Raw genomic sequence first — 83,462 nt, 5'->3', positions numbered from 1 at the left:
CCCACAGGCACACCACAGCTTTCGAGAGTTGTGGGGAACCTGTGGGAGCTGGCTTGCCGGCGATAGGGCCGAACAAGCACTAGAGATCCCCGATAAAACCCCTCTGCTTCAACTCCCGCATCGCCCCTTCCATCGTCCGCATCCCCTGCGCCGCCCCGCCCTGCATCACCGAACACAACTGCGCCATTCGCCCCTCCCGAACCAGGTTGCGCACCGCCGGCGTCATCACCAGCACTTCCCGCGCCGCCACCCGCCCACCGCCCACACGCCTGAGCAGCGTCTGCACCACCACAAGGCGCAACGACTCGGCCAACATCGCCCGCACCAAGGGCTTTTCCTCGGCAGCAAACACCTCCACCAGCCGGTCAATGCTGCTGGCCGCCGAACGCGTATGCACGGTCGCCAGCACCAGGTGCCCGGTCTCGGCTGCGCGCAAGGCCAGGCGAACGGATTCCAGGTCACGCAGCTCACCGATCATGATCACATCCGGGTCCTGACGTAGTGCACTGCGCAGCCCCTGGGCGAAGCCACCGCTATGGCGACCAATCTCACGCTGGTTGATCAGGCTACGCTGGCTCCTGTGGATAACTTCGACCGGGTCTTCGAGAGTGATGATATGCAGCGCCCGTTCGCGGTTCAGCTGGTCGATCAACGTCGCCAGGGTGCTGGACTTGCCACTGCCGGTAGGCCCACCTACCAGGATCAGGCCATCAGTGCATTGCGCAACAGCTTGATACACATCCCCCAGGTCGAGCTCATCCAGCGTGGCGATCCGCCCCGGGATCAGCCTGAAGGTAACCCCAGGGCCGTTCAGTTGGCGAAACAGGTTCAGCCGAAAGCGGCCAAGCGCCGGCAACTCAAGCGCCAAGTCCAGCTCATCGCCCTCGGCCCACTGCCGCCTTTGGTGTTCAGCCAGCCAGGGCGCCATGCCCTCGGCCAGGTCTGCCGGGACCAGCGCCGGGAAATTCATGCGCTGCAAGTCACCCTCCAGGCGCAGCATCGGGATCTGGCCCGCCGCCAGGTGCAGGTCCGAAGCCCCCGCATTCACGGCCCGGGCCAACAGGTCGGTCACATCCATGAGACTCCCCAAAGGCCTTCAAGTAGGTAGAATGCCGCAGACCCTACAGCCGCCGGCATCCGTCCATGTCCACCCTAGCAGACAACCTTTCCGCTATTTCCGCCCGTATCGCCAGCGCTGCGCAGGCTGCCGGGCGCGATCCGGCCAGCGTCCAGTTGCTGGCTGTGAGCAAGACCAAGCCCGCCAGCGCCATTCGCGAGATCCACGCCGCTGGCGTGCGCGATGTCGGGGAAAACTACCTACAGGAAGCGCTGACAAAGCAGCAGGCGCTAAGCGACCTGCCCTTGATCTGGCACTTCATCGGCCCCATTCAGTCGAACAAGACCAAAGCCATCGCCGAGCATTTCGACTGGGTGCATTCCGTGGACCGCCTGAAAATTGCCCAACGCCTGTCCGAGCAGCGCCCTGCCGGCCTGGCGCCACTGAACCTCTGCCTGCAAGTGAACGTGAGCGGCGAAGACAGCAAGTCTGGCTGCGCCCCCGCTGACCTTCCGGCCTTGGCCAAGGCAGTGGCCGGGCTGCCCAACCTGCGCTTGCGCGGGTTGATGGCAATTCCCGAGCCCACCGACGACCGCGCAGCCCAGGAGGCTGCCTTCGCCCGCTTGCGCCAGTTGCAGGAAAGCCTGGGCCTTGGCCTGGACACCCTGTCCATGGGCATGAGCCACGACCTGGAAGCGGCTATTGCACAAGGTGCGACCTGGGTACGCATCGGCACCGCCCTTTTCGGTGCTCGCGACTACGGCCAAAACTGACTCCATGCTTTACTCACTCTTCCCCACAAGGACCTGACATGAGCAAGACACGTATTGCCTTTATCGGCGCCGGCAACATGGCCGCCAGCCTGATCGGTGGTTTGCGTGCCCAGGGCCTGGACGCCTCGCAGATCCGCGCCAGCGACCCGGGCGCCGAGACCCGCACCCGCATCCAGGCCGAGCACGGCATCGAAACGTTCGAGAACAACGCCCAGGCCATCGACGGCGCCGACGTCATCGTGCTGGCGGTCAAGCCGCAGGTCATGAAAGCCGTGTGCCAGATGCTGCAACCCAACCTGCAGGATGGCCAGCTGATCGTTTCCATCGCCGCCGGCATCACCTGTGCCAGCCTGCAAAGCTGGGTGGGCACTCGCCCGGTGGTGCGCTGCATGCCCAATACCCCTGCGCTGCTGCGCCAGGGCGTAAGCGGCCTGTACGCCACTGCTGAAGTGTCAGACGAGCAGCGCCAGCAGGCCGAACAACTACTATCGGCCGTCGGCACCGCCCTGTGGCTGGAGCAGGAACAACAACTGGACGCAGTGACCGCTGTATCCGGCAGCGGCCCTGCGTACTTCTTCCTGCTGATCGAGGCCATGACCGCCGCAGGCGAAAAACTCGGCCTGCCACGTGAAACCGCTTCCCAGCTGACCTTGCAGACCGCCCTGGGTGCTGCCCGTATGGCGGTTGCCAGCGATGTCGATGCCGCCGAGCTGCGCCGCCGCGTCACTTCGCCCGCCGGCACCACCGAAGCTGCGATCAAGTCGTTCCAGGCCAGCGGCTTCGAAGCCATCGTCGAGCAGGCGCTGCAGGCTGCGGCCACGCGCTCCGCCGAGCTGGCCGAACAACTGGGCAAATAAGGAGCTTTAGATGAATGCACTGTCCGGCGCTGCGATCTTCGTGGTGCAAACCCTGGTCAGCCTCTACCTGGTGATCGTCCTGCTGCGTTTTGTCCTGCAACTGGTCAAAGCCAACTTCTATAACCCGCTGTGCCAGTTCGCGGTGCGCGCCACGCAGCCGCTGCTCAAGCCGATCCGCCGGATCATCCCCAGCATCGGCGGGCTGGATACCTCGTCGCTGTTGCTGGCGGTCATCATCCAGGCCCTGCTGATGGGCTTCGTGCTGATGGTCACCTACGGCACCTTCGGTGATGTCCTGCACCTGCTGATGTGGGCGATCATTGGTATCACTTCGCTGTTCCTGAAGATCTTCTGGGTGGCGATGATCGTCATGGTGATCGTCTCGTGGGTCGCCCCCAACAGCCACAACCCGGCAGCCGAACTGGCCTACCAGATCAGCGAGCCGGTGCTCGCACCGTTCCGCCGCATCGTGCCCAACCTGGGCGGCATGGACATCTCGCCGATCTTCGCCTTCCTGGCGATCCAGGTGCTCCAGTCGTTCGTCATGCCCCCGCTGGCCGCCTACGCGGGCATGCCACAAGAACTGTGGCGCATGATCTGACTCTGGTTGCTTCCAGCGGCAAGCCTTTGCTTGCCGCTGGGGGTAGCGCTCTTTAGACTTACGCCTCCGTCAAGCGTGAGCAGGGTCGATGTCCACTGTCTTTCCCGAAGATTCCGTCGGTCTGGTAGTACCGCAAACCGCCCGGTTCGATGAACCGCTGGCACTGGCTTGTGGCCGCTCCCTGGCCAGTTACGAGCTGGTCTACGAGACCTATGGCACCCTGAACGCCAGCGCGAGCAACGCCGTGCTGATCTGCCATGCCCTGTCCGGCCACCACCATGCCGCCGGCTACCATGCCGCCACCGACCGCAAACCGGGCTGGTGGGACAGCTGCATCGGCCCTGGCAAACCGATCGACACCAACCGCTTCTTCGTGGTCAGCCTGAACAACCTCGGCGGCTGCAACGGCAGCACCGGCCCCAGCAGCGTCAACCCGGCCACGGGCAAGCCTTACGGCGCCGACTTCCCGGTACTCACCGTAGAGGACTGGGTGCACAGCCAGGTGCGCCTGGGCGAACGCCTGGGCATCCAGCAATGGGCCGCTGTCGTCGGCGGCAGCCTGGGCGGCATGCAGGCACTGCAATGGACCATCAGCTACCCGGAGCGTGTGCGCCACTGCGTCGACATCGCCTCGGCGCCCAAGCTGTCGGCGCAGAACATCGCCTTCAACGAAGTGGCTCGCCAGGCAATCCTCACCGACCCTGAATTCCACGGCGGTTCGTTCCAGGATCAGGGTGTGATTCCCAAGCGCGGCCTGATGCTGGCACGCATGGTCGGTCACATCACCTACCTGTCCGACGACTCGATGGGTGAAAAATTCGGCCGTGAGCTTAAAAGCGACAAGCTCAACTACGACTTCCACAGCGTCGAGTTCCAGGTCGAAAGCTACCTGCGCTACCAAGGCGAGGAGTTTTCCGGCCGTTTCGACGCCAACACCTACCTGCTGATGACCAAGGCGCTGGACTACTTCGATCCGGCTGCTGCCCAAGGCGGTGACCTGGCTGCCACCCTGGCTCACGTGAAGGCGGATTACTGCATCATGTCGTTCACCACCGACTGGCGCTTCTCGCCGGCCCGCTCGCGCGAGATCGTCGACGCCCTGATGGCTGCGCGCAAGAACGTCTGCTACCTGGAGATCGAATCGCCTTACGGGCACGATGCCTTCCTGATCCCCACGCCTCGCTACATGCAGGGTTTCTCGAACTACATGAACCGCATTGCCATCTGAGGACAGCATGAGAGCCGATCTGGAAATCATCCACGACTGGATCCCCGCCGGCAGCCGGGTACTTGACCTGGGCTGCGGCAGCGGCGAACTGCTGGCCTCGCTGCGTGACCGTAAACAGGTCACCGGCTATGGCCTGGAAATCGACGCCGACAATATTGCCGCCTGCGTGGCCAAAGGCGTCAACGTCATCGAGCAGGACCTGGACAAGGGCCTGGGCAACTTCGCCAGCAACAGTTTCGACGTAGTGATCATGACCCAGGCCCTGCAGGCCGTGGAGTACCCCGACCGCATCCTCGACGAGATGCTGCGCGTGGGCCGCCAGTGCATCATCACCTTCCCCAACTTCGGCCACTGGCGCTGCCGCTGGTACCTGGCGACCAAAGGCCGCATGCCGGTATCGGACTTCATGCCGTATACCTGGTACAACACGCCGAACATCCACTTCTGCACCTTCGCCGACTTCGAAGAGCTGGTGCACGAACGCAGGGCCAAGGTCCTGGACCGCCTGGCCGTCGACCACTTGCACCGCAACGGGTGGGGTGGCCGGCTATGGCCTAATCTTCTAGGTGAGATCGGCATCTATCGCGTCAGCAGCCCGGGCCTGCAAGAGCACCAGCTCGCCGTCTGACGCCCACCGGAGGAATCGCCCCATGCGTCGCCTAGCCCTGTTCCTGATCAGCCTGTGCCTGGCATTGCCAGTACTGGCTGCCGATGCCGCCCGGCCCGAGCGCAAGGAAGTGTTTGGCAACGTGACGGTGCATTACAGCGCATTCACGTCGAGCATGCTTACACCCGAGGTGGCCGCCGCCACCGGCCTGGTACGCAGCAAGAACCAGGGCGTGCTCAACATTGCCGTGCTCAAGGCCGACAAACCTGCCATGGCGGTGGTCAGCGGCACGGTCAAGGACCTGACCGGGCGCAGCAGCCCGCTGTCGTTCAAGCAGGTTACCGAACAGGGCGCGGTGTACTACATCGCCCAGTTCAAGATCGACCAGGCAGAAACCGTCACCTTCGACCTGAACATCGAAACGGGCGGCATCAGTAACTCCCTCAGCTTCAACCAGGACGTGTTCCCAGGCGAATGATGAATTTCCAGCAACTCGTATTGGCCAGCCATAACGCCGGCAAACTCAAGGAACTCCAGGCCATGCTCGGCCAGTCCGTGCAGCTGCGCTCGATTGGCGAGTTCAGCCAGGTCGAGCCGGAAGAAACCGGCCTGTCGTTCGTCGAGAACGCCATCCTCAAGGCACGCAACGCCGCGCGTATTTCCGGCCTGCCCGCCTTGGCCGACGATTCCGGCCTGGCCGTGGACTTCCTCGGGGGTGCGCCGGGCATCTACTCGGCACGCTATGCCGACGGCAAGGGTGACGCAGCGAACAACGCCAAGCTGCTCGAGGCCCTGAAAGACGTGCCCGAGGCCGAGCGCGGCGCGCAGTTCGTCTGCGTCCTGGCGCTGGTGCGCCATGCCGATGACCCGCTGCCGATCCTGTGCGAAGGCCTGTGGCACGGCAGCATCCTGTTCGAGGCTAGCGGCGAGCACGGTTTCGGCTACGACCCGCTGTTCTGGGTACCGGAGCGCAACTGCTCCAGCGCCGACCTGGCCCCGGTAGATAAAAACCAGCTCAGCCACCGCGCCCGTGCCATGGCCCTGCTGCGCCAACGTCTGGGCCTGGCATGATCGAAATGCTGTCTTCTCCCGGCGCGGCGGCCTTTACCAGCCTGCCGCCGCTGGCGCTGTACATCCACATCCCGTGGTGCGTACGCAAATGCCCTTACTGCGACTTCAACTCCCACGCTGCCGGGCCTGAACTGCCGGAAGACGCCTACGTCACGGCCCTGCTGGACGACCTCGACCAGGAGCTGGCCGCGGTACAGGGCCGCCCGATCAGCTCGATCTTCTTTGGTGGCGGTACGCCCAGCCTGTTCAGTGCCGATGCCCTGGGCCGGCTGCTGCGCGGCGTGGAACAACGCATCCCGTTCGCGCCAGACATCGAAATCACCCTGGAGGCCAACCCGGGCACGTTCGAGCAGGACAAGTTCAAGGCCTACCGGCAAACCGGCATCAACCGCCTGTCCATCGGCGTTCAGAGCTTCCAGGCCGCCAAGCTGGAGGCGCTGGGACGCATCCACAATGGCGACGAAGCGGTCCGTGCTGCCGGCATGGCGCGTGCTGCCGGCTTCGACAACTTCAACATGGACCTGATGCACGGCCTGCCCGACCAGTCTCTGGATGACGCGCTGGGCGACCTGCGCCAGGCCATCGACCTGGGCCCGACACACCTGTCGTGGTACCAGCTGACCGTGGAACCGAACACGGTGTTCTGGAACCAGCCGCCAGAGCTGCCCGAGGACGACATCCTCTGGGACATCCAGGAGGCCGGCCAGGCACTGATGGCCGAGCACGGCTATCGCCAATACGAGGTCTCGGCCTATGCCCAGGCGGGCCGTGCAGCCCAGCACAACCTCAACTACTGGCGCTTTGGCGACTTTATCGGCATCGGTGCCGGTGCCCACGGCAAGCTGACCTTCGCCGATGGCCGCATCCTGCGCACCTGGAAAACCCGCCTGCCCAAGGACTACCTGAACCTGGCCAAGCCGTTCAAGGCCGGCGAGAAGCTGCTGCCGGTCGACGAGCTGCCGTTCGAGTTCCTGATGAACGCCTTGCGGCTTACCGATGGCGTGGAAGCGGAACTGTTCACCCAGCGCACCGGTTTGCCGCTGGCACAGCTGCGCGAGGCACGCCGCGCCGCCGAACAAAAAGGCCTTTTACAGGTCGAACCGGATCGACTGGTAGCCACGCCAAGGGGCCAGTTGTTCCTCAATGACCTGCTGCAGTATTTCTTGACCTAAGGATGACCCATGGATCTGGTACTTGATCTGCTCGCGACGGTTTCCCGCTGGAGCCGCGGCAACCTGTCGGAGATTTCACTGGCCTTGGTAGGCTGCCTGCTGGTGCTGTTCGGCAGCGATGTGAAAGCCTGGGCCGAACAACGCCTGGGTGGCCTGGCGGGTGCACTGCGGGTGCCGTTCATGGCGTTGATGGTGATGATCGGCAGCGGTGCGGCGCTGATCTATGCCACGCCGTGGGTGGTGAAGGGGTTGGCACAGTTCAACAACTACGCGCTGGCGCCGGTGTTGCTGGTGGTGCTGGTGTTGATTGGTGTGGTGGCTGATCGCCGAGGCTAAGGGTTGCAAAAAGCTGCCCCGGGAAACCAGGGCAGCCCTACCACCTGACTAGCCCTTAACGGGCATCATCGAAGTGGTCACGCATGAAGTCCCGAACGGTCTTGAGCACAATCAAGATCCGAATGAGCTTCCAAACGCGGCTCAGCGCATCAAGCAAACGCTTCATATGCCTTGGCCTCCGTGTTGGCGGGCCAATCTTCCAGCATCTAACCGGCACTTCGATGCCTTCGAAAACCGTGTAAGTCTTCAGTGAAGTGGCAAGGTCAATGGCCCTTCGAAAAGCATCACCGGCACGGTTCTCAAGCCGCGTCGAAGGGGCCGAAAGCAGAATTCTTCTCCTACCCGGCCCATCACTGAATACCCTTAAACGGGAGCAGCGCGATGGTACTCGCATTCTCCGATCAAGACTGTTAACCACTCCGACACACGTGATGCTAAAGATTTCCGGGCATTGACGCGGCATCCAAGCCTTCCTATGATCCGTGGACCGTGTGAGTTTTCAGTGAAGACCTGAGCGACGGATACTCAGTCCTACCGCTCACAAAAAAACCGCTCTTCTCAGAGCGGTTTTTTTGTCTGCAGTTTCAGCAGACCTCAGCACATCGAAAGGCTTACCCAGCCGATCAATCCACCTTCTCGAACTTCAAATCCCACACCCCATGCCCCAGCCGCTCGCCGCGGCGTTCGAACTTGGTGATCGGGCGCTCTTCGGGGCGTGGCACGTAGGTGCCGTCGGCTGCACGGTTGCGATAGCCCGGGGCGGCGCTCATTACTTCCAGCATGTACTCGGCATACGGCTCCCAGTCGGTGGCCATGTGGAACACGCCACCGGGCTTGAGCTTGCGACGTACCAGCTCGGCAAACTCCAGCTGGACGATGCGGCGCTTGTGGTGACGCGCCTTGTGCCAAGGGTCTGGGAAGAACAGCATCAGGCGGTCGAGGCTGTTGTCCGCCACACAGCGATTCAGCACTTCGATGGCATCGCAGTCGTACACCCGCAGGTTCTTCAGGCCCTGGGTCAGTACACCGTTGAGCAGCGCGCCAACACCCGGGCGGTGCACTTCTACACCAATAAAATCCTGTTCAGGCGCAGCAGCCGCCATTTCCAGCAGGGAATGGCCCATGCCGAAGCCGATCTCCAGGGTACGCGGCGCCGAACGGCCGAACACCTGGTCGTAGTCCACCGGGCTGTCAGCCAGCGGCAGGATGTACAGCGGGCCGCCCTGGTCCAGGCCGCGTTGCTGGCCTTCGGTCATGCGCCCGGCGCGCATCACGAAGCTCTTGATGCGGCGGTGTGGGCGGGCTTCGCCGTCGGGGGTGATCGGCGTATCGTGCGATTCAGTCATCAGGAGCTCTTACTTGATCAGACCATCCAGCGGCGAAGAGGCGCTGGCATAGAGTTTCTTCGGCATACGGCCGGCCAGGTAGGCCATGCGACCGGCGACAATGGCGTGCTTCATGGCTTCGGCCATCAGCACCGGCTGCTGGGCGTGGGCGATGGCCGAGTTCATCAGCACTGCCTCGCAGCCCATTTCCATGGCGATGGTGGCGTCGGAAGCGGTACCCACACCGGCATCGACCAGCACCGGCACCTTGGACTCTTCCAGGATGATCTGCAGGTTGTAGGGGTTGCAGATACCCAGGCCGGTGCCAATCAGGCCAGCCAGCGGCATGACCGCGATGCAGCCGGCTTCAGCCAGCTGACGGGCGATGATCGGGTCGTCGCTGGTGTACACCATCACGTCGAAACCTTCCTTGACCAGCACTTCGGCGGCCTTGAGGGTTTCGATCACGTTGGGGAACAGGGTTTTCTGGTCGGCCAGCACTTCCAGCTTTACCAGCGTGCGGGATTCGTGCGACTTGCGCCCGTCCAGCAGTTCACGAGCCAGACGGCAGGTGCGCACCGCTTCCACCGCGTCAAAGCAGCCTGCGGTGTTCGGCAGGATGGTGTACTTGTCGGGCGACAGTACGTCGAGCAGGTTCGGCTCGCCCGCATTCTGGCCCAGGTTGGTGCGGCGTACGGCGACGGTGACGATTTCGGCACCCGAGGCCTCGGTGGCCAAACGGGTTTCTTCCATGTCACGGTACTTGCCGGTGCCGACCAGCAGGCGCGACTGGAAAGTGCGCCTGGCCAGGGTGAAGGGCTTGTCGCTACGAACGTTGCTCATCGTTGTTCCTCGGGAATAGGTTGCTGGGCTTGCTTGTAAACCGCCGGGCTGCTGTCAGCCACCACCGATGGCGTGGACCACTTCGACCTGGTCGCCGTCGTTCAGCAGCGTGCTGTCGTGCTGGCTGCGCGGCACGATGTCCAGGTTCAGCTCTACTGCCACACGGCGCCCGGTCAGTTCCAGGCGCGTCAGCAGGGCTGCAACGCTTTCGCCAGCAGGCAGTTCGTAAGGTTCACCGTTCAGTTGAATGCGCATGCGCACGGCCACCATTGTTCTTTGGGGCCCGCATTCTAGCGCCGAACCCACCTGCAACCCAAGGCCGGTGCACGCCATTAGTCGCGATTGTGGACCACTCGGTCAGCCCAGCCGCCAGGCTGCCAGGCCCAGGCACAGCCAGCCGGCCAGGAAGCACAGGCCGCCGATCGGCGTGATGATGCCCAGCTTGCCCAGGCCGCTGAGGGTCAGCAGGTACAGGCTGCCGGAGAACAGCACGATGCCTAAGGCAAACAGGCCGCCAGCCCAGCCGATCAGGCGCCCGGGCAGGTGCACCGAGAGCACGGCGACACCGAAGATCGCCAAGGCATGCACCAGCTGGTAGGTCACGCCCGTGTGGAAGATCGCCAGGTAGTCTGCCGTCAACCGGCTTTTCAGGCCGTGGGCAGCGAAGGCACCCAGGGCGACCCCGGTAAAGCCGAAAAAGGCGGCAAGCATCAGGAAGCTGCGAAGCATGGGACGACTCCTTGTATCGGGTCTGTATAATGGCCCCTTCCACCCGTACGGCCAAGCCATCGACATGCTGCCAACCCTTATCCGTCGCCTCTCCCGCGCCCTGCTCTGGTTCGCTGCCGGCAGCATCGTGCTGGTGCTGGTGTTCCGCTGGGTGCCACCGCCCGGCACGGCGCTGATGGTCGAGCGCAAGGTCCAGTCCTGGGTCAATGGCGAGCCGATCGACCTGCAGCGCGACTGGGAGCCGTGGGAGAACATCTCCGATGAGCTGAAGGTTGCCGTTATCGCCGGCGAGGACCAGAAGTTCGCCAGCCACTGGGGGTTCGACATCCCGGCTATCCAGGCCGCACTGGCCTACAACGAGCGTGGCGGCAGTGTGCGCGGTGCCAGCACCCTGACCCAGCAAGTGGCCAAAAACCTGTTCCTGTGGTCCGGGCGCAGCTGGTTCCGTAAAGGGCTGGAGGCCTGGTTCACCGCGCTGATCGAGCTGTTCTGGTCGAAAGAGCGCATTCTCGAGGTTTACCTGAACAGTGCCGAATGGGGCAAGGGCGTGTTTGGTGCCCAGGCGGCGGCGCGTTATCACTTTGGTGTCGATGCCAGCCGGCTCAGCCGCCAGCAGGCCGCACAACTGGCTGCGGTGCTGCCAAGCCCAATCAAGTGGAGTGCCAGCCGGCCGAGCGCCTATGTGGCTAGCCGGGCGGGGTGGATTCGCCGGCAGATGAGCCAGTTGGGCGGGCCCAGCTACCTGATGCAGCTCGATACTTCGCGCAAGCTTTGAGCTTTTTGGGGCTGCTGCGCAGCCCATCGCGACACAAGGCCGCTCCCGCAGGCGACCGCCGCCCCGTGTAGGAGCGGCCTTGTGTCGCGATGGGCCGCAAAGCGGCCGCAAAATCTCACCGGCAAAAACAAAATCTCACCGGCAAAAAAAAGCCGCTCACCTTATCCAGGCAAGCGGCTTTGTTTGCAGCCAGGCTCGATCAGGCAGCGATCAATGCCTTGACCTTGTTCATCGCATTCTTCTCCAGCTGGCGAATCCGCTCAGCCGATACGCTGTACTTGTCTGCCAGCTCATGCAACGTGGCCTTCTCTTCCGCCAACCAGCGCTGGTAGAGAATATCGCGGCTACGTTCGTCCAGCCCCTGCAGCGCTTCGTGCAGGTTGCTGGTGGAGTTGTCGCTCCAGTCGGCATCCTCCAGCTGCACCGCCGGGTCGTAACGGTGGTCTTCCAGGTAATGCGCAGGCGACTGGAAGGCGCTGTCGTCGTCAGCCTCTGCTGCCGGATCGAAGGCCATGTCCTGGCCGCTGAGGCGGCTTTCCATCTCGCGCACTTCACGTGGCTCGACGCCGAGGCTTTCCGCCACGCGATGCACTTCGTCGTTGTTCAGCCAGGCCAGACGCTTCTTCTGGCTGCGCAGGTTGAAGAACAGCTTGCGCTGGGCCTTGGTGGTGGCCACCTTGACGATGCGCCAGTTGCGCAGGATGAACTCGTGGATCTCTGCCTTGATCCAGTGCACGGCGAACGACACCAGGCGCACGCCCATTTCCGGGTTGAAGCGCTTGACGGCCTTCATCAGGCCGACGTTGCCTTCCTGGATCAGGTCAGCCTGGGCCAGCCCGTAGCCTGCATAGCTGCGGGCGATATGTACGACGAAACGCAGGTGGGCCATCACCATTTGACGAGCGGCCTCGACATCCTGCTCATAATAGAGACGCTCGCCCAGATCACGCTCCTGCTCGACCGTCAGCAGCGGGATGCTGTTGACCGTGTGCACGTAGGCTTCCAGGTTTGCACCGGGTACCAGGGCATAGGCAGGTTGCAACGATGTGGTCATTCAAGAACCTCCGACTTACTAAACTCGCGCCTTGTGGGCGCTGCCAACATTGACCTGGAACGACGGTACAAGTTCCGCGGTGAAGAAAATGTCAATGCTGGCACGTAAAAACTATCGCGGCGCCAGCTCGTTCAGATGACGAGCGACGGCAATCCATGCACCGATATACCCCAACAGCACCGCTCCGATCAAGAGCGACAGACCATCGGACGCCGGCACCCCGCCCAGAGCGAAGTCACTGCCGTACAGCCCGGAAAGCCCTACAACCGCGTCGTTGAGCCAGTTCAGGCCAAATGCCAGGATACCCCACGCCAGCAGCCCCGCACCCAGGCCATACAAGGCGCCCATGTACAGGAAAGGCCGGCGCACGTAGGCGTCAGTGCCGCCTACCAGCTTGATCACTTCGATCTCGACACGGCGGTTTTCAATGTGTAGACGAATTGTGTTACCGATTACTAACAGCAGGGCAGAAATCAGCATCACGGCCAGGCCGAAGACGAAGCGGTCACCCAGTTTGAGGATGGCCGCCAGGCGCTCGACCCACACCAGGTCAAGTTGCGCCACTTCCACCCGCGGCAGTTCCGACAGGCGCTGACGCAAGGCGTCCAGGGCCGGCTTGTCGACCTCGGTCGGGGTCACTACCACCACGCCAGGCAGCGGGTTGTCGGGCAGTTCGCGCAGGGCCTCGCCCAGCCCGGACTGCTGCTGGAATTCCTCCAGCGCCTGCTCGCGGCTGACAAATTGCGCGTCCGCCACCCCAGGCATGCCCTTGATCTCGTCGCGCAGCGCTTCACCATCGCGGCTGCCGGCATCGAGCTTGAGGTACAGCGAAATCTGCGCAGCGCGCTGCCACGAACCGCCCAGCTGCTCGACGTTCTTCAGCAGCAACGACAGGCCCATGGGCATGCTCAGCGCCACCGCCATCACCAGGCAGGTGAAAAAGCTGCCGATCGGCTGCTTGCCCAGGCGGCGCAGGCTGTCGGCCATGCTGGCACGGTGGCTTTCCAGCCAGGCATGCAGCAGTGTGCGGAAATCCGGGCCGTCATCGTCCTCGCCGCGCTTTTTCTTCTCCGGTTGCGGGTCGGCCGGCTTTGGCGCAACCCGCTCGGAAACCTTTGGCGTACGTATAGTGCTCATTGCCCGGCCTCCCCATCGCCGATCAAGCGGCCGCGCTGCAAGGTCAGCATACGGTGGCGCATGCGCGCAATCAGTGCCAGGTCATGGCTGGCGATCAATACCGTGGTGCCCAGCCGGTTGATGTCCTCGAACACGCCCATGATCTCTGCTGCCAGGCGCGGGTCGAGGTTACCGGTGGGTTCGTCGGCCAGCAGCAGGGCCGGCTGGTGAACGATGGCGCGGGCGATACCCACCCGCTGCTGCTGCCCGGTGGACAGGTCGGCGGGGAACAGTTCGCCCTTGTCGGACAGCGAAACGCGCTCCAGCGCCGAATCCACGCGCTTGGCGATCTCGGCCTTGGACAAGCCGAGAATCTGCAGTGGCAAGGCGATGTTGTTGAACACCGTGCGGTCGAACAACAGCTGGTGATTCTGGAACACCACGCCGATCTGCCGACGCAGGAACGGGATCTGCGCGTTGCTTATCTGGCCCAGGTCCTGCCCGGCCAACATGAGCTTGCCGCTGGTCGGGCGCTCCATGGCCAGCAACAGACGCAGCAAGGTGCTCTTGCCGGCACCCGAGTGGCCGGTGACGAACAGGAATTCGCCCCGGCGCGCCCGGAAACTCAGCTCATGCAAACCCACATGACCGTTGGGATAGCGCTTGGCAACCTGTTCGAATCGGATCATGGTCAGTCTCGCTCGGCGAACAGAGCCTTGACGAACGGCTCGGCTTCGAAGGTACGCAGGTCGTCGATGCCTTCACCAACACCGATGAAGCGGATCGGGATGTTGAACTGCTTGGCCAGGGCGAAGATCACCCCGCCTTTGGCGGTGCCGTCCAGCTTGGTCAGGGCCAGGCCGGTCAGTTCAACGCTCTGGTTGAAGTACTTGGCCTGGCTGATGGCGTTCTGGCCGGTGCCGGCGTCGAGTACCAGCAGCACCTCGTGGGGCGCATCGGCGTCGAGCTTGCCGATGACCCGGCGGACCTTCTTCAGCTCTTCCATCAGGTTGTCTTTGGTGTGCAGCCGGCCGGCAGTGTCGGCGATCAACACGTCGGCGCCACGGGCCTTGGCGGCCTGCACGGCGTCGAAGATCACCGACGCGGAGTCGGCGCCGGTGTGCTGGGCGATCACCGGAATCTGGTTACGCTCACCCCACACCTGCAGCTGCTCGACCGCTGCGGCACGGAAGGTGTCACCCGCAGCCAGCATGACTTTCTTGCCTTCCAGCTGCAGCTTTTTCGCCAGCTTGCCGATGGTGGTGGTCTTGCCGGCGCCGTTCACCCCAACCACGAGGATGACATAGGGTTTGTTCTGCGCCTGCACTTTCAGCGGCTGCTCGACCGGGCGCAGCAACGCGGCCAGTTCTTCCTGCAGCGACTTGTAAAGCGCGTCGGCGTCGGCCAGCTGCTTGCGGGCAACCTTTTGGGTCAGGTTCTGGACGATGGCCGAGGTGGCTTCCACACCGACGTCGGCGGTCAGCAGGCGGGTCTCGATTTCGTCGAGCAGGTCGTCGTCGATGACCTTCTTGCCGAGGAACAGGCTGGCCATGCCTTCGCCGATGCTGGCGCTGGTCTTGGACAGGCCCTGCTTCAGGCGGGCAAAGAAGCCGGGTTTGGCTTGTTCGGTAACGGTTGCGGCAGCAGCCACAGGCTCGGGCTCTGGTTGCACCGGCTCTGCTGCCGGACGCTCGGGGATCGCTGGCGGGGCTTTCGGCTCCAGGTCAGGGACGAGAGCGACGGGCTCCTCGGCAACGGGCAGTACCAGGTTGCTGACCGGGGGTTCGACGGTTTGAATGGCCGGGGCTGCTACTGGCGCAGAGGTTTCGAGCTGCGGGGCGGCAGGCTCCGCATTCGCGGGCACGCCCGCTCCCACAAGGGCCGGGGCAGGCTCAGAAGCCGGGGTAACCACTGGGGCAGGTGCAGGCTCAGGGACCGGGGCAACCACCAGGGCAGGTGCCGGCTCAAGGACTGGGGCGGCCACCGGGGCAGGTACTGGCTCAAGGACTGGCGCAACCACCGGGGCAGGTGCTGGCTCAGCAGCCCGAGGAACCTCAGTTGCAGTTGCGGGTGCTTCAGAAACCACCGGTTCGACCGGAGCAGCTTCAGGCTGCTCGACGGCGGACGGCGGCGCTACAGGCTCTGCAGCCTGGGGCTCAGGGGCTTGTGGCTGTTCGGCGACAGGTTGCTGCGGCTTCTTGCGAAACCAGCTGAACAGGCCTTTCTTCTCGCCAGCCTCGGCCGGCGCTTTCTTGTCGTCGTTGGAACCAAACATGGAGGACGGCTATCTCAGGGTAGCGATGAGCCAGCAATGGCACATCGGGAATTCTCTCTACGCAGAACAGACTATCTTGAAGCCGGCTGGTTCATGCGCAACGTTTTGTCTTAGTGTCCTGTGGGCCAGAACGGCGACAGGCATGGTCGCCAGGCAACCGGATCAGTATCCTAGCACCTCCTGGCCCGCCGACGCTAAACCCAGCGGGCCGCCGAACAGGTTAAACACCTTATGAATGCTCTAGCCCGCCGCGCCGCTGGCCTGTTGCTCGGCACGCTCTGCCTGCCGCTTGCGGCCTTCGCCGCCGATGTGCAACCCACCCACGAATTCATCCTCGACAATGGCCTGAAGGTGGTCGTGCGCGAAGACCATCGCGCCCCGGTGGTGGTCTCGCAGATCTGGTACAAGGTCGGCTCCAGCTACGAAACCCCGGGCCAGACCGGTTTGTCCCATGCGCTGGAACACATGATGTTCAAGGGCAGCGCCAAGGTCGGCCCCGGCGAAGCTTCGCGCATCCTGCGTGACCTGGGTGCCGAAGAAAACGCCTTCACCAGCGACGATTACACCGCCTATTACCAGGTGCTGGCCCGCGACCGCCTGCCGGTCGCCCTGGAGCTGGAGGCCGACCGCCTGGCCAGCCTGCGCCTGCCGGCCGACGAGTTCAGCCGTGAAATCGAGGTAATCAAGGAAGAACGCCGCCTGCGCACCGACGATCAGCCCAACTCCAAGGCGTTCGAGCTGTTCCGCGCCATGGCCTACCCCGCCAGCGGCTACCACACGCCGACCATTGGCTGGATGGCGGATCTGGAGCGCATGAAGGTCGAGGAACTGCGCCACTGGTATGAATCCTGGTACGCCCCCAACAATGCCACCCTGGTGGTGGTCGGCGATGTCACCGCTGACGAGGTCAAGGGCCTGGCGCAGAAGTACTTCGGCAGCATTCCAAAGCGTGCCGTACCGCCGGCCAAGCTGCCACTGGAGCTGGCCGAGCCTGGCCAGCGCCAGCTGACCCTGCACGTACGCACCCAGCTGCCCAGCCTGATCTATGGCTTCAATGTGCCCGGCCTGCCCACCGCCAAGGACCCGCGCACCGTGCATGCCCTGCGCCTGATCTCGGCACTGCTCGACGGCGGCTACAGCGCCCGCATGCCGGCACGCCTGGAGCGTGGCCAGGAGTTGGTGGCCGGCGCCTCGTCCAGCTACAACGCCTTCACCCGCGGCGACAGCCTGTTCCTGATCTCGGCCACGCCGAATGTGCAAAAGCAGAAAACCCTCGACGATGTCGAGAAAGGCATCTGGCAGTTGCTTGAAGAACTCAAGACCACCCCGCCCAGCGCTGAAGAGCTCGAACGCGTGCGCGCCCAGGTCATTGCCGGCCTGGTTTACGACCGCGACTCCATCAGCAGCCAGGCCACCACCATCGGCCAGCTGGAAACCGTCGGCCTGTCCTGGAAACTGATCGACAGCGAGCTGGACGAGCTCAAGCGTGTCACCCCGCAGGACATCCAGAACGCCGCGCGCACCTATTTCACCCGTGAACGCCTGAGCGTTGCCCATGTACTGCCCGAGGAGTCCGCTCATGAGTGATCGTCGCGCACCGCGCCCAACCCTGCTGGCCACGGGCATCCGCGCCCTGGCACTGGCGGCAGTGCTGGCCGCCCCGGCCATGGCCGACAACGCCGCCAAGGCGGACACCAGCGCCGCCCGCCCGGCCAACACCTTGCAGTCGCTGGCCGAGCTGGATGGCAAGGCACCCAGCCGGCGCCAGCTGAACATCCAGCACTGGAGCACCGCTGAAGGCGCCCGTGTGCTGTTCGTGGAAGCACGCGAACTGCCGATGTTCGACCTGCGCGTCACCTTCGCCGCCGGCAGCAGCCAGGACGCCGGAACACCCGGCGTGGCGGCGCTGACCAACGCCATGCTCAACGAGGGTGTGGCCGGCAAGGACGTGACCGCCATCGCCGAAGGTTTCGAGGGCCTGGGCGCAGACTTTGGCAACGGCTCCTACCGCGACATGGCCGTGGCATCGCTGCGCAGCCTCAGCATCAAGGACAAGCGCGAACCTGCGCTCAAGCTGTTTACCGAAGTGGCCGGCAAGCCGACCTTCCCTGAGGACGCCCTCAAGCGCATCAAGAACCAGATGCTGGCCGGCTTCGAATACGAGAAGCAGAACCCCGGCAAAATCGCTGGCAAGGCGCTGTTCGGCAACCTCTATGGTGACCACCCTTACGCCCACCCAAGCGATGGCACCGCAGACACCATCAACGGCATTACCCTGGCACAACTGCGCGCCTTCCACGCCAAGGCTTATACCGGCGGCAACGCAGTAATCGCCCTGGTCGGCGACCTCAGCCGTGCCGAGGCCGAAGCCATCGCCGCCCAGGTTTCCGCGGGCCTGCCCAAGGGCCCGGCGCTTGCCGCACCGGCCCAGCCCAGCGAAGCCAAGGCCGGCCTGACCCACATCGACTTCCCGTCCAAACAGACTCACCTCATGCTGGCCGAGCTTGGTATCGACCGCCAGGACCCGGATTGGCCAGCCTTGTCGCTGGGTAACCAGATCCTCGGTGGTGGCGCCTTCGGTACCCGGCTGATGAGCGAAGTGCGTGAAAAGCGTGGCCTGACCTACGGCGTGTACTCGGTGTTCAGCCCCATGCAGGTGCGCGGCCCGTTCATGATCAACCTGCAGACCCGTGCCGAGCTCAGTGAAGGCACGCTCAAGCTGGTGCAGGACATTCTTGCCGACTACCTCAAGACAGGCCCCACCCAGCAAGAGCTGGACGACGCCAAGCGCGAACTGGCCGGCAGCTTCCCGCTGTCCAATGCCAGCAACGCCAGCATCGTCGGCCAGTTGGGCGCAATCGGCTTCTACAATCTGCCAATGACCTGGCTGGAGGACTTCATGCAGCAGTCCCAGGCCCTCACCGTCGAGCAGGTCAGGGCGGCCATGAACAAACACCTGTCAGCCGATAAACTGGTGATCGTCACCGTAGGCCCGAAAGTGCCACAAAAACCGCTGCCAGCACCCACTGACAAGCCCTCCGAGCAAGCGCTCGGGGTACCGGAGCACTAATGCCAAGATCCACCCCTCCCGCCCGCCCGCAATCGGGCCAAAGCAAGGGCCAGGGCCACCTGCGCATCATCGCCGGCGAATGGCGTAGCCGCCGCCTGGCGGTACCGGAAGGCGAAGGCCTGCGGCCAACGCCTGACCGCGTGCGCGAAACCCTGTTCAACTGGCTGGCGCCGCACATCGAGGGTGCCCGGGTACTGGATGCCTTCACCGGCAGCGGCGCCCTGGTGCTCGAGGCCCTGTCTCGCGGCGCCAAGGATGCCGTGGCACTGGACAGCAACCCGGCGGCGATTGGCAACCTGAAGAACAACCTCGAGATCCTGCGTTGCCCGCGCGGGCAAATCCTGCAAACCGATGCCCTGCGCTATTTGCAAGGCCCGGCCAAGCAACAGTTCGACGTGGTGTTCCTCGACCCGCCGTTCCACCAGGACCTGCTGGCCAACACCTGCAACCTGCTGGAGCAGAACCAGTGGCTGGGCGAACAGGCGCTGATCTACACCGAAAGCGAAGCGGCGCCGTCGACGCTGCCGATGCCCGGCAACTGGCGCCTGCACCGCGAGAAGAAAACCGGCCAGGTGCATTACGCGCTCTGGCAGCGAGGATGACCCCGTAAATCGGGTTTGGCTTACTTTAGTTACCGCACTCCCACCGCCTGCGTGGCTGAAACTGCTCCTTTGCTTCTTGAAGGAGCACTTCAACCATGACCGAACGCCCCTCCCCGCCCACACCGGCTAGCCGGGTAAGTGCCTTTACCCTCGCCAATGGCCTGCGCGCCTGCCTGCGTGAAGACAACCGCGCACCTCTGGTCAGCGTGCAGCTTTGGTATCACGGACGCGCTAGCCAAGATAAAAACCCAACTGCTGCGGCACAATGCATCTCGCGAGCACCACTGCCAGCCACCGACCAATAGCGCAGGTACTGTGGCGCTTTTTCATGGCACTCTAAGCAGGCACATCACGAGTTGCCCAGCATGCCCAGCCTAAGCGCCACCTTCCGTCCGGCCATCGGCCTGTCCAACCCCCACCTGCAGACGCTGTGGGGCCCGTTGTGGCGCAAGCTGCCTGAGCTGCAGCGCAACCGCGAGCGCCTGTGGCTGGCCGACGGCGACTTCATCGACCTCGACTGGCACGGCCCGCACCAGCCACAGGCGCCACTGGTGCTGGTGCTGCATGGGCTGACCGGTTCGTCTCAATCACCCTACGTGAAAGGCTTGCAGCAAGCGTTGCAAGGTCGCGGCTGGGCCAGCGTGGCGGTGAACTGGCGTGGTTGTTCAGGCGAGCCCAACCTGTTGCCGCGCAGCTACCATTCCGGCGCCAGCGAAGACCTGGCAGAAATTGTCAGCCACCTGCGCGCCCAGCGCCCGTTGGCGCCGCTGTATGCGGTGGGTTACTCACTGGGTGGCAATGTGCTGTTGAAATACCTGGGCGAAAGCGGCGTTGCCAGCCAGCTGGAGGCGGCAGTTGCCGTGTCGGTGCCCTTTCGCCTGGACCACTGTGCCGACCGTATCGGCCAGGGGTTCTCCAAGGTCTATCAGGCGCATTTCATGCGCGAGATGCTGGCGTATGTTCAGCTCAAGCAGCGCCACTTCCACGACCAGGGCCAGCATGAACGGCTGGCGGCGCTGGAGCGCCTGGGGCAGCTGGGCAACTTGCGCACGTTCTGGGATTTCGACGGCAAGGTCACTGCACCGCTCAACGGCTTTCGCGATGCGCACGACTACTATCGCCGCTCATCGAGCCACTTCTTCCTCGGCCAGAACCGCACGCCGACGCTGATCATCCACTCCAGCGATGACCCGTTCGTGTCCGGCCATAGCCTGCCTACGGCCCGTGAACTGGCACCCCAGACCCACTTCGAACTGCACCGCCGCGGTGGCCATGTGGGGTTTGTCGATGGCACCCTGCGCAACCCGGGGTACTACCTGGAGCGGCGGATTCCGCAGTGGCTGGTCGACGGCCAGTAAGAACCGCAGTTTCCATTGGCAGTACCGGCCTCATCGCCGGCAAGCCAGCTCCCACAGGGATCGCGCAAGCTTTGGACTGTGAGCAAGGCAATAGCTCCCTCAGGTAGGGCACAGCCCTGATGGGCAGTGATGTACCTGTGGGAGCTGGCTTGCCGGCGATGAGGCCGGGCCTGCTTACTCGCCGGTGGCCACGGCATGCTGCGGGTTGTTGATCCACTCGCTCCACGACCCGGCGTACAGCTTGCCCAGCGGATACCCCGCCAGTGCCATCGCAAACAGGTTATGGCAAGCCGTCACCCCTGATCCGCAGTAAGACACCAGCTGCTCCGGCGCCCGCCCACCGAGCTTTTCGGCAAAACGCTGCTTGAGCTGATCCGCCGGCAAAAAACGCCCATCTGCCCCAATGTTGTCGGTAAACGCCGCGCACTGGGCCCCGGGAATATGCCCCGCCACCGGGTCGATCGGCTCAACTTCACCGCGAAACCGCGGCAAGGCTCGCGCATCGATCAAGGTCAGGTCTGGGCTACCCAGGCGCTTGCCCAAGTGGTCGGCATCAATCAGCAACTTGGCATCCGGCTCACCACTGAAGGTGCCTTCGCGTTTGGGCGGTGAGTCCAGGCTCAACGGCAGGTGCGCCGCATGCCAGGCCTTCAGGCCACCATCGAGGATCGCCACGCCGTTGCGCTTGCCCAACCAGGCCAGCAGCCACCAGGCCCTGGCCGCAAAGGCGCCGGGGCCGTCGTCGTAAAGCACCACCTCGCTGTCGTTGTCCAGGCCCCACTCGCGCAGACGCTCCACCAGCCGGTGCGCATCGGGCAATGGATGGCGCCCGGTGCGCCCTTTGCTCACCGGCCCGCTGAGGTCGCGGTCCAGGTCGGCGAAATGCGCCCCGGCGATATGGCCCTGGGCATAGCTGCGTTGGCCATAGTCCACATCCTCGAGGGCAAAGCGACAGTCGAGGATCACCAACTTGGGCGAGCCCAGACGCTCGGCCAACTGCTGCGGGGTGATCAATTGCGCAAGGGGCATGACAATCTCCTGATCGATGGCACTAGGGCCCTGGGTCAATGTTCCAGAGCCTGGTTGAACGGTACATGGAATTCCTGGCACAGGGCGTCCACAGCACTGCGCGCACGGTCGGTGACGTAGCCGAGTTCCAGCACCAGTACCTGGTAGACGCCCCGCTTGAAGGCTTCTTCACCCAGGTGCGCGGAATGTTCACGCGTGGTGCTTAGAAACCGCACCCAGGATGTCAGCACGATCCAGGCATTGATGGTCAGCGATTCGATCTGCGCCGGCGCCATGGTCAGGATGCCCGCCTCGACAAAGCCGCGGTAGATCGCCTGGCCCTGGCGCAGGCAGCGCTCGGAAAAACGCCGGTAACGGGCGGCCAGCTCTGCGTCGCTGTCCAGCAGGTGCTCCAGGTCGCGGTGCAGGAAGCGGTAGTTCCACATCGCCGCCAGCAAGGCCTTGAGGTAGAAGCGCTTGTCCTCCACGGTTGCCTGGCGGCCTTGCGGCGGGCGCAGGAAGCTGTCTACCAGTTCTTCATACTGGCTGAACAACAGGGCAATGATCGCCTGCTTGTTGGGGAAGTGGTAATACAGGTTGCCGGGCGAGATTTCCATGTGCGCGGCAATGTGGTTGGTACTGACGCTGCGTTCGCCCTGCTGGTTGAACAGCTCCAGGCTGTTCTGCACGATGCGCTCTCGGGTCTTCATGCGCGGGGCCATGCTCAGCTCCCAGTCTGCGGGCTTCATCAAAGGGTCATCTTACGGCGTATTACAGGTGGAATGCACCGTTCGGCGGTGCGGAAAAATTCGCACCATCGTCCCGATTAGAGTATAGGCTCTAGACATTTCCTGCCCGGATCAAACGCCGCCATGAACGCGCCCAGTGCCTTGACCCCTGTGCAATCCGACCTCGACCTTGCGGCGATGTTCGCTGCCCAGCGCCAGGCCTTCGCCGGCAACCCCCTGCCGCCGGCGGCCCAGCGACTGCAATGGCTGAGAGGCCTGCGCGAAGCCTTGCTGGCCAACCAGGCTGGGTTGATCGAGGCCATCAGCGAGGATTTTTCCGGGCGCAGCGCCGACGAGACCCTGCTGGCCGAGCTGCTGCCCTCAGTACAGGGCCTGCGCCACGCCGAAAGGCACCTGCATCGCTGGATGCGCGCCAGCCGGCGACGGGTCGGTCTGGCCTTCCAGCCGGCCACCGCGCAGGTGCGTTATCAGCCGCTGGGGGTGGTGGGCATCATCGTGCCGTGGAACTACCCGCTGTTCCTCGCCATCGGCCCGCTGACCTGCGCCTTGGCCGCCGGCAACCGGGTCATGCTCAAGCTCAGCGAAGCCACGCCCGCCAGCGCCCAGGCCGTGAAACACCTGCTGGAGCAGGTGTTTCCCACCGACCTGGTCAGCGTGGTGCTGGGCGAGGTAGAAGTTGGCCAGGCCTTCGCCCGCTTGCCCTTCGACCATCTGCTGTTCACCGGTGCCACCAGTGTGGGCCGACAGGTCATGCTGGCGGCGGCGCAGAACCTGACCCCGGTCACCCTGGAGCTGGGCGGCAAGTCACCGGCCATCGTGTCGGCCGACGTGCCGCTGGGCAGCGCCGCCGAGCGCATCGCCTTCGGCAAGACCCTGAACGCCGGCCAGACCTGCGTCGCCCCCGACTATGTGCTGGTGCCACGCGACCGGCTGGCCGCCTTCAGCGACGCCTACCAGCGCGCCGTGCGCCGCCTGTACCCACGCATTGCCGACAACCCCGACTACACCGCCATCATCAACCCCCGCCAACTGCAGCGCTTGCACCACCTGCTGGACGATGCCCGCGACAAAGGTGCGCAGGTGCTTGACCTGTACCCTGGTGAAACACGCCAGGGCCGGCGCCTGCCACCCCACCTGCTGCTGGACGTGAACGACAGCATGCAGGTGATGCAGGACGAAATCTTCGGGCCGCTGCTGCCGCTGGTGCCCTACGACAGCCTCGACCAGGCGCTGGCCTACATCAACCAGCGCCCGCGCCCGCTGGCGCTGTACTACTTCGGTTATGACCGGGCCGGCCAGGAGTACGTGCTGCGCCACACCCACTCCGGCGGGGTATGCCTGAACGACACCCTGCTGCATGTCGCCCAGGACGACCTGCCCTTCGGCGGCATCGGCCCTTCGGGCATGGGCCACTACCATGGCCACGACGGTTTTCTGACCTTCAGCAAGGCCAAGGCCGTACTCGCCAAGCAACGTTTCAACGCCGCACGGCTGATCTATCCGCCTTATGGCAAAGCCTTGCAGCGCTTGGTCTACAAGCTGTTCATCCGCTGAGCGCCGGCCTGTGCACCGCCGCGACCTGCTGCGTTTCAGTCTTGGCGCCAGCGCCTTTCTGGCGGGCGCCAGCCTGGTTGGCTGCAGCGCACAAACAGCGGCGACGGGCTATCAGGTACTGCGCGATGACGACCTGCCGCTGCTGCGGGCGCTGATCCCGGTGGTACTGGCTGGCACGCAGGCCGCCGAGATACCGGTGCTGCGCAGCCTCGACCACAAGCTGGCGGCGTTGTCGCCGGAAATGCTCACGCTCACCAGGCAACTGTTCGACGTGCTCAGCCTGCCACTCACCCGTGGCCCCCTGACCGGTGTCTGGGGCGCCTGGGCAAAGGCCAGCCCTGCGCAAGTCACGGCCTTCCTGCAGCGTTGGCAGGACAGTTCGCTGAACCTGCTGCGCATGGGCCACGCCTCGTTGCTGCAGTTGCTGCAGATGGCCTGGTACGAACGCCCCGAGTCCTGGGCCGCCTGCGGCTACCCCGGGCCACCAAAAATCTGAAAACAACAAGAGCATCGCCAATGCCTGTCCCCGACCCGTTTCGCCAAGGCCTCGAACGCGGCTGGATCACCCATGACGCTTCGCGTCTGGCGCAGGACCTTGCCCTGGAAGCCGACGTTGCCGTGATCGGTAGCGGTGCCGGCGGTGCCACCAGCGCGCAGATGCTCAGCGCCGCAGGCTTCAAGGTGCTGCTGATCGAAGAAGGCCCGCTCAAGACCAGCAACGATTTCCACCTGCTGGAGAGCGAAGCCTACGCCAGCCTGTATCAGGAGGGCTTGGGGCGCATGAGCAAGGATGGCGCCATCACCATCCTGCAGGGCCGCGCCGTGGGCGGCACTACGCTGGTGAACTGGACCTCGAGCTTTCGCACCCCTCCCCAGACCCTGGTGCACTGGGCTTCAGCCCACGGCGTGACTGGGCTGGGTGAAGATGAGCTACGGCCCTGGTTCGAACGCATGGAGCAGGAACTGGGCATTACCCCCTGGGCCCTGCCGCCGAATGCCAACAACGACGTGCTACGCCGGGGCTGTGAGCAGCTGGGCTACCGCTGGGCGGTGATCCCGCGCAACGTGCGTGGCTGCTGGAACCTGGGCTACTGCGGCATGGGCTGCCCGGTGAATGCCAAACAATCGATGCTGGTGACGCGCATTCCCGCCACCCTCGAACAAGGCGGCGAACTGCTGTACCTGGCCCGGGCCGAGCGCTTCACGCACAACGGCGAGCGCATCCAGGGCCTGACCTGCCAGGCCCTGGATGCCCAAGGCGTACATCCCACCGGCAGGCAGGTCAGCGTACGCGCACGCCATTACCTCCTGGCTGGCGGCGGCATCAACAGCCCGGCCCTACTGTTGCGCTCCGCCGCGCCCGACCCGCATGGCCGCCTGGGCAAACGCACGTTCCTGCACCTGGTGAACTTCAGCGCAGCGCGTTTCACAGACCGTATCGACCCCTACTACGGCGCCCCGCAGTCCATCTACAGCGACCACTTCCAGTGGCAAGGCGGCACAGATGGCCCGGTCGGCTACAAACTGGAAGTGCCACCGCTGCACCCTGCGCTGGCCAGCACCCTGCTGGGTGGGCACGGCCACGAAAATGCCAGGCGCATGGCCAAGCTGCCGCACACCCACGTAATGCTGGCGCTGCTGCGCGACGGTTTTCACCCCGAGAGCCAGGGTGGCGCCGTAGAGCTGCGTGGCGACGGTTCACCGGTGCTCGATTACCCGGTCACCGACTACCTGCGCGACGGCTTGCGTCGCGCCTACCACAGCATGGCGCAGATCCAGTTCGCGGCCGGGGCCATGCAGGTGACCCCCGTGCACAGCGACGCCAGCGCTGCTTCCAGCCTGGAACAGGCGCTGGGCATGATCGACGCCTTGCGCCTGGAGCCCTTCAGGGCGCGCCTGGGCAGCGCCCATGTGATGGGTGGCTGTGCGTTGGGCGAAGACTCGCGCCAGGCCGTGTGCGACAGCCTGGGCCGCCATCACCAGCTGGAAAACCTGTCGGTGCACGACGGCTCGCTGTTCCCCACCAGCATCGGCGCCAACCCGCAACTGTCGGTGTATGCCATCAGCGCCAGGCTCACCGAAGCCCTGATTGGCCGCCTGGCACACAGCGCATGACAACGAATATGCCGCCTGTCTATAGTGCCATCAGCTGGCCGCATGACTTGGCCGGGCGCAATCGCTGCGCTACCATCCGACTCCCCAACGCACTCCAGCCAGGATGACGCGATGAACCGAGTGTTGTACCCGGGTACTTTCGACCCCATTACCAAAGGCCATGGAGACCTGGTCGAGCGCGCCTCGCGCTTGTTCGACCACGTGATCATCGCGGTGGCGGCCAGCCCGAAGAAAAACCCCCTGTTCCCCCTGGAGCAGCGGGTGGCGCTAGCGCGTGAGGTCACCAAGCACCTGCCCAATGTCGAAGTCATCGGCTTCTCCTCCCTGTTGGCGCATTTCGCCAAGGAACAGGGCGCCAACGTCTTCCTGCGTGGCCTGCGTGCGGTGTCCGACTTCGAGTACGAGTTCCAGCTGGCGAACATGAACCGGCAACTGGCCCCCGATGTCGAGAGCCTGTTCCTGACGCCTTCGGAACGTTATTCGTTCATTTCCTCGACCCTGGTCCGGGAAATCGCCGCTCTGGGCGGTGATATCAGCAAATTCGTCCACCCGGTGGTGGCCGAAGCGCTGACTGAACGCTTCAAGAAGTAAGCCCGAACGCCTGATTATCGCGCCCGCGTGCACTGCGGGCGCGAATGCGGCACAATTGTGCCCATTGCGTTGAACATGCCCAGGCGATGAGCCCCGGCCGGAGTCCCCATGTCCCTGATAATCACCGACGATTGCATCAATTGCGACGTCTGCGAACCCGAGTGCCCGAACGAGGCCATCTCCCAAGGCGAAGAGATCTACGTGATCGACCCAAACCTGTGCACCCAGTGCGTGGGCCATTACGACGAGCCTCAGTGCCAGCAGGTGTGCCCGGTCGACTGCATCCCGCTGGATGAAGCGCACCCGGAAAGCGAAGAACAGCTGATGGCCAAGTACCGCCGGATTACCGGCAAGGACTGATCGCCGTCTGGCAAGGGCTTCGCCCTTGTTCGCGGGTAAACCCGCTCCCACAGGTAACTAACTGGCCTACAGGCCTGCACCGTACCTGTGGGAGCGGGTTTACCCGCGAATTGGGCCGCAAAGCGGCCCCCAGCCTTACCGCTGGCAGCGCGGGCAATACACGCTCGCCCGCTGCCCCAGCTTCACCTCGCGCAACTCCGTGCCGCACACCTTGCACGGCTGCCCGCCTCGTCCGTAGACGAACAATTCCTGCTGGAAGTACCCCGGCTGCCCATCGCCACCGATGAAGTCGCGCAGGGTGGTACCACCGCGCTCGATCGCCGCCGCCAGCACCCGCTTGATCTCGATCGCCAGCTTCAGGTAGCGCGCCCGTGAAATCCCGCCCGCCTCCCGACGTGGGTCGATACCTGCGGCAAACAGCGCTTCGGTGGCGTAGATGTTGCCCACCCCCACCACCACCGCGTTGTCCATGATGAACGGTTTGACTGCCATCGACCGCCCGCGGGACAGCTGGAACAGGCGCTCACCGTCAAACAGATCCGTCAGCGGCTCAGGGCCGAGGCGCAGCAGTAGCTCGTGGTTCAGCGGGTCCAGGCTCCACAGCATGGCACCAAAGCGGCGCGGGTCGGTGTAGCGCAGCATCAGCCCCGACTCCAGCTCGATGTCGACATGTTCATGCCTGGCCGCCGGCAAACCCAGCTCGACCAGCCGCAAGTTGCCCGACATGCCCAGATGGCTGATCAGCGTACCAACCTCGGCATTGATCAACAGGTACTTGGCGCGCCGCTCGACACTGACAATACGCTGCCCCGACAGGCGCACATCCAGGTCTTCCGGGATTGGCCAGCGCAAGCGCCGGTCGCGCACCACCACGCGGCTGACGCGCTGGCCTTCCAGATGGGGCGCAATACCGCGCCGGGTGGTTTCTACTTCTGGCAATTCCGGCATGTGTCAGTGCCCGCTCAGCTCGCGAATGTTCTGTTTGAGGTTTTCGAAATCGTATTCCGACAGACCAATGTAATCGAGCACCAGCGGGCCCACCACGTTCCATTCGTGGTCCACCGCCTGGTTGCCCAGCACCCGGTAGGACGCGCAGATGTGCTCGGCCATCTTCAGTACCGCCAGCAGGTTCTTCAGCTGGCTCTGGGTATTGCGCGCGCTCTCGTCGCGGAACACGGCCAGGGCGTTGTGATGGTTGGCGATGGCTGCCGTGAGGTGCTCAGGCAGGCGCCAGGACTTGGCGGTGAAATAACCGACCACCGAATGGTTGGTGTTGAACACGCGGTTTTCGGTGTCGACCACCCGCGTTTCTTCGTCGGCCTGGGCATAGGCCTGCACCAGCACGTCCATGTAGTCAGGGAAGCGCTTGAGCATCAGCGGCACGCCACAATCATGGAACAGGCCCAGGGTGTAAGCCTCGTCTGCGGCCTGGACACCGGTGCGTTTGGCCAGGGTCAGGCAGGTCATCGCCACATCCTGGGCGGTATCCCAGAAACGGTTGAGGGTAACGATGGTCTCATCGCTCATCTCGCCCTTGATCGACTGGGCGTTGATCAGGTTTATGATCGAACGGCTGCCCAGGAGGTTCACCGCGCGTTGGATCGAGCCGATCTTGTTGGACAGGCCGAAGTGCGGGGAATTGACCAGCTTGAGCAAGGCGCCCGAGAGCCCCGGGTCCTGGGAAATCAGCTTGGCGATGGTTTCCAGATCCGGGTCAGGCATGTATTGCTCGAACTGCAGGTCTACCATGATCTGCGGTTGCGGCGGGATGGTGATGCCTTGCAAGGCTTGCTGGATCTGTTCGGCGCTGAGTTCTTGGGACATACGTGCACACTCGTTTAGGACCGGGGATTTTAACCCTCTCTGCGCTCGCCGTGACAGGTGCAGCGCCTGGGAAATCGAGCGCCGCCCGCGCGGCGCTCGATCTCCCAGGCGATGCACCTCTAAAGGCGAAAGCACCGCAGACACGCTATACTCCCGCTCTTTTTTCCCGGAGCGACGTCATGTCCCTGCCCAGCCTTCGCCTCAAAGCCAATGCCGACCGCCGCCTGCGCGCCGGCCACCTGTGGGTCTACAGCAACGAAGTCGACGTCACCGCGACCCCGCTGCAAGGCTTCCAGGCCGGTCAGCAGGCCGTTCTCGAGGCGGCCAACGGCAAGCCGCTGGGCATCGTCGCACTCAGCCCCAACAACCTGATCTGCGCCCGCCTGCTGTCGCGCGACATCAAGCTGCCGCTGGACAAGTCGCTGCTGGTACACCGCCTGAACGTCGCCCTGTCGCTGCGCGAGCGCCTGTTCGACAAGCCGTGCTACCGCCTGGTCTACGGCGATTCCGACCTGCTGCCGGGCCTGGTGGTCGACCGCTTCTTCGACATCCTCGTGGTGCAATTGGCCTCGGCCACCATGGAAGCGCACAAGGACGACGTGATCGCGGCCCTGGTGCAGGTGCTCAAGCCCAGCGGCATCCTGTTCAAGAACGACTCCGCCGCGCGTGACGCCGAAGGCCTGCAGCGCTATGTCGAGACCGTCTACGGCGAAGTACCGGACTGGGTGCCGCTGGAAGAGAACGGCGTCAAGTTCGAAGCCCCGGTGCGTGAAGGCCAGAAGACCGGCTGGTTCTACGACCACCGCATGAACCGCGCGCGCCTGGCGCCGTACGTGAAAGGCAAGCGTGTACTCGACCTGTTCAGCTACATCGGTGGCTGGGGCGTGCAGGCCGGTGCGTTCGGCGCCAGCGAAGTATTCTGTGTCGATGCCTCGGGCTTTGCCCTCGATGGCGTGGAGCGTAACGCGGCACTGAATGGCATCAGCGAGAAGCTGACCTGCATCGAAGGCGACGTGTTCGAAGCCCTGCGTGAGCTCAAGGCTGCCGAAGAGCGCTTCGACGTGATCATTGCCGACCCACCCGCCTTCATCAAACGCAAGAAGGACCTGAAAAACGGCGAAGCGGCCTACCGCCGCCTGAACGAACAGGCCATGCGCATGCTCAACAAGGACGGCATCCTGGTCAGCGCTTCGTGCTCGATGCACTTGCCCGAGGACGACCTGAACAACATCCTGCTGACCAGCGCCCGTCACCTGGACCGCAACATGCAGCTGCTCGAGCGCGGCGGCCAGGGCCCGGACCACCCGGTGCACCCGGCCATCGCCGAAACCCGCTACATCAAGAGCATCACGTGCCGCTTGCTGCCAAATAGCTGATATCTGCTACAAAGGGCCGCCCAGCGGCCCTTTCCTGCTGCAAACTCCCCGCCAACCATCCATATCTGCATTCCCTCACCGCGCCAGCGGTGTAGAATCGGCCTATTCATCGCCAGTCATCCCCGGCGGGTTTATGAGCTCTGGCCAAGCACGCGGCGATCCCGTGCTGTCTTCGGCCCCATCCGTGCCAGTGGCAACCGGCCTGCGGCACAAAGGACAAGAGAAGCTCACTCCCCTTTATGTGACCTGATTAAGCCGCCAGGAGTGTTTCATGCCTGATTATCGTTCCAAGACTTCCACCCAAGGCCGCAACATGGCCGGCGCCCGTGCCCTGTGGCGCGCTACCGGGATGAAGGACGAAGATTTCAAGAAACCGATCATCGCCATCGCCAACTCGTTCACCCAGTTCGTCCCGGGCCACGTGCACCTAAAGGACCTGGGCCAGCTGGTTGCCCGCGAAATCGAACGCGCCGGTGGCGTGGCCAAGGAATTCAACACCATCGCGGTCGATGACGGCATCGCCATGGGCCACGACGGCATGCTGTACTCGCTGCCAAGCCGCGAGATCATTGCCGACGCCGTGGAATACATGGTCAACGCCCACTGCGCCGACGCCATCGTGTGCATCTCCAACTGCGACAAGATCACCCCCGGCATGCTGATGGCGGCCCTGCGCCTGAACATCCCGGTGATCTTCGTTTCCGGTGGCCCGATGGAAGCCGGCAAGACCAAGCTGGCCAGCCACGGCCTGGACCTGGTCGACGCCATGGTCATCGCGGCCGACTCCACGGCGTCCGACGAAAAAGTCGCCGAATACGAGCGCAGCGCCTGCCCGACCTGCGGTTCGTGTTCCGGCATGTTCACCGCCAACTCGATGAACTGCCTGACCGAGGCCCTGGGCCTGGCCCTGCCGGGCAACGGCTCGACCCTGGCCACCCACGCCGACCGCGAGCAGCTGTTCCTCACTGCCGGCCGCACCATTGTCGAGCTGTGCAAGCGCTACTACGGCGAGAACGACGAGTCGGTCCTCCCGCGCAGCATCGCCAACTTCAAGGCGTTTGAAAACGCCATGATGCTGGACATCGCCATGGGCGGCTCGACCAACACCATCCTGCACCTGCTGGCCGCAGCCCAGGAAGGCGAAGTCGAATTCGACCTGCGGGACATCGACCGCCTGTCGCGTAAAGTGCCGCAGCTGTGCAAAGTGGCGCCGAACATCCAGAAGTACCATATGGAAGACGTGCACCGCGCCGGCGGCATCTTCAGCATCCTCGGTTCGCTGGCCCGTGGCGGCCTGTTGCACACCGACCTGCCGACCGTGCACAGCCGCAGCATGGAAGAAGCCATCGCCAAATGGGACATCACCCAGACCGACGACGAAGCCGTGCACACCTTCTTCAAGGCCGGCCCTGCCGGTATCCCGACCCAGACTGCGTTCAGCCAGTCGACCCGTTGGGAAACCCTTGATGACGACCGTGAAAACGGCTGCATCCGCAGCTTCGAGCACGCCTACTCGCAAGAAGGCGGCCTGGCTGTGCTGTACGGCAACATCGCCGTTGACGGTTGCGTGGTGAAAACCGCCGGTGTCGACGAATCGATCCACGTGTTCGAAGGCAATGCCAAGATCTTCGAGAGCCAGGACAGCGCCGTGCGCGGCATCCTCGCCGACGAAGTACAGGCTGGCGACATCGTGATCATCCGCTACGAAGGCCCGAAAGGCGGCCCGGGCATGCAGGAAATGCTGTACCCGACCTCGTACCTGAAGTCCAAAGGCCTGGGCAAGGCCTGCGCCCTGCTCACCGACGGGCGCTTCTCGGGCGGCACCTCGGGCCTGTCGATCGGCCACGCCTCGCCGGAAGCCGCTGCTGGCGGTGCCATCGGCCTGGTCCGTGATGGCGACAAGGTGTTGATCGACATCCCTAACCGCTCGATCAACCTGCTGGTCAGCGACGAAGAGCTGGCCGAGCGCCGCATCGAGCAGGACAAGAAGGGCTGGAAGCCCGCTGAAGTGCGCCCACGCAAGGTGACCACCGCGCTGAAGGCCTACGCCCTGCTGGCGACCAGTGCCGACAAAGGCGCAGTGCGCAACAAGGCGATGCTGGAAGGGCTCTGAGGCTTTTTTAGCGTGAAAGAAGAACCGGCGCCCTGGGTGCCGGTTTTTTTATGCCTGTTCCGGCCTCTTCGCGGGTACTACACTGATTTCAGATTCTGTGGAGTACCTGTGGGAGCGGGTTCACCCGCGAAGAGGCCGGAACAGACAACACAACAACTACTGAATCTGCTCCGGCGTCACGATCACCCAGTTCTTGTCCGCCGTCACCGGCAACCCTTCCTTGGCCTGTGCCGCCGCATTCCTGGTAATCATCCCGTTGAGCTGGTCCATGTACTTGGCCTTGCGGTTTATCCACAGGTGGATGCCACCTTTGCCCACATCCACCCCGTGGAACTGCATGTAGCCATCACTGGTCGGCGTGTCGCCGCCCACCAGCACCGGCTTCTTCCATTCATCAATGTAGGTCAGGATGGCCGCCTGCTTGCCCGCCATCCAGGTAGCCGGGGTCCACAGATACGGGGTCAGCTCCAGCCCTTCATTGGCCTTGGCATCGTAATGGCCGGCACTGATCTGCTTGCGCGCCGTGGTCAGTTGGCCATTGCTGCGGTCCTTTAACAGCAGGCTCACGCCGATCACATTCTGCGGCTTCACGTTGTAGCCGTACCTGGGGTCCGAGGCGACCATGCGCACCAGCTCTTCGGAGGCCGCTGAAATCACGTACACCTCGATGCCATTCTCCATCAGCTTGTTGTAGAGCTCGGCCTGGCCCTTGAACACCTTGGGCGGCTGGACCTCGATGGTCTTGACCTGGTCACCTTCGTAATAAGTACTGGGGATCGGCTTGGTAGACGCCATCAGTTCATCCACCTGCACCTTCAATTCCTTCAGGGTAAAACCCGAGAACACCTGGGCCACCCACGGGTAGCAGACCATGTCGTCGACTTCGCACAACCGGTAGTAGTAGCTGAACAGGCTTTCCTTGTGCTCGGCAGTGTCCTTGAACGGCATCAGCTTCAGCGAGGGGTCAAGCTTGTCGCGGCTCAGCAGGCCCTTGTTTTCCATGAACGGCAGCAGGGCTTCTTCCAGGTCATAGCGGTAGCTGGTGTTGTCCATGTCGAACACCGCGTAGTTACCCTTGTTGGCATTGGCAGCGATCATGCTGTCGAGCTGCTTGGCGGCCTCGGCGGGCCAATGCTTGAGCTCGGTGGCGAAGGTTTCGATACTGAACAGCAGGGACAGGCCGATGGCGGCGGCTTTCACAGCGACTTTCATGTACGAATCTCCTGAAATGACCCAGAAACGCTAGTGCAACAATCCCCACTGCCAACCCTCCATAACGACCTCCATACAGCCGCAAACGCCGCGTTGATTGCAATCCGCGACACTTCGTTATTCCATAAACGACTATGAAAATTCCATTTGGGTATAAATTCGTTTGTTTTCAGGCTGTTAGCATTTCCGTTCGCAATCGCTCACAGAGGCGATGCCACTTCTGCTTTTTTCTGCTGGAGCTTCAATGAACCTGCCGCTGTCTCTTAACCTGCTGGCGTTCCTGGCCCTGTTGCTGGGCCTGGCACAAACCCGCCGCACTGACTGGAGCCTGGCCAAGAAGGTACTGCTGGGCCTGGTGCTTGGCGTCGTCTTCGGCCTGGCCCTGCACACGATCTACGGCGCTGGCCACCCCGTGCTCAAGGCCACCATCGCCTGGCTCGACCTGGTCGGCAACGGCTATGTCGGCCTGTTGCAGATGATTGTCATGCCGCTGATCTTCGCCTCGATCCTCAGTGCCGTGGCGCGCCTGCACAATGCCTCATCGCTGGGCCGCATCAGCGTGCTGAGCATCGGCACCCTGCTGCTGACCACCGCCATCGCCGCGCTGATCGGCATCGTGCTCACCAACCTGTTCGGCCTGAGTGCCGAAGGCCTGGTGGCCGGTGTGCAGGAAAGCGCGCGCATGCAGGTTATCCACAGCGACTACGCCGGCAAGGTCGCCGACCTCAATATCCCGCAGCTGCTGCTGTCGTTCATCCCCAGCAACCCGGTGGGTGACCTGGCGCGGGCCAAGCCGACCTCGATCATCAGCGTGGTGATCTTCGCCGTGTTCGTCGGCCTGGCCGCGCTGCAGCTGATCAAGGACGATGCCGAGAAAGGCGAGCGCGCCCTGTCGGCCATCGACACCCTGCAAGCCTGGGTGATGCGCCTGGTGCGGGTGGTAATGAAACTGACCCCGTATGGCGTGCTGGCGTTGATGACCAAGGTGGTGGCCAGCTCGAACATGGAAGACATCCTCAAGCTGGGCAGCTTTGTGGTGGTGTCGTACCTGGGGCTGGGGCTGATGTTCGTGGTGCATGCCGTGATCCTGGCTGCGACCGGAGTGAGCCCGCTGCGCTTCTTCCGCAAGGTGTGGCCGGTGCTGACCTTCGCCTTCACCAGCCGCTCCAGCGCCGCCAGCATTCCGCTGAACATCGAAGCGCAAACCCGCCGCCTGGGTGTGCCGCAGTCGATTGCCAGCTTCAGCGCATCGTTCGGCACCACCATTGGCCAGAACGGCTGCGCCGGCCTCTATCCCGCCATGCTGGCGGTGATGGTGGCACCGGCGGTGGGCATCGATACCTTCGACCCGCTGTGGATCGCTACCCTGGTGGCCATCGTCACGCTGAGTTCCGCTGGGGTTGCCGGCGTGGGTGGCGGTGCCACCTTTGCCGCATTGATCGTGCTGCCCGCCATGGGCTTGCCGGTGGAACTGGTGGCGTTGCTGATTTCCGTAGAGCCGCTGATCGACATGGGGCGTACGGCGCTGAACGTGAACGGTTCGATGACCGCGGGCGTGGTCACCAGCCAGCTGCTGAAAGAGACCGACAAGGACGTGCTGGCCGGCGATGAACATGCCGAATTGAGCCACTCCTGACAGATCGCCGGGGGCGCTTCGCGCCCCCGACATCTCAAACCTTGTCCCAAACCTCGAAGTGATAAGCAGGCTTACCTTCCTCAACCTGTGCCTCACTCGACTCCAGCTTCCAATGCTCCTCATCAAACGCAGGAAACCAGGCATCCCCTTCCGGCGCCATTTCCACCCGCGTCAGGTACATGCGGCTGACCAGCCCCTTCTCCAGCGCCTGGCCATACAGCTGCGCCCCGCCAATCAGCATCAGCTCTTCAACGCCCTGCTCGCGCGCCCACTGCTCGGCCCGCACCAGCGCCTCTTCAAGCGACGCAAACACCTCGGCACCCGCCAGTTCAAGCCCCCGCTGGCGGCTGACGACGATATTCAACCGCCCAGGCAGCGGCCGCCCCAGCGAATCCCAGGTCTTGCGCCCCATGATGATCGGCTTGCCCAGGGTGGTGGCCTTGAAGTACTTGAAATCCCCAGGCAAATGCCAGGGCATGGAATTGTCGATGCCGATCACGCGGTTCTCGGCATAAGCCGCGATCAGGCTAAGAGGGAGTGATGTATTCATGCCAGCGAGGATAGCACCGGGCGTGTGGGTTATGCTTCTGCCCTGACCTGTGCAATGGAAGACCATGTGACTGAACCGACTCCACTGGACAAGCGCTGGCTCACCGAAGCGGTACGCCTGCGCGAGGAACACGCCGGCCCCCTGGAGGACCAGGAAGCCAACCGCCGCGCCCGCCAGTTGGGCGGCGACCTGGCGGCCCGCATCGAAACCCGTGCACTGTTCCTGGCCGAACGCGACGGCATGAGCGCCGCCCTGCGCCACTGGAAGCAAGGTGCGCGCCTGGCGCTGCTGGCCTTGTTGCTGATGGCCGTGCTCAGCGGCGCGGGCCTGGCCCTGGCCGCCCTGGGTGATGGGCAGCGACCGGTGAACGTATTCTGGGCCCTGGGCAGCCTGCTCGGGCTGAACCTGCTGATGCTGCTGGGCTGGGCCATCGGTTTTGCCCTGAGCGGCGAGCATGGCGCGGGCCTAGGGCGCCTGTGGCTATGGCTGAGTGAACGCTTTGCCCGCGATGCCCAGGCCGCACACCTGGCACCTGCGCTGCTGGTACTGCTGCAACGCCAACGCCTGAACCGCTGGCTGCTCGGCCTGCTGGCGCATGGCCTGTGGCTGCTGGCCATGCTCACCGCCCTGGGCATGCTGTTGGCCTTGCTGGCGACCCGGCGCTATGGCTTTGTCTGGGAAACCACGCTGCTTGCCGCCGACCCGTTCATCCACCTGACCCAAGCCCTGGGTGCCTTGCCTTCGCTGCTGGGCTTTGCCGTGCCCGACGAAGCCATGATCCGCGCCAGCGGTGACACCTTGCCGGCCCTGGAGCAAGCCCGCCAGGCCTGGGCCAGCTGGTTGCTAGGGGTGGTGCTGGTGTTCGGCCTGTTACCACGCCTGGTACTGGCCGCATTGTGCCTGTGGCGCTGGCGCCAGGGCCGCGAGCGGCTGGCGCTGGACCTGAGCCTGCCCGGCTACGCGCAACTGCGTGATGCACTGATGCCACGCAGCGAACGCATCGGCGTGCAGGACGCTGCGCCCCAGGCCCTGCCGCAGTTTGCCGCCGGCCAGCTGGAAAGCGGCAGCAGCGGCGCCCTGCTGGTAGGCCTGGAGCTCGACGACCAGCGCCCCTGGCCGCCCGCACTGCCGAAAAGCGTGATCGATGCGGGCGTGCTCGACAGCCGCGAGTCGCGCAACCGGCTGCTCGAACAACTCAGCCGCTTTCCCCCGGCACGCCTGGCCATCGCCTGCGACCCCCGGCGCTCGCCCGACCGCGGCAGCCTGGCGTTGCTCGCCGAACTGGCGCGCAATGCCGGCGCAACTCGTATCTGGCTGCTGCAGGCTGCACCGGGCCAGGCCGTCGATGCCCAGCGCCTCGGCGATTGGCACGAAGCCCTTGACCGCCTTGGCCTGCAGCATGCCGACACCTCACCACTGACCTGGCTGGAGCATGGCCATGACTGAGCCACTGAAACTGGCCGTGGTCGGCCATACCAACGTCGGCAAGACCTCGCTGCTGCGCACGCTGACCCGCGACGTAGGCTTTGGCGAAGTGTCCCACCGCCCCAGCACCACCCGCCATGTAGAAGGTGCGCGCTTGTCGGTGGACGGCGAACCCTTGCTGGAGCTGTACGACACCCCGGGCCTGGAGGATGCCATCGCCTTGCTCGACTACCTCGAGCGGCTGGAACGCCCAGGCGAGCGCCTGGACGGCCCGGCCCGCCTGGAGCGCTTTCTGCAAGGCAGCGAGGCGCGCCAGCGTTTCGAGCAGGAGGCCAAGGTGCTGCGCCAGTTGCTGGCCAGCGATGCCGGCCTGTATGTAATCGATGCGCGCGAGCCGGTGCTGGCCAAGTACCGCGATGAACTGGAAGTGCTGGCCAGCTGCGGCAAGCCATTGCTGCCGGTGCTCAACTTCGTCGCCAGCCACCAGCACCGCGAGCCGCAATGGCGTGAAGCCCTTGCCCGGCTTGGCCTTCACGCGTTGGTGCGGTTCGACAGCGTGGCCCCGCCCGAGGATGGCGAGCGCCGTTTGTACGAAAGCCTGGCCCTGCTGCTGGAGGACGCCCGCCCAGCCCTGCAGCGGCTGATCGACGACCAGCAGGCACAGCGCCTGGCCCGCCAGCACAGTGGCAAGCGGCTGATTGCCGAGCTACTGCTGGACTGCGCCGCCTGCCGGCGTAGCGTCGAGGCCGAGCCCGCGGCCGAAGCCAAGGCCATAGAGGCGCTGCGCCAGGACATACGCCAACGTGAACAGCGTTGCGTCGAAGCCTTGCTCAAGCTGTATGCCTTCCGCCGCGAGGATGCCCATGCCAGCGACCTGCCGTTGCTGGATGGCCGCTGGGGCGATGACCTGTTCAATCCTGAAACCCTGAAGCTGCTGGGCGTGCGCCTGGGCAGCGGCGTGGCGGCCGGAGCTGCAGCCGGGGCCGGGGTCGATCTGCTGGTCGGCGGGCTTACCCTCGGCGCGGCAGCGCTGGCCGGGGCGATTGCCGGCGGCGCGCTGCAGACGGCGCGCAACTATGGCTCGCGGTTGCTGGGCAAGCTCAAGGGCAAGCGCGAGCTGACGGTCGACGACACGGTGTTGCGCCTGCTGGCTTTGCGTCAGCAGCAGTTGATGGTGGCGCTGGATAACCGCGGGCATGCGGCGCAAGACAGCATCAGGCTGGGTGAGCTGGAGGAGAAGGCCTGGCGCGAGGGCAAGTTGCCAGAGGCACTGGTGAAGGCCCGGGCGCATCCGCAATGGTCGACGCTCAACCCAGGGGCAAAGCTGAATCAGGCTGAGCGGCAGGAACAGCTGGAGGCACTGGTTTCCCAATTTTGAGTGGCCAGGTCTGGCCCCTTCGCGGGCACGCCCGCTTCCACAGCGATAGCGCACAGCCATGGACCTGCGCAGTACCTGTGGGAGCGGGCATGCCCGCGAAGAGGCCGGTACAGGTTACTGCTGGGCCACCTTCTCCGACTTGCCGTCGTAGCGCTTGCGCCACTCGGCCAGAATCTGGTCACGGTTCTTCGATGCCCAGGCAAAGTCGTTCTTGATCAGGCGCTGCTCATAGTCCGCCGGTAGCTCGGTCTGCGGCTTGGCAATACCCGGCGCGGCCAGCACGGCGAAGTTCTCCTTGTACAGCTCCATGGCCGCCGGGCTGGCCGAGAAATCAGCCAGGCGCTTGGCCGCATCCGCCTTGGGCGAGCCCTTGATCACCGCAGTCGCCTCGATCTCCCAGCCCAGGCCTTCCTTCGGCAACACGATGTCCAGCGGCGCGCCCTGGCGCTTTAGCTGCACGGCCGGGTACTCGAACGAGATACCGATCGGAAACTCCCCCGCTGCCGCCAGCTTGCACGGCTTGGAGCCGGAGTGAACGTACTGGCCGATGTTCTGGTGCAGCGCGTCCATGTAGGCCCAGCCTTGCGGCTCGCCAAAGGTCTGCAGCCAGGCGCTCACGTCAAGGAAGCCGGTACCCGACGAGGCCGGGTTCGGCATGACGATCTTGCCCTTGTACTCAGGCTTGGTCAGGTCCTGCCAGCTCACCGGCTTGCTCAGGCCCTGCTTCTCGGCCTCGATGGTGTTGAAGCAGATGGTCGCGGCCCACACGTCCATACCCACCCAGGCCGGTGGGTTGGCAGCGTCGCGGTAGTTGCCGGAAATCTTGCCCAGGTCCTTGGGTGCATAGGCTTCCAGCATGCCGTTCTGGTCAAGAATGGCCAGGCTGGACGCCGCCAGGCCCCACACCGCGTCGGCTTGCGGGCGGTCTTTTTCGGCCAGCAGCTTGGCGGTGATGATACCGGTGGAATCGCGGACCCACTTGATCTCGATGTCCGGGTTGGCTTTTTCGAAGGCCTGTTTGTAGCTCTTCAGCTGTTCGGCTTCCAGGGCGGTGTAGACCGTCAGCTGGGTACCGGCGGCCGAAGCCTGCAGGCTGAACACGGCGCAAACGGCAGCGGCAAGTGCAAGGTGCTTGTACATGGGTAGGTTCCTTACAGGTCAGACGGTCGCGGCGCGTTGGCGCCAGGCTTGGGAGCGGCGCAACAGGCCGCGTGAGGCTGCGGCCAGCAGCAGTGAAGCGCCGGCACTGGTCAGCAGAATCAGGGTGGACATGGCGGCGGCACCGCCAACGTTGCCGGCGTCATCCATGTTCAGCACGGCAACGGCCGCCAGGATGGTGTCGGGGCTGTACAGGAAGATCGCCGCCGACACGGTGGTCATCGCCGAAACGAACAGGTAGCGGATGATGTCCAGCAGCGCCGGCAGGCAGATCGGTACGGTCACGCGCAGGAAGTGCTTGTACAGCGGCGCCTTCAGCGACAGCGCGGCGGCCTCGAACTCGCCATCAAGCTGGCGCAGCGCGGTGGTTGCGGTCATCTGCGCAGTGGTCAGGTAATGGGCGATGGTGCACACCACCAACAGCCCCATGCTGCCGTACAGCACATGCAGCGGGTTGCCGTTCAGGTTGAAGAAGAAGACGTAACCCAGGCCCAGCACCAGGCCCGGCACGGCCATGGGGATGAAGCTGAGCAGGCGCAGCACCTGGTTGAGCAGCCGCTGGCCCTGGGTCTTCTCCATCAGGTAGGCACCGGTGAAGATCACGATGCTGCCGATCAGCGCGGTGCCGATGGCCATGCTCACGCTGTTGCGGTAGGCCAGCCAGCCGCCACCTGCGGTGTCTTCGAACATGTAGTGCCGCAGCGACAATGACAGGTTGTACGGCCAGAACGTGACCAGCGACGAATACACCGCCATGCCGATCACCAGCAGCAAAACCGCGCACACCAGCAGCACAATGGCCAGGAAGCAGGCATCGCGGCCACGCGATGGCTTGGGCTCGAACACCTGGGCACGGCCGCTCATGGCCTCGCCCTGGCGCCGGCGCAGCCAAGCGTCGACGCTGAAGCTGAACAGGGCCGGCAACAACAGCACCATGCCGATGAGCGCACCACGGCCGAACTGTTGCTGGCCGACAACCGCCTTGTAGGCCTCCAGCGCCAGCACCTGATAGTCGCCACCGACCACCACCGGCACACCGAAGTCGGTGATGGTCAGGGTGAACACCAGGCAGAACGCCGCGAACACCGCCTGGCGAGTGGCCGGCCAGGTGATGCTGGCAAACGCCCGCGATGGGCCGGCGCCCATGCTGGAGGCGGCATCGAACAGGCGGGCATCGGCCAGTGACAGCGCCGACAGCAGAATCATCAGCGCATGCGGAAAGGTGTAGATGGCCTCGCCCAGCACGATGCCCCAGAAGCCGTAAATGTTGTCGCTGAGCAGCCCGCGCAGCAGCCCTTGGTTACCGAACAGGTAGACCAAAGCGATGGCCGGCAGCATCGACGGCGCCAGCAGCGGCAGCAGCGAAATCCCCCGCCACAGGCCCTTGGCCGGGATCAGCGTGCGCTGCAGGGCATAGGCAAACAAGTAGGCCAGCGGTACCACGATGGCCGCGACGGTGAACGCCACCGACAGGCTGTTGCCCAGCAACCAGTGGAAGTTGTCGCTGGCGAACAGTTCACGGGCTGCCAGCAAGCCGCCGCCCTGGCCCGCGTCAGCGCTGAAGCCACGCCAGAAGATCGCCAGCAGCGGCATCAGCACGGCCAGCACCAACAGGATCAGCAGCAGGCTCTTGCCGCCGACCACGAACAACCGGTCACCCAGGGCGACGCCAGCACGCGCGGCTTTGGCCTGGCTCAACGGCAGGGACATTGGCGCGGCCATCTCAGGCAAACACCTGCAGGCTCTGTGGCGGCAGCGCCACCCAGATGTCCTGCGAACCCAGGCGCGGCATGGCTTCGGGGGCCAGCTCGGCCAGCAGGGCATGACCTGGCAAGGCCTTGAGCTCAAAACTCATGCGGCAGCGATTACCGAGAAAGGTGATTTCGCGGACCATGGCCGGGAACAGGTTTTCTTCGTGTACCACCGGGTTGACCGTGATCGCCTCCGGGCGGCAGAACAGCCGGCCACTGCTGGCCTGGGCCGACCCCGGGGCCAGGCGCATGTTCATGTCGCCGACCTGGGCATGGCTGTCGCCGCTGCGCTGGAACGGCAGCCAGTTGCCTTGGCCGACGAACTCGGCAACGAACGGCGTGGCCGGCTGGTCGTAGATTTCCTGCGGGGTGGCGTACTGCTCGACCTGGCCGTTGTTCATCACCGCAATGCGGTCGGCCATCAGCATGGCCTCGTCCTGATTGTGGGTCACCATCAGGGTGGTGATGCCCAGCTGGCGTTGCAGCTGGCGCAGCTCGGTGCACAGGTGCTCGCGTACCCGGGCGTCCAGCGCCGACATCGGCTCGTCGAGCAGTAGCAGGGATGGCGACGGCGCCAGCGCGCGGGCCAGGGCCACACGTTGCTGCTGGCCACCGGAGAGCTGGCCTGGGTATTTCTTCTCGCTGCCAGAAAGGCCTACCAGTTCGAGCATTTCGGCCACCCGCTGGCGGGCCTGCTCGCGGCCACTGCCGGTCAGGCCGTAGGCGATGTTGGCTTCGACGGTCAGGTTGGGGAACAGCGCGTAGGACTGGAACAGGATGCCGTAGTCACGGGCCTGGGGCGGCAGCTCGGAGATATCACGCTCGCCGATGTACAGCGTGCCGCGGTCCTGGCGCTCCAGGCCGGCGATGCAGCGCAGCAGGGTGGTCTTGCCACAGCCGGACGGGCCGAGCAGGCACACCAGTTCGCCCGCGGCGATGTCCAGCGATACATCGTTGAGCGCCGTAAAGGCACCGAAGCGCTTGTGGATGTTGCGCACTTGCATCTGTGCGCCGGGGGTGGTGTGGTTCATGGCAGGGCCTCATCGAAGAGATGGGGCCATGCTAGGAAGGCTGTGCGAAGGTTCTGTGGCTTTAAGGCAAAAGCCGGTGATAGTGGTATAGGCAGATTTTGTACTGGCTGTGAGGGCCCTATCGCCGGCAAGCCAGCTCCCACAGGTACACCTGCGCCCTTGAGAGCTATGCAGTCTCTGTGGGAGCTGGCTGCCGGCGATAGGGCCAGTACAGCCATTAAAGAATTATCAGAAGTGCGAGCCGGCCACTTCCTGCGCCACCCCAAGAAAGGCAGCCGGCAACCGGGCCTGGCGCCGTTCTTTCAGGCAATACAGGTATTCATGCATCACCGGCGCATCCTCCAGCACCAGCACCCGCAGCTCCGGGTTGTGGGGCACCTCGTGGCGGGCAATCACGCTGATGCCGATGTTGCGCAGCACCGCCTCGCGGATCGACTCGCGGCTGCCGATTTCCAGCAAAGCGCCAGCCTGAACCCCGGCCTCCTGCATCATCTGCTCGGTCAGCTTGCGGGTGGTCGAGCCCTTTTCGCGCATCAACAGGCAATGCCCGGCCACCACGTCGATGGACACCGTCTGGCGATGGGCCAACGGGTGGTTGCGGTGCACCGCCACCACCAGTGGATCGGTGCCCAGCACCCGCCGCACCAGCCGGGCGTCCTCCACCAGTTGCGACGACGCGGCGATATCCACCCGGTAGTCTTCGAGCATTTCCAGCACCTGCTGCGAGTTGCCGATCTCCACCGCTACATCCACCTGCGGCAAGCGTTCGCGGTAGATCTTCACCAGGTCGAGAATGTAGTAAGGCGCCGTGGCGGCGATGCGCAAGCTGCCTTGAGCCTGGCCGCTGTTGCGCAGCTCGAACTCGATATCGGCCTCCTGTTGCAGCAGCGCCTTGACCATCGGCAGCAGTCGCACGCCCTCTTCGCTCAGCACCAGGCGCCGCCCGCCCCGGTAGAACAGCTCTACCGCGTAGTGGCTTTCCAGGTTGCGAATCTGCGTGGTCACCGTGGGCTGGCTGAGCCCGAGCTTCTTCGCCGCCAGGGTGATGCTGCCCAGGCGGGCCACCATGTAAAAGGCTTTTAGCTCCGAACTCAGCATGCACATCCTCTATTTGCGCAAAAGGCGCAAGCCGTTGAACACCACCAGCAGGCTCACGCCCATGTCGGCGAACACTGCCATCCACAGGGTGGCCATGCCGGCAAAGGTAATCGCCAGGAATATCGCCTTGACGCCCAACGCCAGAACGATGTTCTGCATGAGGATCGCCGCACTTTGGCGCGACAGCCTGACGAAGGCCGGGATTTTCCGCAAGTCGTCGTCCATCAGTGCCACATCGGCCGTTTCGATGGCGGTGTCGGTACCAGCGGCGGCCATGGCAAAACCGATCTCGGCACGGGCCAGCGCCGGGGCGTCGTTTATGCCGTCACCGACCATGCCCACGCGATGGCCCTGTGCGTACAGGGCTTCGATGGTTTTCAGCTTGTCGCCTGGCAGCAGGTTGCCCTCGGCGCGGTCGATACCGACCACGGCGGCGATGGCCTGCGCGGTATGCGGATTGTCACCGGTCAGCATGACAGTCTTGATGCCCAGCTCATGCAGTTCGGCGATGGCCTGCCGGCTGCTGTCCTTGACCGTATCGGCCACGGCAAACAGGGCCAGTGGGCCGCTGCGGTCTAGTAGCAGGACCACGGTCTTGCCCTGGCGCTCCAGCGTATCCAGCAGGGCTTCCAGCTCGGGCGAGCACAGCCCCAGTTCCTCCACCAGGCGGTGGTTGCCCAGGTGGTAGACCTCGCCAGCGATGGTGCCACGCACGCCGCGCCCGGCCAGGGCAGCGAAGTCATCGACCTCGCTCAAGGCCAGGCCTTGCTCCTTGCCGAACTGGGCAATGGCGCGGGAAACCGGGTGGTCCGAACGTTCGCCCAGGCTGGCGGCCAGCGCTTGGGCGCGGCCTTCGAACAGCGCCACCAGTACCTTGGCGTCGGTCTGCACCGGCTTGCCGTGGGTGATGGTGCCGGTCTTGTCCAGGGCCAGGTAATCCAGGTGGCGGCCGCCTTCCAGGTACACCCCGCCCTTGATCAGGATGCCTTTGCGCGCAGCAGCGGCCAGGCCGCTGACGATGGTCACCGGGGTCGAGATAACCAGGGCGCACGGGCACGCGACCACCAGCAGCACCAGAGCGCGGTACACCCAGTCGAACCAGCTTGCGGCCATGAACAGCGGCGGGATCACCGCCACGGCCAGGGCGATGGCAAACACCACCGGGGTATAGATACGCGAAAACTGGTCGACGAAGCGCTGGGTAGGCGCCCGCGCGCCTTGCGCCTCCTCCACGGCCTTGATGATCCGCGCCAGAGTCGATTGCCCGGCGCCGGCGGTGACGCGGTATTCCAGTGCCCCCGCCTGGTTGATGGTACCGGCGAACAGCTTGTCGCCTACGACCTTCTCCACAGGCAGGCTTTCGCCGGTGATCGGCGCCTGATCGACGCTGGATTGCCCATTGACCACTTCACCGTCCAGGCCGATGCGTTCGCCGGGGCGCACCCGCACTAACGCGCCGATGGCCACTTCGCGCACTTCCACTTCGCGCCATTGGCCATCTGCCTGCTGCACCGTGGCCATGTCCGGGGTCAGCTGCATCAGCCCGCTGATGGCATTGCGTGCGCGGTCCAGCGAGCGGGCTTCGATCAGCTCGGCAACGGTAAACAGCACCATCACCATGGCCGCTTCGGGCCACTGGCCGATCAGCACGGCGCCGGTCACGGCAATGCTCATCAGCGCATTGATGTTGAGGTTGCGGTTTTTCAGGGCAATCCAGCCCTTCTTGTAGGTGCCCAGGCCGCAGCCAAGAATGGCTGCCAGCGCCAATGCGGCCACCAGCCACTCCGGGGCGAGCGCGGCAAAGTGCACGATTTCGGCGGCAATGGCGGCGACACCCGACAATGCCAGCGGCCACCAGCGGGCCTTGGCGGGTTGTGGCGCGGCGGCGCTACTGTCGCCTTCGGCGTCCAGCGGCTCGGCCTTCATGCCCAAGCTGTCGATGGCTCGCTCAATATCGCCGGTATCGTCCAACGTGTGGCGCACGCCAAGCACCCGGTTGATGAGGTTGAATTCCAGCTGCTCGATACCCGCCAGCTTACCCAGCTTGTCCTGGACCAGGGTCTGTTCGGTGGGGCAGTCCATGGCCTGGATGCGGAAACGGCTGAGCTGCGCCTGTGCACTGGCCGTTTCGGTCAGTTGCACCAGAGACGGCGCGGCTTTGGAGCCGCAGCAGCTGTGGCTGTGGGCGGCGTGCCCATGGTCGTCATCGCCATGGCCGTGATCGTGCGGGTGCTTGTGTTCGTGGCTGACAGGCTGGTTCATGGGGTCGTCCTTAAAGTGAGCCTGTTGCCAAGTGAACACCCTGTAGCCACTATAGGGTCAAGCCACTTGCTGGAGATTTCGTGATGAAGATCGGAGAACTGGCCAAAGCCACCGACTGCGCGGTGGAAACCATCCGCTACTACGAGCGTGAAAACCTGCTGCCCGAGCCTGCCCGTACAGAAGGCAACTACCGGCTGTATACCCAGGCCCACGTGGAACGGCTGACCTTCATCCGCAACTGCCGCACCCTGGACATGACCCTGGACGAAATCCGCAGCCTGCTGCGCCTGCGCGACAGCCCCGACGACTCGTGCGGCAGCGTCAATGCGCTGATCGACGAACACATCGAGCATGTGCAGGCGCGGATCGATGGCTTGGTGGCGTTGCAGGCGCAGCTGGTGGAGCTGCGGCAGCGCTGCAATGCGCAGGGGAATGAATGCGCGATCTTGCAGCAACTGGAGACGAACGGGGCGGTATCGGTGCCGGATACCGAGCATTCGCATGTGGGGCGCAGTCACGGGCATTGAGCCAAAAGCTTCGCGGGTGAACCCGCTCCCACAGGGACCGCGCACGACTTAGGCCTGTGCAATACCCTGTGGGAGCGGGTTCACCCGCGAAGAGGCCAGTTCAAACAATGGAGATCTATCAGACCGCCATCGGCGCTGTCATCGGCGCATGGTGCTCATAGCCTTCCAGCCAGAAATCACTCGGCTCGATCTTCTCCAACCACTCTGGCTCATACTTGCCCGTCTCGGCAAACGCCGGCACACGGTCGCTGATCACCAGCTTCGGCGCTTCCAGCGGCTCGCGCTTGAGCTGCTCGTTCAGCATGTCCAGGTGGTTTTCGTACACATGGGCATCGCCGATGAAGTAGGTGAACCAGCGCGGGGTGTAACCGGTCAGGCGGCCGAACAGCGACAGCAGCGCCGCGCCTTCGGTGAGGTTGAACGGTGTGCCCAGGCCCAGGTCGTTGGAGCGGATGTAAAGGGTCAGGGAAATTTCCTTGGTCTCTACATTCGGGTGGAACTGGTACAGCAGGTGACACGGCGGCAGGGCCATCTCGTCCAGCTGCGCGCAGTTCCAGCCGTGGAACAGGATGCGGCGGCTGCCCGGGTCGTTGGCGATGGTGTCCAGGCACTGGCGCACCTGGTCGATGGCCTTGTACAGAATGACGAAGGCGACGCCGTCCTCTTCGTCCTGGGCGATACGGCGAAAGCCTGCCTTCTCGGCCATTTCGATAGCGGCCGGGTTGCTAAGCGGGATGCGCTTGTAGCCTGGCCACTGACGCCATTGCACGCCGTAGATCTCGCCCAGGTCGTCATGGCCCTGGCGGAACGGGTTGGCCAGCCACTGGGCGTTCTCGTTGGCGTTCTGGTCCCAGACCTTGCAGCCCAGCTCACGGAATTCACCGGCGTTTTTCACGCCCCGCAGGAAGCCGACCATCTCGCCGATCGCCGACTTGAACGCCAGCTTGCGCGTGGTGATGGCCGGGAAACCCTTCTGCAGGTCGAAGCGCAGCATGGCGCCCGGCATGCTGATGGTACGGATGCCGGTGCGATTGCCTTGCAACGTACCGTTCTCGATGACTTCACGGACCAGATCTAGATACTGTTTCATGACTTTCCTGTAACAAGAACGGCAGGAGGATCGCCCCTGCCGTGAAAATCATACGGCTGGTTTTGCCGTAGGTTTGCGGTTGTAGGCCAACCAGATCAAGAAGATGCCGCCGACGATCATCGGCACGCAGAGCAACTGACCCATGGTCAACCAGCCGAAGGCAATGTAGCCAAGCTGGGCATCAGGCACCCGCACAAACTCCACGATAAAGCGGAAAATGCCGTAGAACAGCGCGAACATGCCGGAAACGGCCATGGTCGGACGCGGTTTGCGCGAGTACAACCAGAGAATCACGAATAATGCCACACCTTCTAGGGCAAACTGGTACAGCTGCGACGGATGACGGGGCAACTGGGCGGGGTCGCTGAACGGCGGGAACACCATCGCCCACGGTACGTCGGTCGCCTTGCCCCACAGCTCGGCGTTGATGAAGTTGCCGATACGCCCGGCACCCAGGCCGATCGGCACCAGCGGGGCAACGAAGTCCATCAGCTCGAAGAACGACTTGTTGTTGCGCTTGCCGAACCACAATGCCGCCAGCATCACGCCGATGAAGCCGCCGTGGAACGACATGCCGCCCTTCCACACTTCGAAGATCAGCGTCGGGTTGGCCAGGTAGGCATGCAGGTCGTAGAACAGCACATAACCCAGGCGGCCACCGACGATCACCCCCATCGATAACCAGAACACCAGGTCGGACAGCTTCTCGCGGCTCCAGGTGGGGTCGAAGCGGTGCAGCCGGCGCGAAGCCAGCAGCCAGGCGCCGCCGATGCCGATCAGGTACATCAGCCCGTACCAATGGATTTTCAGCGGCCCGATGGCCAGGGCCACGGGGTCTATCTGCGGGTAAGGCAGCATGGAACTTCCTCTCGATTCAAATCAAAAAGCTGAGGCCGACACAGAACAGCAGCGCTGCGAACAGGCGTTTCAACAAACGGGGCGACAGCTTGTGCGCCAGGCGCGCGCCAAAGCGGGCGAAAAACATGCTGGTCACGGCAATGCCGACCATCGCCGGCAGGTACACATAACCCAGGCTATGGGCGGGCAGGTGCTCCTCGCGCCAGCCCAGCAGCATGAAGCTCAGGGCACTGGCCACGGCAATCGGCAAGCCACAGGCCGAGGACGTGGCCACCGCCTGCTGCATGGGCAGGCTGCGCCAGGTCAGGAACGGCACAGTCAGCGAACCACCGCCGATGCCGAAAATGGCCGAGGCCCAGCCAATCACCCCACCGGCCCCGATCAAGGCGGGTTTGCCGGGGATGCCGCGGCTTGCCTTGGGTTTGAGGTCCAGGGCCATCTGCGCAGCGATGACCAGGGCGAACACGCCGATGATCTTCTGCAGCAGCGGGCCCTGGATCAGCGAGGCGGTCTTGGCACCGACACCGGCCCCCAGCAGGATGCCGAGGGTCATCCAGGCGAAGATCGGCCATTGCACCGCACCCTTGCGGTGGTGCTCAAGCACAGCGTTGATCGAAGTGAACACGATGGTTGCCAGTGACGTGCCGACTGCCAGGTGGGTCAGCACCGAAGCATCGAAGCCCTGCAAGGTGAAGCTGAACACCAGCACCGGCACGATGATGATGCCACCGCCCACGCCGAACAGCCCGGCCAGCACACCGGCACAGGCGCCCAACAGCAGATAGAGCACGAATTCCATTCGGCTTCCCCGAAAAATCAATCCGGCATGGTAACGGAAGCCGGGCTCGGGGCTCTAGTGAACTCTGTGTCAGGATGGATCCGCCCCGCTGCTGTGGGTACAGTGACAAAAAACACAGAGGCCCAACCGATGTGCCTGATCGTATTTGCCTGGCGGCCGGGGCACACCCTGCCGCTGATCGTGGCGGCCAACCGCGACGAGTTCTATGCCCGCCCTACCCAGCCCCTGGCTGCCTGGGAGGATACGCCTGGAGTGTATGCCGGGCGCGACCTGGAAGCCGGTGGTACCTGGCTGGGGATAGGCCCGCAGGGGCGCTTTGCCGCGCTGACCAACATCCGCGATCCGGGCCAGGCACTGGGCCCGCGCTCGCGAGGCGAACTGGTGGCGGCATACCTGCAGGGTGAACTTGGTGTCGAGGCTTACTTGGACCAGGTGGCCAGCCGCAGTGGGCAGTATTCGGGGTTCAACCTGCTGGTGGGTGATGGGCGACAGCTGGGTTACCTGCACGCCCGTGACGCCACGCCGTGCCTGCTGGACGCTGGGGTGTTCGGGTTATCCAACGCAGGGCTGGATACGCCGTGGCCAAAGCTGGTGAAGGCACGTAGCGGGCTGGAGGGCCTGCTGGAAACACCGGAGCCGGATAGGCTGCTGGCTTTGCTGGCGGATAACGAGCCAGCGGCGGATGGCGACCTGCCCGAGACAGGCGTGGGAGTGGCGACCGAGAAATTGCTGTCGAGCGTATTCATCGCCAGTCAGAATTACGGGACCCGGGCGAGTACGGTGTTGATCGTGGATGATCAGGGACGAAGGCGGCTGATCGAGCGCAGTTTCGGGCCCTTTGGTGGGCATTTGGGTGAGGTTGAAGTGCTGGTCTGATCATTTGATGCTGCTTGTGCCGGCCTCTTCGCGGGCTTGCCCGCTCCCACAGAAGCCCCACAGGTCCCAGGCCTTGTGCGATCCCTGTGGGAGCGGGCAAGCCCGCGAAGAGGCCGGAACCGGCAACCCTAATTTCAGAGGGTTTTGTTGGCCCCTGGCCCGATCATCCGCGCCAACCCGAGGTTCTTCAGGGCCAGCTGCAGCGAGCTGTGGATAACCTGCGGGTTGTCGTGGCTCAAGGCCTCGGCCAGCAGTTCCTTGGCCTTGCTCATGTTCACCTGACGCAGCATCCACTTCACCTTCGGCAGGTTGGTGGCGTTCATCGACAAGCTGTCGAAGCCCATGGCCATCAGCAGGATCGCCGCTGCCGGGTCACCGGCCATCTCACCGCAGATGCTCACCGGCTTGCCTTCGCCATGGGCGTCGCGCACTACAGTGCTCAGCGCTTGCAGCACCGCCGGGTGCAGGTAGTCGTACAGGTCGGCAACCCGCGGGTTGTTGCGGTCCACCGCCAGCAGGTACTGGGTCAGGTCGTTGGAGCCGACCGACAGGAAGTCCACCTGCCGCGCCAGTTCCTTGGTCTGGTACACCGCCGCTGGGATTTCCACCATCACGCCCACCGGCGGCATCGGCACGTCGGTGCCTTCGTCACGCACCTCGCCCCAGGCGCGGTGGATCAGGTGCAGCGCTTCTTCCAGCTCGTGGATGCCGGAAATCATCGGCAGCAGGATGCGCAGGTTGTTCAGGCCCTCGCTGGCCTTGAGCATGGCGCGTGTCTGCACCAGGAAAATTTCCGGGTGGTCCAGGGTGACACGGATGCCGCGCCAACCCAGAAACGGGTTTTCTTCCTTGATCGGGAAGTACGACAGCGCCTTGTCACCGCCGATATCGAGGGTGCGCATGGTCACCGGCAGCGGGTGGAAGGCCGCCAACTGCTCACGGTAGATGGCCAGCTGCTCTTTCTCGCTGGGGAAGCGCTGGTTGATCATGAACGGCACTTCGGTGCGGTACAGGCCTACCCCTTCGGCACCGCGCTGCTGGGCACGGGCCACGTCGGCCAGCAGGCCGGTGTTGACCCAGAGCGGCATGCGGTGGCCGTCGGGGGTGACGCATGGCAGTTCGCGCAGGGCATCCAGGCCCTGGGCCAGCTGGCGCTCTTCCTCGACCACTTCGCTGTACTGCTTGCGCAGCACTTCGCTGGGGTTGGTGAACACCTCGCCCTTGTACCCGTCGACAATCAGTTCGATACCGTCGACCTTGGAGTACGGCAGGTCGACCAGGCCCATCACCGTGGGGATGCCCATGGCGCGAGCGAGGATGGCGACGTGGGAGTTGCCCGAACCCAGTACCGAGACCAGGCCCACCAGCTTGCCTTCCGGCACTTCGCCGAGCATGGCCGGTGTCAGCTCTTCACTGACCAGGATGGTGTTGTCGGCATACACCAGCGACTGCGAGCGGGCTTCCTGCAGGTAGGCCAGCAGGCGCCGGCCCAGGTCCTTGACGTCGGAGGCGCGCTCGCGCAGGTAGTCATCGTCCATCAGCTCGAAGCGGCTGACGTGCTCGCCCACCACCTGGCGCAGGGCGCCCTGCGCCCACTGGCCGGTCTTGATGACTTCGGTCACCTCGCCACCCAGCGCTGCATCTTCGAGCATCATCAGGTACACATCGAACAATGCGCGCTCTTCAGGGCGCAGCTGGGTGGCCAGCTTGGCCGACAGCTTGCGCATGTCAGCGCGCACGCCTTCAAGGGCGTTCTGGAACAGCTTGAGTTCCGCGTCGATGTCATCGACGGTCTTGTCCGGCACCACTTCCAGGTCGGCCGGCGGCAGCATCACCACCGCGCGGCCCACGGCAGCGCCAGGCGAGCCAGGTACACCGACGAAGCGCGCTTCCTGGATACCCTTGCCCTGGCGGCCAAGGCCACGGATCGAGCCAGTCGCTTCGGCGTGGGCAATTACCCCGGCAAGCTGGGCGCTCATGGTGACCAGGAAGGCTTCTTCGCCCTCGTCGAACTGGCGGCGCTCCTTTTGCTGAATGACCAACACCCCGACCACGCGGCGGTGGTGAATGATCGGTGCACCCAGGAAAGAGGCGAATTTTTCTTCACCGGTTTCGGCAAAGTAGCGGTAACGCGGGTGGTCGGCGGCGTTTTCCAGGTTCAGCGGCTCTTCCCGGGTACCGACCAGGCCAACCAGGCCTTCGTTGGGGGCCATGCTGACCTTGCCGATGGAGCGCTTGTTCAGGCCTTCGGAAGCCATCAGCACGAAGCGGTTGGTTTCCGGGTCGAGCAGGTAGACGGAGCAGACCTGGCTGCCCATGGCCTCCTTGACGCGCAAGACAATGATCCCCAACGCCGACTTGAGATCTTTGGCGGAGTTTACTTCCTGGACGATCTTGCGCAGCGTATTGAGCATGGCTCGGGGTCGAACTCCGTCGTCAGTCGCGCGTCAGCAGACGCGGTGCTAGCTCTTTCAGGGCGCGTCGGTACACCTCGCGCTTGAATGTCACAACCTGGCCCAGCGGATACCAATAGCTCACCCAGCGCCAGCCGTCGAACTCCGGCTTGCCGGTCAGGTCCATCCGCACCCGTTGTTCGTTGCTGACCAGCCGTAGCAGAAACCACTTCTGCTTCTGGCCAATGCACAGCGGCTGGCTGTGGGTACGTACCAATCGCTGGGGTAAACGATAACGCAACCAGCCACGGGTGCAGGCAAGAATTTCCACATCGTCGCGTTCAAGGCCAACTTCTTCGTTCAGCTCGCGGTACAGGGCGTCTTCCGGCGTCTCGTCAGGGTTGATACCACCCTGGGGGAATTGCCAGGCATCCTGGTTGATCCGTCGAGCCCATAGCACCTGCCCGGCATCATTCGTGAGAATGATCCCGACATTGGGGCGAAAACCATCCGGGTCGATCACGGCAGCAACCTCGCAAACGCATGTCACCGCATTGTTCCACAAAGCTTGCGAGCGCAGCAACGCGCCCGCCAAGCTTATGTGCAGCAGCGTGAAAACTCCGTATTCTGCGGGCCTACCCTGTAGCTGATGCGAGTGACCGCAATGCGCCTGGCTTTATTCGACCTGGACAATACCCTCCTCGGTGGCGACAGCGACCATGCCTGGGGTGATTACCTTTGCGAGCGCGGCATTCTCGACCCGGTCGCCTACAAGCAACGCAATGACGGCTTCTACCAGGAATACCTCAACGGCACCCTGGACCTGCAGGCCTACCTGGCCTTTTCCATGGAGATCCTGGCGGCAACGCCTGTGGCCCAGCTCGACGAATGGCACCGCGACTTCATGCGCGACTGCATCGAGCCGATCATCCTGCCCAAAGCACTGGCCTTGCTGCAGCAGCACCGCGAGGCGGGCGACCAGTTGGTGATCATCACCGCCACCAACCGTTTTGTAACCGCACCGATTGCCCGACGCCTTGGGGTACGGGTATTGCTCGCAACCGAATGCGAGATGCGCGACGGCCGCTATACCGGGCGCAGTACCGATATACCGTGTTTCCGTGAAGGCAAGGTGACGCGGCTGGAACGCTGGATGCTGGAGAACGGCTTCGACCTTGAGGACAGCTACTTCTATAGCGACTCGATGAACGATTTGCCGCTGTTGCAGCAGGTGACGCATGCGGTGGCGGTGGACCCGGACCCGAACCTGCGGGCCGAGGCCGAGAAGCGCGGGTGGCCGGTGGTTTCGCTGCGGGATTGAGGTATTCCTGGGCCGGCCCTTTCGCGGGTGAACCCGCTCCCACAGGTACTGCGCTGCCCTCAGGCCTTGTGCAGTCCCTGTGGGAGCGGGTTTACCCGCGAAGAGGCCGGTACGGGCAACCCAGGACTGTCAGACTGGCTTGGCGCCCATCAGCCCGGCAATGGACAGGAAGCAGACCCCGCTGAACACTGCCAACGCCAGGGTAAACCGCAGCCCCACCACTTCAGCCTTGCGCAGCCGGTTCAGCCGCACCAGCAGCCACCACACGGCAAACGCGCCGACGGTATAGATGACGCTGGACGCCAGCACCCAGGTCTGCCCCAGCGGCCAGCCCACCAGGTGCACCAGCCACCAGCCGGTGAACGGCATGCTTACCAGGCACAGGCCCATCACCAGCCAGATGAACACCAGCGGCCGGCGCAACAGCTTGGCGTAGGCCTCGGCATCGCCTTTGCGGCGAGCGCGCACCGTCCACACCGCCAGGCCCAAGGCGCCCAGCAGCAGCAGGGCGGTGGCGATAATGTGCAGGGTCTTGAGGGTGGTCAGGTGTTCCATGTCTCGGTTGTCCTTGAACAGGCCATTTTGCGGTGGCGTCTTCGCGGGCTTGCCCGCTCCCACAGAGGTATCACAGGCCTTGAGGCTTGCGCAGTACTTGTGGGAGCTGGCTTGCCGGCGATAGGGCCATCAGCCCTAGCTTAGCCGCTCAGCCGAGGAACAGCTTGTACGCCGGGTTTTCGGTCTCGTCCCAGTAGGGGTAGCCGATCTTGGCCAGCGCCGCCGGCACCAGGTGGCGCTCGTCCTCCGGCACCTGCAGCCCCGCCACCACTCGCCCGTCAGCCGCGCCATGGTTGCGGTAATGGAACATCGAGATGTTCCAGCGCCCGCCCAGCTTATTGAGGAAGTTGAACAACGCCCCTGGCCGCTCGGGGAATTCGAAGCGCAACACCATTTCATCGCTGGCACCGGCCGAATGGCCGCCAACCATGTGACGAATGTGCAGCTTGGCCAGCTCGTTGTCGGTCAGGTCGGTAACCGGGAAGCCCTGCTCGGTCAGATGCTGCACCAGCGCCGCACGTGGGTCGTTTTCCGGGTGGGTCTGCACGCCAACGAAGATGTGCGCCTCGTCGGAGGTGTGCTTGCGGTAGTTGAATTCGGTGATCTGCCGCTTGCCGATAGCCTCGCAGAAGGCCTTGAAGCTGCCTGGCCGCTCCGGGATGGTCACGGCGATGATCGCTTCGCGCTTCTCACCCAGCTCGGCACGCTCGGCCACATGACGCAGGCGGTCGAAGTTGACGTTGGCGCCGGAGTCGATCGCCACCAGGGTTTGCCCGGTCACGCCGTACAGCTCGACGTACTTCTTGATGCCAGCCACGCCCAAGGCGCCGGCAGGCTCGGTGATCGAGCGGGTATCGTCGTAGATATCCTTGATAGCTGCACAGATCTCGTCGGTGCTGACCGTCACCACTTCATCCACATGGTGGCGGCAGATATCGAAGGTGTGCTGGCCGATCTGCGCCACCGCCACGCCGTCGGCGAACAACCCGACCTGTGGCAGCACCACGCGCTCACCGGCCGCCATGGCCGCTTGCAGGCAATTGGAGTCGTCCGGCTCGACACCGATCACCTTGATTTCCGGGCGCAGGTATTTCACATAGGCGGCAATACCGGCGATCAGGCCGCCACCGCCCACGGGCACGAAGATCGCGTCCAGCTGGCCAGGGTGCTGGCGCAGGATTTCCATGGCCACGGTGCCCTGCCCGGCGATGGTGTGCGGGTCGTCATAAGGGTGGACGTAGACAAAGCCCTTCTCGTCGACCAGCTTCAGCGAATAAGCCAGCGCCTCTGGGAACGAGTCGCCATGCAGCACGACCTTGCCACCGCGCGAGCGCACGCCTTCGATCTTGATCTCCGGGGTGGTCTTGGGCATCACGATAGTGGCCTTGATACCCATCTCGCGCGCAGCCAGGGCCAGGCCCTGGGCGTGGTTGCCGGCCGAGGCGGTAACCACGCCACGGGCCAGCTCTTCCGGGGTCAGTTGGGCCAGTTTGTTGTACGCCCCTCGAATCTTGAACGAGAACACCGGCTGCAGGTCTTCACGCTTGAGCAAAATCTGGTTACCCAGGCGCTTGCTCAGCTGCCCGGCGCTCTGCAGCGGGGTTTCGACGGCAACGTCATAGACGCGCGAGGTGAGGATCTTCTTGACGTACTGTTCGAGCATCGGGAAAGCATCACTGGGCCGCGGGACGAGGGCTGCGAGTCTACCCCAGCGCTACGTCGGGCGACCACAGCAAAGCCGCCCAAGCCGTTATACTAGGCAACTTTGAAAACCGCCCTGCCCCTTTTCGGAGCCCGCATGACCCAGGACCAACTCAAACAGGCCGTCGCCCAGGCCGCTGTCGACTTCATTCTGCCCAAGCTGGATGAAAAGAGCGTCGTCGGCGTCGGTACCGGTTCGACTGCCAACTTCTTCATCGACGCCCTGGCTCAGCACAAGACCGCCTTCGACGGCGCAGTCGCCAGCTCCGAAGCCACCGCCCAGCGTCTGAAGGGCCATGGCATCCCGGTCTACGAGCTGAACAGTGTCAGCGAGCTGGAGTTCTACGTGGACGGCGCCGACGAGAGCGACGCGCACCTGAACCTGATCAAGGGCGGCGGTGCGGCCCTGACCCGCGAGAAGATCGTCGCCGCTGTGGCCAAAACCTTCATCTGCATCGCCGATGGCAGCAAGCTGGTGCCGGTACTGGGTGCTTTCCCGCTGCCGGTCGAAGTGATCCCGATGGCTCGCAGCCATGTGGCACGCCAGCTGGTCAAGCTGGGCGGCGACCCGGTGTACCGCGAAGGCGTGGTCACCGACAACGGCAACGTGATCCTCGACGTGCACAACCTGCAGATCACCAACCCGGTGGAGCTGGAAGCGCAGATCAACGCCATCGTTGGCGTGGTGACCAATGGCCTATTCGCCGCGCGGCCGGCAGACCTGCTGCTGCTGGGTACCTCTGAAGGTGTGAAAACCCTCAAGGCCGAGTGATGGCAATCGCCGGCAAGCCAGCTCCCACAGGTACTGCACAGGTTTCAGGCTCAGCGCAGTACCTGTGGGAGCTGGCTTGCCGGCGATAGGGCCCTCACAGGCAATCAATCTGCCGGCTGCTTGAACACATAAAACAGGTTCGGCTCACTGACCAGATAGATGGTCCCCGCCTCGTCCATCGCAATCCCCTCCGCCTGCGGCACTGTTGCCTGCAACCCATGAAAGCCCTTGCGCAACGACAAGGTACTCAGCGGCCTGCCCTCCACATCCAGCTCCAGCATCAGGCGCGATTCGTCCGACAGCGCCAGCAGGTGCCCACTGCGCTCATCGAACTGCAAGCTCGACAAGTCCCGCACAAACAGCCGTGAATCGCGCTTGCGGTCCTGCACCACATGCACGGCGTAGGGTTTTTCCGGGTTGTCATGGGGGAAACCATGCACCTCGTAGATCAACATCGGGTCACGCTCCTTCGCCACGAACAGCCGCTTGCCCGCCGAATCGTAGGCCAGGCCCTCGAAGCCTTTGTTGCCGTTCAGGCCAATGCCCAGGCTGAGCTGTTCGGCATCACCGGCGTCGAGAAACATCGTGTCGTCTTCCAGCCGAACACGAATCAGCCGTTGTTGACGCTCGTCGGTGATGACATAGCTGTCACGCCCCACATACTCCACCGCTTCCGGGTCGCCGAAGCCAGTCAGCGGTATGCGGCGCAGAATACGGCCGTCCAGCGACAGCTCGATCAGCTCCGAGCGGGCGTTGGTGACGGTGAACAGGGTTTTTCGGTCCGGGTCGTAGGTCAGCGCGGAGATATCGTCGTCCAGCCCCTCGACCGGCTGCGCCTCCACCACCACACGGTAGCGGTCCAGGCCGATGCTCTGCTCGGCGGGCTGCCACCAGGTCTTGAGGTTGAACCAGCCACGCTCGAACAGGCGAAACTCCTGCCCGGCCCAGCCGAGCAGGAGCAGACCGATAACAGCCAGGGCAAGAAACAGGCGAATAAGACGACGCATGGGGCAGACTCGACATGGGGGTGGCGAATCTAACCATTAACGGCTGAAGCAAAGCTTAATGCCAGCATCAGACAATTCTGATGATGTTGTCAGTTCTTCTTGAAGCGATAAAACAGCGCCGGCTCGCTGACCATGTACAGGTTGCCCTTGTCGTCCATGGCTACCCCTTCGGCGCGCGGAATGGTGTCTTCAAGCCCGTTGAAGCCGCCCAGCAAGGTCATGAAGCTGACCTGCTGGCCCTGCTCGTCCAGCTCCAGCAGCATGTTGGAGTCGGCCGACAGCACCAGCAGGTGGCCGGTACGCGGGTCGACACCCAAGGCAGACAGGTTGCGCAGGTCGAGTTCTTCGCTAGGCAACGGCTGCTTCTCCCCTTTGAGCGGGCTGCGGCCATCGCTGTTCCAGGTGTACAGCTTGGGCGGGCGCTCCTCGCCGATGATCAGGCGCTGGCGCAGCGGGTCCCAGGCCACCGCCTCGAAGCCCTTGTTGCTTTTGACCGACGGGCCCAGGTCGTGGCTCTGGAAGTCGTCGTGGTTCAGCACCGTGGTCTTCTCGTCGACCTTGACCACGGTCAGGTCGTGCAGGCGCTCGTCGGTGATGGCAATGTTGCCGTCTTCCAGCACCGCGACGCCTTCCGGGTTGTTCCAGCCGTTGAGCGGAATCTTGCGCAGTACATCGCCCTCCAGGCTCAGCTCGACCAGGATCGGGTTCTTGCCCATGACCACGAACAGGGTGCGGGTATGCGGGTTGAAGGCCACGTCCGAGGCTTCGTCATCGTCCATGCCCGGTAACGGTTTGGCATCGATGTCGACCTGATAGTCCGGCAACCACACGCTTTCGCTGCGCTCGGCGGTGCTTTCGAAACCTTCCTTCAGCCACAGCGCGCCGCGGTCATCCCAGTGCATGGCCACCGCGACGCCATAGCCGATCACCGCCGCCACGGCCAGGCCGAAGGGCCAGCGCAGGTAGAAGCGACGCTTGGGAGTTGCAGGGGCGCTGGAGGGTGATGGCATGCGGGTGTCCTGGGGAATGGGCGTAGGTCCGCGCATTATCCGGATCAGGTGTGAAAAATCAGTAAACAGGACCGGCCTCTTCGCGGGTAAACCCGCTCCCACAGGTTCAGCACAGTATTCAAGGCCTGTGCAGTCCCTGTGGGAGCGGGTTTACCCGCGAAGCAGGCGACGCGGGTGTCGAGTTAAAGCACCCGGCTTTCGAAGCGGCTCACGCCCGGCAGCTCCAGCACCAGCTCGTCACCGACATTGAATGGCCCCACGCCCGCCGGGGTGCCGGTGAGGATCACATCCCCCGCCTGCAGCGAGAAATGCGCCGCCATGTACTGGATCATCGGCACGATCGGGTTCAGCATCATCGCGCTGTTGCCGTCCTGGCGCACTTCGCCGTTGACGGTGAGGCGCACCGGGATGTCGGTCACGTCCTCGAAGCTGGCAGCGGAGACGAACGGCGGCAGCACGCAAGCGCCGTCAAAACACTTGGCCAGTTCCCACGGCAGGCCCTTCTCTTTCAGCTTGGCCTGCACGTCGCGCAGGGTCAGGTCCAGCGCCGGGGCATAACCGGAAATGGCGTCCAGCACCTCTTCCTCGCTCGGATGGGTCGACAGCGGCTTGCCCAGCAGCACGGCAATTTCGGCCTCGTAGTGCACCGAACCACGCTCGGCCGGGATCTTGAAGCCGCCCTCGGCCGGCACCACGCAGCTGCCCGGCTTGATGAACAGCAGCGGCTCGGTGGGGATCGGGTTGTCCAGTTCCTTGGCATGCTCGGCATAGTTACGGCCAATACACACCACCTTGCCCAGCGGGAAGTGAATGCGCGTGCCGTCTACGTACTGGTGCTGGTAACTCATGGCCGACTCCTTTGGATACTGCTTTTTATTCAGGTGCGAAGATCTTACCCGGATTCATGATGCCGTTAGGGTCGAAGACGGCCTTTATTGCCTTCATGCAGGCGATTTCTTCCGGCGAGCGGCTGTAGCCTAAATAGTCGCGCTTGGTCATGCCCACACCGTGCTCGGCCGAGATCGAGCCGTTGTAGTGCTTGACGATATCGAACACCCACTTGTTGACCTTGGTGCACGAGGCAAAGAAGTCGTCCTTGCTCATGTGCTCGGGCTTGAGGATGTTCAGGTGCAGGTTGCCATCGCCGATGTGGCCGTACCACACGACTTCGTAATCCGGGTAGTGTTCTGCGACGATGGCGTCGATATCACGCAGGAACGCGGGCACTTTCGACACGGTGACGGAAATGTCGTTCTTGTAGGGCGTCCAGTGCGAGATGGTTTCCGACAGGTACTCGCGCAGCTTCCACAGGTTTTTAAGCTGGGTGTCGCTCTGGCTCATCACCCCGTCCAGCACCCAGCCCTGCTCGACGCAATGCTCGAAGGTGGCCAACGCTTCGTTGGCGACTTCTTCAGTGCTGGCCTCGAACTCCAGCAGTGCATAGAACGGGCAGTCGGTCGCGAACGGGGCGGGTACATCGCCGCGCGCGAGGATCTTGGCCAGGCCCTTGTCGGAGAAGAACTCGAAGGCTGTAAGGTCCAGCTTGCCCTGGAAGGCGTGCAGCACCGGCATGATCGAGTCGAAGTCCGGGGTGCCCAGCACCATGGCGGTGAGGTTGCGCGGGGCACGGTCCAGGCGCATGGTGGCCTCGACCACGAAGCCCAGCGTGCCTTCGGCGCCGATGAACAGTTGACGCAGGTCGTAGCCGGTGGCGTTTTTTATCAGGTCTTTGTTCAGCTCCAGCAACTCGCCCTTGCCGGTGACCACTTTCAGCCCGGCCACCCAGTTGCGGGTCATGCCGTAGCGAATCACCTTGATGCCGCCCGCGTTGGTGCCGATGTTGCCGCCAATCTGGCTGGAGCCGCTGGAAGCGAAGTCCACCGGGTAATACAGGCCCTGCTCTTCGGCGTAGGTTTGCAGCTGCCGGGTGATTACCCCCGGCTGGCAGACCACGGTGCGGTCGAAGGCATTGAAGCCGAGAATCTGGTTCATGTAGTCGAAGGAAACGACAACCTCGCCATTGGCCGCCACGGCGCCGGCAGAAAGCCCGGTGCGCCCGCCCGATGGCACCAGGGCCACCTTGTGCGCATTGGCCCAGCGCACAATGGACTGCACCTGCTCTACTGTCTTGGGGAAGACGATGGCGCTGGGCGCCGGGGGGTAATGCTTGGTCCAATCCTTGCCATACGCTTCGAGGGAAGCCGCGTCGGTCAGGACCTTGCCAGGGTCGACAAGGGTCATCAGTTCTTCAATAACAGCGGGGTGGGTCATCGCTGGAACTCTCGACTTATTCATAGTCACCCTGAGCACTCTTCACCTGTCGGGATAAGCTCAGATTGTGTCGCGTATGCTAGCATAGCCCTCCCGCTGTTCATGCTAAGGCTGCCCTCGCGCCTGGCATCACCCCTCGCCATTTTTTCTCCGGGATACAGGTTTACGCAGATGAGCAAGACTTCTCTCGACAAGAGCAAGATCCGGTTCCTTCTTCTTGAAGGTGTGCACCAGAACGCGGTCGATACCCTCAAGTCCGCCGGCTACACCAACATCGAATACCTCACTGGTTCGTTGCCGGAAGCCGAGCTGAAGGAAAAGATCGCCGATGCCCACTTCATCGGCATCCGTTCGCGCACCCAGCTCACCGAAGAGATCTTCGACTGCGCCAAGAAACTGGTAGCCGTTGGCTGCTTCTGCATCGGCACCAACCAGGTCGACCTGGAAGCTGCCCGCGAGCGCGGTATCGCCGTGTTCAACGCGCCATACTCCAACACCCGTTCGGTGGCCGAGCTGGTGCTGGCCGAGGCCATCCTGCTGCTGCGCGGCATCCCTGAGAAGAACGCCTCCTGCCACCGTGGCGGCTGGATCAAGAGCGCGGCCAATTCGTTCGAAATCCGCGGTAAGAAACTGGGCATCGTCGGCTACGGCTCGATCGGCACCCAGCTGTCGGTACTGGCCGAAAACCTGGGCATGCAGGTGTACTTCTACGACCCGCTGACCAAGCTGCCGCTGGGCAACGCGGTGCAGGTCACCAGCCTGAACGAGCTGCTGGGCCTTGCCGACATCGTCTCGCTGCACGTGCCTGAGCTGCCCTCCACCCAGTGGATGATCGGCGAAAAAGAAATTCGCGCAATGAAGAAGGGCGCGATCCTGATCAACGCCGCCCGTGGCACCGTGGTCGAGCTGGACCACCTGGCTGCCGCCATCAAGGACAAGCACCTGATTGGCGCCGCCATCGATGTGTTCCCGGTCGAGCCGCGCTCCAACGACGAAGAGTTCGAGAGCCCGCTGCGCGGCCTGGACAACGTGATCCTGACCCCGCACATCGGCGGTTCCACTGCCGAAGCCCAGGCCAACATCGGCCTGGAAGTGGCCGAGAAGCTGGTCAAGTACAGCGACAACGGTACCTCGGTGTCCTCGGTCAACTTCCCGGAAGTGGCCCTGCCAGCTCACCCAGGCAAGCACCGCCTGCTGCACATCCACGAAAACATCCCGGGCGTGCTCAGCGAGATCAACAAGGTCTTCGCAGAGAACGGCATCAACATTTCCGGTCAGTTCCTGCAGACCAACGAGAAAGTCGGTTACGTGGTGATCGACGTCGACGCTGAGTACTCGGACCTGGCGCAAGAGAAACTGCAACAGGTCAAGGGCACCATCCGTTCCCGCGTCCTGTTCTAAGTTTGCTTGCAGCATGAAAAAGGGAGGCCATTGTGGCCTCCCTTTTTTATTTCACTTCAACAGTGATCTTCTTCGACTCGACGCTTGGCTTGAACGGCACGTGATACTGGTCACCCAGGATCAGTTGCAGGGTGTGCTTGCCTGGCGTCAGGGTGATGCTGGTTTCGGTCTGCGCCTTGCCGAAGTGCAGCACTTGCGGGCCCGCTGGTAGTGCGGTGCCAGCCTCTGGCATCAGGCTGGTCGGCAGCGGCATGTCGACCACGGGGTCTTTATCCACATCCACCAGCAGGTGGTGGTGGCCGCTGTGCGGGGTCTGGTCACCCGCAGGCTTGAGTGCCATACCCTCGATGCCGAACTTGACGGTGAAGGTCTTGTCGACCGTGGCACCGTCGGCGGGGGAAACGATGAAGACCTTGGCATCCTTGGGCGGCTCCTGGCTCTTCAGGGCGTCCGCAGCAACGGCGAAAACCGACGCTCCCATCAGCAGACCGGCAACGGCAGCGCGCGAAAATAGGCTGTTCATTCACTTCTCCTGTGATTCACTTATTGACCGCCGCCCTTCATCCGGCGGCGACGGTAGTTCACCTTAGTTGAAATAATCGCCAAGGTGTTCACATTGCCTGACAGAAAAATTTCAGTCAGGGTTAAACAATGTCGAGGCTTCAAGGTCATAGGCTGCGCTCGATCACGGCGAGGAAGAAAGCCGTGGCGAATGTTTTTCATCTGTTAAAAGAAAAGGGGCAATCATGCGTTCGACCATAGGGGTACTGCTGGCAGTACTGATCAGTCCATTGGCCCAGGCGGAGCTGATCGACGAAATCGCCGACCGGGGCGAACTGCGCATTGCCGTACAGGCGGACAACTCGCCGTACGCCTTCAAACAAGATGACCACCTGACGGGTTTCGACATCGAGTTTGGCCAGGACCTGGCCAGGGAGCTGGACTTGCGCGCCGAGTTCGTCGAAGCCCCGGCTGATGAAGTACTGACAGGTGTCGAGAGTGGCAAGTACGACATTGCACTCACGCCATCGAGTGAGGCGCCCAAGGGCGACGGCCCGCTTGATGTGAGCCTGCCGTTTGCCGAGAAGAAACTGGTGATTCCGTTCCAGAAGGACAACCCGGCGTTCGAAAGTGCGGTGAACAATGCGCTGCAGCGCTTGAAAGACAGTGGCCGCACGGCCGAGCTTGAGCAGAAGTGGTTCAAGGGTGTGCAGGAGACTGCAGCCGGGCAGTAAGGTTTTTACTGCCTGCCCCGGCCCTTTCGCGGGTGAACCCGCTCCCACAGGTATTCCACAGGCCAAGAGTCATGTGGTGACCCTGTGGGAGCGGGTTTACCCGCGAAGAGGCCGGTACAGGCTTAAGCAGAAAGCCCAGCCAGCACAGCCTGCGCTTGCGCAAGCTCCAGCTCACTGAAAACCTGCACCCCGGCCCGCCGCAATAGCGCCGTGGTCACCCCTTCCCCCGCCACCTTCACCCCACTGAACGTGCCGTCATAGGTCAGCCGGTTACCACACGAGGGGCTGCCAGACTTCAGCACCGCCACACGGATGCCATGCCGACGCACCAGCTCCAGCGCCAACTGCGCCCCGGCCACAAACTCGGCAGTAACATCTTCGCCCGTCACCGTCAGTACCTGCGTGCTGCCATCGAGCACTGCACCGCCCTGCCCGCCCGGGATCTCTGCTGGCGGGCGGGGGGTCGGCAAGCCACCGGACACTTCTGGGCACAACGGTACGACGCGCCCTTCAGCCTGCCATTGCTGCAACAGGTCCGGGTGCCCGCTGGCCCGGCCGTCATAACGCACCGGCTGCCCCAGCAGGCAGGCGCTGACCAGCACTTTGGGCAGGTCAGAACGGGTCATTGCCACGGCGCCTGAACCAACCGGTCAACGACAGCCGCTCACGGCCGGCCGGCAGCACTTCGTGGGGTACTTCACCCGACAGAAACACCACCAGGCAACCCGCCACAGGCTCGACGTCGAGTTCCACGTCGCCTGCCAGGAACATGCGCAACTGGCCGCCGTCCTGCGGCTGCCAATCTTCATTCAGGTACAGCACGGCCGAGACCATGCGCCGGTCATCGTCGCGAAAGCGGTCCAGGTGCCGGCGATAAAACGCCCCCGGTGGGTACAGGGCAAAATGGCATTCGAAGTCTTCCAGGCCCAGGAACAGGCCCTGGTTGATGGCCAAGCGCAGCTGGTCCATGGCCGACAGGTACTGGTCGCAGGCCTCGGCCTGCCCCGGGTCGATCCACTGGATCTGGTCGCCGCGAATGGCTTCGCGCACCTCCTGGGTAACACCGCGCCCAACCCCCGCAGGGTTGAGCTCGCCTTCGGCATCACGCCGCCGGCATTCGGCCGCCAGCGCGCGCACCAGTTCGCCAGGCAGAAAGAGCGCCTGCCGGGACCAGCCATGGGTGGCCAGATCGTCGACGACGGCCGCAAGCATCGGGTGTTCAGGGGAGATGTGCATGGCGCGCATCATATCCATTCGCCCTGTCGCCGCACAGCGCCACTTGGCCGAGAAACACGCGGATATCTCGACAAACCGGCGCCGGGGCAAGGACAATAGCCACCTGCCGACAGGAGTCCTGAATGCGCCGTCTGTTTTCCCTGATTCTGCTGATGATCTGCACCATGCCTGTCTGGGCAGACAACCTGGATCAACTGTACAAGGCCGCCGGCTGGCCCGACCAGCGCGCCCACTTCATTGATGCCCTGAGCGCCGCCCAGGAACGCTACCGCAACAGTTTGCCACCCGCCGTCTACCAGGCGCTGGTCAACAACAGCAACCAGCGCTTCCAGGCCCAGGCGGTGGACCGCCGCGCCCAGGCAAAGCTGCGCGCCACCTTGGCCAACCCGGCCCCGGCCCTGGCGTTCTTCCAGTCACCGCTGGGGCGCAAGGTGGTAGCCGCCGAACTCAAGGCCACCCGCAAGGACGAGCTGGCCAAGAACGCCAAGGGGCTGCCGAAGATCCAGGCCAGCGACGACCGCCTGCTGGTCATCGGCCACCTGGCCCAGGCCCTGCCGGCGCGTGAGGCTGGCGCCGAAGTGAGCCTGGCTATCGCCGGCGTGGCAGCCGATAGCCTCAGCTCGATGATCCCCGGCCTGTTCGGCGGCGGCCAGGCCCAGGGCCTGCTCGACGGCCAGCGCCAGCGGCTGATGGGGCAGATTGGCGAAGACCTCAACAACACGCTGCTGTACGTCTACCGCGACCTGTCCGATGCCGAGCTGGAACAGTTCGCCACCTTTGCCGAGTCGGCCGACGGCAAGGCCTACTATCAGGCGGCCCTGGCCGCTGTGCGTGCCGGTCTGGCAGTTGGCCAGAGCGCCAACGACCTGAAATGATCAGCCCAGGCGCTGGTCGATGAAATCGAAGTAGCGCTGGCGGATGCCCGGTAGCTCGTTGGCCAGGTGGTGGCGGGCTTCGGGCAGCATCAGGATTTGCGGCTCGGCAAACTTGGCCTTGAGCACTTCAAGGTTGTAGGGCCAATCCACCGTGCCATCGGCCTCCCCCTGCACGATCAACGGCCGCCGCGAACTGCGCGGCGCGGCCTCGATGCGTTTGACCCAGGCGATCAGTGCGCCCACCCAGGCAGTTGGCAGGCGACGCGGTTGCAGCGGGTCGGCCTCCAGAAACGGCAGGAAGGCCGGGTCGTTGGTGTTCTCGCTGAAGCGCCGTTCGATGCCGTTGACGAAATGCCGCAGCACCCGGTAGCTGAACTTCGACCAACGCCAGGAACACGGCCGCACCAGCGGTGCCAACAGGATGACTTGGCCATCGATGGGGCTGCGCGCGCCTTGGTGCAGCAAGTGATCCACCGCGATGGCGCCGCCCGTGCTCTGCCCGCACAGGTGCCACGGGCGCGGCAGTTGCAGCGTGCGCACCTGTTCGAACAGCGCGTCCAGCACCTGCTGGTACACCGCGAAATCGCTGATGCTGGCCCGCTCGCCGCTGGACAGGCCGTGGCCGGGCAGGTCGCAGCTGATCACGGCGAACCCCTGCTTGAGTGCCCATTCGATCACGTGCCGGTAAAGGCCCATGTGGTCGTAGTAGCCGTGCAGCAAGAACAGCGTCGCGGTTGGCTGGTCAGGCAACCAGGCCTGTCCGACCAGGTCGAAGCCCGCCGCCTGGAAACCGCCCAGCCAGCTGTGTGCCGGCAGGTTCAGGCCGTAGAAGCGCTGGTAGGCCTGCGCCTCGGCCGTCAACGGCTGGCGAGCGGCCAATGGCGCCAGGCGGGTGCGCAGGAGGTCGGGGTGAAAAGCAGCAGGCATCGAGCACATCCACATTGATGCAATGTATTGATCTGGAATCTTCAGCTCTGGCCGGCGTCATGGCAAGCTTGGGCTATGTGTCACCTGAACTGGCCCTATCGCCGGCAAGCCAGCTCCCACAGGTTATCCTCGGGCCTGAGGTCAGCGGATAACCTGTGGGAGCTGGCTTGCCGGCGATAGGGCCAGTGAACCCACCACAAGATATCCGCAGACATCCATGCAGACGCGACTCGTCAAACCAATCTTGATTGCCCTTGCCCTGCCACTCTGCACCGCTCTGGCCTGGCAGGCCTACACCACCTTCCAGGCCCGCTACCTGCGCCCGTTCGACAACCAAGCCACGCTGTTCGACGGCAGCCAGCTGCAGCTCCCTGCCGAACTGGCCGGCCCCGGCCCGGTTCGTGTGGTGCATTTCTGGGACCCGGCGTGCCCGTGCAATGTCGGCAACCAGCAACACCTGGGCGACCTGGTCAGCCAGTTCGCAGGCCACGGCGTTACCTTCCACGTGCTGCAAAAGCCCGGCAGCCACGGCCAACTGCCCGCCAACCTCACCGCCCTCAAGCCCATCGCCAACCTGCCCGGCAGCGAGCACCTGCCCGCCTCCCCGGCCGTGGCCATCTGGGACCGGCAAGGCCGCCTGGCCTACTTTGGCCCCTACAGCGAAGGCGCGGTGTGCAACGCCAGCAACAGCTTCGTCGAACCCATCCTCAAGGCCCTGCTCGACGGCCGCCAGGTCAGCGCCTCCAATACCCTGGCAGTGGGCTGCTACTGCCCTTGGGCGGGCTGACGCACCCGCGCCGGGTTACCCACCACCGTCGCACCCGCCGGCACATCCCGCGTCACCACACTGCCGGCGCCCACCACGGCGTTATCGCCAATGGTCACCCCCGGCAGGATGATCGCCGCACCGCCAATCCACACGTTGTTGCCAATGGTCACCGGCCGCCCACTCTCCAGCCCGCTGCGCCGCACCTCGGGGTCGAGCGGATGGTCGGCGGTGTAGATCTGCACGTTCGGGCCGATCTGGCAGTCGTCGCCGATGCGCACCTGTACCACGTCGAGGATCACGCAGTTGAAGTTCATGAAGGTATTGCGACCGACGCTGATGTTGTAGCCGTAGTCGCAATAGAACGGCGGGCGGATCACCGCGCCTGCGCCAACTTGATTGAAGTGTTCGGCCAACAGCCCGTGACGGGCATCGTTGAGCAGTTCGACGCTGCTGTTGTAGCGGTGCATCCAGTGCTTGTTGGCGATCTGCTCGGCCTGCAGCTCGGGACAGCCAGCGTGGTAGAGCTGGCCGGCCAGCATTTTCTGTTTTTCGCTGAGGGACATGGAAACTCCTTCCTGAGGGCTATGCTCTGTTCGCGAATCCGCCGATGATCGGACCACATTTTTTGCTTGAACGCACAAGGAGTCTGCATGAAGCGCAGCCTGACCCTGTTGGCCGTGGTTGTGGCCGTGGCCGCTGGCGCCGGTTACTGGTACGTGCAGGGCAAACTGCCACAGCGCGAGGGCGAGGTGGCCATGGCCGGCCTGCAAGCGCAGGTCACTGTGCGCTACGACGGCCGCGGCGTGCCGCACCTGCAGGCGCAGAGCGAGCCAGACCTGTATCGCGCCCTGGGTTATGTGCATGCCCAGGACCGGCTGTTCCAGATGGAGATCCTGCGCCGGCTGGCCCGTGGCGAACTGGCCGAAGTGCTGGGCGACAAGCTGCTGCCCACCGATACCCTGTTCCGCAGCCTGCGCATTCGCGAACAGGCCGCACTGATGGCCAAGCGTCAGGACCCGCAATCACCTGCCTGGCAGGCCCTGCAAGCCTACCTCGACGGGGTCAACAGCTGGCAGGCCAGCCATGCCAAGCCCATGGAGTTCGACCTGCTCGGCATCACCCCGCGCCCGTTCACCGCCGAAGACACCCTGAGTATCGCCGGTTACCTGGCCTACAGCTTCGCGGCCGCGTTTCGCACCGAGCCCGCGCTTACCTACATCCGCGACCAGCTAGGGCCTGAATACCTGAACATCTTCGACCTCGGTTGGCAGCCCGAAGGCGCCCTCGGCGCGCCACTGGCCGCTGCCGATTGGCAAAGCCTGGAGGCCCTTGCCCGGCTCAGCCATGAAGCACTGGGCGACGCCGGTATCCCGCAGTTCGAAGGCAGTAACGCCTGGGCGGTGGCCGGCAGCCACACCCGCAGCGGCAAGCCGCTGCTGGCCGGCGACCCGCATATCGGCTTCGCGGTACCTGCAGTTTGGTACGAGGCCGAACTGTCGGCGCCCGGCTTCAACCTGTATGGCTACTTCCAGGCGCTCAACCCGTTCGCCTTGCTGGGCCACAACCGCGACTTCGGCTGGAGCCTGACCATGTTCCAGAACGACGACGTCGACCTGATCGCCGAGCGCACCAACCCGGCCGACGCCAACCAGGTCATGGTCGACGGCAAATGGCAGGCGCTGGAAAAGACCGAACAGCAGATTGCGGTGAAAGGCGAAGCGCCGGTCACCCTCAGCCTGCGCCGCTCGCCCCATGGCCCGATCGTCAACGACGTGCTGGGCGCCACGGCCGGGCCCACGCCAATCGCCATGTGGTGGGCGTTTCTGGAAACCGAAAACCCGATCCTCGAAGGTTTTTACCAGCTCAACCGCGCCGATACCCTGGGCAAGATGCGCGAAGCCGCTGCCAAGGTCCACGCGCCGGGGCTGAACTTTGTCTGGGCCAATGCCCGTGGCGATATCGGCTGGTGGGCGGCGGCAAAGCTGCCAATCCGCCCAGACGGCGTCGACCCCGCGTTCATCCTCGACGGCGCCAGCGTGCAGGCCGACAAACCTGGGTTCTACCCCTTCAACGTCAACCCGCAGCAGGAGAACCCGGCCCGCGGCTATATCGTGTCGGCCAACTATCAGCCCCCGGCAGCGGTGCCGATACCGGGCTACTACAACTTGCCCGACCGTGGCCGCCAGCTCGACCGCCAGCTGGCCAACCCTGAGGTGAAATGGGATACGCAGAACAGTCAGGCGCTGCAGCTGGACGTCGCCAGCGACCATGGCCCGCGCACCCTTGCACCACTGCTGGCAACGCTGCGCGCAGTGGCCGAAGGTGACGAAGAGAAGGAACTGGTCGAGCAGCTGGCTGCCTGGCGCGGCGACTACCCACTGGATTCGATCAGCGCCACGCTGTTCAACCAGTTCCTCTACGAACTGGCATTTACTGCCCTGCATGACGAACTGGGTGACACGTGGTTCCCGGTACTGATCAGCACCCGTGCCATCGATGCCGCCTTGCCGCGCTTGGCGGCGGATGCCAATTCACCCTGGTGGAACACCCGCGGAGGCAACCTGCGCACCGACCGGACCGCCATCGTGCGCACGGCTTGGCAGCACAGCTTGAAGCACCTGCGTGACACCCTGGGCAGCGACCCGGCCAGCTGGCAATGGGGCAAGGCGCATACCCTGACCCACAACCACCCGCTGGGGGTGAAAAAGCCACTGAACCTGCTGTTCAACGTCGGGCCGTTCGCCGCACCCGGTACCCATGAAGTGCCGAACAACCTCTCGGCGAAGATCGGCCCGGCGCCGTGGCCGGTCACCTATGGGCCGTCGACCCGGCGGCTGATCGACTTTGCCGATGCCGGGCAGGCACTGACCATCAACCCTGTCGGGCAGAGTGGCGTTCCGTTCGACAGGTATTATGCAGACCAGGCCAAGGGGTATGTGCAGGGGCAGTACCAGCGGGCGCAGATGGGGGTGATTCCGGCGCAAAGTACCTTGCGGTTAGTACCAGGCGAATGAGCCAGAGGGCTGCTGCGCAGCCCATCGCCGGCAAGCCAGCTCCCACAGGTTCGGCGTAGGCCTGACGACTTGTGAAGTACCTGTGGGAGCTGGCTTGCCGGCGATGGGCCGCGAAGCGGCCACATTCAAACTTTTATCCCTGCCATTTACCGCCTTCGACAATCACGCTTTCCGGGTTGGTGTCATCGCTCAGTTCCTTGCGCACATACTGGTCATACAGCTTCAGCAGAAACTTCTCTTCCCCAAGCTTCGCCAGCTCGGCATTCACCCAGTCACGCAGCTCGGTGTTGCCCTTCTTCACCGCCGGCGCAATCGGCGCTTCGTCACCCAGCAGCTGCGGCAGCACGCGGTAGCCCGGGTTCTGCTTGGCCCAGCTGAACAGGATCAGGTTGTCCTGGGCATAGGCATCGCCACGGCCAGTGGCCAGGGCTTGCAGCGACTCGCTGTTCTTCTCGAACTTGAGCAGTTTCCAGTCAGGGTGATTTTTGGTCAGCCAGATATCGGCTGTGGTGCCGGTGGTGACGATGATGGTCTTGTCGGCCAGGTCGTCGAGCTTCTGCACCGGGCTGCCATCCGCCACGATGGCCTGCACGGCAACGCGCAGGTTGGGGTTGGTGAAGTCCACCGCTTCCTTGCGCTCCGGGGTCACGGTCATGTTGGCGAGGATCAGGTCAACCTTGTCGCTCTGCAGGAACGGAATACGGCTGGCCGGTTCCACGGCCACGAACTCGACCTTGTTTTCATCACCCAGCAGGTCCTTGGCCAGCCGCCGGCCAATGTCGGTGTCAAAGCCCACATAGCGGCCTTTTTCATCGACGAAGCCAAACGGCGGCTTGTCGGTGAACACCCCGACAATCAGCTTGTCGCGGGCCTTGATGGTTTCCAGATAGCTGGTGGCTGGCGACGCCGCTGCCGGCTTGGGCGGTTCTTCGGCCTTGTTGCAGCCGGCCAGCAGGGCCAGGCCGAACAACGGCGCCAGCAGTTTGGTGAGGTTGGCAGTTTTCATGACAGTTCCTTGTGCAGTATCTTTGGCAGGCTTTCTACGAAGGAGAATTTCTCCAGGAACTGCTGCGCGCGTGCGGTCTGCGGTTTGGTGAAGAAGCTCTCGGGGTCGCCTTGTTCAAGGATCCTGCCGGCCTCCATGAACACGATGCGGTCGGCCACCGCGCGAGCGAAGGCCATTTCGTGGGTGACGATGAGCAGGGTCATGCCGTCGCGGGCAAGGCCCTGGATCACCTGCAGCACTTCCTTGACCATTTCCGGGTCGAGTGCGGCGGTAACCTCGTCGAACAGCATCACCTCGGGGTTCATGCACAGTGAGCGCACGATGGCGATGCGCTGTTGCTGGCCCCCGGACAATTGCCGCGGGAAGGCGTCGCGTTTGTCCAGCAGGCCGACCCGCGCCAGCAGCGCCTCGGCCTGGGCCTGCGCTTCGGCACGCTCGCGCTTTTGCACCTTGAGCGGGCCAAGCAGCAGGTTGTCGATCACGCTCATGTGGCCGAACAGGTGATAGCTCTGAAACACCATGCCCACCCGCTGGCGAACGTCGCGCCAGTCGGTGCGCGGGTCAAGCAGCTCTTGCCCGGCCAGCCGCAGGTGGCCGCTGTGGGCCTGCTCCAGGCCGTTGAGGCAGCGCAGCAGCGTGCTCTTGCCGCAACCGCTGGGGCCGAGGATGACCACCACTTCGCCGGCCGCCACCTTGAGGTCGACGTCCTTGAGCACCTGGTGCTCGCCAAAAAACTTGTTGAAACCCTGGAATTCGATCAATGCGCTCATGAGTGTGCCCAACGGCGTTCCAGCACGCGCGAAGCGGCGGACAGCGGATAACAGACGATGAAGAAGAACAGAAACAAGGCGCCGTAGATCAGCACCGATTCGTAGGTGCGTTCGATGATCTGCTGGCCGGCCTTGATCACCTCGACCACGCCGATCAGCACCGCCAGCGAGCTGGTCTTGATGATCCGCGTGTAGATGTTGATAGTCGGTGGGGTCATGCGCTTGAGTGCCTGCGGCAGCAACACGTAGCCATACAGCTGCCAGCCGGCCAGGCCGATCGACAGCCCGGCCTCGCGCTGGCCACGCGGCAGCGAAGCCAGTGCCCCGCGCACCACCTCGCCCACCTCGCTGGCGCCCCACAGGGCCAGTACCAGCACGGCGCACCAGAAGCTGGGGATACTCAGGGCAAAGAAGATCGGCAGGCCGAAGAACACCAGGTACAGCCAGACCAGCACCGGGATGGCGCGGAACAGCTCCAGGTACACCTGCAAGGCGATGTTCAGGGCACGGTTGCCCAGGGTTGCCAGCACGCCGTACAGCACGCCACCCAGCGTTGCGAACAGAATGCCCAGCGCCGAGATGGCCAAGGTCTGCCCGGCGCCGCCGGCCAGCTGCGGCAACGCCTGCAGCAACAGGTCAAATCCCGAACTGGCCATGTTGCAGCCTCCTTTCCACATAGCGCAGCAGCAACGACAGCGGCAGGAACAGCAGCACGCAGAGCAGGGTCAGCACGGTGAGCATTTCGTAGGTCTTGTAGTACAGCGCGATGTAGTTCTTGGTGGTGTAGAGGATTTCCGGCACGGCCACCGCTGACACCACGGTGGTCTCCTTGAGCAGGAAGATGAAATTGGCGAACAGTGCCGGCAGGCTGAGGATACCGGCCTGGGGCAGCACCACATGGCGCAGCAGCTGGCCCTCGGACAGGCCGATGGAGCGCCCGGACTCAAGCTGGGCACGCGGCACGGCCTCGATGCCGGCCCGCAACACCTCGGTGAGGTAGGCACCGCCCATGAAGGTCATGGTGATGATCGCAGCGGAAAAACCGGAAATCTTCAGGCCCAGGCTGGGCAGTGCGAAGTAGACGAAGAACAGCTGGATCAACAGCGGCGTGTTGCGCGCCAGCTCCACGTAGGCTTTGACCAGGCGCCACAGGTAGGGGGTGCGTAGTACCAGCAGGGTGGCATTGACCAGGGCGACCAGTAGCGAGGTGGCAATGGCGATCAGGCCTACCTGCAAGGTCACGCCCACGGCCTTGAGGAAGGCGGGTAACGTGCTGAGGATGAATGCGGTGTCGAGGGTCATGGGTAGAGCAAGTCTGCAGGGTGCGCGAGGGCACAATAACTAGACTTTAATGATCTAAAAAAAATTTAATAAATATCTTTATTGCATATGCATAGTACAGGCAAACACGCCCTTTGTAGGAGCGGCCTTGTGTCGCGAAAGGGCCGCAAAGCGGCCCCGGCGATGGCAGGTTTAACGCAAACATCCTGGGGGCGCTTCGCACCCCTTTCGCGACACAAGGCCGCTCCTACAGGGGGATCGCATTTCACCCAAATGCATGATCCCGGAAATGAAAACGCCGACACAGGGGTGTCGGCGTTGGGTTATGCAGGGTATCGCAAGCGAATCAGAACGCCGGCAGCACAGCGCCCTGATACTTCTTGGCGATGAATTCCTTCACTTGCGGGCTGGTCAGGGCCTTGGCCAGTTTCTGGATGGCTTCGCTGTCCTTGTTGTCCGGGCGGGCAACCAGGAAGTTCACGTACGGCGAGTCGGCACCTTCGATCACCAGCGCATCCTTGGCCGGGTTCAGGCCGGCTTCCAGGGCGTAGTTGGTGTTGATCATGTCCAGGTCGACCTGGTCCAGCACACGCGGCAGCATGGCCGACTCAAGCTCGCGGAACTTCAGCTTTTTCGGGTTCTCGGCGATGTCCTTGGGGGTGGCCAGGGCATTCTTCGGGTCTTTCAGGGTGATCAGGCCAGCCTTCTGCAGCAGGATCAGGGCGCGGCCGCTGTTGCTGCCTTCGTTAGGGATGGCAACGGTAGCGCCTTCCTTCAGCTCGGACAGGTTCTTGATCTTCTTCGAGTAGCCACCGAAGGGTTCGACGTGTACGCCAATGACCGTTTCCAGGTGGGTGCCTTTACCTTCGTTGAAGCTCTTCAGGTAGGGCAGGGTCTGGAAGTAGTTGGCGTCCAGACGCTTCTGGTCCACCTGCACGTTCGGCTGCACGTAGTCGGTGAAGACCTTGATCTCCAGGTCAACGCCTTCCTTGGCCAGAGCAGGCTTGATCAGCTCGAGGATTTCGGCGTGGGGTACCGGAGTAGCGGCAACCACCAGTTTCTCGGCGGCGGCGGCCAGGCCGGAGAACGACAGGGCAGCGGCCAGGGCGGTGGTCAGCAGGGTCTTCTTCATGGTGGTCCTTGTTCTGAATCAGGGCCATCGGCGATGGCGAATCGGGTGCCCAACCAGTTCACCAGCGGGCGTGAGGCGGACAATACCTAGATTTTTTATTCCGTAACAATATCTTTTACTTAGCTGCTTATTCCAAAAACAAAATGCCACCAGCCACTTTGCTTATGAGCGATGTCTAGCGCGCGGTGTTGGGCAAGTCGAGGTCTTCTGGCTGGATCTCTGCGCCGTCATTCACCAGCAAGGCAAAGTGGATGACGTTCTCCAGTTCGCGGGTATTGCCGGGCCAGAAATGCGCTTCCAGCACCTGCTGCGCCGCCTCGCTTACCAACGGCACAGGCCGCTGCAGGCGCACGCTGTAGATACCCACAAAGTACTCGGCCAGCGGCAGGATATCGCCCGGCCGCTCGCGCAGCGGCGGCAGTTCCAGCGCGCCTTCGCGCAGGTACTGGTACAGGCGCTCGTTGAAGCGCCCCGCACGTACCACCCGCGCCAGGTCGATGCTGGTAGCGGCGACCAGGCGCACATCCACCGGCTGTGGCTGCTGCGCGCCCACCCGGGTGACCTCGCGGTTTTCCAGGGCCGCCAGCAGCTTGCCCTGAATGGCCAGCGGCAAGTCGGCAATCTCGTCCAGGTACAGCGTGCCGCCGTTGGCCGAACCGAACCAACCGGCGCGGCTGCTGGCCGTGCCGCCCTGGCTGCCAGCGCTATAGCCGAACAGCTCGGCATCAGCATAAGTGGGGCTGATGGCTGCGCAATTGACCGACACGAACAGCCCGCCACGGTCGCTGGCACGATGGATCTGCCGGGCCAGCAGCTCCTTGCCGGTGCCGGTTTCGCCACGGATCAGCACGGGCAAGGGTTGCGGTGCCAGACGCTCAAGGTCTTCGCGCAACCGCTGCGAACGCGGGTCGATGAACACCAAGGCCTTGGCACGGATGCTCAGCGGGCTCTTGTCCAGCTCGGGGAAGGTCAGCAGTGGCTGGCCAAACGGGTTTTGAAACGTCATGACGAACTCCCGCCCCAGGCCTGCATTGGCCGGGCGTCAGGTAAACGGTAAACAACAAGGGCTGTCAGGCGCGACGCAGTGCGCGCTGCTCGACCCGGCTCTGCAAGCGATACAAGTAGGCGAAGCCTTGTTCCCAGCGCTCATGGCCGGACTTGACGTTGATGTGCCCGGCATTGCTCAGCAACCCCGCTTCGGCACCCCAGGCCTGGGCCAGGTACAGCGCCCGCGGCACGCTAACGGCCGGGTCGTTGTCCGAGCTGACGACCTGGCTGGGGAACGGCAGCGCCTCGGCCGGGATCGGCGCAAAGTTACGCAGCGCTGGCGCACAGGTGGGCCGCTCGACGTCTGCCGGCGCCACCAGCAGTGCACCCCGCACCCTGCGCCGCAAGGCCGGGCTGGCCTGCGCAGCCCAATGGGCGACCGTGATGCAGCCAAGGCTGTGGGCAATCAGGATCACCGGCGAACGCTCGGCGGCCACCGCCTGCTCCAGCGCCTGCACCCAGTCCTGCCGTTGCGGGGTGAGCCAATCGTGCTGCTCGACCCGCGCACTGTTGGGCAGGGTGCGCTGCCAGTGACTTTGCCAATGATTGTCTGGCGATCCTTGCCAGCCCGGCACAATCAGGTAACGAATTGACTCATTGCGCATGGGGACGCCTCCAGTAAGTTTGCGTGCTTGGAGACAAGTATAGGGAGGGAGTTATATTCGTAAAGGAATAAGAAGCTATTTATTAATAACCATATGTAATTTATGGCCGATGGCCCTATCGCCGGCAAGCCCGCTCCCACAGGGACAGCACAAAGCCTGAGGGCAAGCGCAATACCTGTGGGAGCTGGCTTGCCGGCGATAGTGCCCTCACAGGCAAAAAAAAGGGCCATCCCCTGCCAAGAGATATGGCCCCAACGCACTTGCGAGAGTCACTTGCCTGAAGAGGTTTTGCAGGTATCAGCGCGCGGTTATCACCGCCAGTTTGCTGATCCCCGCACGTTCGATGGCCGCCATGGCCCGCGCCACTTCGCCGTAGTTCACGCCGTCATCGGCCTGCAGCTGCACGCGCACATCCGCGTCCTTGTCCTTGGCAGCCTTGAGGTTGGTTTCCAGCAAATCGGGCTGGATCTGGTCCTTGTTGATGAACAGCTTGCCCTCGCCGTCGATGCTGACCACCAGCGGGTCCTTCTGCTCCACCGGGGCCACAGCCTCGGTCTTGGGCAAGTTGATGGGGATGGCGTTGGTCAGCAGCGGCGCGGTGACGATGAACACCACCAGCAGCACCAGCATGACGTCTACCAAGGGCGTGACGTTGATTTCACTAAGGACTTCGTCGCTGTCCTGGGTCGAAAAGGCCATATCAGGACGCCTCCTTCACCGGCTGGGTGAAACCAGCCTGGGCTTTTTGCACGGCAGGGTGTACCAGCACGCGGAAGGCACTCTTCTGCGCCAAGCTATAGAAGTCGTGGGCGAAGTCATCCAGGTCGGCAGCGGTCAGCTTGAGGCGACGCAGGAAGTAGTTGTACACCAGCACTGCCGGCACTGCGACGGCGATACCCACACCGGTAGCCACCAGTGCCGCACCGATTGGACCGGCGACGGTTTCCAGGCTGGCGGAGCCAGCCGCACTGATGCCCTTTAGCGCTTCCATGATGCCCCACACGGTGCCGAACAGGCCGATGAAGGGCGAGGTGCTGCCGATACTGGCAACCACCGCCAGGCCGGTTTCCAGCGAGCGGCGCTCACGCACGATCTGCTGACGCAGGGCGCGCTCCAGGCGGTCCTGGTGGTTGATGGCGTGGCTCAGGTCGTTGGCCTGGGTCTCGCCAACGGCAATCGCGGCGTACCCGGCCTGGGCAACGCGGGCAGCCGGGCCGGGCAGCTCATGGCTGAGTTCGGCGGCCGAGTCCAGGCTGGAGGCCGACCAGAACTGCTTGTGGAAGCGCTTGTCCTGGTTTTTCAGCCGCACGAACTGCGCAACCTTGACCAGGGCCAGGCCCCAGGTGACGACAGAGAAACCGACCAGCAGCCAGATGACTGCGCTTTCAACGGATTCGAGGGGGGATGCCAGCAGGCTCATGATGGTGTCTTCCTGTGTTCTGCGAAATAGTTAGCGAAGCTTGAAATCGATCGGCACGCTGACCCAGCCGGTCTGGGCCACATCGCCCTGCTTGGCGGGTACGAAGCTCCAGCGCTTGACCGCGGCCAGCGCGGCAGCGTCGAGGGCGTCACGGCCACTGCTTTTCTGTATCTGGATCTGCCCGGGCTTGCCGCTTGGCAGCACCTCTACGCGCAACAGCACGGTGCCTTCCCAACCACGGCGCTGGGCCATTTGCGGGTATTCCGGTGCCGGGTTCTTCAGGTACGCGGCGTTGGCCGATGCCGGGGTTATCGGAGCCGGCGCGGGTGGCGCTGGCGCAGGCGGTGCGGGGGCGGCCACCGGCGCTGGCGGTGGTGCCTCGACCGGCTTGGGCTGTGGCTTGGGCGCTTGCTTGACCACAGGCTTAGGCACGGGCTTTGGCTTGGGTTTGGGCTTGGCGGCCAGTTCGTCGACTACCGGTGGTGGCGGTGGCGGCTCGACCACAGGCGGTGCGGGCGCTGGCGGCGGTGGTTCGACCACGGGCGGCGCTGGCGCTGCGAACTCGATGGTCATGGGCGGCACCTGTGGCGGCACCACTGGCAGCTCGGGTGTTGGCGCCTGGCTGACCCAGTACGCTGCAGCACCATGCAGCACCAGCACCAGCAGGCCCAACACCAGCTTGTCGCGGCGCTTGAGCCCGCTGACGGGCGTGCGTTGCAGGCGCAGCTGGCCAAGCGGGAGGCGAAGCGTGCGTCCAAGCTCGACCAGGTCACCCGGGGCCGGGCGCCATGGCTGGTCGTAGGCCCTGACGGCCGACTGGACATTACCCATTGATCAAACTCCTGGGGTCTCGATTCAGGTGTGTGGCTGAATCATCGGGGCCAGAGGCTTATCTCTTAAAGTAATGTTTAAAATTATGGTTAGAACTGAATTGAATATTGTTTTTTGGGTGATGCTTCAAGCCCGCGTATTACGCGGCCTGAGGATGGATGAGTTAAAAGCGATGCCTTCAAGGCATGCAAAATATTCGCGCAAGGCATGAAATTGCCGCGAGGGCTGCGCCCTCGATCGCCGGCAAGCCAGCTCCCACATTGACCGCGGTAAACAGCCCCCGGCAATCTGTCAGGCAAAAAAAAGCCCGGAACCAAGCCCGGGCTTTTTCATCATCAAGTGCGGCTCAGATATCCGCCACCTTCTGCCAAACCTTCGGCCGGAAGAACAACGTCTCGCCCCGCGCCAGCCCGGTCAGGCTGTCATGGTCCTTGACCACCTCGGCCTCGATCAACTCGCTCTGCCCTTCCACCTTCAAGGTCACCCGCGTGGTAGCGCCCAGCGGCCGGATATCCCGCACCTCGGCAGCATGGTGCCCTTCGGTCTCATGCCGCGACAGCGACACCTCGTGCGGGCGGAACAGCACATGGTGCCCTTCGCTCACAGCCAGGCGGTTGGAGTCGCCCAGGAAGTGGTAGACGAAGTCGTTGGCCGGCTGCTCGTACACCTCGCCCGGCGAGCCGATCTGCTCGATCACGCCCTTGTTCATGACCACGATGCGGTCAGCCACTTCCATGGCCTCTTCCTGGTCGTGGGTGACGAACACCGACGTCAGGTTGATGTCTTCGTGCAGCCGCGCCAGCCAACGGCGCAGCTCCTTGCGTACCTTGGCGTCCAGCGCACCGAACGGCTCGTCCAGCAGCAGCACCTTGGGCTCCACTGCCAAGGCGCGGGCCAGGGCAATACGCTGACGCTGGCCACCAGACAGCTGCTCCGGGTAGCGGTCGGACAACCAGTCCAGCTGCACCATGTTCAGCAGCTCGTGCACTTTCTCGGCAATCTTGCTCTCGCTCGGGCGCTCGCCCTTGGGCTTCATGCGCAGGCCGAAGGCGACGTTGTCGAACACGCTCATGTGGCGGAACAGCGCGTAGTGCTGGAACACGAACCCGACGTTGCGGTCACGCACGTCGTGGCCGGACACATCCTCGCCATGGAACACGATGTTGCCCTGGTCCGGGGTTTCCAGGCCGGCGATGATGCGCAGCAGGGTGGTCTTGCCACAGCCGGACGGGCCCAGCAGCGCCACCAGCTCGCCGCTGTTGATGTCCAGGTTGATGTTGTTCAGGGCCTGGAAGCTGTTGAAGCGCTTGCTGACATTACGAACTTCGATCGACATGAATCATTCCTCCGCGGCGCTGTGGCGCAGGCGGTTAATACGGTTCTCGCTCCACTGCTTGAGCAGCAGGATGAAGAGCGCCAGGATCAGCAACAGGCTGGCCACGCTGAAGGCCGCTACGTGGTTGTACTCGTTGTAGAGGATCTCTACGTGCAGCGGCAAGGTGTTGGTCACGCCACGAATGTGGCCCGACACCACCGACACCGCGCCAAACTCGCCCATGGCCCGTGCGGTACACAGCACCACGCCATAGATCAGGCCCCATTTGATGTTGGGCAAGGTCACGTGCCAGAACATCTGCCAGCCATTGGCACCGAGCAGGCGCGCGGCCTCCTCTTCTTGCGTGCCCTGCTCCTGCATCAGCGGGATCAGCTCACGGGCCACAAACGGCACGGTGACGAAGATGGTCGCCAGGACGATGCCCGGCAGGGCGAAGACGATCTGGATGTCATGGTCCTGCAGCCAGGGCCCGAACAGGCCCTGCGCGCCGAACATCAGCACGTAGACCAGGCCGGCGATTACCGGCGATACCGAGAACGGCAGGTCGATAAGGGTGACCAGGATACTTTTGCCACGGAAGTTGTACTTGCTGACGCACCAAGCGGCGCTGACACCGAACACCAGGTTCAACGGTACCGAAATGGCTACGGCGAGCAGGGTCAGCTTCAGCGCCGACAAGGCGTCAGGCTCGAAGATCGCCTCGAAGAAGGTGCCAAAACCGTTCTTCAGCGCCTGCGACACCACGATCACCAGCGGCAACAACAGGAACAGGGCGAACACCAGCCAGCCAAGGCCGATAAGAATGCGCCGCGACGTAGCACTGCCACGCCGGGCAGCGTTGGCGGCGGCGCTTGCACTCAGGGATGAACTGGACATGCCGGCCTCCTTCAAGGGGTTTCGATGCGGCGCTGCAGCAGGTTGATCAGCAGCAGCAGGATGAAGGAAACCACCAGCATCAGCACGCCGATGGCAGTCGCGCCGGTGTAGTCGTACTGGTCGAGCTTGACCATGATCAGCAGCGGCAGGATCTCGGTCTTCATCGGCATGTTGCCGGCAATGAAGATTACCGAACCATACTCGCCCACGCCGCGGGCGAAGGCCAGGGCAAAGCCGGTGAGCCAGGCCGGCAGCAGGGCTGGCGCCAGTATGTGGCGGAACACCTGCAGCGGCTTGGCCCCCAGGCAGGCAGCGGCCTCCTCCACTTCACGCGGGATGTCGGCCAGTACCGGCTGCACCGTGCGCACCACGAACGGCAAGGTGACGAAGGTCAGCGCCAGGGTGATGCCCAGCGGGGTGTAGGCGATCTTGAAGCCCAGGTCGGTGGCGAACTGGCCAACCCAGCCCGCAGGCGCGTACAGGGCGGTCAGGGCGATACCGGCGACGGCGGTGGGCAAGGCGAACGGCAGGTCGATCATCGCGTCGATGATCTTGCGCCCAGGGAAGGTGTAGCGCACCAGCACCCAGGCCAGCAGGGTGCCGATCACCCCGTTGATGATGGCGGCGAACAGGGCGGTGCCGAAACTCAGCTTGAGCGCGGCGATCACCCGCGGCGCACTGATGATGTTCCAGAACTGCTCCCAGGTCAGCTGCGAGGCATGAATGAACATGGCTGCCAGCGGTATCAGCACGATCAGGCTGAGGTACACCAAGGTGTAGCCCAGCGTCAGCCCGAAGCCGGGTATGACGGGGGAAATACGACGCGACATAAGTATCCCTGGTTGAACGCACGAAGCCCGGAATCAATCCCGGGCCGGTGCTAGCTTCTGAAATCCTGGGGCTGCCTTGCAGCCCATCGCGACACAAGGCCGCTCCTACAAGTAGAACGCGTATCCCCTGTAGGAGCGGCCTTGTGTCGCGATAGGGCCGCAAAGCGGCCCCCGCTTTTCCCTGGCGTTTACTGTGCCTGATAGATCTGGTCGAACACACCGCCATCATTGAAGAATTTGGGTTGTGCAGTTTTCCAGCCACCGAAGTCCTTGTCGATGGTTACCAGGTCCAGTTTCGGGAATTGCTTGCCGAATTCGGCAGCGACCTTCTCGTCACGCGGGCGATAGAAGTTCTCGGCGGCAATCTTCTGCCCGGCCGGGCTGTACAGGTGCTTGAGGTATTCGGTGGCAATGTCGGTATTGCCCTTCTTCTCGGCGTTCTTGTCCACCACCGCCACGGGCGGTTCGGCCAGGATCGACAGCGACGGTACGACGATGTCGAACTTGTCGGCGCCACCGTCTTCCTTCAGCGCCAGGAAGGCTTCGTTTTCCCAGGCCAGCAGCACATCGCCCTGGCCGTTGTTGACGAAGGTGATGGTCGAGCCACGGGCGCCGGTATCCAGCACCGGCACGTGCTTGAACAACTCCTGCACGTAGGCCTTGGCCTTGTCTTCGCTACCACCGGCTTTCAGGCCATAGGCCCAGGCCGCCAGGAAGTTCCAGCGTGCACCGCCGGAGGTTTTCGGGTTGGGGGTGATGACCGAGACGTCCTTCTTGATCAGGTCGCCCCAATCCTTGATGCCTTTCGGGTTGCCCTTGCGCACCAGGAACACGATGGTCGAGGTGTACGGGGTGCTGGCGTCCGGCAGGCGCGTCTGCCAGTTGTCCGGCAGGGTCTTGCCAAGCTTGGCCACTTCGTCGATGTCACCGGCCAGGGCCAGGGTCACCACGTCGGCGCGCAGGCCGTCGATCACCGCACGGGCCTGCTTGCCCGAGCCGCCATGGGATTGCTGGATCTTCACCTTGTCGCCCGGGTGGGCCTGCTGCCAGTGCTTGATGAACTCGGCGTTGTACTGCTGGTACAGCTCGCGGGTCGGGTCGTAGGACACGTTCAGCAGTTCGTAGTCCTTGGCGATGGCGGAACCGGCAAAAACAGCACTGGCCAGGGCGGCGAGCGCATAACGGCGGATGGACATGGTGAAGCTCCCGATTGGCATTTTTCTAATTTTGGAGGTGAGGCGCGATCAGCCCGACTTGTTGCCGGGCTGTTGCAGGCGGAACTTCTCCTTGCGCTCGATCTGTACGACCTGAGCGTTGTGCACAGTGATCTCCACCGCACCAAACCGCAGGTCGCGCAAGGCGCTCTGGATTTCACGCAGAATGGTGGCTTCGTCCTGACCGTCGATGCTACGCAGAGATGCACTCATGCTCGTTCTCCTTGGAGTGAGGGTGCCGGGCAGAGGTTTGAAGGGGATTTGCGCCTGGCTTGAGGGCAATAGTAGTGAGGCGGAGTTATTCTTAAAAATACTGTTTAAGAATGTTTATATAACCAAATTAAAATCGCGATTCTGCAGCCGACGCAAAGCCCTGTGGGAGCGGGTTCACCCGCGAATGCGATGGTGGAGCTACCGTCGCATTCGCGGGTGAACCC

Annotated in this window: 84 protein-coding genes and 1 pseudogene; 34 read left to right on the top strand and 51 right to left on the bottom strand. The window is 63.7% G+C overall.

Going from position 1 to position 83,462, the window contains the following annotated elements; all coding sequences use genetic code 11:
* Positions 1–79: 79 nt before the first annotated feature.
* The gene (locus JOY50_RS20915) at positions 80–1,078 is read right to left on the bottom strand and encodes a type IV pilus twitching motility protein PilT (RefSeq protein WP_243055758.1); all 999 of its coding nucleotides are present in this window, start codon (positions 1,076–1,078) and stop codon (positions 80–82) included.
* A gap of 65 nt (positions 1,079–1,143) precedes the next feature.
* Here JOY50_RS20915 and JOY50_RS20910 point away from each other — a divergent pair, with 65 nt between their 5' ends.
* The 9 genes from JOY50_RS20910 (at position 1,144) to JOY50_RS20870 (ending at position 7,702) form a co-directional block, all read left to right on the top strand.
* Positions 1,144–1,830: a YggS family pyridoxal phosphate-dependent enzyme gene (locus JOY50_RS20910; RefSeq protein WP_019472088.1), complete on the top strand. Its 687-nt coding sequence runs from the start codon at positions 1,144–1,146 to the stop codon at positions 1,828–1,830.
* A 38-nt stretch (positions 1,831–1,868) separates the two neighbouring features.
* A complete protein-coding gene (gene proC / locus JOY50_RS20905; protein WP_243055757.1) occupies positions 1,869–2,687 on the top strand; it encodes a pyrroline-5-carboxylate reductase in 819 nt (272 codons plus the stop codon).
* Positions 2,688–2,697: 10 nt separating this feature from the next.
* Complete coding sequence (locus JOY50_RS20900; RefSeq protein ID WP_019472086.1) at positions 2,698–3,288, top strand: YggT family protein; 591 nt, start codon at positions 2,698–2,700, stop codon at positions 3,286–3,288.
* 88 nt (positions 3,289–3,376) lie between these two features.
* A complete protein-coding gene (locus JOY50_RS20895) occupies positions 3,377–4,516 on the top strand; it encodes a homoserine O-acetyltransferase (protein WP_019472085.1) in 1,140 nt (379 codons plus the stop codon).
* A gap of 7 nt (positions 4,517–4,523) precedes the next feature.
* Positions 4,524–5,144, top strand: coding sequence for a methionine biosynthesis protein MetW (gene metW / locus JOY50_RS20890; RefSeq protein ID WP_003249106.1), 621 nt, complete (start codon positions 4,524–4,526; stop codon positions 5,142–5,144).
* A 22-nt stretch (positions 5,145–5,166) separates the two neighbouring features.
* Positions 5,167–5,601: a DUF4426 domain-containing protein gene (locus tag JOY50_RS20885; RefSeq protein ID WP_243055756.1), complete on the top strand. Its 435-nt coding sequence runs from the start codon at positions 5,167–5,169 to the stop codon at positions 5,599–5,601.
* Positions 5,598–6,194: an RdgB/HAM1 family non-canonical purine NTP pyrophosphatase gene (gene rdgB, locus JOY50_RS20880; RefSeq protein WP_019097207.1), complete on the top strand. Its 597-nt coding sequence runs from the start codon at positions 5,598–5,600 to the stop codon at positions 6,192–6,194. The genes JOY50_RS20885 and rdgB overlap by 4 nt, the downstream gene beginning before the upstream one ends.
* Positions 6,191–7,366, top strand: coding sequence for a radical SAM family heme chaperone HemW (hemW, locus tag JOY50_RS20875; RefSeq protein WP_138737812.1), 1,176 nt, complete (start codon positions 6,191–6,193; stop codon positions 7,364–7,366). Before rdgB ends, hemW begins: the two co-directional genes overlap by 4 nt.
* 9 nt (positions 7,367–7,375) lie before the next feature.
* Positions 7,376–7,702: a DUF3392 domain-containing protein gene (locus JOY50_RS20870; RefSeq protein ID WP_019472081.1), complete on the top strand. Its 327-nt coding sequence runs from the start codon at positions 7,376–7,378 to the stop codon at positions 7,700–7,702.
* A gap of 623 nt (positions 7,703–8,325) precedes the next feature.
* Here JOY50_RS20870 and trmB read toward each other — a convergent pair.
* The 4 genes from trmB to JOY50_RS20850 form a co-directional block, all read right to left on the bottom strand.
* Positions 8,326–9,048, bottom strand: a complete 723-nt coding sequence (gene trmB / locus JOY50_RS20865) for a tRNA (guanosine(46)-N7)-methyltransferase TrmB (RefSeq protein WP_004575478.1) — start codon at positions 9,046–9,048, stop codon at positions 8,326–8,328.
* 9 nt (positions 9,049–9,057) lie between these two features.
* The gene (locus JOY50_RS20860) at positions 9,058–9,870 is read right to left on the bottom strand and encodes a thiazole synthase (protein WP_243055755.1); all 813 of its coding nucleotides are present in this window, start codon (positions 9,868–9,870) and stop codon (positions 9,058–9,060) included.
* Between the two features lie 54 nt (positions 9,871–9,924).
* Positions 9,925–10,125, bottom strand: coding sequence for a sulfur carrier protein ThiS (gene thiS, locus JOY50_RS20855; RefSeq protein ID WP_033692437.1), 201 nt, complete (start codon positions 10,123–10,125; stop codon positions 9,925–9,927).
* A 102-nt stretch (positions 10,126–10,227) separates the two neighbouring features.
* On the bottom strand, positions 10,228–10,599 hold the full coding sequence (locus tag JOY50_RS20850; protein WP_019472079.1) for a DUF423 domain-containing protein: 372 nt from the start codon (positions 10,597–10,599) through the stop codon (positions 10,228–10,230).
* A gap of 64 nt (positions 10,600–10,663) precedes the next feature.
* Between JOY50_RS20850 and mtgA the strand changes: the two genes are divergently transcribed.
* Positions 10,664–11,374 carry a monofunctional biosynthetic peptidoglycan transglycosylase gene (gene mtgA / locus JOY50_RS20845; RefSeq protein WP_026034526.1) on the top strand — a complete coding sequence of 237 codons (711 nt, stop codon included), beginning with the start codon at positions 10,664–10,666 and terminating at the stop codon, positions 11,372–11,374.
* A gap of 199 nt (positions 11,375–11,573) precedes the next feature.
* On the opposite strand, the gene rpoH is transcribed toward mtgA, so the two are convergent.
* The 4 genes from rpoH to ftsY all read right to left on the bottom strand — a co-directional run bounded on the left by rpoH (position 11,574) and on the right by ftsY (position 15,819).
* A complete protein-coding gene (gene rpoH / locus JOY50_RS20840) occupies positions 11,574–12,428 on the bottom strand; it encodes an RNA polymerase sigma factor RpoH (protein WP_003249083.1) in 855 nt (284 codons plus the stop codon).
* A 111-nt stretch (positions 12,429–12,539) separates the two neighbouring features.
* Positions 12,540–13,565: a permease-like cell division protein FtsX gene (gene ftsX, locus JOY50_RS20835; protein ID WP_019473971.1), complete on the bottom strand. Its 1,026-nt coding sequence runs from the start codon at positions 13,563–13,565 to the stop codon at positions 12,540–12,542.
* Positions 13,562–14,233 carry a cell division ATP-binding protein FtsE gene (gene ftsE / locus JOY50_RS20830; protein ID WP_012274659.1) on the bottom strand — a complete coding sequence of 224 codons (672 nt, stop codon included), beginning with the start codon at positions 14,231–14,233 and terminating at the stop codon, positions 13,562–13,564. The genes ftsX and ftsE overlap by 4 nt, the downstream gene beginning before the upstream one ends.
* Before the next feature lie 2 nt (positions 14,234–14,235).
* Positions 14,236–15,819 carry a signal recognition particle-docking protein FtsY gene (gene ftsY / locus JOY50_RS20825; RefSeq protein WP_132844936.1) on the bottom strand — a complete coding sequence of 528 codons (1,584 nt, stop codon included), beginning with the start codon at positions 15,817–15,819 and terminating at the stop codon, positions 14,236–14,238.
* 231 nt (positions 15,820–16,050) lie between these two features.
* Here ftsY and JOY50_RS20820 point away from each other — a divergent pair, with 231 nt between their 5' ends.
* From JOY50_RS20820 to JOY50_RS20800, 5 genes and pseudogenes are all read left to right on the top strand, one after another.
* Positions 16,051–17,406, top strand: coding sequence for a pitrilysin family protein (locus JOY50_RS20820; RefSeq protein ID WP_019473528.1), 1,356 nt, complete (start codon positions 16,051–16,053; stop codon positions 17,404–17,406).
* Entirely contained in the window at positions 17,399–18,889 is a 1,491-nt protein-coding gene (locus tag JOY50_RS20815) for a pitrilysin family protein (protein ID WP_132844934.1), read from the top strand. Before JOY50_RS20820 ends, JOY50_RS20815 begins: the two co-directional genes overlap by 8 nt.
* Entirely contained in the window at positions 18,889–19,491 is a 603-nt protein-coding gene (gene rsmD, locus JOY50_RS20810; protein WP_019473221.1) for a 16S rRNA (guanine(966)-N(2))-methyltransferase RsmD, read from the top strand. Before JOY50_RS20815 ends, rsmD begins: the two co-directional genes overlap by 1 nt.
* A 95-nt stretch (positions 19,492–19,586) precedes the next feature.
* Positions 19,587–19,733, top strand: a pseudogene (locus JOY50_RS20805) (insulinase family protein); the annotation flags it as partial.
* A 123-nt stretch (positions 19,734–19,856) separates the two neighbouring features.
* Positions 19,857–20,849 carry a hydrolase gene (locus JOY50_RS20800; protein WP_138737089.1) on the top strand — a complete coding sequence of 331 codons (993 nt, stop codon included), beginning with the start codon at positions 19,857–19,859 and terminating at the stop codon, positions 20,847–20,849.
* 174 nt (positions 20,850–21,023) lie between these two features.
* Here the strand turns inward: JOY50_RS20800 and JOY50_RS20795 are convergent, their stop codons facing one another.
* Together JOY50_RS20795 and JOY50_RS20790 are read right to left on the bottom strand one after the other, a co-directional pair.
* Positions 21,024–21,878: a sulfurtransferase gene (locus JOY50_RS20795; RefSeq protein ID WP_019473225.1), complete on the bottom strand. Its 855-nt coding sequence runs from the start codon at positions 21,876–21,878 to the stop codon at positions 21,024–21,026.
* 35 nt (positions 21,879–21,913) lie between these two features.
* On the bottom strand, positions 21,914–22,579 hold the full coding sequence (locus tag JOY50_RS20790; RefSeq protein ID WP_016502079.1) for a TetR/AcrR family transcriptional regulator: 666 nt from the start codon (positions 22,577–22,579) through the stop codon (positions 21,914–21,916).
* A gap of 150 nt (positions 22,580–22,729) precedes the next feature.
* On the opposite strand from JOY50_RS20790, the gene JOY50_RS20785 reads away from it, so the two are divergent.
* The 5 genes from JOY50_RS20785 to JOY50_RS20765 all read left to right on the top strand — a co-directional run bounded on the left by JOY50_RS20785 (position 22,730) and on the right by JOY50_RS20765 (position 27,226).
* Positions 22,730–24,160: a coniferyl aldehyde dehydrogenase gene (locus JOY50_RS20785; protein ID WP_138737088.1), complete on the top strand. Its 1,431-nt coding sequence runs from the start codon at positions 22,730–22,732 to the stop codon at positions 24,158–24,160.
* A gap of 10 nt (positions 24,161–24,170) precedes the next feature.
* A complete protein-coding gene (locus JOY50_RS20780) occupies positions 24,171–24,656 on the top strand; it encodes a twin-arginine translocation pathway signal protein (protein WP_138737087.1) in 486 nt (161 codons plus the stop codon).
* Positions 24,657–24,676: 20 nt separating this feature from the next.
* Positions 24,677–26,275, top strand: a complete 1,599-nt coding sequence (locus JOY50_RS20775) for a GMC family oxidoreductase (protein WP_138737086.1) — start codon at positions 24,677–24,679, stop codon at positions 26,273–26,275.
* Positions 26,276–26,386: 111 nt separating this feature from the next.
* The gene (gene coaD / locus JOY50_RS20770; protein ID WP_016489662.1) at positions 26,387–26,866 is read left to right on the top strand and encodes a pantetheine-phosphate adenylyltransferase; all 480 of its coding nucleotides are present in this window, start codon (positions 26,387–26,389) and stop codon (positions 26,864–26,866) included.
* A 108-nt stretch (positions 26,867–26,974) separates the two neighbouring features.
* Positions 26,975–27,226 (top strand): YfhL family 4Fe-4S dicluster ferredoxin, encoded by a 252-nt coding sequence (locus JOY50_RS20765; protein ID WP_016502084.1) that lies wholly within the window; start codon positions 26,975–26,977, stop codon positions 27,224–27,226.
* A gap of 135 nt (positions 27,227–27,361) precedes the next feature.
* Here JOY50_RS20765 and mutM read toward each other — a convergent pair whose 3' ends face one another.
* Together mutM and JOY50_RS20755 are read right to left on the bottom strand one after the other, a co-directional pair.
* Positions 27,362–28,174: a bifunctional DNA-formamidopyrimidine glycosylase/DNA-(apurinic or apyrimidinic site) lyase gene (gene mutM, locus JOY50_RS20760; RefSeq protein WP_049276511.1), complete on the bottom strand. Its 813-nt coding sequence runs from the start codon at positions 28,172–28,174 to the stop codon at positions 27,362–27,364.
* A 3-nt stretch (positions 28,175–28,177) separates the two neighbouring features.
* Entirely contained in the window at positions 28,178–28,996 is an 819-nt protein-coding gene (locus tag JOY50_RS20755) for an HDOD domain-containing protein (RefSeq protein ID WP_169725196.1), read from the bottom strand.
* Between the two features lie 233 nt (positions 28,997–29,229).
* Between JOY50_RS20755 and JOY50_RS20750 the strand changes: the two genes are divergently transcribed.
* Complete coding sequence (locus JOY50_RS20750) at positions 29,230–30,426, top strand: class I SAM-dependent rRNA methyltransferase (protein ID WP_132844928.1); 1,197 nt, start codon at positions 29,230–29,232, stop codon at positions 30,424–30,426.
* Positions 30,427–30,697: 271 nt separating this feature from the next.
* Positions 30,698–32,539 carry a dihydroxy-acid dehydratase gene (gene ilvD / locus JOY50_RS20745; RefSeq protein ID WP_132844925.1) on the top strand — a complete coding sequence of 614 codons (1,842 nt, stop codon included), beginning with the start codon at positions 30,698–30,700 and terminating at the stop codon, positions 32,537–32,539.
* 156 nt (positions 32,540–32,695) lie between these two features.
* Here the strand turns inward: ilvD and JOY50_RS20740 are convergent, their stop codons facing one another.
* Positions 32,696–33,751 carry a haloacid dehalogenase-like hydrolase gene (locus tag JOY50_RS20740; RefSeq protein WP_138737085.1) on the bottom strand — a complete coding sequence of 352 codons (1,056 nt, stop codon included), beginning with the start codon at positions 33,749–33,751 and terminating at the stop codon, positions 32,696–32,698.
* A 244-nt stretch (positions 33,752–33,995) separates the two neighbouring features.
* Here JOY50_RS20740 and JOY50_RS20735 point away from each other — a divergent pair, with 244 nt between their 5' ends.
* Positions 33,996–35,387 carry an L-cystine transporter gene (locus JOY50_RS20735; RefSeq protein ID WP_019473235.1) on the top strand — a complete coding sequence of 464 codons (1,392 nt, stop codon included), beginning with the start codon at positions 33,996–33,998 and terminating at the stop codon, positions 35,385–35,387.
* A gap of 34 nt (positions 35,388–35,421) precedes the next feature.
* Here JOY50_RS20735 and JOY50_RS20730 read toward each other — a convergent pair whose 3' ends face one another.
* Positions 35,422–35,937: a dihydrofolate reductase gene (locus JOY50_RS20730; RefSeq protein ID WP_138737084.1), complete on the bottom strand. Its 516-nt coding sequence runs from the start codon at positions 35,935–35,937 to the stop codon at positions 35,422–35,424.
* Positions 35,938–35,991: 54 nt separating this feature from the next.
* Between JOY50_RS20730 and JOY50_RS20725 the strand changes: the two genes are divergently transcribed.
* Both JOY50_RS20725 and JOY50_RS20720 read left to right on the top strand, forming a co-directional pair.
* Positions 35,992–37,383: a DUF2868 domain-containing protein gene (locus tag JOY50_RS20725; protein WP_138737092.1), complete on the top strand. Its 1,392-nt coding sequence runs from the start codon at positions 35,992–35,994 to the stop codon at positions 37,381–37,383.
* Positions 37,376–38,740, top strand: coding sequence for a GTPase/DUF3482 domain-containing protein (locus JOY50_RS20720; protein WP_138737083.1), 1,365 nt, complete (start codon positions 37,376–37,378; stop codon positions 38,738–38,740). Before JOY50_RS20725 ends, JOY50_RS20720 begins: the two co-directional genes overlap by 8 nt.
* A 114-nt stretch (positions 38,741–38,854) precedes the next feature.
* On the opposite strand, the gene JOY50_RS20715 is transcribed toward JOY50_RS20720, so the two are convergent.
* The 5 genes from JOY50_RS20715 to JOY50_RS20695 all read right to left on the bottom strand — a co-directional run bounded on the left by JOY50_RS20715 (position 38,855) and on the right by JOY50_RS20695 (position 46,040).
* Entirely contained in the window at positions 38,855–39,880 is a 1,026-nt protein-coding gene (locus JOY50_RS20715; RefSeq protein ID WP_086978583.1) for a putative 2-aminoethylphosphonate ABC transporter substrate-binding protein, read from the bottom strand.
* Positions 39,881–39,898: 18 nt separating this feature from the next.
* Entirely contained in the window at positions 39,899–41,620 is a 1,722-nt protein-coding gene (locus JOY50_RS20710) for a putative 2-aminoethylphosphonate ABC transporter permease subunit (RefSeq protein ID WP_132844913.1), read from the bottom strand.
* A gap of 1 nt (position 41,621) precedes the next feature.
* A complete protein-coding gene (locus JOY50_RS20705) occupies positions 41,622–42,680 on the bottom strand; it encodes a putative 2-aminoethylphosphonate ABC transporter ATP-binding protein (protein ID WP_132844910.1) in 1,059 nt (352 codons plus the stop codon).
* A 228-nt stretch (positions 42,681–42,908) separates the two neighbouring features.
* Complete coding sequence (locus JOY50_RS20700) at positions 42,909–43,778, bottom strand: LysR family transcriptional regulator (protein WP_132844908.1); 870 nt, start codon at positions 43,776–43,778, stop codon at positions 42,909–42,911.
* Positions 43,779–43,787: 9 nt separating this feature from the next.
* Positions 43,788–46,040: a heavy metal translocating P-type ATPase gene (locus JOY50_RS20695; RefSeq protein ID WP_132844905.1), complete on the bottom strand. Its 2,253-nt coding sequence runs from the start codon at positions 46,038–46,040 to the stop codon at positions 43,788–43,790.
* A gap of 83 nt (positions 46,041–46,123) precedes the next feature.
* Here JOY50_RS20695 and cadR point away from each other — a divergent pair, with 83 nt between their 5' ends.
* The gene (cadR, locus tag JOY50_RS20690; protein WP_138737082.1) at positions 46,124–46,567 is read left to right on the top strand and encodes a cadmium resistance transcriptional regulator CadR; all 444 of its coding nucleotides are present in this window, start codon (positions 46,124–46,126) and stop codon (positions 46,565–46,567) included.
* Positions 46,568–46,685: 118 nt separating this feature from the next.
* Here the strand turns inward: cadR and JOY50_RS20685 are convergent, their stop codons facing one another.
* The 3 genes from JOY50_RS20685 to JOY50_RS20675 are packed head-to-tail and all read right to left on the bottom strand — an operon-like array spanning position 46,686 to position 49,314.
* On the bottom strand, positions 46,686–47,657 hold the full coding sequence (locus JOY50_RS20685) for a thymidylate synthase (RefSeq protein ID WP_132844900.1): 972 nt from the start codon (positions 47,655–47,657) through the stop codon (positions 46,686–46,688).
* A gap of 48 nt (positions 47,658–47,705) precedes the next feature.
* Positions 47,706–48,515, bottom strand: a complete 810-nt coding sequence (gene lgt / locus JOY50_RS20680) for a prolipoprotein diacylglyceryl transferase (RefSeq protein ID WP_132844897.1) — start codon at positions 48,513–48,515, stop codon at positions 47,706–47,708.
* A gap of 16 nt (positions 48,516–48,531) precedes the next feature.
* A complete protein-coding gene (locus JOY50_RS20675; protein WP_132844895.1) occupies positions 48,532–49,314 on the bottom strand; it encodes a sulfite exporter TauE/SafE family protein in 783 nt (260 codons plus the stop codon).
* Positions 49,315–49,443: 129 nt separating this feature from the next.
* On the opposite strand from JOY50_RS20675, the gene JOY50_RS20670 reads away from it, so the two are divergent.
* Positions 49,444–50,190: an NRDE family protein gene (locus JOY50_RS20670; RefSeq protein ID WP_132844893.1), complete on the top strand. Its 747-nt coding sequence runs from the start codon at positions 49,444–49,446 to the stop codon at positions 50,188–50,190.
* A gap of 134 nt (positions 50,191–50,324) precedes the next feature.
* Here JOY50_RS20670 and ptsP read toward each other — a convergent pair whose 3' ends face one another.
* Together ptsP and JOY50_RS20660 are read right to left on the bottom strand one after the other, a co-directional pair.
* Positions 50,325–52,604: a phosphoenolpyruvate--protein phosphotransferase gene (gene ptsP, locus JOY50_RS20665; protein ID WP_132844890.1), complete on the bottom strand. Its 2,280-nt coding sequence runs from the start codon at positions 52,602–52,604 to the stop codon at positions 50,325–50,327.
* 22 nt (positions 52,605–52,626) lie between these two features.
* Positions 52,627–53,106, bottom strand: coding sequence for an RNA pyrophosphohydrolase (locus tag JOY50_RS20660; RefSeq protein ID WP_003249017.1), 480 nt, complete (start codon positions 53,104–53,106; stop codon positions 52,627–52,629).
* Between the two features lie 141 nt (positions 53,107–53,247).
* On the opposite strand from JOY50_RS20660, the gene JOY50_RS20655 reads away from it, so the two are divergent.
* Positions 53,248–53,904, top strand: a complete 657-nt coding sequence (locus tag JOY50_RS20655; RefSeq protein WP_138737080.1) for an HAD family phosphatase — start codon at positions 53,248–53,250, stop codon at positions 53,902–53,904.
* Between the two features lie 129 nt (positions 53,905–54,033).
* On the opposite strand, the gene JOY50_RS20650 is transcribed toward JOY50_RS20655, so the two are convergent.
* Positions 54,034–54,459 (bottom strand): DUF2269 domain-containing protein, encoded by a 426-nt coding sequence (locus JOY50_RS20650; RefSeq protein ID WP_132844882.1) that lies wholly within the window; start codon positions 54,457–54,459, stop codon positions 54,034–54,036.
* Positions 54,460–54,607: 148 nt separating this feature from the next.
* A complete protein-coding gene (gene ilvA / locus JOY50_RS20645; protein ID WP_016502109.1) occupies positions 54,608–56,122 on the bottom strand; it encodes a threonine ammonia-lyase, biosynthetic in 1,515 nt (504 codons plus the stop codon).
* A 135-nt stretch (positions 56,123–56,257) separates the two neighbouring features.
* Between ilvA and rpiA the strand changes: the two genes are divergently transcribed.
* Positions 56,258–56,932 carry a ribose-5-phosphate isomerase RpiA gene (gene rpiA, locus JOY50_RS20640; protein WP_063423267.1) on the top strand — a complete coding sequence of 225 codons (675 nt, stop codon included), beginning with the start codon at positions 56,258–56,260 and terminating at the stop codon, positions 56,930–56,932.
* A gap of 104 nt (positions 56,933–57,036) precedes the next feature.
* On the opposite strand, the gene JOY50_RS20635 is transcribed toward rpiA, so the two are convergent.
* The 4 genes from JOY50_RS20635 to JOY50_RS20620 all read right to left on the bottom strand — a co-directional run bounded on the left by JOY50_RS20635 (position 57,037) and on the right by JOY50_RS20620 (position 61,220).
* Positions 57,037–57,939, bottom strand: a complete 903-nt coding sequence (locus JOY50_RS20635) for an SdiA-regulated domain-containing protein (protein ID WP_132844879.1) — start codon at positions 57,937–57,939, stop codon at positions 57,037–57,039.
* An 89-nt stretch (positions 57,940–58,028) separates the two neighbouring features.
* Positions 58,029–58,949 (bottom strand): SdiA-regulated domain-containing protein, encoded by a 921-nt coding sequence (locus tag JOY50_RS20630; protein ID WP_019472497.1) that lies wholly within the window; start codon positions 58,947–58,949, stop codon positions 58,029–58,031.
* Positions 58,950–59,131: 182 nt separating this feature from the next.
* Positions 59,132–59,797, bottom strand: coding sequence for a fumarylacetoacetate hydrolase family protein (locus JOY50_RS20625; protein WP_132844873.1), 666 nt, complete (start codon positions 59,795–59,797; stop codon positions 59,132–59,134).
* A 25-nt stretch (positions 59,798–59,822) separates the two neighbouring features.
* Entirely contained in the window at positions 59,823–61,220 is a 1,398-nt protein-coding gene (locus tag JOY50_RS20620) for an FAD-binding oxidoreductase (protein WP_138737079.1), read from the bottom strand.
* 171 nt (positions 61,221–61,391) lie between these two features.
* On the opposite strand from JOY50_RS20620, the gene serA reads away from it, so the two are divergent.
* A complete protein-coding gene (serA, locus tag JOY50_RS20615) occupies positions 61,392–62,621 on the top strand; it encodes a phosphoglycerate dehydrogenase (RefSeq protein ID WP_016502115.1) in 1,230 nt (409 codons plus the stop codon).
* A gap of 46 nt (positions 62,622–62,667) precedes the next feature.
* Here serA and JOY50_RS20610 read toward each other — a convergent pair whose 3' ends face one another.
* The gene (locus tag JOY50_RS20610) at positions 62,668–63,144 is read right to left on the bottom strand and encodes a DUF4399 domain-containing protein (protein WP_138737078.1); all 477 of its coding nucleotides are present in this window, start codon (positions 63,142–63,144) and stop codon (positions 62,668–62,670) included.
* Positions 63,145–63,367: 223 nt separating this feature from the next.
* Between JOY50_RS20610 and JOY50_RS20605 the strand changes: the two genes are divergently transcribed.
* Positions 63,368–63,856, top strand: a complete 489-nt coding sequence (locus JOY50_RS20605; RefSeq protein ID WP_019472492.1) for a transporter substrate-binding domain-containing protein — start codon at positions 63,368–63,370, stop codon at positions 63,854–63,856.
* A 122-nt stretch (positions 63,857–63,978) separates the two neighbouring features.
* On the opposite strand, the gene JOY50_RS20600 is transcribed toward JOY50_RS20605, so the two are convergent.
* Positions 63,979–64,482 carry a DUF523 domain-containing protein gene (locus JOY50_RS20600; RefSeq protein ID WP_138737077.1) on the bottom strand — a complete coding sequence of 168 codons (504 nt, stop codon included), beginning with the start codon at positions 64,480–64,482 and terminating at the stop codon, positions 63,979–63,981.
* The gene (locus tag JOY50_RS20595) at positions 64,469–65,101 is read right to left on the bottom strand and encodes a 2OG-Fe(II) oxygenase (RefSeq protein ID WP_138737091.1); all 633 of its coding nucleotides are present in this window, start codon (positions 65,099–65,101) and stop codon (positions 64,469–64,471) included. Before JOY50_RS20595 ends, JOY50_RS20600 begins: the two co-directional genes overlap by 14 nt.
* 113 nt (positions 65,102–65,214) lie before the next feature.
* On the opposite strand from JOY50_RS20595, the gene JOY50_RS20590 reads away from it, so the two are divergent.
* Positions 65,215–65,967 (top strand): DUF2059 domain-containing protein, encoded by a 753-nt coding sequence (locus tag JOY50_RS20590; protein WP_019472489.1) that lies wholly within the window; start codon positions 65,215–65,217, stop codon positions 65,965–65,967.
* Here JOY50_RS20590 and JOY50_RS20585 read toward each other — a convergent pair whose 3' ends face one another.
* Positions 65,968–66,894 (bottom strand): alpha/beta hydrolase, encoded by a 927-nt coding sequence (locus JOY50_RS20585; RefSeq protein WP_132844863.1) that lies wholly within the window; start codon positions 66,892–66,894, stop codon positions 65,968–65,970.
* A gap of 217 nt (positions 66,895–67,111) precedes the next feature.
* Here JOY50_RS20585 and JOY50_RS20580 point away from each other — a divergent pair, with 217 nt between their 5' ends.
* Positions 67,112–67,681 (top strand): DUF6436 domain-containing protein, encoded by a 570-nt coding sequence (locus JOY50_RS20580; protein WP_019472487.1) that lies wholly within the window; start codon positions 67,112–67,114, stop codon positions 67,679–67,681.
* On the opposite strand, the gene JOY50_RS20575 is transcribed toward JOY50_RS20580, so the two are convergent.
* Positions 67,660–68,226: a sugar O-acetyltransferase gene (locus tag JOY50_RS20575; RefSeq protein ID WP_132844861.1), complete on the bottom strand. Its 567-nt coding sequence runs from the start codon at positions 68,224–68,226 to the stop codon at positions 67,660–67,662. The genes JOY50_RS20580 and JOY50_RS20575 overlap by 22 nt on opposite strands.
* Before the next feature lie 87 nt (positions 68,227–68,313).
* Here JOY50_RS20575 and JOY50_RS20570 point away from each other — a divergent pair, with 87 nt between their 5' ends.
* Positions 68,314–70,677 (top strand): penicillin acylase family protein, encoded by a 2,364-nt coding sequence (locus JOY50_RS20570; protein WP_138737076.1) that lies wholly within the window; start codon positions 68,314–68,316, stop codon positions 70,675–70,677.
* Positions 70,678–70,810: 133 nt separating this feature from the next.
* On the opposite strand, the gene JOY50_RS20565 is transcribed toward JOY50_RS20570, so the two are convergent.
* The 15 genes from JOY50_RS20565 to oscA all read right to left on the bottom strand — a co-directional run bounded on the left by JOY50_RS20565 (position 70,811) and on the right by oscA (position 83,238).
* Positions 70,811–71,683 (bottom strand): transporter substrate-binding domain-containing protein, encoded by an 873-nt coding sequence (locus JOY50_RS20565; protein ID WP_132844855.1) that lies wholly within the window; start codon positions 71,681–71,683, stop codon positions 70,811–70,813.
* Positions 71,680–72,453 carry an amino acid ABC transporter ATP-binding protein gene (locus JOY50_RS20560; protein WP_243055753.1) on the bottom strand — a complete coding sequence of 258 codons (774 nt, stop codon included), beginning with the start codon at positions 72,451–72,453 and terminating at the stop codon, positions 71,680–71,682. The genes JOY50_RS20565 and JOY50_RS20560 overlap by 4 nt, the downstream gene beginning before the upstream one ends.
* Entirely contained in the window at positions 72,450–73,109 is a 660-nt protein-coding gene (locus JOY50_RS20555; RefSeq protein WP_019472482.1) for an amino acid ABC transporter permease, read from the bottom strand. Before JOY50_RS20555 ends, JOY50_RS20560 begins: the two co-directional genes overlap by 4 nt.
* A complete protein-coding gene (locus tag JOY50_RS20550; protein WP_063423255.1) occupies positions 73,090–73,755 on the bottom strand; it encodes an amino acid ABC transporter permease in 666 nt (221 codons plus the stop codon). The genes JOY50_RS20555 and JOY50_RS20550 overlap by 20 nt, the downstream gene beginning before the upstream one ends.
* A 325-nt stretch (positions 73,756–74,080) precedes the next feature.
* Positions 74,081–74,866 carry a MetQ/NlpA family ABC transporter substrate-binding protein gene (locus JOY50_RS20545; protein WP_019472480.1) on the bottom strand — a complete coding sequence of 262 codons (786 nt, stop codon included), beginning with the start codon at positions 74,864–74,866 and terminating at the stop codon, positions 74,081–74,083.
* A 175-nt stretch (positions 74,867–75,041) separates the two neighbouring features.
* The gene (locus JOY50_RS20540; protein ID WP_132844847.1) at positions 75,042–75,872 is read right to left on the bottom strand and encodes a sigma 54-interacting transcriptional regulator; all 831 of its coding nucleotides are present in this window, start codon (positions 75,870–75,872) and stop codon (positions 75,042–75,044) included.
* A gap of 64 nt (positions 75,873–75,936) precedes the next feature.
* Positions 75,937–76,518 carry an alpha/beta hydrolase gene (locus JOY50_RS20535; RefSeq protein WP_019472478.1) on the bottom strand — a complete coding sequence of 194 codons (582 nt, stop codon included), beginning with the start codon at positions 76,516–76,518 and terminating at the stop codon, positions 75,937–75,939.
* A 297-nt stretch (positions 76,519–76,815) separates the two neighbouring features.
* Positions 76,816–77,217, bottom strand: a complete 402-nt coding sequence (locus JOY50_RS20530) for a biopolymer transporter ExbD (protein WP_012274719.1) — start codon at positions 77,215–77,217, stop codon at positions 76,816–76,818.
* A gap of 1 nt (position 77,218) precedes the next feature.
* Entirely contained in the window at positions 77,219–77,938 is a 720-nt protein-coding gene (locus JOY50_RS20525; protein WP_132844844.1) for a MotA/TolQ/ExbB proton channel family protein, read from the bottom strand.
* A 30-nt stretch (positions 77,939–77,968) separates the two neighbouring features.
* Positions 77,969–78,769 (bottom strand): energy transducer TonB, encoded by an 801-nt coding sequence (locus tag JOY50_RS20520; RefSeq protein ID WP_138737075.1) that lies wholly within the window; start codon positions 78,767–78,769, stop codon positions 77,969–77,971.
* Positions 78,770–79,115: 346 nt separating this feature from the next.
* Positions 79,116–80,105 carry a sulfate/molybdate ABC transporter ATP-binding protein gene (locus tag JOY50_RS20515; protein ID WP_046811336.1) on the bottom strand — a complete coding sequence of 330 codons (990 nt, stop codon included), beginning with the start codon at positions 80,103–80,105 and terminating at the stop codon, positions 79,116–79,118.
* Positions 80,106–80,108: 3 nt separating this feature from the next.
* Positions 80,109–80,981 (bottom strand): sulfate ABC transporter permease subunit CysW, encoded by an 873-nt coding sequence (gene cysW / locus JOY50_RS20510; RefSeq protein WP_059394509.1) that lies wholly within the window; start codon positions 80,979–80,981, stop codon positions 80,109–80,111.
* 11 nt (positions 80,982–80,992) lie between these two features.
* A complete protein-coding gene (gene cysT / locus JOY50_RS20505) occupies positions 80,993–81,811 on the bottom strand; it encodes a sulfate ABC transporter permease subunit CysT (RefSeq protein WP_012274724.1) in 819 nt (272 codons plus the stop codon).
* Between the two features lie 188 nt (positions 81,812–81,999).
* Positions 82,000–83,007, bottom strand: a complete 1,008-nt coding sequence (locus JOY50_RS20500; protein ID WP_016502136.1) for a sulfate ABC transporter substrate-binding protein — start codon at positions 83,005–83,007, stop codon at positions 82,000–82,002.
* Positions 83,008–83,055: 48 nt separating this feature from the next.
* On the bottom strand, positions 83,056–83,238 hold the full coding sequence (gene oscA / locus JOY50_RS20495; protein ID WP_016489716.1) for a sulfur starvation response protein OscA: 183 nt from the start codon (positions 83,236–83,238) through the stop codon (positions 83,056–83,058).
* Positions 83,239–83,462 lie beyond the last annotated feature (224 nt).

This window comes from Pseudomonas sp. BP01 (genome assembly GCF_022760795.1).
GTDB classification, from domain to species: Bacteria; Pseudomonadota; Gammaproteobacteria; order Pseudomonadales; family Pseudomonadaceae; genus Aquipseudomonas; species Aquipseudomonas putida_Q.
This window is presented reverse-complemented; position numbering and strand designations above follow the sequence as displayed.

Bases quoted from the DNA above. Each gene is read 5' to 3' on its own strand.
- JOY50_RS20915 (WP_243055758.1), bottom strand. From the start codon at position 1,078: ATGGATGTGACCGACCTGTTGGCCCGGGCCGTGAATGCGGGGGCTTCG.
- JOY50_RS20910 (WP_019472088.1), top strand. From the start codon at position 1,144: ATGTCCACCCTAGCAGACAACCTTTCCGCTATTTCCGCCCGTATCGCC.
- proC (WP_243055757.1), top strand. From the start codon at position 1,869: ATGAGCAAGACACGTATTGCCTTTATCGGCGCCGGCAACATGGCCGCC.
- JOY50_RS20900 (WP_019472086.1), top strand. From the start codon at position 2,698: ATGAATGCACTGTCCGGCGCTGCGATCTTCGTGGTGCAAACCCTGGTC.
- JOY50_RS20895 (WP_019472085.1), top strand. From the start codon at position 3,377: ATGTCCACTGTCTTTCCCGAAGATTCCGTCGGTCTGGTAGTACCGCAA.
- metW (WP_003249106.1), top strand. From the start codon at position 4,524: ATGAGAGCCGATCTGGAAATCATCCACGACTGGATCCCCGCCGGCAGC.
- JOY50_RS20885 (WP_243055756.1), top strand. From the start codon at position 5,167: ATGCGTCGCCTAGCCCTGTTCCTGATCAGCCTGTGCCTGGCATTGCCA.
- rdgB (WP_019097207.1), top strand. From the start codon at position 5,598: ATGATGAATTTCCAGCAACTCGTATTGGCCAGCCATAACGCCGGCAAA.
- hemW (WP_138737812.1), top strand. From the start codon at position 6,191: ATGATCGAAATGCTGTCTTCTCCCGGCGCGGCGGCCTTTACCAGCCTG.
- JOY50_RS20870 (WP_019472081.1), top strand. From the start codon at position 7,376: ATGGATCTGGTACTTGATCTGCTCGCGACGGTTTCCCGCTGGAGCCGC.
- trmB (WP_004575478.1), bottom strand. From the start codon at position 9,048: ATGACTGAATCGCACGATACGCCGATCACCCCCGACGGCGAAGCCCGC.
- JOY50_RS20860 (WP_243055755.1), bottom strand. From the start codon at position 9,870: ATGAGCAACGTTCGTAGCGACAAGCCCTTCACCCTGGCCAGGCGCACT.
- thiS (WP_033692437.1), bottom strand. From the start codon at position 10,125: ATGCGCATTCAACTGAACGGTGAACCTTACGAACTGCCTGCTGGCGAA.
- JOY50_RS20850 (WP_019472079.1), bottom strand. From the start codon at position 10,599: ATGCTTCGCAGCTTCCTGATGCTTGCCGCCTTTTTCGGCTTTACCGGG.
- mtgA (WP_026034526.1), top strand. From the start codon at position 10,664: ATGCTGCCAACCCTTATCCGTCGCCTCTCCCGCGCCCTGCTCTGGTTC.
- rpoH (WP_003249083.1), bottom strand. From the start codon at position 12,428: ATGACCACATCGTTGCAACCTGCCTATGCCCTGGTACCCGGTGCAAAC.
- ftsX (WP_019473971.1), bottom strand. From the start codon at position 13,565: ATGAGCACTATACGTACGCCAAAGGTTTCCGAGCGGGTTGCGCCAAAG.
- ftsE (WP_012274659.1), bottom strand. From the start codon at position 14,233: ATGATCCGATTCGAACAGGTTGCCAAGCGCTATCCCAACGGTCATGTG.
- ftsY (WP_132844936.1), bottom strand. From the start codon at position 15,819: ATGTTTGGTTCCAACGACGACAAGAAAGCGCCGGCCGAGGCTGGCGAG.
- JOY50_RS20820 (WP_019473528.1), top strand. From the start codon at position 16,051: ATGAATGCTCTAGCCCGCCGCGCCGCTGGCCTGTTGCTCGGCACGCTC.
- JOY50_RS20815 (WP_132844934.1), top strand. From the start codon at position 17,399: ATGAGTGATCGTCGCGCACCGCGCCCAACCCTGCTGGCCACGGGCATC.
- rsmD (WP_019473221.1), top strand. From the start codon at position 18,889: ATGCCAAGATCCACCCCTCCCGCCCGCCCGCAATCGGGCCAAAGCAAG.
- JOY50_RS20800 (WP_138737089.1), top strand. From the start codon at position 19,857: ATGCCCAGCCTAAGCGCCACCTTCCGTCCGGCCATCGGCCTGTCCAAC.
- JOY50_RS20795 (WP_019473225.1), bottom strand. From the start codon at position 21,878: ATGCCCCTTGCGCAATTGATCACCCCGCAGCAGTTGGCCGAGCGTCTG.
- JOY50_RS20790 (WP_016502079.1), bottom strand. From the start codon at position 22,579: ATGGCCCCGCGCATGAAGACCCGAGAGCGCATCGTGCAGAACAGCCTG.
- JOY50_RS20785 (WP_138737088.1), top strand. From the start codon at position 22,730: ATGAACGCGCCCAGTGCCTTGACCCCTGTGCAATCCGACCTCGACCTT.
- JOY50_RS20775 (WP_138737086.1), top strand. From the start codon at position 24,677: ATGCCTGTCCCCGACCCGTTTCGCCAAGGCCTCGAACGCGGCTGGATC.
- coaD (WP_016489662.1), top strand. From the start codon at position 26,387: ATGAACCGAGTGTTGTACCCGGGTACTTTCGACCCCATTACCAAAGGC.
- JOY50_RS20765 (WP_016502084.1), top strand. From the start codon at position 26,975: ATGTCCCTGATAATCACCGACGATTGCATCAATTGCGACGTCTGCGAA.
- mutM (WP_049276511.1), bottom strand. From the start codon at position 28,174: ATGCCGGAATTGCCAGAAGTAGAAACCACCCGGCGCGGTATTGCGCCC.
- JOY50_RS20750 (WP_132844928.1), top strand. From the start codon at position 29,230: ATGTCCCTGCCCAGCCTTCGCCTCAAAGCCAATGCCGACCGCCGCCTG.
- ilvD (WP_132844925.1), top strand. From the start codon at position 30,698: ATGCCTGATTATCGTTCCAAGACTTCCACCCAAGGCCGCAACATGGCC.
- JOY50_RS20740 (WP_138737085.1), bottom strand. From the start codon at position 33,751: ATGAAAGTCGCTGTGAAAGCCGCCGCCATCGGCCTGTCCCTGCTGTTC.
- JOY50_RS20735 (WP_019473235.1), top strand. From the start codon at position 33,996: ATGAACCTGCCGCTGTCTCTTAACCTGCTGGCGTTCCTGGCCCTGTTG.
- JOY50_RS20730 (WP_138737084.1), bottom strand. From the start codon at position 35,937: ATGAATACATCACTCCCTCTTAGCCTGATCGCGGCTTATGCCGAGAAC.
- JOY50_RS20725 (WP_138737092.1), top strand. From the start codon at position 35,992: ATGGAAGACCATGTGACTGAACCGACTCCACTGGACAAGCGCTGGCTC.
- JOY50_RS20720 (WP_138737083.1), top strand. From the start codon at position 37,376: ATGACTGAGCCACTGAAACTGGCCGTGGTCGGCCATACCAACGTCGGC.
- JOY50_RS20715 (WP_086978583.1), bottom strand. From the start codon at position 39,880: ATGTACAAGCACCTTGCACTTGCCGCTGCCGTTTGCGCCGTGTTCAGC.
- JOY50_RS20710 (WP_132844913.1), bottom strand. From the start codon at position 41,620: ATGGCCGCGCCAATGTCCCTGCCGTTGAGCCAGGCCAAAGCCGCGCGT.
- JOY50_RS20705 (WP_132844910.1), bottom strand. From the start codon at position 42,680: ATGAACCACACCACCCCCGGCGCACAGATGCAAGTGCGCAACATCCAC.
- JOY50_RS20700 (WP_132844908.1), bottom strand. From the start codon at position 43,778: ATGCTGAGTTCGGAGCTAAAAGCCTTTTACATGGTGGCCCGCCTGGGC.
- JOY50_RS20695 (WP_132844905.1), bottom strand. From the start codon at position 46,040: ATGAACCAGCCTGTCAGCCACGAACACAAGCACCCGCACGATCACGGC.
- cadR (WP_138737082.1), top strand. From the start codon at position 46,124: ATGAAGATCGGAGAACTGGCCAAAGCCACCGACTGCGCGGTGGAAACC.
- JOY50_RS20685 (WP_132844900.1), bottom strand. From the start codon at position 47,657: ATGAAACAGTATCTAGATCTGGTCCGTGAAGTCATCGAGAACGGTACG.
- lgt (WP_132844897.1), bottom strand. From the start codon at position 48,515: ATGCTGCCTTACCCGCAGATAGACCCCGTGGCCCTGGCCATCGGGCCG.
- JOY50_RS20675 (WP_132844895.1), bottom strand. From the start codon at position 49,314: ATGGAATTCGTGCTCTATCTGCTGTTGGGCGCCTGTGCCGGTGTGCTG.
- JOY50_RS20670 (WP_132844893.1), top strand. From the start codon at position 49,444: ATGTGCCTGATCGTATTTGCCTGGCGGCCGGGGCACACCCTGCCGCTG.
- ptsP (WP_132844890.1), bottom strand. From the start codon at position 52,604: ATGCTCAATACGCTGCGCAAGATCGTCCAGGAAGTAAACTCCGCCAAA.
- JOY50_RS20655 (WP_138737080.1), top strand. From the start codon at position 53,248: ATGCGCCTGGCTTTATTCGACCTGGACAATACCCTCCTCGGTGGCGAC.
- JOY50_RS20650 (WP_132844882.1), bottom strand. From the start codon at position 54,459: ATGGAACACCTGACCACCCTCAAGACCCTGCACATTATCGCCACCGCC.
- ilvA (WP_016502109.1), bottom strand. From the start codon at position 56,122: ATGCTCGAACAGTACGTCAAGAAGATCCTCACCTCGCGCGTCTATGAC.
- rpiA (WP_063423267.1), top strand. From the start codon at position 56,258: ATGACCCAGGACCAACTCAAACAGGCCGTCGCCCAGGCCGCTGTCGAC.
- JOY50_RS20635 (WP_132844879.1), bottom strand. From the start codon at position 57,939: ATGCGTCGTCTTATTCGCCTGTTTCTTGCCCTGGCTGTTATCGGTCTG.
- JOY50_RS20630 (WP_019472497.1), bottom strand. From the start codon at position 58,949: ATGCCATCACCCTCCAGCGCCCCTGCAACTCCCAAGCGTCGCTTCTAC.
- JOY50_RS20625 (WP_132844873.1), bottom strand. From the start codon at position 59,797: ATGAGTTACCAGCACCAGTACGTAGACGGCACGCGCATTCACTTCCCG.
- JOY50_RS20620 (WP_138737079.1), bottom strand. From the start codon at position 61,220: ATGACCCACCCCGCTGTTATTGAAGAACTGATGACCCTTGTCGACCCT.
- serA (WP_016502115.1), top strand. From the start codon at position 61,392: ATGAGCAAGACTTCTCTCGACAAGAGCAAGATCCGGTTCCTTCTTCTT.
- JOY50_RS20610 (WP_138737078.1), bottom strand. From the start codon at position 63,144: ATGAACAGCCTATTTTCGCGCGCTGCCGTTGCCGGTCTGCTGATGGGA.
- JOY50_RS20605 (WP_019472492.1), top strand. From the start codon at position 63,368: ATGCGTTCGACCATAGGGGTACTGCTGGCAGTACTGATCAGTCCATTG.
- JOY50_RS20600 (WP_138737077.1), bottom strand. From the start codon at position 64,482: ATGACCCGTTCTGACCTGCCCAAAGTGCTGGTCAGCGCCTGCCTGCTG.
- JOY50_RS20595 (WP_138737091.1), bottom strand. From the start codon at position 65,101: ATGCGCGCCATGCACATCTCCCCTGAACACCCGATGCTTGCGGCCGTC.
- JOY50_RS20590 (WP_019472489.1), top strand. From the start codon at position 65,215: ATGCGCCGTCTGTTTTCCCTGATTCTGCTGATGATCTGCACCATGCCT.
- JOY50_RS20585 (WP_132844863.1), bottom strand. From the start codon at position 66,894: ATGCCTGCTGCTTTTCACCCCGACCTCCTGCGCACCCGCCTGGCGCCA.
- JOY50_RS20580 (WP_019472487.1), top strand. From the start codon at position 67,112: ATGCAGACGCGACTCGTCAAACCAATCTTGATTGCCCTTGCCCTGCCA.
- JOY50_RS20575 (WP_132844861.1), bottom strand. From the start codon at position 68,226: ATGTCCCTCAGCGAAAAACAGAAAATGCTGGCCGGCCAGCTCTACCAC.
- JOY50_RS20570 (WP_138737076.1), top strand. From the start codon at position 68,314: ATGAAGCGCAGCCTGACCCTGTTGGCCGTGGTTGTGGCCGTGGCCGCT.
- JOY50_RS20565 (WP_132844855.1), bottom strand. From the start codon at position 71,683: ATGAAAACTGCCAACCTCACCAAACTGCTGGCGCCGTTGTTCGGCCTG.
- JOY50_RS20560 (WP_243055753.1), bottom strand. From the start codon at position 72,453: ATGAGCGCATTGATCGAATTCCAGGGTTTCAACAAGTTTTTTGGCGAG.
- JOY50_RS20555 (WP_019472482.1), bottom strand. From the start codon at position 73,109: ATGGCCAGTTCGGGATTTGACCTGTTGCTGCAGGCGTTGCCGCAGCTG.
- JOY50_RS20550 (WP_063423255.1), bottom strand. From the start codon at position 73,755: ATGACCCTCGACACCGCATTCATCCTCAGCACGTTACCCGCCTTCCTC.
- JOY50_RS20545 (WP_019472480.1), bottom strand. From the start codon at position 74,866: ATGAAGAAGACCCTGCTGACCACCGCCCTGGCCGCTGCCCTGTCGTTC.
- JOY50_RS20540 (WP_132844847.1), bottom strand. From the start codon at position 75,872: ATGACGTTTCAAAACCCGTTTGGCCAGCCACTGCTGACCTTCCCCGAG.
- JOY50_RS20535 (WP_019472478.1), bottom strand. From the start codon at position 76,518: ATGCGCAATGAGTCAATTCGTTACCTGATTGTGCCGGGCTGGCAAGGA.
- JOY50_RS20530 (WP_012274719.1), bottom strand. From the start codon at position 77,217: ATGGCCTTTTCGACCCAGGACAGCGACGAAGTCCTTAGTGAAATCAAC.
- JOY50_RS20525 (WP_132844844.1), bottom strand. From the start codon at position 77,938: ATGAGCCTGCTGGCATCCCCCCTCGAATCCGTTGAAAGCGCAGTCATC.
- JOY50_RS20520 (WP_138737075.1), bottom strand. From the start codon at position 78,769: ATGGGTAATGTCCAGTCGGCCGTCAGGGCCTACGACCAGCCATGGCGC.
- JOY50_RS20515 (WP_046811336.1), bottom strand. From the start codon at position 80,105: ATGTCGATCGAAGTTCGTAATGTCAGCAAGCGCTTCAACAGCTTCCAG.
- cysW (WP_059394509.1), bottom strand. From the start codon at position 80,981: ATGTCCAGTTCATCCCTGAGTGCAAGCGCCGCCGCCAACGCTGCCCGG.
- cysT (WP_012274724.1), bottom strand. From the start codon at position 81,811: ATGTCGCGTCGTATTTCCCCCGTCATACCCGGCTTCGGGCTGACGCTG.
- JOY50_RS20500 (WP_016502136.1), bottom strand. From the start codon at position 83,007: ATGTCCATCCGCCGTTATGCGCTCGCCGCCCTGGCCAGTGCTGTTTTT.
- oscA (WP_016489716.1), bottom strand. From the start codon at position 83,238: ATGAGTGCATCTCTGCGTAGCATCGACGGTCAGGACGAAGCCACCATT.